Below are 113,350 nucleotides of genomic sequence, written 5' to 3'. Positions count from 1 at the left end.
ATGATGGCAAGCCCCTCGGAGCGAAGCTGGCGGATCAGCGCGAACAGCCGCTCGCTTTCGGCGGCCGACAACGAGGTGGTCGGCTCGTCCATGATCAGGATCTTTGATCTGGCGTGCAGCGCTCGGGCGATCTCGACCAATTGCCGCTGGCCCATGGACAGATGCGCCACCAGCGTCGACGGCAGGAAATCCGCGCCCAGCCGCTTCAGGATCGGCCCGACGCCCTCGCGCATGGCGCCGCGCGCCAGCAAACCCGAGCGCGATATCTCCCGGCCCAAATAGATATTCTCGGCAACGCTGAGATTGGGAGCCAGCGACAGCTCCTGATAGATGATGGAGATGCCCGCGGCGCGGCCGCCGAGCGGACCTTCGATCCGCACCGGGCTGCCCTCGATGCGGATCTCGCCGCCGGGATCGGGTCTGTACGCGCCGGACAGGATCTTCATTAGCGTCGATTTGCCGGCGCCGTTCTCACCCATCAGAGCATGAATTTCGCCGGCATAGACGGTGAGATCGACGGCACGCAGCGCCTTGATGCCAAAGAAGGTCTTTGAGACCCCGCGCATCTCCAGGATCGGATCGTTCATCGTGCCTCCCGGCGCACAATGCGTTTCCTACCCGCGTCTCAGTCATTCTTGTCAGCGCGGTTCGCGCATTAAACAAAAGGCCGCGGCACAGGGCAATACCGAACACACCGGAATGCAGCATCAAAGGCGATGCTAGTGGCGCGGCCGATACAGTTCGCGCCAGGCGGGAAGCCGCTCGGCATAGGCATCGGCCAATCCAGCGTCGGGTTCAAACGTCTCGACGCGCTGCGGCCGCGTGCACACGGCGGTGATTGCCTCACCCGTGACAGCAAGCCGCCCCAATCTTGCCGCACCGAACGCCGCGCCGGTCTCGCCTCCGGCGAAGCGATGGATCGGAACGTTCAGCACGTTGGCCAGCACCGCGAGCCAGTACGGGGATCGTGAACCGCCGCCAATGACATCGGCTTCCGCAAGCGCAATGCCGGCATCGGCGAGCGCGTCGCGGCAATCGGCAAGCGCGAAGGCAACGCCTTCGAGCACCGCCTGCACGATCATCCCGCGATCGGTGCCGTGGCTCAGGCCATTGAGCATGCCGCGCACGGCGGGATCGTCGTGGGGCGTCCGCTCACCCGCGAGATAAGGCAGGAAGCTCACCGGCGACGGCGCCTGCGGGCGCGCGCCAAGCGGCGCCAGCAACTCGGCCTCGGTGACGCCGAACAGGCGCGCGGCCCAGGCGAGGCAGGAGGCGGCCGAGAGGATCGCGCCGGCTTGAATCCACATGGCGGGAATGGCGTGGCAGAACGTGTGCACGACGCGATCGGGATTGGCGGCTATTCTGTTGGTCGGCGCCAGCAAGGCCCCTGAGGTTCCCAGCGATATGAACGCGGTTCCCGGCGCGATCGCACCGATGCCAACAGCGCCGGCCGGATTGTCGCCGGCGCCGCCCGCGATGATCGGCTGCCTTGTCATGCCCCAGCGCCGCGCGAGTTCGTTGCGCAGCGTCGTTGCAGGCGCGCATCCCTCGACCAGACGCGGCATGTGCTCGCGCGTCAGGCCGGTTGCTGCCAGTGCGGCGTCCGACCAGTCACGGCGCGCAGCGTCGAGCCACAGCGATCCCGATGCGTCCGAGACATCTTCGATGGCCTCGCCTGATAGCACCAAGCGCAAATAGGCCTTTGGCAGCAGGACGAGTTTCGTCGCCGCAAAGATCTCCGGCTCGTGCGTCGCGATCCAGAGCAGCTTTGGCGCGGTGAATCCGGCCATTGCCTTGTTGCCCGTCACCGCGTGCAAGTCGGGCCAGCGTTGCTCCAGGATACGACACTCGGCGGCAGAGCGTCCGTCGTTCCAGAGGATGCAGGGCCGCAAGGGTCTCGAGCTCGCATCGAGCAGCGTGGCGCCATGCATCTGGCCGGACAGTCCGATGCCTAGGACCGCCGCCAACGCGTCGGCGTGCGACGCCTTGAGGGCATCAAGCGTCGCAAAGGTCGCATCGATCCACTGCGCGGGGTCCTGCTCGTAATAGCCCGATTGCGGCGAGGTGGTCGCGAGCGGCCGGCTCTCGCTTGCAATCACGCGCTGGGCATCGTCGACGAGAACGGTCTTGACCGCCGAGGTGCCGAGATCGATGCCGAGATACATGGATGCTTCCGTTTACTTCGTCGCGTCGATCCATATCCCCGGCTCTGAACGCTCGCGGATATGAGCGACCAGGAAGTCGGAAAAGACCCTGATCTTGGCGGGCAGCCGAACGCGGTTTTGATAGGCGATGTTCATGGTGAGTAGCGGCAGCTCCCAGCCGCTCAGGACGGGCACCAGCCGGCCGGCCGCGATATCGCTCTGCACGATGTAGAGCGGCTGGATCAGGATGCCGAGCCCCGCACGCGCCGCGCCGCAGATGATCTGGCCGTCATTACTGTCGAGCGTCGGCGCGATCCGGACGGTCTGCGTCGCGCTGCCCTTGCTTAGCCGCAGCGAATAAGGATCGTTGGCAAGGTTGTAGATCAGCATGTTGTGGCGGGCGAGATCGGCGGGGTGCTCCGGCAGGCCGTGCTTCTCCAGATATGACGGGGCAGCCGCGAGCACGCGGTGCATCTGGCCGATGCGGCGGACGACGATGTTGGAATCCGGCTCGTGCTCCCGCGTGCGGATCGCGACGTCGATGCCAGCCTCGATGAAGTCCAGATAGCGGTTCGCGCTGATGATCTGCACGCTGAGATCAGGATAGAGCGCGCGGAACGCCGGCAGCATCGGCGCGAGATAGATCATCGCGAAGGACAGCGAGCTCGTCACGCGCAACATGCCTTTTGGCGACAGCGCGCGATCGGAAACAGCGTCCTCGGCTTCGGCGAGTTCGTTCAGTAGCGTGCTGCAGCGCTGCAGCAGCTCCTGCCCTGCCTCAGTCAGCCATTGCCGGCGCGTGTTGCGCTCGATCAGCCGGACCGCCAGCCGATCTTCCAGCGCGCTGAGGTGACGGCTGGCGGCCGCATTCGACATCCGCAGGATTTCGGCGGCCTTGGACAGGCTGCCGAGCTCGGCGGTTTTGGAGAAGACTTCGAGTTGGAGCAGTCTGTCCATTTTTGCACAAATCGGAAAAGAGACTTACAAATTTTGACCTTTATTTCCGATTTCTGCAAGGCAAAATAGCCCCAACAAAGTAGAGCGGCAGGCGAGGAAATCAGGAAATGTCGGGCCCGATCAGGCACATCGTGATGTGGCGGCTGCGCGGGGAGACCCCCGAGGAGCGCTCCGCCGCCCGGCTCAAGGTCAAGACCCTGTTCGAGGGCCTCAAGGGCCGGATCGACGGCCTCACTCATATCGAGATCGGCATGGACGTCAGTGCCGTCGACTACGCCTGCGATGTGGTGCTGTTCTCCGAGTTCACCGATCAGGCCGCACTCGCGGCCTATGCAAATCATCCGGAACATCTGCGCGTGCGCGAGGCGTTAGGCGACTTGCGGATCGGACGCTTCCAGGTCGATTATCCCATCAAAGAGACCGGCGCATGATCGGTTCGTTCATCTTTGAAAATCTGCCCTGCCGCGTCGTGTTCGGTAGCGGAACGCTGGCCGCGGCCAAGACCGAGGTCGAACGGCTCGGCGGCAAGCGCGCGCTGGTGCTGACGACGCCGCAGCAGGAGGCCCAAGGCAAGAGCCTGGGAACCGCGCTCGGCCCGCTCTATGCCGGCATTTTTCCCGGCGCCACCATGCATACCCCGGTCGAGGTCACGGAGCGCGCGCTCGCCGCGATGAAGGCGTGCGAGGCCGACTGCGTCGTCTCGCTCGGCGGCGGCTCGACCACCGGCCTCGGCAAGGCGCTGGCCTTGCGTACCGGAATCAACCAGCTCTGCATTCCCACCACCTATGCCGGCTCGGAGATGACGCCGATCGTCGGCCAGACCGAGAACGGCCTGAAGACCACGGTGCGCGATGCAGCGATACTGCCGGAGACGGTGATTTACGATGTGGATCTCACCTTGACGCTGCCGGCGAGCCTGGCTGCGACATCAGGCATCAATGCGATCGCGCATGCAGTCGAAGCGCTCTACGCGCGCGACACCAATCCCGTGACCTCGCTGATGGCGGAAGAAGGCATCCGCGCGCTGGCCCGCGCGCTCCCCGCCATTGCTGCGAAAAGCGACGATCGCGAGGACCGCACCGAGGCACTCTATGGCGCCTGGCTGTGCGGCGTCTGCCTCGGTACCGTCGGCATGGCGTTGCATCACAAGCTCTGCCACACGCTCGGCGGCACTTTTGACCTGCCGCATGCGGAGACGCATACGATCGTGCTGCCGCATGCGCTGGCCTACAACGCGCCGGCGGTGCCTGATGCGATGTCGCGCATCTCCCGCGCGATTGGTGCGGCCGATGCATCGCAAGGACTCTACGATCTCGCCAAGCGGCTCGGTGCGAAGCTGGCACTCCGCGATGTCGGAATGCCAGAAAGCGGCATCGACAAGGCGGCCGATCTTGCCGTTACCAACGCCTATTGGAATCCGCGCCCGCTCGAGCGCAATGCCATCCGCGACCTGATCGCACGCGCCTGGGCCGGCGAGCCGCCGGGCGCGGCCAAAGCGGCGGCGTGACGCGATGCGGCGCACGCTGATCAGATCGGCCACCGTCATCAGCATGGATGACGCGATCGGCGACCTCGGCACCGGCGACGTGCTGGTCGAGGGTAGCCGCATCGCCAGTGTGCGGCCATCGATCGACGTCGCGGCCGACACGGAGATCATCGACGGCGAGGGGCGCATCGTCATCCCCGGCCTGATCAACGCGCATATGCACACCTGGCAGACGGGCTTGCGTGGCTTTGCAGCGAACTGGACGCTGCTGGAATATTTCCGCCGCATGCATGCCGGTCTCGCGACCGTGTTCCGGCCCGAGGACATCCATATCGCGACGTTGGTGGGCGCGTTGAACCAGATCAACCACGGCGTCACCACGCTGGTCGACTGGTGTCACAACAATCCGACGCCTGATCATACGGACGCTGCCGTGCGCGGCCTGATCGAGAGCGGTATTCGCGCCGCGTTCTTCCACGGCTCGCCCAAACCCGAGCCGAAGCCGGGCGAGCCGCATTTCTCGGAAGTGCCGCATCCGCGCCGCGAGATCGAGCGGCTGCTGGCCGGCCCCCTCGCCGACCGCGACGGCCTCGTCACGCTGGGGCTCGCGATCCTCGGCCCGCATTATTCGACGCTCGACGTCGCCATGCATGATTTCCGCCTGGCGCGTGAGCTCAAGCTGATCGCATCCATGCATCAGGGCGGCGGCCCGGCCAAGACGCCCGGCGGCTGGGAAAAGCTGATCGAGGCCGGCCTCGTCGGCGCGGGCATCAACATCGTCCACGGCAATGACCTGCCTGACGATCTGCTGGGCCGGATAATCGATCTCGGCGTGTCCTTCTCGGTCACGCCGGAGAACGAGATGATCCAGGGCCACGGCTTTCCGATCACCGGGCGCCTTTTGAAGCGCGGCGTGCGGCCGACGATCGGCATCGATCTGGAATCCGTGCTGGCCGGCGACCTCTTCTCCGCCGCGCGCGTCGCGCTGTCGATGCAGCGGGCGCTCGACAACGCGGAGTCGCGTAAAGCGAGCGGCGCCATTCCGGCGACGACCACGATCCCCGTGCGCGAGGCGCTGCGCTGGATCACGACGGAAGGCGCCCGCATGCTCGGCCGCGAGCACCAGATCGGCTCGCTGACGCCGGGCAAACTCGCCGACCTCGTCATCATCAACGCGTCCGATCTCAATCTTTATCCGGTGCACGATCCGGTCGCGACCGTGGTGATGCAGACGAGCCTTGCCAATATCGAGGCCGTCATGATCGGCGGCGCTTGGAAGAAGCGGGACGGCCGGCTGCTGGTCGAGGAGCTCGAGGCGAAGAAGGAGCTGCTGGCGCAATCCGGCCGGCGGCTGGTTCAGGACATCGAACGACAAGGACGCGCCGCCTGAAGGCGCCAATGGACAACACAATGACAGACGCTTCGAAGAATGTTGCTTTCATCGGGATCGGCAAGATGGGCCTGCCGATGTCGGCGCTCGTCGCCAAGGCCGGCTACGCCGTCACTGCGTTCGACCGGAGCGCGGTGCGACTCGACGAGGCTCGCGCGCAGGGCATTGCGATTGCCGCCTCGCCCACCGACGCCGTAAGCGGCAAGGCTGCCGTCGTCACCTCCTTGCCCGACGATGCCGCCCTGCGCGGCGCGCTGCTCGGGCCCACCGGCCTGATCGCGGCGATGGCGCCCAAAACCGTTCTGATCGAGACCAGCACCGTGAGCGTCGAGGCCTCGACTGAGGTTGCGGCTGCAGCGCAGGCGCGCGGCATCGCCTATCTGCGCTCCCCGGTTTCCGGCAACGCCAGCATCGTTCATACCGGCGCACTGACCTGCTTCGTCTCGGGACCGAAGGACGTCTTCGAGAGTGTAAAGCCGCTGTTCGCCGCCTTCACCCGCGCCCAGACCTACCTCGGGCCGGCCGAGGAAGCGCGTTACGCAAAGCTTTCGGTCAATCTGATGATCGCGGTGTCGGCGGCGATGATGGCGGAGAGCCTGGCGCTGGCCCGCAAGGGCGGCATCGCCTGGCCGGACATCTTGAAGGTGCTCGACGACAGCGCGGTCGCCTCTCCCATGGTGAAGTACAAGACGGCGCCGCTACGCACACGGGACTTCGAGTCCACCTTCTCCTGCAAGCAGATGGCCAAGGACCTCGATTTGATCCTGGGCGCCGGCCACGCCGTCGGCGTGCCGTTGCAGCTCGCAGCGCAGGTGCGCGAGACCTACGGCTCGCTGGTCGCCCAGGGCGACGGGGATACCGACTTCATCGCGACCGTCAAGCATCTGGAGCGCCTATCCGGGCTCGGCGAGCCGAAACTCTGATCGCGGAGATACCCATGCGTAACTTCAACAAGAACACGATCACGGACGCGGTGCTGGAACGGATCGCGGGCGCAACCGATCCGCGCATCAAAGAGGTCAGCGAGGCGCTGGTGCGGCACCTTCACGCCTTCGTCCGCGAGATCCGGCCCACCCAGAAGGAATGGGAGTACGGCATCGACTTCCTGACCCGTACCGGGCATATGTGCGACGACAAGCGCCAGGAGTTCATCCTGCTGTCGGACACGCTCGGCGTCTCCATGCTCGTCGACGCCATCAACCATCCGGTGCCGGAAGGTGCGACCGAGACCACCGTGCTCGGCCCGTTCTTCGTCCAGGCTGCGCCGGAGAAGGACAGCGGCGCGGATATCTCCGGCCCGATGGAGGGCGATCCGATGCTGGTCACCGGCTCGGTCTCGACCGTCGATGGCAAGCCGCTCGCGGGCGCCGTCGTCGACGTCTGGCATTCCGACGATGACGGCTATTACGACGTGCAGCAACTCGACGAGATCGGCAATCTCGCGATGCGCGCGCGTTTCCACACCGACGCCAATGGTCGCTTCCATTTCTGGTCGATCAAGCCGGCCGCCTATCCGATCCCGCATGACGGCCCGGTCGGCGACATGCTGGAGGCGCAAGGACGCCATCCCTGGCGTCCCGCGCATGTGCATTTCATGATCTCTGCGCCGGGATTCGAGCAGCTCGTGACGCACGTGTTTGTCGCCGGCGACAAATATCTCGACAGCGACGTGGTGTTCGGCGTCAAGGACAGCCTGATCCGCGAATTTACGCGGCATCCCGCCGGCCGTGCGCCGGATGGTCGCATGGTGGAGCGCGACTATTTTCATCTCAACTATGATTTCGGCCTGAAGCAGATTGCGAGCAACGCAAGGGCCGCCTAAAGCCGAACGACAACGCAGCGGACCGGCAAGAGTCCGTGAACCGGAGCGTACAGGGAGCAAGGATGGGACCGCGGGTCAGTACGAGCATATTGGCCGATCGCCTCACCGGCATGATCGGCCCACGCGCGAGCGTTGCGCGCGGCGTGCTCGATCAGCATGGGCAGAGCGAATCGCATTATCGCAACTTGCCGCCCGACATCGTCGTCTTCCCCGAGACGACGCAGGAGGTGGTCGAGATCGTGAAGCTGTGCGCGGGCGCAGGCATGCCGATCGTCCCGTTCGGTGCCGGGACCTCGCTCGAAGGCAATGCGGCTTCGGTCGCAGGCGGCGTCTGCTTCGACTTCGCGCGCATGAACAAGGTGCTGGCGGTACACGACAGCGACATGGACGTCGTGGTGCAGCCCGGCATCACGCGCAAGCAGCTCAATGCCGAACTGCGCAATACCGGCCTGTTTTTCCCGATCGATCCCGGCGCCGACGCCTCGATCGGTGGCATGACATCGACGCGCGCCTCCGGCACCATGGCCGTGCGTTACGGCACCATGAAGGACAACGTCATGGCGCTGGAGGTGGTGCTCGCGGACGGGCGCGTGATCCGGACCGCGAAGCGCGCGCGGAAGTCAGCCGCCGGCTATGATCTGACGCGCATGTTCGTCGGCGCCGAAGGCACGCTCGGCGTCATCACCGAGATCACGTTGAAGGTTCACCCCGTGCCGCAGGCGATCTCGGCCGCGGTGTGCAGCTTCGATACCCTGCACGACGCCGTCGACACCGCGATCTCCGTGATCCAGTCCGCGATCCCCGTGGCGCGCGTCGAGCTGCTCGACGACGTCATGATGCGCGGCATCAACGCCTACGCCAAGCTCGGCTATCGCGAGGCCCCGACCCTGTTCTTCGAATTCCATGGCTCTGAAGCCTCCGTCGCCGAGCAGGCCGAGGCGGCGCAGGCGATCGCCGCCGACCATGGCGGCCATGGCTTTGCCTGGGCTAAGGCACAGGAAGACCGCAGCCGGCTCTGGCATGCGCGCGACAACACGCTCTATGCCGGCCTCGGCCTGCGGCCCGGCGCACGCGCGGTGATCACAGACGTCTGCGTGCCGATCTCGCGGCTGGCGGAATGCCTGACCGAGACGCGGCGCGACGCGGATGAGCACGGCTTTATCGCGCCGATCGTCGGCCATGTCGGCGACGGCAATTTCCACATGCTGATCCTGATCGATCCGGCGAAGCCCGAGGAGGCCGAAGGCGCCAAGGCGCTGCGGGCCCGCATGGTCGCCCGCGCCATCGCCATGGACGGCACCTGCACCGGCGAGCACGGCATTGGGCTCGGCAAGATCGAGTATCTCGCCGACGAGCTCGGCGAGGCCGTCGATGTGATGCGGCAGATCAAGAGCGCGCTCGATCCCGATGGACTGATGAACCCGGGTAAGATTTTTGCTGCCGGAGCCAAGGCATGAGCGACGCGCTCCCGATCGAGGTCACCTCGCCTGTCCCGCTGCTGGAGCTGCGTGGCATCAGCAAGGAGTTTCCCGGCGTCAAGGCGCTGGACGACGTGTCCTTTGCCGTCTACCCCGGCGAAGTTCACATGCTGCTGGGCGAGAACGGCGCCGGCAAGTCGAGCCTGATGAAGGTGCTGTGCGGCGCCTACCGCGCCGACGCCGGCGAGTTCTACCACAAGGGCGAGAAGGTCGCGATCGCATCGACCGCCGATGCGCGGAAGCTCGGCATTGCCGTGATCTTCCAGGAGTTCTCGCTCGTCCCCTATCTCGATATCGCCCAGAACATCTTCCTCGGGCGCGAGCCGAAGGGCCGTATCCCCGGTACCATCGACCGCCGCGGGATCCTGGCGGACGCAAAGCGCGTGCTCGACACGATCGGCTTCGATATCGATCCCTCCACCACCGTCGACAAGCTCGGCGTGGCGCAGCAGCAGATGGTCGAGATCGCAAAAGCGATCAGCCAGAATGCCCGCATCCTCGTGATGGACGAGCCCACCGCGGCGCTGTCCGACCGCGAAACGGAACTGCTGTTCGCGCTGATCGCGCGGCTAAAGGCCGACGGCGTGTCGATCGTCTACATATCGCACCGCATGGCCGAGGTGTTCGCGCTCGGCGATCGCATCACCGTGCTGCGCGACGGCCGTCGCATCGACGGGGTTCGCCCTGCCGATGTCACGCCGGATCAGCTCGTCCGCATGATGGTCGGCCGCAACGTCGACATGACCTATCCGCGCAATTTTGCCGACAAGCCCGGCGACGTCCTGCTGCAGGTCAAGGGCCTGACCGCGTCCACCGGCATCTCCGACATCAACATCGAGGTGCGCCGGGGCGAGATCGTCGGCCTGTGCGGCCTGGTCGGCTCCGGCCGCAGCGAGGTCGCGCGTGCCATCTTTGGCGCTGATCCCATGACATCAGGCGAGATCATCTTCGACGGCAAGACCATCTCGGGCGAGCCGGATCTCGCCGCCCGCCGCGGCATTGCGCTGATCCCGGAGAGCCGCAAGAGCGAGGGTCTCGCGCTGCTCCGGTCGGTCGGCGATAATCTGGTGGTGTCCGCGCTCAAGAAGCTCTTTCCGAGCGGCCTGTTCGACCAGCGCAGCGCGCAGCGCACGTCCGACGGCCTGATCCGGCAGCTGCGGATCGCTACCCCGAGCGCGCGGCAGACTGTCGGCCTGCTCTCCGGTGGCAACCAGCAGAAGGTCGTGATCGGCAAGTGGCTGGCGGCCGGCTCAAAACTCTTCATCTTCGATGAGCCGACGCGGGGCATCGACATCGGCGCCAAGTCGGAAATCTTCGCCCTGATCGATCGGCTCGTCGCGGAAGGCGCTGCGGCGTTGATGATCTCGTCCGAGCAGGTCGAGATCTGCCATGTCTGCGACCGCGCCTATGTGATGCGCGAGGGGCGCATTGCCGGACATTTGACGCGCAGCGAATTGACGGAGGAGAACATCGTGCGACTGGGGATGCATCATGCGTGAAGCCGCGGTCGTCTCGGAGCCCAATCCGCTGCAGCGGATTCCCGGCGTTGCCATCGTGCTGGTGCTGCTGATTGCGCTGTTCAGCGTCATCGCGCCCGGCTTCCTGTCGGTCGCCAATCTCTCCAATGTGCTGGTGCAGTCGACCATCCTGACCATGCTCGCGCTGCCGATGACCTTGATCATCATGACCGAGGGGCTCGATCTGTCGATGGGCGCGGTGCTGACGCTGACCTCGCTCTGCGTCGCCATCGTCTCGCTCGCAACCAAGTCGATGCTGCTCGGCCTTGGCGCCGGCCTCCTCGTCGGCGCCGCATTCGGCGTCGCCAACGGCTGGCTGGTCGCCATTCTCGGCATTCCGCCCTTCGTCGCGACGCTCGGCACGCTCGGCATGGCGCAAGGCCTGTCGCTGATCGTCAGCGACGGCCAGAGCGTGGTCGGCATCCCCCACAGCGTGCGCGACATCTATTCGGCGACGTTGCTCGGCATCCCCGTGCCGATCGTGATGGCGCTGGTGACCTATGCGGCCTTTCACGGCCTGCTCTATCACACCCGCTTCGGCACCTACATTTTCGCGCTCGGGGGAAATCGCGAGGCGCTGCGCTATGCCGGCCTCTCGCCGAACCGGCTGCTGATCGCGGTCTATGCGATCGGCGGCGCCATGGCCGGGATCGCCGGCCTGTTGATGACCGCGCGGATGAATTCAGGGCACCCGACCGCAGGCCTTGGCCTCGAGTTCGATGCCATCGCGGCGGTCGCGGTCGGCGGCACCTCGTTTGAGCGCGGCAATGGCTGGCTGCTCGGCACGCTCCTCGGCGTTCTCTCGGTTGGCGTGCTGCGCAACGGGTTGAACCTGATCTCGCTGCCATCCTCGGTGCAGGTCGCAAGCGTCGGCGTGCTCGTGATCGTTGCCCTGTTCCTCGATGGCCTCAGGAGCCGCGCATGACCGACATCACCAAAGAGACGATGATGCCGCCCCGCTCGTTCCTGTCGCAGGATGCGATCCAGGTGTTCTATCGCCTGCTGGCCGCGCTCTTGATCTGTGCGGTGCTCGCCGTGCTCAGCGATTCCTTCCTGAGCCTCGGCAACATCCTCAATGTGCTGAGACAAGCGAGCCTGACCTTCTTCATCGCCTCCGGCCTGACGCTGGTGGTGCTGACCGCAGGCCTCGATCTCTCGGTCGGTGCCAATGTCGCGCTGTCGGCCTGTATCGCCGGCACCGTGATCCACAAGACCGGCTCGCCGGCGCTCGGCATCCTCACCGGGCTTGCCTGCGGCGGCATCGTCGGCCTCCTCAACGGCATCATGGTCACCGCGCTGCGCATCCCCTCGTTCATCGCCACCTACGGCATGCTCTGGGTGCTGAACGGCCTCACCTACTGGTACATGGCGGGCGAGACCCTTCACGGCTTCCCCGCAGGCTTCCGCCAGATCGGCAGCGGCTATCTGTTCGGCCTGCCGATCCCGGTCTATCTGCTGCTGGTGTTTCTCGGGATCGGAACGCTGTTCGCGCAGCGGACGATCTGGGGCCAGGAGATCTACGCGATCGGCGCCAATCCGGTCGCAGCACGGCTATCCGGCATCCCCGTCGCACGGCGCCTGCTGCTGGTCTACGCCGTCTCCGGCACCATGGCGGGGCTCGCCTCGATCATCTTCCTGTCGCGCCTCAATTCGGCGGAAGCCGACATCGGCGAAAGCCTGACGCTGCCGGCGATCGCGGCTGTGCTGATCGGCGGCACCTCGCTGTTCGGCGGCGTCGGCACCGTGTTCGGCACCTTCATCGGCGCACTGATCCTGACGCTGGTGCTGAACGGCATGAACCTCCTGTCGGTCAGCGCCAACTGGCAGCCGCTGGTGACAGGCATCATCGTCATTCTCGCGGTCTGGCTCGACATGAAGACCCGCCGCCGCGCGCAATGAGTTCTCGGAAATCCAACAAGCAAAATCAGGGATGGAGGCAATATGAAATTGAGACTGGACTATCTGGCGCTACCGCTGCTGATGGCGGCTGCGTTCACCACTGAGGTACGCGCCGACGGCGAGACCATCGCGGTCTTCACCAAGAACCAGACCAATCCGTTCTTCCAGACGGTGCGGGTCGGCGCCGACAACATGGCGAAGGCGCTGAACGCGAAGACGCTTCAGTACATCCCGACCAAGCCGGATTCGATCCCAGAGCAGCTCAGCCAGATCGAGGACGTCGTGGTGAAGAAGCCAAGCGCGATCGTCTTCACGCCGGTCGACTACAAGGCGATGGTGCCGGGCGTCGAGAAGATCAACGAGGCAAAAATCCCCGTCGTCAACATCACCGACCGCTCCGCCGGCGGCAAATTCCTCTCCTTCGTCGGCGCCGACGATTACAGCCTCGGGCTCGAGACCGCGCGCTTCCTGCTCAAGACGCTGGGCGGCAAGGGCAACATCGTCATCATCGAGGGCGTCAAGGGCTCGCTGACAAATGTCGATCGCGTCCGCGGGTTCAACGACGCGCTGAAGGAAGCGCCCGGCGCCAAGCTCCTGGCTTCGCAGCCCGGTAACTATCAACGGCTCCAGGCGCTTCAGGTGATGGAGAACCTGATGCAGTCGAATTCGCAGATCGACGGCGTGCTCGCCGCCAACGACGCCATGGCGGTCGGCGCGATCGAGGCGCTCGACGGCGCCAACCGCAAGGCGCAGGTGATCGGCATCAACGGGACCAAGGAGGCGATCGACGCGATCAAGTCTGGCAAGCTGCTCGCCAGCGGCGACTACAACGGATTCGCGCAAGGCTGCCTCGGCACCATGATGGCTGTCCGCGCCCTGCGCAATCAGCCTGTCATCAGCGAGATCGTGCTGAAGCCGACCGTCATCACCAAGGACAATTTTGGGCCGTTCGACGTCCCGCTGGAGCAGCGGACCTGCCCGACCTTCGAGGACGCCGGCAAGCTCGGCGGCAAGTAGATCGCCCGATCACGATGAACCCGGACGGCCGCCCCTCGCGGCCGTCCCAAGAACGAAGCCAAGAAACGGAGACCACCATGCTGTTCGCCATTCACGCCCTCGACCGCACCGGCGCGCTGCCGACCCGGCTCGCCAATTACGACGCCCACAAGGCCTTCCTGAGCGATACCTCGCGTTTCGGCATCAAGATTGTGATGTCGGGGCCGCTCGTCTCCGACGACGGCGCGACCATGATCGGCAGCCTGTTCCTGGTCGAAGCCCCCACGCGTGCGGAAGTCGAGGCCTTTAATCGCGCCGATCCCTTCGCAGCGGCCGGCATCTGGGAGAAGGTGACGATCACCGGGTTCATCCGGCGACAAGGATAGAGGCGATCCCCAGCCCGGTCGTGTGTGTGTGCCGCATCGACCTTCCCAAGCGCAGCCTTTGTCCGCAGCCAGAGGTCCTGTATAATACTCGCAAGGAGGGATCGCGATGAAGGCTTTCATCCTTGCCTGTGTTGCGACGGTCGTCATCACGATGGCTGGAGTTGCCGTGCTCGACAGCGTACAGCTCCCCGTTGCAGAGGCCTTTTCGACGACGGGCGTGCGGCTTTAGGCCCTACTCCGTATGCACTATTCGGCCGCCGACGCAGCATGGCGAGGCTGTGGCTGAGAATCGTTCGGGCCGGTCCGTGCCGACTCCTGGTCGAGCCACAGGCTATGGTGCTCGCGCGCCCAGTTGACATCCACCTCGCCTGATCCCATCGCCTCGAAGGCACCTTCCATCCCGATCGTGCCTATGTAGATGTGGGCGAGCATCGCGGCGATAAACAGCACGGCCACGACGGCGTGAACGATCTGGGCCATCTGCATGCCCTCGATCCCCGTCACGTAGAACGGGAACATCAGCACGTAGCCCGTCGCGGCCACGAGTCCACCGCCGATCACAACGATCCAGTAGATCCCCTTTTGACCCGCGTTGAAACGGCGAGCCGGCGGATGATCATGACCGAACAGGCCGCCTCCGCGCTTGATCCACTCCAGATCGACCTTGTTCGGGATATTACCGCCGATCCACATCAGAAAGATCAGCACGACGCCGATCGTGAAGGGAAAGCTCAGGTAGTTGTGCGCGTATTTTGCCCATTGCGACCATTCCGAGAAGGCCTCAAATCCAATCAGCGGAAGCAGCAGTGGCCGCCCGAACGTGACGTTCAATCCCGAGATCGCCAGGATAATGAAGCAGGTCGCGGTCATCCAGTGCACGAAACGCTCGAAGGTGTTGAACCGCACGATGGTGCGGCCGGATCGTCCGCTTTCGAGGCGGACCATGCCGCGTGTCAAATAGAAGATGACCAGCACCGCCAGCATGCCGAGCACTGCAACGCCGCCGATCCACCGCAGTGCGACGTTGCGGAATTCGCGCCATTCGCGGCCGGCAGGTTGCATCAGCACGCCGGAGCGCTGGTCGGGGATGCTGACGCGTCCCTGGATCCGGTCCATCTCTTGCAGCAACTGGCGCTCGTTCACCGAGCTCGCCGTCGGATTGACCTGCTGGGCCGGCGACGGTACCGGAGCTGCCATGACCAACAGAAGCAACGCCCACGCGCCGATGGCTGGTCGAATGAACCTTGCAAATGAGGACATCTGCTCCTCCCGGCATTTGTACCGCGCCGTGCGGCGCCTTCAGGACTCGATTGTTTCGCGATAGGCGGTCTTCCAGCCCCATGCGCCTGAGCCATAGCCGCGCTTCAACACGCGCTCCTTGTAGATCTGGGCGATGATCTCGCCGTCGCCGGCAAGCAGAGACTTGGTCGAGCACATCTCGGCGCACAGCGGCAGCTTGCCCTCGGCCAGGCGGTTAGCACCGTATTTTTCGTATTCCTCCTTGCTGCCATCGGCCTCGGGACCGCCGGCGCAGTAGGTACATTTGTCCATTTTTCCGCGCGAGCCGAAATTGCCGACCTTCGGATATTGCGGCGCGCCAAACGGACAAGCGTAGAAGCAATAGCCGCAGCCGATGCAGAGATCCTTGGAGTGCAGGACCACGCCATCGGCGGTGGTATAGAAACAGTTCACCGGGCACACTGCCGCGCACGGCGCATCGGTGCAGTGCATGCAGGCCATCGAGACCGATCGTTCACCCGGCTTGCCATCGGCGATGGTGACGACCCTGCGGCGGTTGATGCCCCAGGGGACCTCGTGCTCGTTCTTGCAGGCCGTGACGCAGGCGTTGCACTCGATGCAACGGTCGGCGTCGCAGAGAAACTTCATACGTGCCATCGTCGTTGCTCCTTATGCCGCCGCGATCTGGCAGAGAGTGACCTTGGTCTCCTGCATGTTCGTCGCGGGATCGTATCCGTAGGTGGTGATCGTGTTCGCGCTTTCGCCGAGCACGATCGGGTCGGTGCCCTTCGGGTAGTTGCCGCGGAGATCCTTGCCCGCAAGCCAGCCACCGAAGTGGAAGGGCATCCAGGCAACTCCCTTGCCGACGCGTTCGGTGACGAGCGCCTTCATCCTTGCCCGGGAATTGTTCTCGGCTCCCGTGACCCAGACCCAGCCACCATCCTTGACGCCGCGCTCGGCGGCGTCGGCAGGGTTGATCTCGATGAACATGTCCTGCTGCAATTCGGCGAGCCACGGGTTGGTCCGGGTCTCCTCGCCGCCGCCCTCATATTCGACCAGGCGGCCGGACGACAGGATCAGCGGGAACTGTTTTGCAATTCCCTTCTCCACCGCGGCCTTCTGCACGGAGAAGCCGATATTGGGCATCCGGAACTGCTTGGCGTCGGGCAGCGTCGGGTATTTGGCGACGAGATCGACGCGCGGCGTGTAGATCGGCTCGCGATGAACCGGGATGGGATCGGGCAAGCCGAAGGCATGCATGCGCGCCTTGCCGTTGCCGTAGGGAACGCAGCCATGCGCCAGCGCGACGCGCTGGATGCCGCCCGACAGGTCGAGCGCCCACGACACCGCGTCCGGAGTGGCTGGGTTGACCTTGTTGATCACGGCCATTTCCGCTTCGGTGAGCTCGGTGTCCCAGCCGAGCTTCTTCAAGCTCGCGAGCGTAAATTCCGGATAGCCGTCCTGGATGCCCGACCCCAGCGAGTACGAGCCATCCGCGAGCAGGCTCACCTTGCGCGTCGTGCCGTCCGGCAGCTTCTCCTCGCGCTCGACGCCGAACCGCGGCCGGAACGTGCCGCCGCCATCCATCACGTGCAGATTGGTATTGTAGAGCAGCGGCGTGCCGGGATGCTTGACCTCCGGCGATCCCCAACATGGCCAAGGCAGGCCGTAATAGTCGCCGCCGACCTCTGGATCGTCCTTCGGCGCGCGCATCGTCAGCATGTCGAACTTGGCCTGGTTCTTCATGTGCGCCTTGAGGCGCTCGGGCGATTGCCCGCAATAGCCGGTCGACCAGCTGCCGCGGTTCATCTCGCGCAGCACATCTTCGGCTTCAGGCAGATTGTTCTCGATCTTGATCTTCTTGAACATCTGGTCGGCGAAGCCGAGCTTCTTCGCCATCAGATAGATGATTTCGAGATCATCCTTCGACTCGAAGATCGGCTTCACGATCTGCTCGCCCCATTGCAGCGAGCGGTTGGAGGCGACGCGCGAGCCCTTGCACTCGAACTGCGTGGCGACCGGCAGGATGTAGATGCCATCCTTGCGTCCCGCTTCGACCGCCAGCGAGGCCCAGGTCGTCGGGTGCGGGTCGGCGATGACGAGCAGATCGAGTGCCTTCAGGCCGTTGAGGGATTCAGGAATGCGGGTGATGCTGTTGGAGGCGTGTCCCTGCACGAACACCGCCCTGACATTGTCCTTCTGCGCAACCTGATCCTTCGGCAGCGTCGCCGCTTCGAACCAGCGGGTCAGCGGGATGCCCGGCGTTTCCATGATCTGCTTGGAGTCGAAGCGCGACTTCAGGAAGTCATAGTCGACCTCCCAAACCCGCGACCAATGCTTCCAGGCCCCCTCGGCGAGGCCGTAGTAGAACGGCAACGTGACGATATCGAGCCCGACGTCGGTCGCGCCCTGCACGTTGTCGTGGCCACGGAAGATGTTGGCTCCCTTGCCCTCTCCGCCGACATTGCCGGTCATCAGCAGCAGGATGCAGCTGGCGCGCACGTTGGCGGTGCCGACGGTCTTCTGGGTCTGTCCCATGGCCCAGATCAGCGTGGCCGGCTTCTCGGTGGCGAACATCTTGGCGACGCGCTTGAGCTGCTCGCCGGGAATGCCGGTGACGCGCTCGACTTCGTCCGGAGTCCACTTCTCGACCTCCTTCTTGAGGTCGTCAAAACCGTAGACCCGCTGCCGGATGAACTCCTTGTCCTCCCAGCCGTTCTGGAGGATGTGCCACATCATGCCGTAGAGTATGGGGATGTCCGTCCCCGGCCGCATCCGCACATATTCGGTCGCATGCGCGGCGGTGCGCGTCAGGCGCGGATCGATGACGACGAAATTGGCCTTTTGCAGCTCCTTCCCCTCGAGCAGGTGCTGCAGCGACACCGGATGCGCCTCCGCCGGATTGCCGCCCAAGATCATCTGCGTCTTCGCATTGCGGATGTCATTGTAGCTGTTGGTCATCGCGCCGTAGCCCCAGGTGTTGGCGACGCCGGTGACTGTGGTCGAATGGCAGATGCGGGCCTGGTGATCGGTGTTGTTGGTTCCCCAGAATGCGCCGAGCTTGCGGAATAGGTAGGCGCCTTCATTGGTCATCTTGGCCGAGCCGAGCCAATAAACGGAGTCAGGGCCCGACTTCTCGCGCACCGCCTGAAGCTTGTCTCCAATCTCGTTGATCGCGGTATCCCAGGAGACGCGGGTCCACTGGCCACCCACCAATTTCATCGGATAGCGCAGCCGCCGCTCGCTGTGCACGAGCTCACGCACGGAGGCGCCCTTGGCGCAATGCGAACCGCGATTGATCGGCGAATCCCAACTCGGCTCCTGGCCGATCCATACCCCGTTCAGGACCTCGGCCGTGACCGTGCACCCGACCGAGCAATGCGTGCAGATACTCTTGCGGACGGTCGCGCCCGCGGTGAGCGGGCCGGCCACGGCCGCTTCTGCCTTGCGCACGCCACCGACCGGCAGCGTGCCGAGCGCGGCGAGCGCGCCACCGGCAAGACCGGATTTTCGCAGGAAGCTGCGGCGGTCGAGACTGCCGGCCTGCCCCGCAAGGGACTCGGCAACGGAACCATGGCGCAGGGAATGCTGGTTTGTTCGCTTGATCAGCACGGTCAACCTCCCTTGGCCGGATAACGATTGACGCGATAGAACGCCTTGACGTGATCGGTTTCCTTGTAGCGCGCCTTGCGCTTCTCATCGTTGGCTTCGCTGTCAGCCTGCGCGGCCCCGACCAGCGGTGTCGCAAGCGTCGCGCCGGCGCCCACCGTGCCGACGCCGACCTTGCGCAGGAACGCGCGGCGCCCGACTGTGGTTTTGCTGTCTTCACTCATCGCATCTCTCCTGGACCTGCCGGTGCAGGTCAGTTGGCGAACGTGAATGCTTCCGTCTCGATCTCGATAAAGGCGCGACCGAGCGCGCCGACCGTACGATAGAAGATGGCGCTCTCCGCGCGCTCGATGTCGGCGAACAGCCGACCGATCCAGGGCCCGACGTGCTTGTCGAAGAATGCGTGCTGCGCCTCGAACGACGCCGGGAAGCGGCCTCCCGCAAAGCCCGCCATGATCTCGCACAGGATGCCGGCGTGATCTTCCGGCTCCGGATTGTTCGCGGCACGCTCGATCCCAAGCGCAGCGAGGTCGGCCCGCAAGCGTGACAGCGGCCGCTCGTTGAGAAATCCGGTCAGGTAATAGGAGGCATAGGGCAAGAGCTCGCCCCGACCGAGACCGACGAACAGGTCGAAATATTCACGTTCGACCTTCGCTGGGACTGCATTGGCGGCGGCTTCAGCCAGCGCGGCATGCGCGCGTCCGAGCGGCGTCGCATCACCCGTCAATGCGGCCAGTTGATCAAGTAGGCTTCCTGATGGTGCCGCGAGCAAGAGAGTCGCGAGCAGCAAATATTCCTGCGCACGCGCCGCATCGACGGGTTCAATCGGAACTTCGGGCAGAAGCGGCGGCTCGCTGTACAAATCAGGCCGCAAGTCATTGCGCGATACGCCGGTGGCCGCTTCGACCGCAACCACCCGTTGTGCGGGCACCTTTGTCCAGTTCGAAACGGAGGGTTGGCTAATGCCGATTTTGCGCGCAAGTCCTGCCACGCCGCCCGCGGCGTCAATGGCTCGCTCAAGGCCGTCATCACGCACGTGGACCTCCCATCCAAGTCCCAGGTGCTGATTTTTCTTTTTCTACAAAGCGCTAGACCAAGCGTAGTCCTGGCCCAACAGAGGGTCAATCGCCTCCCATAGTTTGAGGCTATGGTCTTTCGTTGGGGAGTCCTAGCGGGGCAGCGCGCCGCCATGCGTGCGGCGAGGAACCGACAGCTGTTCACTTCCAGTGCTTTCGGCGACTGTTAGTTGCGCTGCAGCAGGAGCAGGTGCGGGGCGCGCTTCCTCTTCGGCCACGATCTCGACATTTGATCTCTCAACCTCGGGCAATTCCCGCGAAGAATCCGCGACTTCAACCGGAGTCTCGGACAGCGCCTCGGCCGACTTGCTGATGCCGCCGATGATCCTGTCCACGAACGCGGCCAGTTCTGCTTCCGAACAATCCAGCGGCCCAAAGCCCGGCATTGCGGAGGGATCGTTGAAGTCCCATGCGTTTTCGGCAAGTCCCACGAAGTCGCGTATGACGGGATCAGCGCTCCAGGCGCGACGAAGCGCCGCACGTGTCAGCTCCTGCGGTATCCCTTTGCGCAGGAACGCCTTGATATCGGTCGCTGATGTGATCGAATCGATCGAAGGCAGGCTCGAGAGGTCGAACTCCACGTCGTCGTCTTTCGTGGCGGGCGGCGGCGCCGACTGCGTGTTGTCGTGCATTGCCGGATCCGGTTGCGCAGCGGTCTCCTTTGCCTCCTGCTTGAGCCGGGACCAGCGCGCCAGGAACTTATCCTCGCTCATTCGTGTCCGCCTTCATGCTGCCGGCGTGCCAGCGCCTCCGGATCGGCCTGCCGCCGCTTGCGTTTGAAGAACTCCCGTTCGACGTGGTGCTCGGCAACGAAGCTTTCAATCTGCTCGCGCAGCACGTCCGACATGGGAACGGCCTCGACCAGATTGGCACCGGCCTCTGTGAATGCTTCGCCTTCCGCAGGATCGGCGGTGGCGGCAGCCACCGAATAGGGCCAGACGCCTTCCGCAGGCGACAACACCGTCCAGATGCTCGGACGACCCGAAGCGAGATTATCGCGATAGCGCGCGGTCTCGGAACTGTAGAGATCGACCATAGCGCTGCCGGCATAAAAGAGTGTCCCGCCTCCCTCTTGGCGGAGCACCGTCCAGGACTTGGTGTCCGGCTCGTCCGGCAGCACGGCGACGGCGCGCCAGACGAAGTCGGTCCACGGCGAGTCCGCCTTGTGCCGCTCGACCACGACGCCGACGGGAATGCGCACGAGCGGCAGCGCAGCCGGGCTCATGTCACCATCTCCAGATGTTTGATCGGCAACCCCGTCAGCAAATTCTGCGGCTTCATCCGGAGCTTCTGATCGGAGTTCACCGACAGAATGAGATAGACCGGCTCGCCCTGCATCTCGTCTGCGGCCGCACTCTTGTCCGCAAACGTCAGGCGGAACAATGAAAGCACACGGCCGGCGCTGCGGTCATCGAGTTGCTCCCCATGCCAGAGACGGTCGCCCAGCCTGGTCGCATCGGCGTCGAGCCCGACATACCAGGTGAGCCGCGCATCATGCAATTCCCGCAGCGGCTCAATGCCGACGTCGATCCCGAGCAGATGGGAGATCCAGCGCGTCATCGCCTGGGCCAGCGCCCTCGACCCGCGGCCGCTTGCGGTGAGGTCGAACGCCATGTCGAAATCGTCGCTTCGTTGCCAATAGTCGTCGGCGTTGACCTCGCTCAGGACGTCGAGCTGGGCATCGGTCGCGGCCCCCAGCATGGACATCAGCGACAGCACCGGGGTCGGGCTCTGCCCACCGACGACTTCTTCATCTCCGAGCAGCAAGGCCTGCTCATGCGGCAGGATGCGCTGCGGGCGGAAGAACAGCTCGGCTGCGCGCAGCACGAAGGGATCATCGCAGCCATCGAGCGCATTGCGCAGGATCACATGCACGAGCTGATTGACGAACAGCGGCGGCAAATCGTTGGCCCGCGACCGGACAGTTGCAAGATAGGCGGCCTCGAGCGTCGGATGCCGTACGAGGAGGTCGCGAAAGGCGAGCACGAACCGCCAATTCTCCCGGGCATCCGCATCGACAATCGCTGCGACCTCGTCAGCACCGACCGGCCGGCGGGGGGCGGCAAGCAGCGCGCGGTGCAGCCGCCGCTCGACCGGGCATGCTTCGTCCGGCGGAATCAGCTCGGGACGGGCAAAATAGGCCTTCAGGAACTCGTCGGTGACGCAAAGCCCGCCGCTCTCATTGCGATCGAGCAGATGGTGGCCGCACGCGATCCAGAAATCGTTCATCGGGGCTGCGGCTCCTGGCTCATATCGGCAAGCCTGACATTGCTGTCGGGTTCGACATCATCTTCGGCTTCCATGAACGAGAACGCCTTGCCGTGCCCCTGCCCTTGCCGCAGCTGCAGCCTGCGGAACGACTCGCGGACCTCGCCGCCGCTGACCGAGCGGTGGACGGCAATGAGCGAACTGATCGGATGCGTGCAGAGCGACTGCACAAAGGCAACCTCCTCTTCGGCGGCCGTCCGCGCGGTTGCCGGATCCGGCGCGCCGAAACGATCGATGAGTTGGGCGGCGAGGAGCTCGATCAGTGCCCGGCAATCGCTCTCCGTTGCCGGCACAATCTGCGCCAGCGTCGACCAGCCCCAGGATTGCACCCCGAGGAAGCCACTGCGAAACGCCGCGCGCGCCTTGCCGCTCAACGTCGCGGGATCCTGGTCGCAGAAGCGGAACGCGCCCGAGACGGCCCATTCGCCGGGCTCGGCCGCCGCATCGAACACGAACGTATCGGAGGGATCGAGCGCGATGGTGCGCAGCAGTTTCATAGCCGCGGCCCCCCGAGTTTCGGATCGAGCCAGGATGGCTTGGCGAGCGCCTTGACGAGCTCGCTCCGCTCGACCCTGTCGGTGCCGACGCGGCGCGTGAGGAGATCGCCGCTCTCGTCGATCCGCAGGACGGTTCCCCGCTCACGGGGAATCCGGCTGAGATAGTCGCGCGCGACGCTGTCAAAGCCATCGACCTGCCAGCTATCGAACACCCGCATCAGGTGCCGTGCAAAACTCTCGGTCACCTCTGCGGCTCCGGCTTCGCCAAACCCCTCCTCATCGAGTGCGGACGCGAGCGGATGAATGCCGGGCCCCTGCTCGGCCATTGCGACCGTCCGGATCATGGCGCCGAACACCAGCCAGGCGGGCGGCTCATCCTCGCGCGCGGACGACGGCCATCCCATCCGCGCACCGCCGACCAGCCCGCCATCGATCTGGACAGCGTCCGGCCAGCCGATCGCGACGGTCTTGTTCGGCGGCGCGTAGGCGCGAAGAGCGTCGGTGAGCGCGACCATGCCGGAGTAGAAGGCGCGCCGCGCGGTGCGCAGGGGTTCGCCCGGCTCAAGCACCACGGCAAATTCGGCAAGATCGAACCGTCCGACATAGACCAGCGTGCCGGCGCCGCTTTTTGGTGCAATGCGGCAAGCGTCGGCAAAGGCGTCTCTGCTCTCACGCAACCGGACAAGCGTGAAAGGCGGCGGCAGCCGGATCGGCTCCGCCAGGGAAACGTGGCTGGTTGGGGTCGACCGCAAGGCCGTCCTCCACTTTCCTTTTCTTCCCGATAGTGAAAATCTATACGAGGTGCAGGAATGGCGCGAGTCCGTAAGTCGGCGCCGCACTGGCGGAGGGATTGACCTGAAGCAGCCAGCGAACACCGTCCTGATCTGCTCGTGTGAAGACACGATGCGCCTCGACGTGGCCACGATCCGGCGCGGATGCCCCAACTGTGAAATCAGCAGCTTTCGCCATCTCTGCGGCGCGGAGCTCGATCGTTTCCGCAACGCCGCAAAAGCCGAGGGCCCGCTGACGGTCGCCTGCACGCAGCAGGCTGCGCAGTTCACGGATGAGGCAGGCGAACGCCCTGACGGGATCACCTTCGTCAACATCCGCGAAACGGCGGGCTGGTCGCGCGACGGCGCGAATGCCGGCGCCAAGATGGCGGCGCTGCTTGCGGCGGCCGCGATTCCCGCACCGGACTATCCGCTCGTCTCGCTGTCGAGTGACGGCATCATCCTGATCTATGGGCGCGACGAGGCCGCGATCGAAGCCGGCCGGCTGCTCGCAGATCATCTCGATGTCACGGTCATGCTCAAGCAGACGGCAGACGTGACGCCGCCTGCCGCGGCAGCGTTCCCGATCGTGACGGGCACGATCCGTAACGCGAAGGGACATTTTGGCGCCTTCGAGCTCACGATCGACGACTACGCGCAACCGCGCCCGTCTTCGCGCGACCGCTTCGTGTTCGAGACCCCGCGCAATGGGGCGACCTCACGCTGCGATCTCGTGCTCGACCTCTCCGGCGGTGCGCCGCTGTTCCCCGCGCACGAGCTGCGGGACGGCTATCTCCGCGCCGATCCGCGAGATCCCGCGGCGGTGCTGCGTGCGGTCCTTGCCGCTCGCGATCTCGTCGGACGTTTCGACAAGCCGAGATATGTCGACTTCACACCCAGCCTGTGCGCGCATTCGCGCTCGAAGCTGACCGGATGCCATCGCTGCCTCGACCTATGCCCGACCGGCGCGATCACCCCCGCCGGCGACCATGTCGCGGTCAACGCAGCGGTCTGCGCAGGTTGCGGGCAATGCGCGGCCGCCTGCCCGACAGGAGCTGCGTCCTACGCGCTGCCGCCCGCCGACACCCAGCTGCAGATCCTTCGCGCCATGTTGCTCGCCTACCGCGAGGCGGGCGGTGCAGATCCGATCCTGCTGCTGCATGACAGCGGGCACGGCACACCGCTGATCGATGCGCTCGCCCGTCATGGCGACGGATTGCCGGCCAACGTGCTTCCGCTCGCCGTCAACGAGTTGACGCAGGTCGGCCTGGAGGCCGTCATCGGCGCATTCGCGTACGGCGCGGCGGCCGTGCGGTTCCTGCTGCGCGCCAAGCCGCGACACGCCATGACCGGGCTGTTGCAGACGATCGTCATGGCCGAAACCATTCTTGCCGGGCTCGGGTTTGACGGCGGCCGCGTGGCCACGATCGAAACCGACGATCCCGACATTCTGGCTGACCAGCTGACGGGGATCGGTCCGCTTGCCGGCCTCGCAACGCCTGCAACCTTCCGGACGGTCGGCAAGCGCGGCGACCTGCTTCGCTTTGGCCTGAGTGAATTGCATCGCCTCGCGCCCAAGCCTGTCGACGTGATCGCCTTACCCGAGGGCGCACCGATCGGTGCGGTCACCGTTGACGTCAGCGGTTGCACGCTGTGCCTGTCCTGTGTCTCCGTCTGCCCGACCGGCGCGCTTCGCGCCGATCCCGAGCGTCCCGTCCTGAAATTCGTCGAGGACGCCTGCGTGCAGTGCGGCCTGTGCCAGAGCACGTGTCCCGAGAAAGTCATCACCCTCACCCCGCAGATCGACTTCCGGGCGAGGCGCGCGCCGGCACAGGTGATCAAGGAGGAAGAACCGGCCCTGTGCGTTCGCTGCGGCACGCCGTTCGGCGTCAAGAGCACGATCGATCGGATCGCGACAAAGCTCGAGGGGCGCCATTGGATGTATCCCGCCGGAGATCGCCGGACCGAGGCCTTGCGGATGTGCGCCGATTGCCGCGTCATCGTCATGAGCGAGCAGCAGTTCGATCCGATCCAGGACGTTCCGGAGCGCGCGCCACCACGGACGACGGATGACTATCTGCGTCAACGCGAGAACAAGGACTAGCCGCATGCCTCGTTTCACGATGGGTTTTTCGACGTGCCTTGCCATACGGTTCTCGCCGGCACGGCCGCCGAGGCCGCCGCCCTCACCAAGGCGGAAAAGGTCGCGCTCAAGCAGGCGGTCGTCGCCTGCAAGGCCGAGGCAAAGGGCAAGAAGATCAAGTGGCTGTCGCGCCGGAAATACGTCAATGAGTGCGTCGTGACGGCGCTCAAGGAGCATCCCAGCATCGACGTCGCCCGCATGCTCAACGAGAAGCCGGATCTGACAGATATTCCCGTGGAGCAATGGCCGGCCTATTAGAGCGTTGTTGCCGGGCTATTTCGACGTCGCACGCGCCAGAAAGTCGGTGAGCGCGCGGCGATCCTCGGCCGAGCCGATGTGCTGCTCCGGCATCTTGGTGCCGGGCGTGTAGGCGTTCGGCCCGATCTCGAACAGTCTTGAGACGGTCTCCGGCGTCCAGACGATGTCCATGGCCTTGAGCGCGTCGGAGAAGCGATACCCCGGCAGCGAGGCGATCTTCCGGCCGAACAGTCCCGCAAGCGTCGGCCCGGCGCGTTGGACCTCGGTTTCCGACAAGGTATGGCAGGCCACGCAAGCCCTGAAGATTTCGGCGCCGTGATCGCCGGCATAGGCCGCGAGCGGATCCGCCGGCGTGCCCAGCACGTTCGACCCGATCGCCGCGCCGGTCAGCGCATTCCAGCGCCTGATCTTGCCGTCAGTGCCGCCAGTCAGCAGCGTCGCGCCATCGGGCAAGAACGCGACCGACCAGATCGGCGCGCCAAGCCCGGCGAGCGTGCGCATCACACTCCTCGCCTTGCGATCGACGATCGCGACTGTGCCGTCGATTGCCCCCGCGGCAAGAAAGGCGCCGTCTTGCGAGGTCGCCAGGGCTACGATCGGCCTGGCGGCGACTATGACCTCGCCGGTCTGCCTGCCATCGGAGGTCATCATGCGCAGCTTGCCGTCTGCCGCGCCGGTGACGATTTCGCCGTCAGGCGCGATGGCTACGACGTTCAGCGGTGCCGGCATCACGATGGTCTCGGGGCTGCCGCCCGGCAGGGGCCAGATCCGCACTGTCAGGTCGTAGCCAACGCTCACCAGCGATTGTCCATCGGGAGCAAAGGCCACGCCGTTCACACCTTGCGAGTGGCCATGCAGCGCGCGCGTCCCGCCGTCGGGCAGCGATGAGATCCGCACGGTGTGGTCCCACGAAGCCGATGCCAGCTTCGATGCATCAGGAGACACGGCGAGCCCGACAATGGGTCCCGTATGCCCCTCGACAACCTGGTCCGGTTGCGGCTGGCCCGGCCTCCAGATCGCGATCTGGCCGTCTGCGCCAGCCGTTGCCATTCGTCCGTCTCCGAGGAAGGCAGCCGCGTTCACCGCACCCGAATGGAAGCGAAGGACCTGCTCGGCGGACTCGGTCGCCAGCGACCATCGGATGGCTGCAGTGTCGAAGCTGCCCGACAAGACGGTCTTGCCATCGACCGAAACGGCGAGCGCGCGGACAGGCCCGCCGTGTCCCGCCAATTGCGCCTGCGTGGGCCGCAGCGGGAGCAGCAGCGATGCCGTCAGAAGGACGGTGGCAAGACGCAAGGTCAAATCCATTGGCCGTCGGAGACACTCGAGGCGCCCACCGTGCCAGTCTGCCCGGCTTTGCACCACGGCGAAACCCCGTCCCGTGACTGGGCAAAAACGCCCCCCTTTGATTCAGCTCAACGAGGGCAGCTCGCATCCGGTTCCAGGTGCGACAAGCGGCGCCTTGAATGGCGATCAGCGTGGTCGCAGTCTCGCCAGCGGCGCCTCATGGATCGAGGCCGAATATGCAACTGCACCCGAGAGCCTATCTGCAATTCATCTCGCGGTTGTGGCACTCTCTCGCGCACCCGCCGCGGCATCGCGATCCCGACGCGCAGGGCGCATCGCCACTGCTCATCTACATCGTCGTCGTGTTAGCGCTGCTCCTGGTTATCCTTCAAGCCGACGTCTACCGGCTTACATCTCTGGGGCCGCCCGGCGATCCCAACGGGATCAACCCGATTTTCCTGAGCCCTTGAGACGGCGCGTGCGGCAATTGCGGAACCCGCGACCCGACCAGCCGCATGGCGGACTGTTCGAGGACATGCGAGCCGCCCAGGACGTCCAGCTCGATCGCTATCAGTTGAGACGCGACGGCAGGATTGTCTCTACTGCTGCGTTTCCCTTGGAAACACGAGAGATCGATCTGCGAAATCTTGAGCCGGCAGTCTGCCTTGTTGCGCCTCCCTTTGCATCTCCTGCACCGGAAGCGTTCCCGCCCCCGATGTGCGACCTACCGGTAACGGATGCGATCGCAGCATATTCGTCGCGGCCACGAAAACTGTCAGCGCGGCCAGGCCAGAGATCATCAGGGGCTTCACGCGAACCTCCGTTGGTTCGAAGAGAGTCGAAGCTCTGATTAGTGCAAGACCCGAGATCCCCGTGTGAGATCCCTCACATCTCTCGTTCTCTTGATCGTCGCTGCGCCGGTTGCGCCAGCTCTCCGAGATCATCCAGATCCTCGGCGAGATTCTTCGAACTGCGCTTGATTTAAGAGTGGCTCGCTGTTCCGCTCGGTGAAGCATGTGTGATTGAGGTTACAGCAGAGTCATCCCCCCTCACTTAAAATGACCCTGCATGGCCGCAAACAAGGTAACGGCGGTACGCACGAAGCTGCGGAGGCGATCAACAGCTCGGAACTTTTCGACGCCGCCAGGGTGACGAACCCGGCGGCTTCTTTCTGACTTGGAAAGCCGCGCCCCGAAGGGCACGGCTCAGTCGTCGATCTTACGCATGCCAAGACGCCGTGACCGCGTTTTGGAGTGCGGTATCGTTCGGCAGAGCCTGGACAGTCGGATTTGACGGGTCGAACCCCGCATGGCTTGCCGAATACGTCGCCATCGCTTGCACGAGCTGCGAGATCTGGCTGTCGATCTTGAGACCGCCGGCCGTGATCCCCTGCACCGCACCTGCACTCCCTGCGAACCAGTTGCTGATCGTCGTGCTGGTATTCGTCCCAAGCAGATCGATCTTGAGATCATTCCCGGCCTGCTCGAACCACAGGTTCTGATCGGTTATGCCGCTGAGGAAGTCGATCTCGTTCTTCGAACCGGTCGCGGACGACAGATTGATCTGCGCCTGGCCCGTGCTCGTGGTGACCCTGTAGAGGCGCATGTCCCGCCACTGATAACCTTGGCGGTGTTAGCTGGAACTACAACCCGAAGACCAAAATGGGGGACTGCGCGTCATCGCGTACTGAAACGTACGGGCGCGGTAATGGTTCGCTGGGCGCCGGGTGGCGGCGACGGCACCGGCGAGGCCCGATGCACGAGCGCCAGCACCTCCTGATCAAGCTCGGCGAAACCTGCCGAGCGGGCGAGACTCGCGGACAGCACGTTGCCTCTCTCATCGATGGTGAAGCGCACATAGGCAACGCCGCTCTCGCTCCGCGATCGGGCGCCCGATGGGTAGCGCTTGTGTCGCTCCAGATGTCCCATCAGGAGCGACTGCCAATTGGCCGGCGATAGAGAGGAAGCGCCGGACGCCGTCTGCGCGGCGGCGGTGCGGCTCGATTGCTGCGCTTGCGCCTGCGCGCGGATCGCAGCCTGGGCTTCCGTTGCGGCGCGCTCCTTGCGCGGCTTTGGCTTCTGCGTCGGCTTTTCCATCTTGGGCGCAGCCGGCGGAAGCGAAACCTCGACCTTCTCCAGCTGTGGCGGCTTCTCCCTGACCACAGGCTCGACCGGTTCGGGCTCGGGCTCGACCGTCGGTTCGGGCGGCTGGTCCCTGGGCGGCTCCTCCTGCTTCTGGTCAAACTGGGCGACGTTCTCCTCGACGGATCTCAACGCCGGCGTGAGCTCGTTCATTTCCGTCATCGCCGCCTGCGGCGTCGCGGCCAATTCGATCAGGACGGCGGTCGGTGGTGCGTCGGCGGCGGCAACGACCGGCTCGGATCGTAGCAGCCAGGATGCGATCCCTGCATGGAACACAACCGTGAAAACTGCCCCGAAGGCCCAGAGCGCCGTCTCGGCAAGCCTCACCTCGCGCGTGACGAAGCAGCCGGAACGATTCACGGTGCACCTGTCGCCGGCGGCGACATCGGACCTTTTCCGGGAACGGCGGTGTCGAACCTCGCCGGTGCCGGTGCGACCTCGAGGCCAACCAGCGCGACCTTCAGATAGCCGGCTCCCCGCAGCAAATTCATCACCTCCATGAGATGCTGGTAGTCGACCGTCCTGTCGGCTCGCACAAAGATGCGCGTGTCCTTGTTGCCTTGCGTCACCTCGTCCAGTGCGGACTGCAGGCTCTCGCGCGCCACCGGGTCGTTGCCGAGAGCGAGTGTCAGATCTTCCTTCAGGGACAGATAGAGCGGCCTGTCGGGACGCGGTACAGGCTGGGCGGTCGACGCCGGCAAGTCGACATGGATATCGACTGTCGCGAGCGGAGCCGCCACCATGAAGATGATGAGCAGCACCAGTATCACGTCGATGAACGGCGTGACATTGATGTCGTGGCTCTCTTCGAGTCTGTCATCGAAGCGTTCGCGTATTCCACCAGCCATGACGTCTACTCGGCTGCCAGCGGAAGTGCCGCCCGCTCCGCAGCGTCCGGAACCTTGCGGAAATCGAGATCGCGGCTCACGAGGCGTTCGACGCCGGCCGCCGCGTCGGCGAGCAATTGGCGATAGCCGGTGATGGTGCGGGCGAACACATTATAGAGGACCACCGCCGGAATTGCCGCGACGAGGCCCATCGCGGTGGCAAGCAGCGCCTCGGCGATGCCCGGCGCGACCACGGCGAGATTGGTGGTCTGCGCCTGCGAGATACCGATGAAGGCGTTCATGATGCCCCACACCGTCCCGAACAGGCCGACAAAGGGCGCGGTCGCACCGATCGTCGCCAAGAGCCCGGTGCCCCGCGTCAGGCGCCGGCCGGCCTGGGCCTCGATACGGACAAGGCTGGAAACGACACGCTCCTTGAGACCGCCATTCCCGGCAAAGTCCAGCGCCGCCGCCGAGCGCGCCATCTCCTCGCTGGCCGACCGCACCATGAAGGCGGCCGGCCCGCCGCGCTCGATCAGTGCGTATTCGGCTGCGGCGAGGCTGTCCGAGGCCGTGATGACGTCGAACGCGCGTTGAGCCCGAGCGCGGGCGCAGGCAATCTCGACCGCCTTTACGAACAGCACCATCCAGGTCAGGAGCGACGCAAAGGCAAGGCCGACCATCACGGTCTTGACCACCCAGTCGGCCGCGGCAAACATTCCCAGCGGCGACAGATCACGCGGCATGCCGGCGCGCGGGTCCGGGCTCCGCGACGAGACCTCGGAACGAACAGCCGGGACGGTCCCGGCCGGGGTCGGCTTCACCGCCTCTGTAACCTCTCCCGAGGCCGGCTGGCCGGCCGGCGTAGCGAGGCTCGCCGCAGGCGGCGTGTCGGGCTGCTCTGCCATCGCGCAGGATATTCCCGACGCCAAGGTGACGATGAACACGATCACCGTCATCATCCAACGCCGCTTCTCCGAGCGAGCCATGTCACGTCCTTTCCATCGTCTGTTCCCAGTTCACATTCGCGGAGATGTTCGACGTTCCCGCATCCTCCACGCCGCCGACCGTTCGGCAGATGATGCGCACCGCTGGCTGGCTAGCTTCTGAAACGATCAGTTTTCGCTGGCTTGCGGTTTGCCCATCCTCGTGCGGAGGAAAGCTGTTCGCGGTAAGACGTAGTCATTTCCCCGCTGCCGGCCCCAGCAGATCGAACACCAGATGCTGCACGCGCGAGAAAGCAGCTCGCGCGCCGGCGATGGCACGTTCCTCCTCGGCATCGGAGAGGTTCACGGCATCGAGTGCCGCCGTGAACTTCTTCCAATGCGCGGCGCGCCCCTCTGGAGCCGCCGCCAGATGGCGGGCGCCGAAGGACTCCGACAACCCGAGTTTTCCGGCCGCCTTGAGCAGAAATGCCGCGCCGAGATTCGAGCCTTCCGCGACGTAGAGCCAGCCGAGCGCCGTCGGCAAGTCGATCTCGGCGCCCGCATGACTGAATTCGACTGCGTCGCGGACGACGATCGGCGTGATGCCCAGATCGCTCAGATCCTGTCCGATCAATCCAAACCGCCGCCGGCCTGCGAGATCGGGCAGCAATTGACCGAGCCTCGGACTGGAATAGAGCGGATCGATCGTCCGATGGAATTCATGCTGCACGTTGACGAAGCGGCCATACCTCTCACGGCTGGCGAAAGGGTTTTGCGCCATGATCGATTCATCGAGACCGTTATGCTGCCCTTCCGTCCCGGCCTTCAGGCGTCTGGACCGGGTGGTTTCGAGAGGCGTTTCGACGTCGGCGGTGCTCATGCTCGCTAGTTCTCCCTGAAGGCGCGATTGATCTGATCCGAAAGCGGCTTGACGAGATATGACAGCGCCGTGCGCTCGCCGGTCTGGATGAACGCTTCGGCCGGCATTCCCGGAACGAGCTTGAGCTCGGCGATCCGGGCCAGCTGGTCCGGAGGAATGGAAATGCGGATGACATAGAACGACGTGCCGGTCCGCTGGTCCTGCGTGAGGTCGGCACCGACGCGGCTCACCGTTCCCTCGATCTGCGGGGTCGTGCGCAGGTTGAAGGCGGTCAGGCGCAGACTGGCCTGCTGCCCGAGACGAACATCGTGGATGTTCCTCGGCGGAATGTGCGCCTCGAGCGTCAAGCGGTCGTCGTCGGGAACGATCTCCATCATCGTTTCACGAGGAGGCACGACACCGCCGACCGTGTGGACGGAGAGGTTGTGCACCCATCCGTCCTGAGGCGCGATCATGTCGATGCGGCGCAGCTGATCCTCGGCCGCGATCTTGCGCTCCGAGAACTCGCCGATCTGCGCCTGCGTCTCGCGTAAATCGTTCGTGACCTCGGCCTTGAGGTCCTGATCGACCTGCAGGATCTGCAATCTCGCCTCGGCGATGCTGCCCGCTGCCTGTGCCTGCCCCGCAACCACCTGGCCGCGATAGGCATCCAGCGTCGCCTCGTCCCGTTCCAGCTCGTTCAGACGCTGGACGGTCGTGATCCCCCGCTGCAACAGATCACGCAGGCTGGCCATCTCCCGCCGGCGAACCTCGAGGCCGCGTTCGAACGCCGATTGCTGCGTCTTCAGGCCGTCGATCTGATGCTCATACTCCGCAACGCGTTCCCTCAGCTGCGCCTTCTTGCTGTCCCGGGTCGCGCGGCGGGACAGGAACAGGTTCTTCTCGCCCTGCATGACACGCCCCACCTCCGCGCGGTCGGCGCGCGCCGCAAGCGCCGGCGGAAACACGATCGCCTCCTGGTCGTCGCGCTCCGCCTCGAGCCGGGCCTCGCGCGCCGTCAGCTCATCGAGGCGCTTGCTGACGATGGCGAGATTGGCCTTCACCTGTGTCGCATCGAGGCGGATCAGGACGTCGCCGCGATTGACGCGCTGCCCCTCGCGCACCAGCAATTCACCGACCACGCCGCCGGTCGGATGCTGCACGCTCTTGACGTAGGACTCGACGACGAATGTGCCATCGGCCACGACGGCACCGGCCAGATTTGTCGCCGTCGCCCACCCGCCGAGCCCTGCGAAGAGGACGAGGCAACCAACGCCGCCCAGCAGGAACTGGCGCCGGATCGAACGAGACACTTCGCTGACATCGTCATTCGACATCGTTGCCCCCGGCAGTTCGCTCCAGCGCTTCGGTTGAGCCCGCGACCACGCGGAGCGGCGTCGGTACGCCCGAACGCGACTCGTCATCCGTCGCCGTCGCTGCGCGCGCATGGCCGTTCCGCAGGACGCGCGCCAGCACCGCATCGCGCGGACCGAAGGCCTTGCAGCGTGCGGCCTCCATCATCAGGACATGGTCGACGGCGCCGAGCGCGCTCGGACGGTGCGCAACGACGATCGCGATGCCCCCTCGCGCGCGGATCGCGGTGATGGCGTGGACCACGGCTCTTTCGCCATCGGCATCGAGATTGGCGTTGGGTTCGTCGAGCACCACGAGGAACGGATCGCCGTAAAGCGCCCGGGCCAGTCCGATGCGCTGGCGTTGTCCGGCCGACAGCACGGAGCCGCCCTCCCCGACATTGGTCTGATAGCCCTTTTCAAATTGTGTGATCAGATCGTGCGCGCCAGCGGCCTTGGCAGCGGCGACGACGGCGGCGGGATCAGGATTGTCATTGAAGCGGGCGATGTTCTCAGCGATGGTGCCTTCGAACAGGTCGACGCCCTGAGGCAGATAGCCGGTGTGGGTCCCGAGCGCGCGGCGGTCCCATTGATCGAGTGACGCGCCGTCCAGCCTGATCTTGCCGCCGGCCGGCGTCCATACGCCGACGAGCGCGCGGATCAGCGTGGATTTGCCGCTGCCGCTCGGTCCGATGACGCCCAGGGCGCTTCCTGCCGAGAGGCTCAGGCTGACGCCGGTCACGGTCGGGCTCTTGCGACCCGGTGGAATGATCGTCAGCGTCTCGGCGGTCAGATTCCTTGTTGGCGCCGGGAGCGCCAGCACCGCGGCGGGCGGCGACACGAGCGCGAGCAGATCCGTCAGGCGCAGCCAGCTTTGTCTCGCCGCAAGGAACGGTTTCCAGCCCGAGATCGCGAGGTCAACCGGCGCAAGCGCGCGCCCCATCATGATCGAGCTCGCGACCATCACGCCGGCCGTCACCTCCTGCCCGATGACGAGATAGGCGCCGACGCCCAGGATCGCGGACTGGAGAATCTGTCTGATCGCGCGGGAGCTCGCGCTGAATGCGCTGACGACGTCGCCGGTGCAGCGGTTCGAGGTCAGATAGGCGCCGTTGACGATCGACCACCGCGTGGTGAGCGCGTCGTTCATTCCCATGGCGCGCACGACTTCCGCGTTCCGTCGGCTCGCATCCATCTTCGCATTGCGGTCCATGCCCTGCATGGTGGTGTCGCGCAGCGATGCGCGGGTGAGCGCCTCGGTCGCGACGGTCAGCGACATCAATATGAGGGCACCGCCCAGGGCGGTGACGCCGATCCAGGCATGGAAGAGAAAGCAGATGGCGAGGTAGAGCGGCATCCAGGGCAGGTCGAACAGAGCGGTCGGCGCCTGGGTGCCGAGAAAATTCCGGACGCTGTCGAGATCGCGAAGCGGCTGCAGGCCGTCTCCGACGGTTCGCGTCTCGAGCGGGAGGCGGATGATGGCCTCATGAACCCGCGCCGAGATCTGCCGGTCGATCCGCTCGCCGACGCGCAGGAGAATGCGCGCGCGGATGACGTCCAGGAACGCCTGGACGACGTAGAGCCCCAGCGCCAGGCAAGCGAGGCCGACGAGGGTCGGGACGCTGCGGCTCGCCAAGACGCGGTCATAGACCTGCAGCATGAACAGCGGCGCCGTCAACATCAGGACGTTGATGGCACCGCTGACCAGCGCCAGCCCGGCCGCGGCACGCCTGAGGGGCGCGACGACCGCCGCAGGCATGGCCTGCGGCGGTGTCTGTTTGGAGGAGAGCAACATCAAGGTCCGGACCTAGACGAGGAACAGGTTGGTGCCACCCACCAGATCCGTCTTGTTGACGTTGTCGAGCGTGACCGTGCCGAGCGCGCCGAAATCGAACACGGTGTTGGCGCCCTGCTGGGTCGCAGCGCCGAGCACCTCGGCATAGGTGTCGTAGGCGCTGCTCTGCAGACCGAAGATCAGCGAGTCGTTAGCGGCCGTGAAGTCGGTGACGACATCGCTGCCGATCTTGGTGAAATCGGTCGTCAACTGACCGAGTCCGTTCAGATCGAACGTATAGGTGTCGTTACCTCCGTTGCCGGTGAGCGTGTCGTTGCCCGCGAAGCTGTAGAGCACATCATCGCCGCTGGTGCCGACCTGATGGGTGCCGACCTCCGCGAAATAGTCGTAGAGACCATGGAACGGAACGCTGACGCCCGGAGCGACCGCAAGCGTGGTCTGCTGCAGGTTGCCGCCATGCGACATCGCGTAGATCGCCTCATTGAACATGGCATCCGGAGCCGCACCGCCGAGATCGATGTGGAGATCGGAGGTGACGCTGAACGGCCCGGTCGAACCGCCGGCATAGCTGTGGCCGAAGTCGAGGCTGTCCAGCGTGCTGGTCGATGAAAGGCCACCGCCGGTCCCGATGGGATAGTACAGATCGCCCTCGAGGACGACGCCGCTGTGGCCATTGGTCCCCGCACCCCATTGCGAAAACGGCTGTGCCGCCGACGAATCGTAGAAGCTGCCATTGCCGTTGTAGGCAAAGTCCGCCTGCCAGGTGTTCTTGAAGTAACTCAAGAGATCGCTGCTATTGCTGGTCAGATCGATTTCGACAGACATCGGATGTCTCCTTGCTTGCTGTATCGGCCGCCACCCGGCGAGCCTTCACTTCTGCGGTGAGCCACCGCAGAATTCTCGAAACTCGGTCAGCTTCCGGTTCGTCAGGCCCGGATTGAACTGGATCAGAGCCCTCGCCATCGGAATGATCAGAAGCGGTAGTTCAGGCCGATCGTGATCGCCTGCAGATCGAGTGAGTTCTGCGCCATGCGTCCATTCGTGGTCTGGGATGAGCCGGGATAGTTCGTCGTGATGGTGGCCGGGCCGGTACGCAGGCACGCGGGAAAGGGCGTGCAGCGCGTCGTCACCGAGTACGGGAGCGTCACGCCGGCGGTCGCGTTGGGAAACCGGAAGGTCTCGTCGCCGAAGTGGTCGTAGGCGTATTCGCCCCGCAGCGACCAATTGTTCGTCAGCGCATATTCGAAGCCAGCGCCCACCGTCCATCCCCGGCGGGTCGCGGACGCCTCTTCCTTGAAAGTCGTCTGGGTCAAGGTGCCCGCCGGCAGGGCCGCGCTCGCGGAGTTCGAGCGGTACTGGGTGCGAATTTCGGTCTCTTTCAGGAAGGCCGCACCGCCCATCGCGTAGACGAACATGCGATCGAACGCGTAGCCGAACCGGCCGCGCAACGATGCCGTCCAATCCAGCCTGTAGTCGGTCTGCGCCTGCAGGAAGCTGGCTGCCTTGAGCGCGGCTCCCTCCGTCGCGACCGCGTTCTGCGTCTTGGTGAACTTGGTCCAGGAGAAATCACCCTCGACGCCGATCACGACGCGATTGGAGAACTGATAGTTGAAGCCGCCCTGAAAACCCTTGGTGAGGTTTCGAAAGTCGACATAGGCCGATTCCGTCGCGGGGATGCCGCCCGACAGCCCCTTGGCATCGGTGGTCACGCCCCTGATGTCGGCAAAGCCGTAACCCAGATGGCCGCCCGCGTAGAGGCCGGTCCAATCGGAGCCGGGCGCGCCGAGGGAGGCATTTCCCAATCGGATGTCGGGAAGCTTGACGACGAAAGGCGAGGTATCGTTGAGGGTCGTGGTGTAGCTGACGCGGGCGGTGCGGCCGGGGGACGGAACGCCGATCGAGGTCAGCGCGCCGAAATAATACTGATCGGTGATGTTCTCGACGCTGAAATTGAGGGTCGAATCCTCGCTGAACCTGTAGCTGCCGAAGAAATCGTACACGGTGTACGACGGCCAGGTGAACGTGCCCTGCGCCGTCGGCGGCCAGGCGCTGCCCGAGCGCGACGACGAAAACTGCGTGCGCACGCCCAGCGTCAGCTTCTGATCGAGAAGCCGAACGCCCGCCGTCGCGCTGCCGGCCCATTCCGGCGGAATGTAATTGGCAGCGTAGTCGTTCTTCAGCGCCCCGTCCGCATTCGTCACCGCCGTCGAAACGGGCGGCGCGCACTGACCTGCCGTCACGCAATATTCGATCTTGGTGTATTTCGTGAAGGCGCCTTCAACGAACAGCGGCCCAGCGTCATATCCGCCGGAGATCTCGAAGCCGCGATAGTTGGCGCTGTCGATATTGTACCATTCGTATTTGTGGTCGCCGGTGGTGCCGGTCTGGAAGCGGACGATGTAATCGTCGTAGTGGTTGTCGAAATAGGACAGCTTGAGCCGCAGCTTGTCACCGGCGCGGATGACGTCGTTGCGCAGGACGTTCAGGCCGCCTTCATAGTTCTTGGAGGTCTCGGGCTGCAAATCCGGGTTGTTCCAGAGCAGCCCCTGATAGTGCCAGTGCGATTCACGCAGGCTCGGAGGGCGATAGCCTTCCTTGTACTGGCCGTAGAACTGAAGGCCATCGACCGGCGAAATGGTGATGCCGGCATTGGGGCTCGCGCGCCCGCCGGAGCGGGCCGGAAACTTGGTGAGATAGCCCTCGCCCTCGGAGTTGTAGTAGTCGAAGCGCAGTCCGCCCGAGAGCGTCAGCCAGCTGATCGGCTTCAGGCTTGCGTTGGTGAACGTTCCCGTCAGCAGCCGCACGCCCGACGGGCCGTTGGTTTCCCACCCTTCCGACCCCGTGATCGCGCTCGCGAACTGCTCCGCAGTCGCGTGCTCCCGGGTGAACTCCATTCCGTTGTCCCAGGTCAGTTCGCCGAGCGACGTGGCGAACACGGATTTGTTGCCGACATCGCCGCCCAGCGTCGTCATGCTCGACGGCCCGGCAATCAGGCCGTTGCGCTGCGACGCCACGTCGCTCAGCCAGAGATTGGCGCGGAAGTTCACATAGGGATTGCCGGATGGCTCGTATTTGTACTTTGCCGTGTAGGTATCGGCGCGTGTTTCCGAGAGTGCAAATTGTCCGTACGGCAGCAGTCCGGAGCTCAGGGCGAACGTATAGCTGAGCTCGTCGAGCTCACCGTAATGGGAGACATAGGAGAGGTAGCTGAGTTCGAGCGACTGGCCGTCGCCCCATTTCACCTTGCCCTTGGCCAGGAACGATTCCGTATTCTCCGAGGTGTTGAACACCTCCTGTCCGGGGCCGATGAGCGCATTGGCGTTCGCCGCAGGCTTGAAGGTGATGCCGGGAGGCACGTTCGTGCCTGAGAAATAGTTGCCCTGGACGTGCTTCGAATAGGCGACGAGGAACTCGTAATTGTCCTTGATCGCCCCAACCGCCACGCTGCCCGACTGGGAGCCGCCGTTGAAGAAGGATGGACGGCCCTCGCTGGCTGAATTGACGGTGTTGCTGGACAGGGGGCTGGGCGCCCGTTCCGTCACCGCATTGGTGCCGACCGTGCCCTTGAGACGAACACTGTAGGACTGGCCGTCCTTGACGATGTCGCCCGCATCGAGGGTGCGCAGATTGATCGTGCCGGCGATGCCGCCGACCCCGACGCCGGTGCTCGGCCCTTTGGAGATGTCGATGCCGCCGATCAGGTCGGGATCGACATAGGTCTCGTCGCGATTTCCGAGATAGCCGCGGTAGGAGCTCGTGGTCTGCCGCGCGCCGTCGATCATCGTCGCGACGCGTCCCATGCCCTGAAGACCGCGGATGTTCGGATTGATCGAGGTGCCGACATGGCTGCCCGCCGAGATCACACCGGGCGTGTTGACGAACACGTCGCCGGCGGAGGTCGGCGGCACGCGGTCGATCTGCTCGCGCGAGACATGCGAGACGGAACCGGGCGTCGCATAGGGCGTGTCGGGCGTGAAGCCGTCGGAGCGCTTGGCCGTGACGTCGATCGTATCCAGGACAAGCGAACCGTCGGAGGGAGGTGGCGCGCTGGCGTCCTTGTTTGCCGGATCGAAGATCGTGACGGCGTTGCCGCCGGTGAAGCGATAGGACAGGCCTGATCCGGTCAGAAGCTGCGCTATCGCCTGCTGCGGCGTGAACGCGCCATTGAGGCCGCCGGTTTGACGGCCGCGCGCGATGACGCCGCTATAGACCAATTGAAGCTGCGAGGCGTCGGCGAAGCGATTGAGCGCTGTGGCGAGAGGTCCGGCCGGAATCGCATAGGTTCGGACGGCGGCGCTGGCCGGATTTTGCGCGACCTGCGCATTGGCTGCCGACATTGCCATGCTCGCCGCAAGCATCGCCGTCGTCGCCAGCAATGCAACCTCGATCCGCTTCCTCGTACTCGTCCCCAACACCACGCCCCCGTCACGTCACCGTCGCAACTGCACCGGCCGCGGGCCGGTGCAGTTGCCTTCCGACAGTGAGACGCAGGAGCCTTGGAAAAGAGGAGGTCGACGGAGCGAAGTTTTTCTCGATCAGTGATGCAGCAGGATCAGAAGGCTGCTCAGCCGCGTCGAGTGCAGACCGAGAGTCTGCTCGATAACGTCCAGTGCTTGCAGAGGATTCCTGGTGTCGAAGACACCGCTGACCGGATGGCTGCCGATGGAGCCGTCGATGATTTGAATCCGTCCAGAATGGTAGCGATTGAGCTCCGCGATCACTTCGCCGAGAGGGCGATCGACGAAGATCAGCTTGCCACGCCGCCAGGCCGTCGCCGCATCGGCATCGACCGCTCGCAGCTGGCCGAGACCGCGGCGCGAATAACCGACGGCCTCTCCCGGAGAGAGCTCGACCGCCGTCCGGCCGGCCGCCGGGTAGGACACCCCCACGCGGCTTTCCAGCACGGTGACTGTCGCGGCTTCATCCTCCTTGCGGACAGCGAAGACCGTGCCGCGCGCGACCGCCTCGCCGGACGCGGCAGCGACGACGAACGGGCGCGTGGTGTCCTTGGCGACGGTGAACACGGCCTCGCCGCGCAAGAGACGAATGCGCCGGCGCTCGCGCGAATAGTCGACGGCGATGGCGCTCGCGGTGTTCAAGGCGACGCTGCTGCCATCATCGAGCGTCACGGTCCGCGCCTCGCCGGTCGCCGTCATGGCATCTGCCTCGAGCCGCATGGGAAGGTCGAGCGCATAGCCGGCGACGACCGCCGCCACGACCGCCGCGGCCGCAAGCGCCCAGCGGCGCGGCCGGGATGTGCGAGACGGATGCCGCCGAAGCGGGACCGTGCTGGCATCACGCCGTCGCGGCGACCCCATGCTGAGTGCCGGACGAGGGATGCGGCCAAGATGGTCCCAGGTGCCGGCGATTTCCTCGTAAGCCGCCCGATTGGCCGGCTGCAGCAGCCATGCCCGGAAGCGCGCCTCTTCGCCGGCATCGAGCCCCCCGGCGTCCTGCCGCACATACCATTCCGCCGCCTCGTCCAGGGCAGTCGGCTTCTCCCCGTCATTCATGGATGATCGTCGTTCCAGCATGAAAACAGCGCCGCAAGAGTGGCGATCGCCCGCCATCTCACTCTTTAAGACGGAGCAATTCTAAAACAGAGGAGGTCAGCCGGGAGAAAAAATCAATCGCCTTCGCGCAGACGCCTGGCACAGTGAACGAGCGCGTGCCGGAGGTGCTTTTCAACCATATTCCGGCTGATTCCCATCCGCCTGGCGATCTCGTCCGGCTCGAGGTCGTCGAAGCGGCGCAGGATGAAGCAATCGCGACACCGGGGCGGCAGCTCGAAAACCGCCTTGGTCAGAAGCGCCAGCCGCTGTCTCGCCATGAGCTGCCTCTCGGTGTCGACCGTCTCGTCGACGACATCGAGATGATCGGACGGCGGAGCGGCCGCGCCAAGGCGGGTCTGCTCGCGGCGCTGCTGGTCGATGACGAGGTTGCCGACGAGCCGGTAGAGATACGCACGCGGATTGGCGATCCTGTCATTGCCCGAGCTGGCAAATCGCAACCAGGCCTCCTGCACGACATCTTCGGCAGCAACGGGGTTGCGGAGCTTGCGGGAGGCGTACGACCGCAACTCGCCGTAATACGCATCGATGAGCGCTGAGATCGAGGCAACCACTACGTCGGACATCACGAACCCGAAGCACACGACGTCCGCAAGTTCGCCGCGGACGTGCACGTCTTACAGGGCTGGTGATTAATTGCGCAACATCAATATGTTAGAGAGCTTCCAAGTTACGGACGCGATATCATTCGGGCTTTCGAGGCGCTAACCCAGCAGAATCAATGAGCTTGAGACCGTCGAGCGTGCCGCTCAGCGTCGGCATCGATTTCAGCAAATGCGTTACGCCGATTTTGCATGAGTTGATGTATCTGCCCGGCATTGCGACGCAGCCGAAGCTTGGCTGCACATGAGATCGGCGGTCTTGATTCCAATTATGCGACGACCGGCGAACTCGTCCAATGCTCTTGAGGCGTGTCGGTCCAGGACGAGCCGAGTGGCTGCATCGATAACCAGGTCTCCACCAACTTGCCGCCCTCGGTGCGGTAGGACTGCATCCCGGCACGGCTTCGAGCCTCTCCGGTCTTTGGATCGAGCCACTTGAACGCAAAGCGGAACCATGCCCGATGTCCGCAGAAGGAATGATCGTAGACGACAACACGGATGCCGGGTCGCTCCCGCTGCACCTCGGCAATCTCGGCGGCGTAGGCATCCCGCGTGACAATCCGGTCGCCGGCTTCATCGTGACGAATGTAATGTTCGCCGACGCAGGCCGGGACGATGTCGAATCGTCCCTCGTGCCAAACCCGCTCCCAACGGTCGAAGAGATCGATCATCTGCTGTTCTGACATGGTGCTCTCGTCCTTCGATCGTGTTGCATGGATGACAAGCCGCGCGCTGTCCCCTCTCGCAAGATTCGGACCAACCGATCGATCCTCGAAGATCGGCCCTCATGTCGGGCGTGTCTCAAAACGCCGTTCTTCCGGTAGAATGGCCGTTCGAGGTCTCGCCGGCGCGGATGAACGTGCCACCCGGCACGAGCCCTCTTCTCATAGAATGGTGCAGCCTGATCATTGCCGACGGCGGCCAGCCACGCGATCGATCGCGTGAGCCTGCATCGAGCGGCTGCGACAGAGCGGACTGGCCGATTGAACGCAACTTCCCCGCACGCATGCAATTTGCCGTTCAGCTTCGATGTCAGACGCCAGACGCAGCCCTGCATTCTCGCGGCTGATTTCACCCGAGGCTTGCTTGATCTCTCCACCCTCAAAGCCAAGAGGGCGCAGGGAAGGCCGGGTGCTGACCTCGCACCCGCGGTCCGCTGCGCGAAGATGTAGCGCAAAGGAACCGCACAGCAGCATACAGGTGGTGCCAATCACTCGGCCTTCCCTGCGCGATGGTCGGACGGCTTATGCCGCGCTCTCCCGGGAGCCGAACTTTCCTTTTGGCCTCCCTCGCCCCGCGAATTGACGATGCCGTCTGCCCGGTTGGGTTCGCGCGCATCTTCGCAAGAGGCTTGACCGTAGCAACGACGGCCAGGACCACACGGTTTTGCCGTACGCACGGCCCGCCATTTCGCCGCAGTATTTCCAGCCCTGTCGACGGAGCCGAAAACTTACAGACGAGACGAAGCCTAGCAGCGCCGCTCGTCCGCACGCGGTAACGAGCTCACAGGGACTACCCGCCCTGCCCGCACCCTCTCGTGCCGACGCTGCCGCGTCCACCGCAAGCCCGGCTCGCGAAAATGACGACCGCACGATCGCCCCTCAAGGATGAGCCGGGATGGGCGAGATGTACGACAAATCCGAATTTCGGTAAAGTGGAATATTTTTGCGGGGAGGGGTTGACGGGGTGGCGGGTGTTTTGCCCGACGGGACGAAATCATGACGTCTGTCGTGGAGCTCGTCGTGGGCGCAAGCGCTCCACCCATCTTACGCACTCAATCAGTCTAGGTACTTTCGAATCTCATCGATCAGAGTTTGAAATGCATCTCGGCACGACGGATGAATGATTCCTTCGCGCCGAAATACTCCTTCCTTGATCACCTTGTTGGTCTCTCCTCCCGATAAATTTCGTTCGTACTTATCCCGGATGTCGTCCTTGATGAGGAAAAACGGGCGGGCATGATCGGCCCTATCGGCAAACTCGCTTGCCGCCGCCTCGTATTCCGACTTCTTATCGCCGTCGAAGATTGCGGCGCATTTAATTCCGAGATCGACACACAGACGCATCCAGGGGCGGATTACACTGGCTCCGCCGCAACCGTAACCCATAATAGGTAGCGGCTTCTGCTCCGTCGCTTCCAAGAAATTTTCGATGTAGTGCACGTCCTCTGCGCCTTCTAGTAACACAGCCCGGTTGGAAAAGAACAATTCCTTGCAGACTGAATCATAGTACTTCCTGCTCATAACATTTGAGTGCGCGTTTACGGCGTTAAAGGAAGCACTAGCAGGTGATACGACTTGAGAGTTGCCGATTATATCAATAAATACCCGGAAGAGCTTAGACGCACCGGATATCTCGGCCCATCCTACAAAGTGCGGCGAATGTGTAACCACTACGACCTGTCGAGTGTCACTATAGCTAAGCAAATGCCGGTATAGATTTCGCTGCAACTGAGGATGCAAAGATAGTTCGGGCTCATCGATAACAATACAATCACCTGGCTGACTCGTGGCCAACACATAAATGATTCTTATTAGGTTCGTTACTCCATCTCCGGTATCAGAGAGAGTATGTGGCCGCTTTGACGGCCCCTCGTAAAGCATAACATTTCGTCCACCAACATTGTCTGTCGTAAAGTCGACAGAAGACGGATCGACCTCCATCAATTCCGCTACGAATAGATCCTTCTCCGAAGCGTCAAGAAAGACTTTTGCAATTGCCGTCGCTAACTGCCCATCAAAAAAGGCTTGGTTGCCAAGGCGACCAAGCAACTCCCCATACTCATAGTCACTGGGCTTCATTCCTCCGACATGATAATCGGACGCAAATGGCCGGCGCGAAGGGACAAACCTAAAGGAACCGTGAAGGCCATTATGGTTGCCAGTCTTACGAAAGATACCTCCTTGAACGCCGGTGTCGATTCCGATTTCGGCGATATCGCCATTAGGATGAATCCAAGCAGCTTCGATGACCGGCTTTTCCGGTTCACGGCGCATTTCTCTTCCAATCGTCAGAGTATCGTCGGGAGCAAGCAGTTGCCGAACCAGTGAGACGATTGTTGACTTGCCGCTATTGTTCGCTCCGACAAGTACATTATAGCCACTCCCCAACATGCCGTTCGCTTCCGACAACGTGAGCGTCTGAGGGTCCGAAAACGACTTGATGTGACCAATGCGTATCGAGCGAAGCAGTTTAACCTCCCGGTCGCACGAAGCCCTCAACTAATAAGATGGATAGAGCGAAGCGAAACCCATCCTACGGGCTGACGGGAAAGTCTTCGACAATACCGATTGAGCGAAGCATCGTCTTCAGCGTTCGTTGTTTTTCCGGGGAGGCACACGCTTCCCCAACCCCTTTGCTTCATCTGCATGCCCAAAGATCGGCGCCATCACTCCCTCGACAATATCGAGGGCGATCCTCAAGTCCTCATCTGTGGGGGCGAAGCCGCGGTGCATCGCAGCGTCACCCACATCCAATGTCGTACGCATAGCTTCGCGTTGGATTTTTGAGATGAACCCAGCTCGCTCAAACGCTTCCAGCTTTTGATTGAATGAGCCCTTGTCACCGATCTTCATGATCATGATCTGCTCCAGGGCCGCCCTAATGCCCATTGCAGCGAGTCGATACTGACGCCCGAAGATGGCTTGATACACCTCAGTCAGTAGATCACCGAGTATCTCCTCATCCGCATCGAGCCCGAGCCGCATGTATTGCAACCACATTGGCATCTGACGCGAGACTGGCGATGGGTAGAATTCTTCCTGATCTGTGAAATGCAGATCCTTCACGCGCATGGAGATGGCCTCGCATCCTCCACATGCAATCATCGCGTAGTCGCTGCCATCTTTCTCGCAATTGAAAAGGATCTGATGCGTAGTCTCCCGCATGCACTTGGAGCAAGGCGCCTTAATTTTCTCAAGTGGCTCAGTCATCGGACGCGCTATCCACATCCCCTCACGCAGGCCCCAGCAACCTGTGGTATACTTATCTGTGATGGCATCAATTATTTCAATAGGATGCGCACGATTGTGCCCGTCTCCGACGGACATATTCGCGCCTATCATGGCGATTGAATCCCTCACACTAGACCCCCGTCATTTGTAAGAGTGTAGGGGCGAAGTGTGTCTAGGGGGGCATAACCGGACGGACGTAAAATGCACCGGTTCTCGCGTAAGCTACGCCATGCTGACAAACGGTACGTAGCAACCAATAAAGGGCGGGCTGTTCCCTATGGCTGCGGCAAGCAGCCCATCCGCTTAGCTTCCCCAACGCTGTTCGCGAAGGTACACGGCCCCAAAATCATCGCCTCGAAAAATACTTCCGGGCTCCCCCACCCCAGAGCTGGCCCAAAATTGTTTTCCAGGGTCTATCCGCGGACGAGGTATGACGGGTTTCGCAAGTGCTACCCGTCCTACGGCCTACGTCCGTCCGATCAGCTGAGCGATCTCCCAGACATGACCTGAAGGATCGGCGAAGGATGCGGTTCGCCGTCCCCATGGACGGTCGATCGGGCCATTGAGCAGATCGACACCGATCCCCCGAAGGGCGAAGCACACGTCATCGACGTCAGCGACCCTGATCGTCAACAGCGCGCGGGCCCCCGCGGAAGACGGCCCAACCGGCAACGGCGCGACAAGCGGAGGCGCCTGGGAGACGTCGAGAAGATTGATCAGGAGGCCGCCGAATCTCAAGACAGACGAGACGGCATCCTCCCAGACTATCTCGGATGCGAAAACCTTGGCGTAGAACGCCTTCGAAGCCGCGATGTCATCAACGAACAGCGTGATGACTTCAACTTCGCGTGGCAGACCTTTGACCATGTCGCCGCACTCCCCTACCGTTACGGCCCGTGCTTGCAGACAGCACAAGCGGCGCACCGTTCAAACAGACCCGGCGCCATGCATCAGGATCGGCTGAGGTCTACCGAGCTATCAAATGGGTGCTTGGGGAGATGTTTGGTAGCGGGAGAGGGACTCGAACCCCCGACCCCAGGATTATGATTCCCGTGCTCTAACCAGCTGAGCTACCCCGCCACAGGGTCGCGAACGGCGAAACAGCCGATCTCGCGAACGCGCGGCATATAAGGAAGGGGGCGGCGGGAAGTCAAGCAAAGTGGCGGCGATTGATGGGGTGATTTCACTAGTGAAATCGACCGGTTTGGGGCCGGACTCGCCCGCTCTCAGGCACCAGACTCGCGGACAGCCCCCCTCACCCGGAATTTGCTTTCGCAAATTCCGGCCTCTCCCCGCGCGCGGGGAGAGGCGAAGGAGAAACAAGCTATTTCGGCCTCACATTCGGGTCGCCGCCGGGGCTGCCGGGGGGCGGGATGACGGGGGTCTTGCCGCCGGTTTCGGGGGCCGGGGCGTGCATGTCGGGGTCGACGCCGGCGGGCGGGCAGAGCACGCCGTCGGATTTGGCGAGCTTGTCACCGAGCGGTTCCCGGGCCTGCCCGGTGGTGGTGCCATCGGGTGAGCGGTTCGGGCGGTCCTGCGGGGTGCAATTGGCCGCATGTTGCGGGGATGGCGGCGCGGTCTGTTGCGGCGGCGTCGCCGGGGCGGGCGGGGCCTGCGCGATCGCAGCTCCGGAGGCGGCGATCAGGAGGCTTGCCAGGATGATGTTTGATGTCGTGCGCATGGGAGGAAAACGCGCCGGACTCGGCGCGTGTTCCCCTTAAAGCGCGAGGAACTCGCGCTTTAACCTTTGTCTTTTGAGCATGATCTTGTCGGAAAACCGCTTCACACTTTTCCGGATCATGCTTCCGATCACGATTTGCGGTAGCGGATCAGCGAGAAATGGCCCATCGGCGGCATCGGCCGGCGCTCGGTGAGCGTGACGCCGCCGTGCCTCGTGGCCCAGTTGACGAGGCGGGCCCACGGGAATTCCGGGCGCCAGCCGAGACGGCGGGCGACGGGGGCGAAGGCGAGTTCGGAGATCCTTCGAAGACCCTTTTCCGCGCCGATGTGGTTGACGAGGATCAGCTCGCCGCCCGGCTTGAGCACGCGGACGAACTCGTCGAGCGTTCCTTCCGGATCGGGCACGGCGGTGATGACATATTGCGCGACCACCGCATCGAAGGCGTTGTCGGGGAAGGCGAGGTTTTTCGCGTCCATCACCGAGAGCACCTCGACATTGGAGAGCCGCAACGCGCGCACGCGCGCCTGCGCCTTGCGCAGCATCGGCTCGGAAATGTCGACGCCGCAGATCTTCGTGGTGCGCGCGTAATCCGAGAGCGACAGGCCGGTGCCGACGCCGACGTCGAGGATGCGGCCGCCAATGCGGTCGGCTTCCGCAATGGTCGACTGCCGCCCGGCGTCAAAGACCTTGCCGAACACGAGATCGTAGACCGGCGCCCAGCGGCCATAGGCCTTCTCGACCCCCGCCCGCGAGATGTCTGCTGCCATGCCCCCTGCCCTTAACTTCACCTCTCCCCAACAGGAGAGGTGAACCCAGCCCAATGAATTGCGCTTGATGTCGTCATCCGTCAGCCGCGCACGGCCTCCGCGAGCGGGCGCGATGTGGCCGCGTCAAGCTTCGCCGCGGCGCTCTGGATGAAGCCACCGCCGAGCACGCGGGCCTGGCCCGACGGTGCGTCGTAGAACACGCAGGCCTGGCCGGGCGAAACGCCCTCTTCGCCGGCGACGAGCTCGACCTCGTAATGGCCGCCGGCGCCGCGCAGCCAGGCCGGCTGCGGCGAGCGGGTCGAGCGCACGCGCACGAACATCTCCAGGCCGTTGCCGATCGCGCTATCGATATCGCCGCCGCCGATCCAGTTGACGTCGCGCAAGGAGATGCGGTGCATCTTCAGCGCGTCGCGCGGGCCGACGACGACGCGGCGGTGCGCCGCATCCAGCCGCACCACGAACAGCGGCGAGCCCGAGGCGATGCCGAGGCCGCGGCGCTGGCCGACGGTGAAATTGGCGATGCCGTGATGCTGGCCGAGCACGCGGCCGTCGAGATCGACGATGTCGCCGGGGTCCATCGCGTTCGGCCGCAGGCGGGTGATGATGTCGGTGTAGCGGCCCGTCGGCACGAAGCAGATGTCCTGGCTGTCGTGCTTGTCGGCGACGGACAGGCCGAAGCGCCGCGCGAGCTCGCGCGTCTCGGGCTTGGTCATGTCGCCGAGCGGAAAGCGCAGGAAGTCGAGCTGTTCTTGCGTGGTCGCGAAGAGGAAATAGCTCTGGTCGCGGTCGGCGTCGGCCGCACACACCAGCGCGCGCGAGCCGTCGGCGCGACGGCGCGAGGCGACATAATGGCCGGTGGCGAGCGCCTGCGCCCCGAGCTCGCGGGCGGTCTTCAAGAGGTCGCGGAATTTGACGCTGCGGTTGCACTCGATGCAGGGCACCGGCGTCTCGCCGAGCGCGTAGCTGTCGGCGAAATTGTCGATGACGGACTCGCGAAAGCGGTCCTCGTAGTCGAGCACGTAATGGGGAATGCCGAGCTTGGCGGCGACGTCGCGGGCGTCGTGGATGTCCTGGCCGGCGCAGCAGGCGCCCTTGCGGTGGGTGGCCGCGCCATGGTCGTAGAGCTGCAGCGTGATGCCGACGACGTCGTAGCCCTCAGCCTTCAGCAGCGCAGCCGTCGTCGAGGAATCGACGCCGCCCGACATGGCGACAACGACCCTGGTGTCCTCAGGACGGCCTTCGAGATCCAGACTGTTGAGCATGGGTTCTTGAGCTGTGACGGCGGTTCGGCGATCCGCGATTTGCTTCTGGCCGGGACATGAACGGTCCCGGGGGAACTTCGGTTCCCACGGTGGCGCGACTTGCCCGGTCGAAAGCGGCTGAGAGCTGCCTCTTTAATATAGGCCGCATTCCGGTGAAGCAATCACGCCGGCCGCCTGCTTAGGGCAATTCTTGCCGGGGAGGCAGAAATGGCGGGGCTTTTGCGCCCCTCGCGGCGGGGTGATCGATCAACCAATGTATTGATTTCACTAGATAAAATCTCCGTTCAGGAGGCTGGCCCGCTCCTTGCTACCCCTATCCCGAAGATGTTTCCAAGGGGGCGCCTGTGGTCGGTGTTTCGTCAGATCTAGCTGCCAGCGTCCAGGTTTCGAGCGCCCAGCAGAAGCCTGCGCGCTCGCAAAGCACGAAGGACACGCCGGCGAGCGACTCCTTCGGCTCGCTGGTCGACAGCAACACCCAGGCGATCAGCAACAACGCGCCGGCCCAGGATACCGCGCCGCGCCGGACCGATTCCGCCTCATCCGCCTCCGACCGCAGCTCGCGCGACACCTCTTCGACTGACACCGCCTCGCAGAGCAAGGCCAGCGACGACACCGACACGCCCGGCGCCACCAAGAGCGAGGCCAGCGACAATCCGGCCAAGGACCCGACCAAGGATTCGGTCAAGGCGGGCAAGACCAAGGACAAGTCCGAGACGTCAGACGCCAAATCGGCGGACAAGTCGGACGAGAAGGGTGACAAGGCCACCGACGGCCTCGCCGCCGCCGTCGATGCCGCAACCGCCGCGCAAGTCGATGCGACGCAAACCGCCGTTCCCGATCCCAACGCGATCGTCGTCGCCGCGCCCGTCGTGCCGGTCGATCCGAATGCGGCCACGGGCCAGACCGGCGATGCCGCCACTTCGCCGCTGACGATCGCCGCCGCCGGCATCGCCGCCAGCGCCTCCACCGCGGCGCAGATCGCGGGCACCAAGACCGATACCGCAACGCCCGGCGACAAGAGCGCCAAGACGGCCGGCGCGAAAGTCGAAGCCGACACCTCGGCGACGCTGGCCGATGCCGCGACCGGCGCGACCGACGGCACCGCGACCGAGGCCAAGACCAATGGCGGGCTGATCGCCGCCGTCGACCAGGGCACGCCAAAGACCTCGTTCAAGGCCGCCGCCACCGCGCAAGCGCAGACCGACATCTCCAATATCGGCCAGGACGCGGGCAAGGCGAACGCCGCCACTCCGCAGACGCCGGCGACTGCGACCAACGCCGCCGCGCATGCGCAAGCCGCCAAGCCCCAGGCAGATGGCAGCGCGTCCGACGCCAAGCCGGGCGCCGCGGACCGTGCGCCCGACGCGATCCCTGCGGCACCGGCCGCCCACGCCCATGCCAATGCGCAGGCCGCTTTCAACGCGACCGACAGCAGCGCGCAGGCCGCCGCCGTGCAGGCGCCGCTGACCACGACCACCTCGACGGCGACCGCCTCGACCGCAACGCTGACCGCGACCGCGGCCACTTCCGCGGCGGTGCCGATCAACGCCGTGCCGATCGAGATCGCGGCGGCCGCACGCGCGGGCAAGACGCGCTTCGACATCAGCCTCGATCCGGTCGATCTCGGCCGCATCGACGTCCGCATCAATGTCGACCGCAACGGCCAGGTCACCTCGCATCTCACCGTCGAGAAGCCGGAGACGCTGCAGATGCTGCGGCAGGACGCGCCGCAATTGCAGCGCGCACTCGACGATGCCGGCCTCAAGACCGGCAGCAACGGACTGTCCTTCAGCCTGCGCGACCAGAACTCGTCGGGCCAGAACTCCGGCCAGAACAACGACAATGGCGGCAATGCCCGCCGGCTGATCATCAGCGAGGACGACAGCGTTCCCGCAGCGCCCGCGGGGCGCGGCTACGGCCGCATGCTCGGATCGAGCAGCGGCGTCGACATCAGAGTGTGAGGAGTATTCGCTTATGACCACCACGAATGCCGCCACCGCCCCCGCCGTCGTCTCAGGTACGACGCAGCCGACATCGTCGTCGTCCTCCTCGTCGAACTCGCTGAGCTCGACCACGGGATCGACGCTCGCCGGCAACTTCCAGACCTTCCTGACGCTGCTGACGACGCAGTTGCAGAACCAGAACCCGCTCGATCCGCTCGACACCAACCAGTTCACCCAGCAGCTGGTGCAGTTCGCCGGCGTCGAGCAGCAGCTCAAGACCAACGACTCGCTGGCGCAGCTCGTCACCCTGCAGCAGACCACGCAGGCGACCCAGGCACTGGGCTTCGTCGGCAAGACCGCGCTGGTCGACGGCTCGACCGCGACGATGAAGAACTCGTCGGCGACCTGGCATCTCAACGTGCCGTCCGATTCCACCGTCGACATCACCATCGCCAATGCCAGCGGCCAGACCGTGTTCACCGGCAAATACACCGCCGCCTCCGGCACCGACATTCCCTTCACCTGGAACGGCATGGGCAATGACGGCACGCAATGGCCCGACGGCAAGTACACGATCTCGGCGACCGGCAAGGACGTCGCGAACAACAATATCGGCATCGCCGCGCAGGTGCAGGGCGTGGTGTCGTCGGTCGATCTGACCCAGTCGCCGCCGCTGCTCACCATCGACGGCGCCAGCTACACGCTGAGCCAGGTGAAGAGCATTATTGCGGCGAGCGATTGAGGCTGTAGCGGTTCAACATACTCGGTGTCGTCCTGGCGAAAGCCAGGACCCATAACCACCGAACGTCGTTTTAGTGCGAGGACGTGACCCCGAGTCTTCGCAGCAACTACTCCCTGGGGTAATGGGTCCTGGCTTTCGCCAGGACGACGGTTGAGGGGCCTTGCGACACCACGGCAGGCCCCGTTCGTTAGTAAAGTATTTACCTTCTGCCCGCCCGGCCGGCCTTTTCGCCCGCCAGGCCGGCCGCGTTCCCGCAAGTTTCAACGAGAATTGTATTGAAGCCTTAGGCTTAGCGGATTTTTAAGCCGCCGGGGTTACGGTTACGGCGTGAGTTCAGTGGTTGAGAGTTTGTGAGTACGCCATGACAGAACCCCATCGCCCGAGGGTAAAATACGTCATCGGGCCGGACGGCAGTCCGCTGACGATCGCAGATCTGCCCGCACCCGGCACCAAACGCTGGGTCATCCGCCGCAAGGCCGAGGTCGTCGCCGCTGTGCGCGGCGGACTTCTCTCCCTCGAGGAGGCCTGCAGCCGATATACCCTGACGGTCGACGAATTCCTCTCCTGGCAGTTTTCCATCGACCAGCACGGTCTGGCGGGTCTTCGCACCACCCGCATCCAGCAATATCGCCAGTAAGCGATCCGGAAATCTGCGGCTTTTGACGAAAATCGGCCTCGCCCAGCGAGGCCGATTTTTTTCATGCCGCTACTTTTGTCCGACCTCTTAACCTTCGTTAACCATATCGAAACCATCCCCTAGGCAATAATTGCCCAGTCGGCCGCTCGGTTGCGGGTCGCATTGGTCGGGGCGGTTGCTTGCAAGGTCTTGCGGACTTCTTAAAAAGTATCGGTGCCGCCCGGTTCGGGGCGATGATCGCGGTCACCGCCGCGCTCATCGGCTTCTTCGCGTTCGTCATCATGCGCGTCACCACGCCGCAGATGACGACGTTGTTCACCGACCTCAGCGTCGAAGATTCCTCCAGCATTGTCAAAGACCTGGAACGCCAGGGCATCCAGTTCGAGATCCGCAATGAGGGCTCCATCATCATGGTGCCCAAGGACAAGGTCACGCGCCTCAGAATGAAGCTCGCCGAGGGCGGCCTGCCCAAGGGCGGCGGCGTCGGCTACGAGGTGTTCGACAAGTCGGACGCGCTCGGCACCACCTCCTTCGTCCAGAACATCAATCATCTGCGCGCGCTGGAAGGCGAGCTCGCCCGCACTATCCGCGCCATCGACCGCATCCAGGCCGCCCGCGTCCACCTGGTGCTGCCCGAACGGCCGCTGTTCGCGCGCGAGGCGCCGGAGCCGTCGGCCTCGATCGTGGTCCGCGTCCGCGGCTCGCTCGAAGCGCAGCAGATCCGGGCCATTCGCCATCTCGTCGCCTCCGCCGTCAACGGCCTGAAGCCGCAGCGCGTCTCGATCGTGGACGAGGCCGGCCAGCTGCTCGCCGACGGCGCCCAGACCGATCCGGAGCAGGCGCTCGGGGACGAGCGCCGCACCGCCTTCGAGAAGCGGATGCGCAAGCAGGTCGAGGACATCGTCTCCTCCGTGGTCGGATCGGGCCGCGCCCGCGTCCAGCTCTCCGCCGATTTCGACTTCAACAAGGTCACCCAGACCTCGGACAAGTTCGACCCCGAGGGCCGCGTGCTGCGCTCGAGCCAGACCCGCGAAGAAAGCAGCATGACCGCCGACAACAACGGCCAGGTCACCGTCAACAACGAGCTGCCCGGCAACCAGCAGAACAACGGCGTCGCAGCCAAGGACCAGAGCAAGAAGACCGAGGAGACCAACAATTACGAGATCTCCCGCACCACCAAGACCGAGGTGACCGAGGCCGGCCGGGTCAACCGCATCTCGGTCGCGGTGCTGGTCGACGGCATCTACACCAAGAACGACAAGGGCGAGCTGGCCTACACGGACCGCACCAAGGAGCAGCTCGACCGCATCGCCACCCTGGTCCGCTCGGCGATCGGCTTCGACCAGAAGCGCGGCGACCAGGTCGAGGTCGTCAATCTGCGCTTCGCCGACGCCCCTTCCACTGCGCCGATCGGCGAACCCAGCGGCTTCCTCGGCATGCTGCAGTTCACCAAGGACGACGTCATGTACTTCGTCGAGCTCGGCGTGATGATGCTGCTCGGCCTGGTCGTGCTGTTCATGGTGATCCGCCCGCTGGTCAAGCGCATCCTGGCGTCCGACGAAGTCGCCGCCGCCATCTCCGGCGTGCTCGCCGGCCCGGCCGCGAGCGACGAGGCCGCGCCGGCCGGCCAGCCGCTCCTGCCGAGCGGCGCAGCGAGCGCGATCGACGTTGCCACCATCCAGGGCCAGGTCCACGCCCAGTCCGTCCACCGCGTCGGCGAGCTCGCCGAGCGCAACCCGAACGAAACCGTCGCCATCATTCGCCAGTGGCTGACCGAACCCGCAAAATAATCGAGAAGTGAGCTGACATGGCCGGCAATCTGCAGAACGCCAACTCGAACGACATCACCAGCGTGATCTCCACGCTCGGCCAGCGTGCCGGCAGCCGCGCGGGCGGCGGCAAGGTCGAAACGGTCGCGGGGCCGAAGCGCGCCGCGATCCTGATGCTGGCGCTGGGCGAGCAGTATGGCGGCAAGATCTGGTCGCTGCTCGACGACGACGAGGTGCGCCAGCTCTCGCTGGAAATGTCCACGCTCGGCACCGTCGAGGTCGACACGGTGGAGGACATGCTGCTCGAATTCGTCTCGCGCATGTCGGCTTCCGGCGCGCTGATGGGCAATTTCGACGCGACCGAGCGGCTGCTCCAGCAATACCTGGCGCCGGAGCGCGTCAACGGCATCATGGACGAGATCCGCGGCCCTGCGGGGCGCAACATGTGGGAGAAGCTCTCCAACGTGCAGGAAGAGGTGCTCGCGAACTATCTCAAGAACGAATATCCGCAGACCATCGCGGTCGTCCTCTCGAAGCTGAAGCCGGAACACGCCGCCCGCGTGCTCGGTATCTTCCCCGAGGAGCTGGCGCTGGACGTCGTCAACCGCATGCTGAAGATGGAGGCGGTTCAGAAAGAGGTGATCGAGAGCGTGGAGAAGACGCTGCGCACCGAGTTCATGTCCAACCTGTCGCAGACCCGGCGCCGCGACGCCCATGAGGTGATGGCTGAAATCTTCAACAATTTCGACCGCCAAACCGAAACCCGCTTCATCACCTCGCTGGAAGAGGAGAACCGGGAATCGGCCGAGCGCATCAAGGCGCTGATGTTCACCTTCGACGACCTCGTCAAGCTGGATTCCGGCTCGGCCCAAACGTTGATGCGCAACGTCGACAAGGACAAGCTCGGCGTCGCGCTCAAGAGCGCCAACGAGGACGTCCGCAACTTCTTCTTCGGCAACATGTCCTCGCGCGCGGCCAAGATGCTCCAGGACGACATGGCGGCAATGGGCCCCGTGCGCCTGCGCGACGTCGACGAGGCCCAGGCGCTGCTGGTCAACCTCGCAAAGGACCTCGCCGCCAAGGGCGAGATCATGCTGACCAAGAACCGCGCCGACGACGAGCTGGTGTATTGATGGGCGCTCCTGCCAAATTCCTGTTCGATACCGACTTCGCGGCGCCCGAGCGGACGCGCGAAAAGGCTGCGACCGCGGCCGAGATCGCCCAGAAGGTCGCCGAAGCCGAGGCGCGCGCCTATCAGGACGGCTTTGCCGCCGGCCAACGCGAAGCCAAGGCCGAGAGCGACCGCCGCGTCGCGCTCGCCATGGAAGAGATCAACATCGGCATCCGGGGCCTGGCCTCTGGCATCGGCAACATCGAGACCAAGATGGAGACCGAAGCGGTCGAGGTCGCGATCGCGGTGGCGCGCAAGCTGTGCGCCGATCTCGTCGCCGCCGAACCGCTCGGCGAGATCGTCGCGCTGGTCAAGGACTGCTTCTCGCACCTGGTCGCGACGCCGCATCTCGTCGTCCGTATCAACGATTCGCTCTACGACAGCGCGCGCGAGAAGATCGAGCGGCTCGCCAAGCAGAGCGGCTTCGAGGGCCGGCTGGTGATCCTGGCCGAGCCTGAAATTGCCACCGGCGACTGCCGGATCGAGTGGGCCGATGGCGGCGTCGTGCTGGAGCGTGGCGCCATCGCGGCCAAGATCGACGACATGGTCGGACGCTATATCGCGTCCCGGAGGGGGAGCTAAGCCATGAGCGACACCGACGGACAGGTCCCGCTGCCCGATCTCAACGGCCCGATGCCGCCTGCCGGCACCGATGTCGGCTACAACGAGGACGAATATGCGGCCCGCGCCGCCGCCGACCTCGAGGCCGTGTTCGACGTGCCGGTGCAGGTCTCGGCCGTGCTCGGCCGCTCCAAGATGGACGTCAGCGAGCTCTTGAAGCTCGGGCCCGGCACCGTGCTCGAGCTCGACCGGCGCGTCGGCGAGGCCATCGACATCTACGTCAACAACAAGCTGGTCGCCCGCGGCGAGGTCGTCCTGGTCGAGGACAAGCTCGGCGTGACCATGACCGAAATCATCAAGACCGAGCGCACGTGATAACGCGCAATAGCGCGATCAGACGGACAGGAGACTGACATGCGGCTTCTCATCGTTGGCACATTGAAGGGCCAGCTCACCACCGCTACCAAGATCGCGATGGAGAACGGCGCCACCGTGACCCATGCCGAGGATCACGAGCAGGCGATGCGGGTGCTGCGCGGCGGCAAGGGCGCCGACCTGCTGCTGGTCGATGTCGCCCTCGACATTCGCGACCTTGTGATGCGACTGGAGGCCGAGCACATCCACGCTCCGATCGTCGCCTGCGGCATCACCAACGACGCCCGCGCCGCGGTCGCCGCGATCCATGCCGGCGCCAAGGAATACATCCCGCTGCCGCCGGATCCGGAGCTGATCGCCGCAGTGCTCGCGGCCGTCGCCAATGATTCCCGCGAGCTGGTCTATCGCGACGAAGCCATGGCCAGGGTCATCAAGCTCGCGCAGCAGATCGCCGGCTCCGACGCCTCGGTGATGATCACCGGCGAGTCCGGCACCGGCAAGGAGGTGCTGGCCCGCTACGTCCACACCCGCTCGGCCCGCGCCAAGCGGCCGTTCATCTCGATCAACTGCGCCGCGATCCCCGAGCACCTGCTGGAGTCTGAACTATTCGGCCACGAGAAGGGCGCCTTCACCGGTGCAGTCGCCCGCCGCATCGGCAAGTTCGAGGAAGCGACCGGCGGCACGCTGCTGCTCGACGAAATCTCCGAGATGGACGTCCGCCTGCAATCGAAGCTTCTGCGCGCCATCCAGGAGCGCGTGATCGACCGCGTCGGCGGCACCAAGCCGGTTCCGGTCGACATCCGCATCATTGCGACCTCGAACCGCAATCTCGCCGAAGCCGTGCGCGAGGGCACGTTCCGCGAGGATCTCTTGTTCCGCCTCAACGTCGTGAACTTGAAGATCCCGCCGCTGCGCGAGCGTCCGGCCGACATCCTCGAGCTCGCCCAGCACTTCGTGAAGAAATATGCCGAGGCCAACGGCGTGCCGGTGCGCCCGCTCTCGGCAGAGGCGCGCCGCGTGCTCTCCACCAATCGCTGGCAGGGCAACGTCCGCGAGCTCGAAAACACCATGCACCGCGCCGTGCTGATGGCGCAGGGCGACGAGATCGGCGCTGACGCGATCATCACCCCGGACGGCGATCGCCTCGACCTCGCCAAGACCGCTCCGGCCGTGGCGCATGCGACCATGGCCGCCGAGCAGGTGACGCGCGCACTTGTGGGTCGCACCGTCGCCGACGTCGAGCGCGACCTGATCCTGGAGACGCTGAAGCACTGCCTCGGCAACCGCACCCACGCCGCCAACATCCTCGGCATCTCGATCCGCACGCTGCGCAACAAGCTCAACGAATACGCCGACGGCGGCATCCCGATCCCGCCCGCGGGCACGCCCGGCGAGTATCCGCGCATGCCGGCCATGGGGTGAGCGCTGATCTTAAAGCTCGACGTCTGCAAAACGGCCCGGAGCGCCGCAAGCGTTCCGGGCCCGATAGTGTCGCGATCTGTCCGAACTATTTGCCCGGCGGGACGTAGGAGCTTGCGAGCTTCGCGGCCTTTTCCGCGATGCTCTTGAATTCGCCCATCTTCCAGGCGCGCACGGTTTCGATCTTGGAGACGGCGCCACTGGCGGCGGCAACCATTCCAATCGCAATAGCATCGGAGCCGTCGGGAAACTCCGTGACGAGCACTGCGTCGTGCTGACCAGTCGTCATGAAAGCTCCCTGGAGCTTTCCGCCGGCTTTTTCGACCAGCGCACCGATGACTGAGGTACGATCGATCGGCTTGTCGACCATTCCCTTGATGCCCGCGTTTGAGTATGAGACGTATGAGATGAACAGCGGCATGTTTTCTCTCCGTCGAAGTTAGAGCGACAACACCTGTAGTCTTGGAAAGAGCTCTCCGAGCGAGAGCAAGGCACGGCCTGCCGACGGCACGCGAGCTGCCTTGAAAATAGAGCTGCGGACCTCGGCACATCCAACTGGCAGCTTGTGCCGATTATAACGGACTCAGCAATACTGCGCGAACGGTAAGCCAAACCTACCCATTTGGAGCGAGACGATCGTGCCCGCCGCGAGTGAAGCAGTTCACGATCGATACGCATCAGGATCGGTAGAATTTGGAGTGAGGTGATGTCGGCCACAGACCGCGTCCGCCATCTCAAACGTCCTTCAACTCGAAAGGGAAAACAGGGGATACCCTTCGTGGACGATCGCGCTGGCTTTTTGCAGCGCCGTAGCCCGCATGAGCGCAGCGTCATGCGGGACGGTGCGGCGGCTTTTCGAGCGCCGAACACATGGCCGCACCGCATCCGGCGACTAGGTCACGCCGGAGCAAGGTCCTATAACCCCGCGTGAGAACCACGAGGGTACATATGTCTGAAGCTCAAATCACGGACTGGCTGGCGTCGCAGAAGCAGGCGATGATCGATCTCTTGCGCGATGTCGTGAACATCGACTCCGGGTCCTATGACAAGGAAGGCGTCGACGCGGTCGGTGCGCGGTTCGAGCGGCATTTTGCCGAGCACGGCATTCCGTTCCGGCGAGAGGCCAATGCCACCTTCGGCGATGCGATCCATGCCGAGGTGGCAAAGCCCGGCAGCAACGAGAAGCCGGTGCTGTTGATGGGGCATCGCGACACCGTCTTCGGCAAGGGCGAGGCCGGGCGGCGGCCGTTCACGATTCGGGACGGTCGCGCCTACGGACCGGGTGTCTCCGACATGAAGTCCGGCCTCGTCATGAACGTGTTCGTGGCCACCGCCTTCCACAAATTCGGCGGCTCGCCGCATCCGATCAAGGTGCTGATCACCTCGGACGAGGAGATTGGCTCGCCCGCCTGCCGTCCCATCATCGAGCGCGAGGGACGCGCCGCACGCGCGGTGTTCAACTCCGAGCCGGGCCGGCCCACGGGCAATGTCGTCACGGGGCGCAAGGGCGGCATCTTCATGCACATGAACATCACCGGCAAGGCCGCGCATTCCGGCGCCAATTTCGCCGCCGGCGTCAGCGCGATCGGCGAGCTCGCGCACAAGATCGTCCAGATCCACGCGCTGACCGATCTCGACAAGGGCATCACGCTCAATGTCGGTCTCGTCTCCGGCGGGCAGTCCGTCAACACCACGGCGCCGTTCGCCGAAGGCCAGATCGATCTGCGCTATGTCGATCCCGCCGATCGCGCGCGGATCATGGGCGCGATCGAAAAGATCGTCGCAACCTCTTACGTCCCGGGCACCAGCGCGACGCTGACGATCAAGGGGGAGTTCGTGCCGGTGGTGCAGAGCGCGGAGTCGAAGGCGCTGTTCGAAGGCTATCAGGCCGGAGCAAGGCAGGTCGGCCTCACCACGCTGCAGGGCGAGTTCTCCGGCGGCTGCGCCGATTCCGGCTTCACCGCAGCGGTCGGCACGCCGACCATCTGCGGTCTCGGCCCGGTCGGCGGTCTTGCGCACACGCCGGAGGAATATCTCGAGGTCGACAGCATCGTGCCGCGCGCACAGGCGCTGGCGCTGGCGATTTTAAGGGGGTGAGCGAGGTGCCGTAGCTGCGTAGGGTGGGTTAGCCGAAGGCGTAACCCACCACTTCTGCTTCCGTGGAAACAAAAGAGGTGGGTTACGCCAAGCAGATGCGCTTCGCGCATCTGCAGGGCTAACCCACCCTACGAGACCGTCACGAATAACTCGGCGCATCCGGCTTGCGGAAGATATGGATCGGATCACCCGGCACGATCGGCTGGCCCGAGAACATCGCATAGGCGTAGAGCGCGAGATAGGCGATCGCCAGCGCGCCGATGGCGTAGAAGGCTAGGGTCGCGACGCGCTTCATCGATCCGCTCCATTGCCATCCCGCATGGGAGGCCCAGGGCGCTTCTAGAGCGATGAGGCGGAAAAGGCCAGCCGGCGCCCGCGGGCGGCGATCAAATGCCGCGCCGGGCGCGCGCGGGAAGGCTGACGTCGGCGAGCTTCGCAGCGTCCTCGTCCTGGTCGACCGCCACATACTGGCCGTGCCAATAGGCGAGCGCCGCATTGCGCGTCGAGTTCCTGACATCCCTGACGCGGCCGATGACGATGCCGTGCGAGTGCCGCTCGACGATCTCCTCGACCTCGCAGTCGAACACCGACAATGCGCCGACCAGCAGCGGAACTCCCGAGACCGCCGTCACCCATTTGGCGCCCGCGAAGCGGTCGGCGCCTTTCAGCCCGCCCTTGCCGGCAAAGCGCTCGGCAACGTCGAGCTGATCGGCATTGAGGATGTTCACGCCGAACGCGCCGTGGCGCTTGATCAGCGGGAAGGACGAGGCATCGCGGTTGATGCTGACCAGCAGCGTCGGCGGCTCCACCGACAGCGAGGTCACTGAGGTCACCGTCATGCCGGTGATGTCCTTGCCTCGCCCGGCGGTGATGACACTGACCCCGCCGGTGAGGTGGCGCATGGCGCCGCGGAAATCGGCGGGCGAAACGGGGATTTCGGTCATGAGATCGCGAGGCACTACATTCATGGCATGGTCCCCGAAATGGGGTTCCCCTGTATTTAGGTACGATCGTCCGCCGACAAAAGGTGGCTCAGGATCGAGCCTTCGAGGGCGGCAAGCTCGGCTGAGCCGCGCTCCCGCGGCCGGGCCACGTTAACCGTGACGTCATGGGCGATCCGGCCCTCCTCGATCACCAGCACCCGGTCAGCCAGCGCGACGGCCTCGGAGACGTCATGGGTCACCAGGATCGCGGTAAAGCCCTGATCCCGCCAGACGCGCTCCAGGAGCCGCTGCATCGAGATCCGGGTCAGCGCGTCCAGCGCGCCGAGCGGCTCGTCGAAAGCGAGCACGCGCGGACGGGACACCAGCGCGCGGCCAAGCGCGACGCGCTGCTTCTGGCCGCCCGAGAGCACCGAGGGCCATTGATCGCGCTTCTCGGCGAGGCCGACCTCGGTCAACGCCTTCTCGGCGCGGGCATGCGCATCCTTGGATGCGCGATCACGGCCGAGGCCGACCTCGACGTTCGCGAGCACGCGGGCCCAGGGCAACAGCCGCGGCTCCTGGAACATCACGCGGATGTCTTCGGGCTGGACGTCGCCGCCGAAGCTGATGCTGCCCGCGTCGATCTTGTCGAGGCCTGCGATCAGCCGCAACAGCGTGCTCTTGCCGCAGCCGCTCTTGCCGACGATGGCGACGAACTGGCCGGCGGGGATGTGCAGGTCGATGCCGCGCAGCACCTCGTTGCTGCCGAAGGATTTGCGCAAGCCCCGGATGCTGAGCGGCAGGCCGCTGGTCTGCACCGGGCGCTCCTCGCGCACCACACGGGCGTGAGGCGCGAAACTGGCGCGGCTGGCAAGCTCGGTCTCGGGAAGGGACGTACGAAGCGCTGTCTGCATGTGATTCCCAGTATTTCTGCTCAACGTTTCTGGAAGGCGGGGTGCCACGAGAGCGTCAGACGCTCCAGCACGCGGGAGGCGCTGTCGGCGAGCTTGCCGAGCAGGGCGTAGATCAGGATCGAGAGCACGACGACGTCGATCAGCATGAACTCGCGCGCCTGCATCGCCATGTAGCCGAGGCCCGATGACGCCGCGATGGTCTCGGCGACGATCAGGGTCAGCCACATGATGCCGAGCGCGAAGCGGATGCCGACGAAGATCGAGGGCAGCGCGCCGGGGAAGATGACGCGGCGGAACAACTCGCCGTCGGTCATGCCGTAGATGCGGCCCATCTCGATCAGCTGGGGATCGACGGTGCGGATGCCGTGCAGCGTGTTGAGATAGATCGGGAAGAACACGCCCAGCGCCACGAGGAAGAGCTTTGCGCTCTCGTCGATGCCGAACCAGAGGATGACCAGCGGGATCAGCGCCAGATGCGGCACATTGCGCACCATCTGCAGCGTGGTATCCGTGAGCCTGGCCGAGAGCTGCGACAGGCCGTTGGCGAGGCCGAAGGCGAAGCCGATGCTGCCGCCGATCAGAAAACCGATCGAGGCGCGCCAGAACGAGACCCAGATGTTGCGGACGAGCTCGCCGGAGAGCAGCAGCTTCCAGCCCGCCAGCGCGACGTCGCTCGGTGCCGGGAGCACACGCGTCGGCACGAAGCCGGTGACGCAGGCGACCTGCCAGATCGCGATGATGGCGAGCGGCACGATCCACTGGGCCAGGCCGTCAACCCGCGGCAGGCGGAAGCTGCGCGGAAGCGAAACACTGTCGATGAGGCTCATGATTGCGACACCCGATGCTGCGGACGGAAATCGCTGCCGACCGTCTCGCCGAAAGGACCGCCGTTGAAGTGCAGCTTGGTCACATTGCTCGGCTGCTCCAGCGAGAGCAGCGGGAACACAAGCTCGGCGAAACGATAGGCCTCCTCCAGATGCGGATAGCCCGACATGATGAAGGTATCGATGCCTATGTCCTGGTACTCCTTGATGCGCGCCGCCACCGTCTGGGCATCGCCAACGAGTGCCGTGCCGGCGCCGCCGCGCACGAGGCCGACACCGGCCCACAGGTTCGGCGCGATCTCGAGCTTGTCGCGCTTGCCGCCGTGCAGCTGCGCCATGCGCTGCTGGCCGACCGAGTCCATGCGGGCGAAGTTCTTCTGCGCAGTCGCGATGGTCTCGTCGCTGACGTGCTTGATCAGCTCGTTGGCGGCGCGCCAGGCCTCTTCATTGGTCTCGCGGACGATGACGTGAAGACGGATGCCGAAGGACAGTTTTCGGCCGCGCGCCTCTGCGGCCGCCCTCACCTTCGCGACCTTCTCGGCGACCTGCGCCGGCGGCTCGCCCCAGGTGAGATATTTGTCGACTGCGTCCACGGCCACGTCGATGCCGGCATCGGACGAGCCGCCGAAATACAGCGGCGGGCGCGGCGACTGCACCGGCGGGAACAGCAGCTTGCCGCCCTCCACATGGATGTGCTTGCCCTCGACATTCACCGTCTTGCCGGCGAGCAGGTCGCTATAGACGTTGAGGAACTCGCGGGTGACCTCGTAGCGCTCGTCATGGCCAAGGAAGATGCCGTCGCCCTTGTTCTCGACGGGATCGCCGCCGGTGACGACATTGACCAGAAGCCGGCCATTGGTGACGCGATCGAGCGTTGCGGTCATGCGCGCCGCCACGGTCGGCGATTGCAGGCCGGGGCGGACCGCCACGAGGTAGCGCAGCCGCTCGGTGAACGGCGCGACGCTGGAGGCAACGATCCAGGAATCCTCGCAGGATCGCCCGGTCGGCAGCAGCACGCCGAAATAGCCGAGTTGGTCGGCGGCCTGCGCGACCTGGCGCAAATAATTGAAGTTGACCTCGCGGCCGCCGATGCCGGTGCCGAGATAGCGGCCGTCACCGTGCGTCGGCAGGAACCAGAGGATGTTGGCGTTGGATTGGCTCATGGATGTGCCCCTAGCCGTAGGTCGTGCCGACGGCGGCCGCGACGATGCCGATCGACATGACGATGGCTGCGATCACGCGTTGAACGATGCGCTTCATGTTCAGACCTTTTTGAATGGGAAGATCGGTCGGCACGATCAGGCTGCCGGGTTGCGCCAGACGATGTCGCGGATGACGATCGGTTTGGGGATCAGGCCGAGCTTGTGGAAGCGGTCGGCGACGCCCTGCTGGGTCGCGACGATGTCGTCGGTGACGGGACCGACCACGAAATTCGCGCGGTTGGCAGCAACTGTCTGGATGTCCAGCGGGACGCCGGTGATTGCGGCGAGCGATTTGGCGACCTCGTCGCGGTGCTGCTCGGCCCATTTGCCGGCCGCGGTGGTCACATCGACGATCTGTTGCAGGATGGCGCCATGGTTCCTCGCGAACTCGCGATTGGCGATGTAGAAGGAATTGGTCTTGGTGACCTCGCGCGCATTGATCAGGATGCGGCCGTTCTGCTTGGTCTCGCCGATCGCGAAATACGGATCCCAGATCGCCCAGGCCTCGATGCTGCCATTGGCGAAGGCAGGGCCGGCGTCCGGCGGCGTCAGATACACCGGCGTGATGTCGGCATAGGTGAGGCCGGCCTTCTCCAGCGTCTGCACGACGACGTTGTGGGCGCTGGATCCCTTGGTGAAGCCGATGCGCTTACCCTTCAAGTCGGCGATGGTGCGGATCGGCGAATCCTTCGGCACCAGGATGCCCTGGCCGTTGGTGATGGGCTGGCCGGCGGCGTAGACGATCGCCGCGCCCGCGGCCTGGGCAAACACCGGCGGGGAATCGCCGACCGCGCCGAAATCAACGCTGCCGACGTTCATCGCCTCCATCATCGGAGGTCCAGAGGAGAACTCGATCCATTTCACTTCAATGCCCTGCGGCGTGAAATGTTTTTCCAGGGCAGCCTGCTGGCGCGTGATAACCAGCACGCCGGTCTTCTGGTAGCCGATACGAATTTCCTTCACCGCGCCTTGCGCGATGGCGGGCGAGGCCAAGGCAGCGGCGGCCGCCGTTCCGATCGACAGTTTCAGGAAGTCCCGACGTTGCATTCCACACTCCCGGCCGCATGCGGCCGTCATTCATCTGCGTTCGGGAATGATGGTGCGCCTGGGCGGAGGTGTCGAGACGTGCGGAAAAATAGCGATGCGAGCACTGCGCGTGTGGCGAGGTGCATGAATAATCTTTCAAACGGCCGCGACGATGCAGACGGAATTTTTCCGCACGCGAATGTGAGGGCCGCTCGGATTCCTCACGCTGCACTGACGACCTGAACAAAAAAGTCGCAAAACAACCCCATGCACAGTAGCCGGGGCGTGCGAAAACAACGACTTACGCATTATCCGAAATTAATTTGACCCGTCGGGCAAAACAGGAGCATGATGGCATGATCGGCGAATGGGAGCCGTCGGGGCGCGCGCAGGCACCGGCCGGCCTAATGCCATCTCACCGGCAGATTCTGCAGCCCGCGAAACGCCCAGCCGCCGATCCGCACCGGCTCGTCGTCGGCAATCTCGATCCGCCCCGCGCGGGCGAACAATGTCGGCAGCGCGACGTCGGCGATCATCGCGCGCGAGGCGAAGGCGCCGGCGCAGAAATGCGGGCCGGCGCCGAAGGCGACGCTCCTGGTGGTATCGCGCCGCACGTCGAACTGATCGGCGCGCTCAAAGTGCGTCTCGTCGCGATTGGCGGAGCCGAACATCAGGAACACGCGCTCATCCAGCTCGAACGACACGTCGCGGATGGTCCAGGGCTTTGCGATGCGCCGCGGCGACATTCCGATCGGCGAGATCCAGCGGGCATATTCCTCGAAGGCCTGGAGCCAGGACACTTCACCGCGCAGGACCAGATCGAGCTGGCCGGGATGGGTGAGCAGCGCCCACACCGTGCCGGCGATCGCCTTGCGCGGTTCGTTCTGGCCACCCGAGATCGCGAGCTTTACATTCGCACGCACGCTTTCCATCGGCATGCCCGAGGCAAGGAGCACGCCCAAAATGCTCTGGTCGGGATGCTTGTGCATGACCGGCAGGATGTCGTCGATCGCGGCATCGATGCCCGATGTCGCCGCATGGCAGCGCGCCTCGACCGCGGGATCACCGGCATAGTTGGCGATGCCCTCGATCATGCCCTGCGACCACGCGTCCATATCCTGGAAGCCGATATTGGTGAGGCCGGTGATCGACTTCAGGCACTCGCCGGAGAACGGCAGCGCGAAGTCGCGCATGAAATCGATGCGCCCCGGCTCGATGGAAGCGATGATGCGGTCGGCATGGGACTGGAACAGCGCGGTCCAGTGCGCCTTCACCGTCTTCGGTGAGATCGTCGGGAACATCGCGCGACGCTCGACCTGATGCGCCTCGCCGTCCTTGCGCATCATGTTGTGGCCCATCAGCCGGTTCATCAGGCCGGCGGGCTGATGCGAGGAGAACACGTCGATCTGCTTCTCGGAGATCGAGATGTCGTCGCGGCTCGTCAGCAGCGTCGAGCCGAGCTGCGGCACGAACGCGATCGGCGCCTCCTTGCGCATCTTCGCGAGCATCGGATAGGGGTCGGCCCAGAACGCGGCCGGGTCGATGTCGATGCGCGGCGCGGTGCTCAAGGCGGCGGCCTCCTTGGGATTTTGGCTATCGTTCGGGCCAGACTAGCGCACTGGAGCGCCGCCGTCTGTCCCTAGCGATGGGGACAGACCGCACTGGGGCATGTCTTCATAAAGCCGGCTGCACGCAGGGCGCGATTGCGAGGTCCGCATTGACCACGACAGCGGGCATCGACAAACGCATGAGCGAAAGTCCGCTAAGGGCCAACATGTGACATTCGCAGTGAAAGAGGCGCCAACTGAAAGAGGCCGCCTTACTTCTCTCGGGATCGCTCCAATATCTCAAGGACCTTGCCGGATCGCTCCAAGACGAAAGTGCTCTTTGGCAGCGTCATGTAACTGTCCGCCAGCATCTGAAGCTGGTAGCGAAAATGCGAGTCAGAAGCCTCTTCGGCCGCTACCAGTTTAGCGAACCGGTGGAACTTTCCCGATCGACTGCGTCCCCGCTGACTTCCGCTCGCGCTGGATGCCGATCGCGTTCAGTAACCGCGCGACGCCGATCATCATCAGCACTCCGGCAACACTAACCACGATCTGCATCGCAAGCCCCTCCGAGAGATCGAGCAGCGTAAGCTGGCTGGCGAGCGCGAGAAGGACGCCGAGACAATAGATCGGCAGCGAATTCTCGCCACAGCACTTTGCGCAGCTCAGCACCGGCGTCGATAGCCCCTCCCAATTCCGCGGAATGAATCGTAGCGCCACCATTGCAAGAGCCACAAAATGCAGCAGCCGTATCGGACTGAGATTCGATTTATCCAGTGGAAATGGCAGGTCCCTCGAGATTTGCGAGAGCAGCGGCTCGATGCTCCAACTCTGTGCAAGGATCAGGCCGAAAACTAGATAGAGAATGGCCAGAACAAGCGTCAAGCGCGACATCGCCCACGGCCGGAATTTCTCTCCCTCGATGACGCACCATGCGCCCAACACGATCAGAAACTGCCAAGCCAGCGGATTGAAGAACCAGACGCCGTTGGGCCAGGCGGGAACTCTCCAACCAAAGACCTGCACGACCGCGTAGAGCAACAAGGACACCCCAAGCGTGACGTTCGGCGCTCGCAGCAGCAGCCACAGCAGCGGCGCAAACAGCACGTGAAAAATCACAAAAACCGGCAGGATGTCAGTGTTGACAGGCCGGTATTGCAGGATTGCGGCGTGCGCAAGCGTCGCGCCCGGACGTTCGAGCAGAACTCGCGTATTGCTCCCGTCGGCGAGATCATCGCTACCCGCAAGGTAGACCAGGATGGCGCAAGCGAGTGTAAGCAGCAGAAACGCCGCGTAGATGTCCCATCCCCGGCACAGCGAACGGCCGATCATGCCGCTCCAGCCCTCGCGCTCACGCGCCCTGCCGTAGGCCAGTGCGCAGGTCACGCCCGAGAGGAACATGAAGATCTCGGCGGCATCGCAGAGGCCGTAGTTGCGCGGTGTCAGCCAGCTCCCGATGTTATTGGGAACATGATCGAGAAAGATCCACCATAACGCGATCCCGCGGCAGACATCGATACGCAGATCGCGGCCGTCAGCTCTGAACAGCGGCGGAGTTTCGCCGAACAATCGCGTCGAGGTTTGAGTTCGATCATCCATCTGTTGGCCCGCGCTCGCGCCTCATAGGGTCGACAACGCGCTCCAGCTACCCGATGGATGATGGAGACTCCTTCGTCGCCCAGCTACTCCTTCGAGCGCCAGGGTCGGGAGGATCATCGTCCTCCCAAGGCGCTTCCAGGATTTTGTCGCCAACGCCCCGTATCAAAAGCTGCTTTCGCATTTCGGTGAGGCGGGCCCGGCAGTACTCGCGATAAAGCATGTCGAGTATGGTGGACATGTTCGAACCTCTTCCTGATCACCACGGTCGACGTCCCATGCGACAGATTTCGACCATTTCATCCGGCAGCTAAAAAGGAGCGGTGCCGGGAAGTAATTTGGGTCCGACGAACCTTAAAGGTGATGCGGCGATCAAGGCACGACAGGAAACCGGATCAGAGGACAGTGTTGTTCTGCGGAACTTCTGCCCGCGGGCCGATGAGCCCGATCAGTCAAAGTTGGATCTGGTCTTGCAGACTGCAGGGATGTTCAAACTGGATCCGACGGCAGCAATTTGAAATAGAGCCCTTACAATCATCTCCTTTTTAAGGAGATATTTGCACGCGGCATTTGCAATCAAAAATTGCCGTAATTTTCTGGTCGCCACGTGAGCCAGTTCACATCAGCATCAATCACAGGTGAATGAGACTAGCAGACAAATGAAGTAGCTTCTTGGAATCCTGCGTACCTGAGGAGACGGTCGGTGCGCGAATTGCAAAATACGGATACCGGCAGCTGACCTGCCACAGCATTTGCCCCAGTGGCTTATCAAGGCTGGAGGTCCCCATGTCTACGGACGCAGCCAATTTCGTATCGCATCGATTCTCGACGCGCGAGCATCCGGAGCGGATGCGACTTCCACTATGGCGCGAGAGGTTTGTGCGGGGAATAGTTCACGTCGATATCGAACCTCTAACGAACGTTCCGTTTCAAGCCGACGCAACATTGCAAGCGCTCCGGGGTCTACGCACTCTCGCACTGAAAGGCTCTCCCATGCGCTTCAAGCGCTTGCGGGCGAGCGTTGCTGACGGCGACGACTCGATCGGCCTCATCGTCTGCTTACCCGGCAAAAGTCGTTTGTCGCAGCGCGGCCGGGACATCGAGCTTTGCGCCGGCGATGCAACCTCGATTCTGCATTCGGAGCCCGCTACCGTCACCTATATCGACGGAATACTATTTGGTCTGGCGGTACCCCGCGAGGCGCTTGCGCAGCGCGTGACAGACATCGAGAGCCTCGCCATGCGGCCGATTCCTCAGCGAAATGAACCACTCCGCCTCCTCATGGCCTATCTGAAGTCAGCATTTAAGGAGGGGGCTCTGGCCGCCCCCAAGCTGCGTGATGCGGTCGTAGCCCACACCTGTGATCTTGTTGCGCTCGCGGTTAGCGAGTGCGCTCCCTTGGGCGAGAGCGATGCGAGTGCGGTCGTGGTCGCGCGCCACAGCGCCGTACTCGACTATATCGGGGCACACTTTCAGAAGCCTGGGCTTAGCGTCGAGGAGGTCGCTCATCGCCAAGGCATTTCACCTCGCTATCTGCAGCGCCTGATGGCGTTATCAGGATCATCGTTCACCGGGCACGTGAATGAGCTACGTCTCCAACTTGCGTTCAAACTGTTAACCGAGGCGCGCGTCAGCGCGCAGCTAATTTCCGATATCGCGCTGGAGGTAGGCTTCTCGGATGTTTCGCATTTCAATCGCCTGTTCCGAGCTCGCTTCGGCGATTCGCCGCGTGGGGTTCGTTACGCCGGCAGAGATCCCGGCCGAGCCACGTGCCCCTGATCGGCGCGTGCGCGAGATCCTGCTAGCGAATGTCCGCATTGGGTCCAAAAGGCGACGATCCTGGCGGGCGAACTGCGTGTCCGCTTTGCTCTCGGAAGCAGGTATCGCGGACCTGGAGCAGCCCTTAGTTCAGGCGGCTAGGCCCCGTAAGCAGCGGCAGCACAATCGCAAACAGCTCGTTCTGCGAGGAGATGCCGGAGCCGCTCATGGGCGCGCTTTCGCACATTGGCAGCCAGATCACGGGCAACGCCCGAGGCACTCGTTTCAACTCAGATGGCAGCTCCGGCCAGCAAGAAAGCGCCGCCAAGCGCGACCATCACAAGTCCAGGCCAGTTCGATTTGACGCCGAAGCCGCTCCCGGGCTTTTCAGGCTCCAGCGTGTCACGCCCGGAGCGAAGCCACTTCCCACCGCTGAATCGGCCTCGCCAAATGGGCTGAAACGCCATTTGGAATACGCCGCCGAAAACAAGGAGCACTCCAAGCCATATGAGAGTCATGCGCACCTCCTCTACCCGCGAACGCCGATAGGTTGCTGCGTGGTCCATTCAGCGTCTGCCGGCTGCTCTCGGATTCAGACCGACCTTGAAAGCCGCCGGGCGGACCAGCGCGCTGCACGCAGGCTGGGGATCGCACTGAAGCTCAGTTACCGAAGCTCAGTCTATGTCTAAGCGTCCTGCTTAGTCCTCGTCCGGCTCGCGCACGACCGCCGGTTCGTCGGTTTGGTTCTCTTCTTCGTCTTGCTCGTCCTCCTCATCCTCTTCGTCGTCATCAGGATCTCGGGGCGGCATCGTGTTGGTCATGATCGCGAAGACATGCCGGTCAATCCTAGCGCGAACCAGCTCAGGAAGTAGGGTCATGATGTTGCTCCTCGGATGTGACCCCTGCGACACTCTACCCCTGTTCGGCGGAGCAGACACGAAATTGGCTGCCGCCGCGGGCGAGGTCCGGCTGGAACCCCGGCGATCACCGGTGCCCCCGGGTCCTGAGATCGCGCGCCGCCCAGATAACCCAAGACCCCTCAAATAGTTGAAATGTGAACATGATTTCTGCTAGGCGTCCATGGGGGCCCGCCCGGGAAATAGTAGCAATTGAGTTCCGCTGAAGTGGGTTGGTATCAAGGGCCTTGGACGAGCGAAGCACGAAGGCTGATACGAAAATTCACGCCGCGCGTCTGAAAGATCGGTCGAATCTGATGGGTCCATCGTGGCAATGACGGGCATCGATTTCGAGCAGATTGTGGATCGCATCCATGAGGCTGCGACTGTCCCGGAACTCTGGCCGGACGTCCTGGAAGACATCGCTCATGCCGCAGGTGCGCATGGCATGGTCATGATTACCACGGACTCCGATCAGTGGGCGGGCGTCTGGAATGGTGTCGTGACGTCGCCGTCGATCCGCGAGGCATTCTCGGAGTTCCTGCGTAGCGACCTCTCCAGCCGGACGGAGACGACCCCGAGACTCCTGGCGCTTGATCATCCCGGCTTCGTCGGCGAGCATGAGGCGTTTTCGCCGGAAGAATGGGAGCGCGATCCCTATCGGGTGGAATGGAACAAGAAGTGGGGCTTCGAGCACGCTTGCGCGACGGCCGTCCGCAGCCCTTCCGGTGAGATCATAGTGTTCCATATGGAAAGATTGGCCGGCCGCCCCGCCTTTTCGCGCCAGGATCTCGATTTTCTCGACCGGTTTCGGCCCCATCTCGCGCGCGCGGCCCTGCTGTCGACGCGCTGGCGTCTCACCCGGATGCGGGCGGCGACCGAGGCCCTGTCGCTGGTGGGTTTGCCGGCCCTCGCGATTGCGCGCTCCGGACGGGTTCTGGCAGCGAATGCCCTGATCGAAGCCATGACGGACGTTCTGAACTGGTTGCCGAAGGACCGGATCGCCATCAGGGACCGCGCGGCCGACACAATGCTGCGCGCCGGCCTGGCTCAACTGGATTCGCCGGACAAAGCCGTCTGCTCCTTCGCCGCGCGTCGCACAAGCGATCTTGACCGGGTGGTCCTTCATCTCGTTCCGATGCCGGGTGAAGCACGCGATCTATTCGACGGGGCGGTTGGCCTCCTTATTGCAACACCAGTCACGGCCTCCCAGGCACCGAGCCTGGCGCTCATTCGCGGCCTGTTCGATCTCACGCCCAGCGAGGCGCGCGTTGCGCGCGGAATCGCGCAAGGACAGACGATCGGCGACATCGCGGCGCATCACGGGCTGAGTCGCGAGACAATCCGCACCCAGATCAAGGCCGTCCTTGCCAAGACGGGAACCCGCAACCAGAAGAGCGCAGCTGCGCTCTTCGGTGCCATCCCCAAATTGCCGCTTAAGGATTAAAGCCAGATTTATCCGGCCAGATCAGATTTGCCCGATATGGGCAAGCTACCTTCACCCAAATGGGTGAAGACACGAGTCGGCCCTCCGGGTTCAACTCCGCCTCAGTTGGATGTCTGACGAGCGGCGGGGATGGCGACACCGGAGTTTCCGATTTTCGAAGTGACCCTGGCACCGCGCAGGCGGAGGAAATGGAACTGGAGCGTCTGCACCGTCCAGGGCGCGGTCGTGATGCAGGGCCGGGAATCCAGTCGACCTGCCGCAAAGTACCAGGCCGAAAGAGCGCTTTTCATGCTGCTGCTGACCGCGCCCTATCGGTCGCGACTTTCCGCATAGCGCGGCGCCCAGGCGTTAATTCAGACCACGCGTCAGCAGGCGCAGCACGATCGCGAACAGCTCGCCCTGCGATGAGATGCCGAGCCGCTCATAGGCGCGCTTGCGGTAGGTCAGCGTCGAATGCAGGCTGATGCCGAGCTCTCGCGAGATCGCCTCGGAGCTGAAGCCTGCGAGGATGCGGCGGCAGACCTCCTGCTCGCGCGGCGTGAGAGCGGCGAGCGGCGGACGGGTCGCGAACAAGGCAGCGAGAGACTGATCGGGCGCTGCCTTCTCCTGAAAATGGCGGGCGACGCTTGCCGCGATCGCCGGCGCGATGGCCTCTAGCCGCGCGCGCTGCGCGGCGTCGAAACGGCCCTGCGCGGCGATGCGATAGAAGTTGACGTAAAAGCAGGTGTCGCCGGTCCAGATCGCGGCCGCGCATTTGTCGACGATGCCGGAATCCTGGAAGAAGATTTTGCGGTAGCGTGCGCCGTACATGCGCGGCGCGAACGCCGGCAGCATGATCGGCGCATCGCCCTCGCCTTCGAACAGCGCGTCGCGGTTGGGATCGGATTCGTGGAACTGGCCGGCATAGGCCGCACCGAGATCGCCGCCGATCGGGATGTTGCCGGCATCGAGCAGGCAGCGCGCGGCGCCGGCGCGGCTCAGCGCGAAGACCATGCAATGGCCGACCTCCGCCTGCCGGCGCAGCGTGTCGATCAGAACGTTTGGGAAGTCGGAGCGGCCGATGGCGAGCACCGCGGCCGTGACATCACCCGCCGCCGACGGATGTGTGGGCACCGCCTGAGACCGCATTTTCCCTCCGCAACCGTTGTTTTGCGACAGGATAGCAGCAACGGGATTTTGACGGAAGTCGGAGCGGCCTCAACTACGCCTGCGAGCGGCCTACTTGCCATCGTTCCATATGTCGGTGGTGAGCTTCCAGTCATTTCCGACCTTTTCCCAAACAACGACGTACTTCCCGGTCACTTCCTGCGGTGTCGGCGCTTTGGTCTTCAGGGCAAACGTGCCGATCTCGCGTGCCGCCAAAGGGCCAAGCGCCTTCACGTCAACAACCGTGAGCTTGGGATCGCCGACCTGCTCCGCCATGCTTTTCCACATTGCCTCGATGGCTGCTCGGCCCCGCACCATCGGAGAGCCAGGCGGCAGCGCGGTCGCATCGTCGCTATAGAGCGAGGCAATGCCAGAGAAATCGCCTTTGTTGAACAATTCAACAAATTTGGCATTGATCGCTTCAATCTCGGACTTCTGAGCCAATGCCGGAGCCGCCAGCGAGCTCACGAACACAATCACCAGTGCGATGTTGCGCATGATCATCTCCAACTCAATCTACGACTCGAATGCAGCGCGACCGTTGCTCCAGAGGGGATGCGTTGAATGCCGCATCCCAGACCGCGTTTGGCGCAACGGCAACTCCGGGGGATTACCGTAAGCAATATTGACGAGATGCAGGATGCGGCGAACGAGATGACCGGCGAGCAATGCTGCGGGACTCGCAAGCGTGAGTGAACCCCGGGGCTTCCATTCGCTCAATGGCGCAACAGCACGGCATCGCGCAGCGCGCGGCTCGAGCTTAGGACTGAGCCAACTCCCAAGGCCATCAGCAGCAAGCCCACCCAGGTTGCCGTCCAGCCTCTCTCATCGGCCGCTTCCGCAACGCGGATGCTCACCGGGGCAAAGGCCGCGTCGCTTGCGGGCGCTGAAAGCTTCTGCACATCTGCTTGGGCCGGCACGGCGTTCTCGGGCGTGGGCTGGCCGGTTTGAAGAGGGGTCGCGGGCGCGGCCGGCATCGAGGGCGGCGTGCTCGTACCGACAACGAAAGCGGCATCAGCGACCTTGACCTCGCGTGGAGGCGGCGTCGGCTGGACGCCCTCTGCCGGTGCGGAGCGCTCCAGCTCCGCGCGCGCATCAACTACCGAGATCCGCCGCCTGGGCCGCGCAGTTTCGTTCTCGTCAGGATTGGCGCGGCGATGGGCCAGGCGACGATGAGCCGGCTTTTTCACCGTGGTCATACGATCGGCCAGGAACCAGCATTTGCGGCCCTGGTCTCGCCGATAGACCCAGCGCTGGTCCTCACCGGCCGAGTTACCGGGCCGCGGCAAGCATTCCGCCTGCGCCGGAGCGGTCGCCGCCGGCTCGCGCGCAGGGCTACTGAAAAGGTCGGCAAGAGGGTTGGACAACGCAGGTGTCGCTGCCAGAACCCCAACAAGAACTAAACTCGCCTGGCAAAGCCGCAAATGACCGGACATCGAAAACTCCCGGTGTTGCGCCCCCCACCGGCATGACCCTTCTCGGCGAGATAGGCCGCCATGCGGCCCAAATCTGGCGGAGCCATGGATTCATTGTGTGCGAGTCGCGAGGAACCATGGGCCGAATGCAAAGTCCGCCCAGTAGCGCCCCGGTGGCAGCGCGATGCATCTTTCTTGCTCGCTTCTCGTCGAAGATCGCGTGTGACCCAAAGCTAACGCCTGGTCGACCATCTGCGGCAGTTGGCAGGTGGGCGAGACCAGTACGGCAGAAGCTAGAGGCGACCGCGTCAGTCCGTGATGCGATCGTCAGAGCCATCCAAGCTCAGGACTCGAGACCGCCCGCGTCCAGCTTTTCATGTCTGCCACATCCGTTGCGGATCGGAAGTCACCCGCGGTGCGGGAGCCATCTAAGTGGCCCCGCTGATCGACGTACACGACCTCTTCCGCGCAGGATGCTCAGCCCACCGGCCCCAGCGTCCAATTGTCCCCTGCAAGCGGGATGACTTTCACGTCCTTGATGACTCCGCGCTCAAGGCTCGGATCGAAATGGCGCATCGTCCGCTCGTTGAGATCAATGATGCGGCCGGGCCTGAGTGGTCCCACGTCGTTGATCTTGACGATGACCTTCTTGCCCACGGCCTCGACGAGTGCAAATTTCGGCCTCGCACCAAATAGCACCCCACCGAATTTCCGACGCAAGGTCGTCTTGATCGCAGCCGCCCAATCGGAGGGATCATAGCGCTCGCCGGAGGCTGTCTTCGGACCGCCCTCCTCCTTGCCGGGCTTGAACGGATTGTACGTGGATGCAGCGCCAATGACCGCCTCCCCGGAGGCGGCATCGGCGACGGCGTTTGCGTGACCCCCACGCGTTTCACTTCGAGCAACAGTGACAGAAACGACAAGCGCAACCAGGGCGCCGCAGATTGCGGCGCTCGAGGGAAACAACATCATAACTCCTGTGATTTTTTAGATCGCCGGTTCCCGACACCGCAAACAGCACAAGCGAACGCAGAAGCGTTCATGAAGCTTGCACCGTGTTTTTGCGGGTTCGCGCCAACCCCTTGGCAATGGAACCGTTGTGCGAACCAAAGTGGTTCCCACGCAGTGTTTTACGTTGTCTCGACTAAGACAGAGAATGCGTCAGCAAAATGACTTGAGGAGCAGCCTACTCCGCCACCGCTTTCACTGGGGCGACATTGATCGCGAGCTTGCCGTAGCGATCCGTAAAAGCCACGGTGTCGATCTCTTCCAGCTTGATTTCGCCGCTCATCACGCCCTGTTTCCACGCGGCCTGCGCCGGATCGTTCTGGAACTCCGGCATCACTTCGCGGCCGAACAATTCCAGCGATTCGCAGATGTGCTCGTGGCTGTTCTTGCCCGCTTGATTCAGCAAGATGACCTGATCGATATGCGAAGACTGGAAGCGCTTCAGCTTCTTTCGGATCGTCTCGGGCGAGCCGATCAGGCCGCCGCGTAGCGCGGCCTCCTGTGCTTCCGGATTGTCGCGCTTCCACTTGTTGTACTCGTCCCACATGTTGACGGTGTAGGGCGCGGGACGCTGGCGATTCTGCGAGGCGCCGTAGAAGCGCAGCGCGAACTGGAAGAAGGTGGCGCCGTCGGCGCGCGCTCGCGCTTCTTCATCCGTCTTGGCGCACATGAAGAACGAGACCAGCGCCATGTTCGGATTGATCTCGTAGTCGGCCAATTTGTGCAGGCGCTTGGTCATGGCGTTGTAGTAAGCGTGCACCCAGGCGTGCGCAGCGTCGGCGCTGACGAACTGAAAGCCGAGCGCACCGAAGCCATGACGGCCGGCGCGCTCGATGGTCGGCAGCTGCGAGCAGGCCATCCACAGTGGCGGATGCGGCTTCTGTACCGGCTTCGGCACGACGTTGCGCAAGGGAATGTCGAAATACTTGCCGTGATGCTCGCTGCCTGCGTCCTTGAACATCGGGAAGATCGCGGCGACGGCCTCCTCGAACACCTCCTTCTTGGTCTCCATGTCGCGGCCGAACGGCGTAAGCTCCGTGATCGACGCGCTCTCGCCCATGCCGAACTCGCAGCGGCCGTTGCTGAGCAGATCGAGCACCGCGACACGCTCGGCCACGCGCGCCGGATGATTGGTGGTGAGCTGGAGGATGCCGTGGCCGAGGCGGATGTTCTTCGTGCGCTGGCTGGCGGCGGCGAGGAAGGATTCCGGCGAGGGCGAGTGGGAATATTCCTCGAGGAAGTGATGCTCGACGACCCAGGCGTGGTCGTAGCCGAGCCTGTCGGCGAGTTCCATCTGGGAGAGGGCATTCTGGTAGAGCCTGAGCTCGTCGCCGGCCACCCAGGGCCGTGGCAGCTGCAGCTCGTAGAAGATGCCGAACTTCATGACGCCTCTCCCGCTTCTTGTTGTTGAGGTCATCTTAAAGTGTGAGGCGGAGCTGTCTACGGAGCGGCAATTCCGCCGCGCGGGAGAATGATTCCGAGCCTGGCATCGCCACGCATACCCGCCTCGGGGGCCCGCCGCTGCGACATCCGCGCAAGTCGACAGGTTGATCCAGATCAAGGCCGCACCGGCCCAAATGCATCAAAAGTGCAGCAAGGCAACGGCCCGGATGCCGTCCCGATGATTCCCATACCATCCCTAAGAGACCGAATATGTCGGCCCCTGACGACACGACTTCGCGCGTGCGCCGTAAGCGCATGGAGATTTTCGCTTTCCTGTTCCTGACCGCGGTCGTGATGCCCGTCCTCGCGGTCGGAACGGTCGGCTCCTACGGGCTCGGCGTCTGGATCTACCAGATGTTTGCCGGCCCTCCCGGCCCGCCAACCTCCGCGCATTGATCCTTCGACAAGCGAAAGACAGGCATCATGGCCCAGACCACACTCAACCGAACCAAACTCAACCGCCGCGCCCTGATCACCGGTCGCGTGCTCAGCGCCGACCGCATCGTGTCGCCGCCGGGCTGCGAGATCGCCAGCATCATCGTGCAGGCACGGCCCGAGCGCCTCGCCGAGGTCGAAGCCGAGATCACGGCACTACCCGGCTGCGAGATCCATGCCCGCGACGCGCGCGGCAAGCTCGTCGTGGTCACCGAAGCGCCCGATGCCGGCAGCCTCGGCACCATGCTCAACACCATCCAGTCGCTGCAGCACGTCTATTCCGCAGCGCTGGTCTTCCACGCCATCGAAACGACTTAAGGGCCGGAGAGCCATCATGACATCGCCGAAGCTCGACCGCCGCCAGATGCTGAAGCTCGAGGCCGCCGCGATCGCCGCGGCCGCCGCCGGCCTCCCGGCGCCGGCGCTCGCCGCCAACCTCGCCGCCGAGCGCGAAGTCAGCGAAATGAAATGGGACAAGGCCGCCTGCCGCTTCTGCGGCACCGGCTGCTCGGTGATGGTCGCGACCAAGGACAACCGCGTCGTCGCCACGCATGGCGACATCAAGGCCGAGGTCAATCGCGGCCTCAACTGCGTCAAGGGCTACTTCCTCTCCAAGATCATGTACGGCCACGACCGCCTGACGCAGCCGATGCTGCGCAAGACGAACGGCAAATACGACAAGAACGGCGACTTCACGCCCGTGTCCTGGAACGAAGCCTTCGACATCATGGAGGTGAAGTGGAAGGAAACGCTGAAGAAGCGTGGGCCGAATGGTCTTGCCATGTTCGGCTCCGGCCAGTGGACGATCTGGGAAGGTTACGCCGCCTCGAAACTCTACAAGGCCGGCTTCCGCACCAACAACATCGACCCCAACGCGCGGCACTGCATGGCCTCGGCCGTCGCCGGCATGATGCGCACCTTCGGCATCGACGAGCCGGCCGGCTGCTATGACGACATCGAGGCCACCGACGCCTTCGTGCTGTGGGGCTCCAACATGGCGGAGATGCACCCGATCCTGTGGACGCGCATCGCCGACCGCCGGCTGTCCGCGCCGCATGTCCGCGTCGCCGTGCTTTCGACGTTCGAGCATCGCTCGTTCGACCTTGCCGACATCGGCATGGTGTTCGTGCCGCAGACCGACCTCTACATCCTCAACGCCATCGCCAACCACATCATCAAGACCGGCCGCGTCAACAAGGACTTTGTTGCCGCCCATACCGTGTTCAAGCGCGGCCAGACCGACATCGGCTATGGCCTGCGGCCGGAGCACCCGCTGCAGAAGAAGGCGACGGGCGCCGCGAAAGCCAACGACTCCACCGACATGAGCTACGACGAATTCGTCAAGTTCGTCTCGGAGTACACGCTGGAGAAGGCGGCCGAGATGTCCGGCGTGCCGCTCAATCGCCTGGAGGCGCTCGCCGAGCTCTATGCCGATCCCAAGACCAAGGTGATCTCGTTCTGGACCATGGGCTTCAACCAGCACACCCGCGGCGTCTGGTGCAACAACCTCGTCTACAACATCCATCTTCTGACCGGAAAAATCTCCTCGCCCGGCAACAGCCCGTTCTCGCTGACCGGCCAACCGTCGGCCTGCGGCACCGCGCGCGAGGTCGGCACCTTCTCGCATCGCCTGCCCGCCGACATGGTCGTGACCAACAAGGCGCATCGCGATCACGCCGAGCACATCTGGCAGCTGCCCGAGGGCACCATTCCCGACAAGAACGGCGCCCACGCCGTGCTGCAAAGCCGAATGCTGAAGGACGGCCTGATCAACGCCTATTGGGTGCAGGTCAACAACAACCTCCAGGCCGGCCCGAACGTCAACGAGGAGACCTATCCGGGCTTCCGCAACCCCGACAATTTCATCGTGGTCTCGGATGCCTATCCGACCGTGACGGCGCTCGCTGCCGATCTGATCCTGCCGACCGCGATGTGGGTCGAGAAGGAAGGCGCCTACGGCAATGCCGAGCGGCGCACGCAGTTCTGGCACCAGCTCGTCACCGCGCCGGGCGAAGCCAAATCCGATCTCTGGCAGCTCATGGAATTTTCAAAGCGCTTCAAGATCGAGGAGGTCTGGCCCGAGGAGCTGATCGCCAAGAAGCCGGACTATCGCGGCAAGACGCTGTTCGACGTGCTCTACAAGAACGGCCAGGTCGACAAATTCCCCGTGACGGAGATCGAACAAGGCTACGCCAACGAGGAAGCCAAGGCGTTCGGCTTCTACGTGCAGAAGGGCCTGTTCGAGGAATATGCCCAGTTCGGTCGCGGCCACGGCCACGACCTCGCGCCGTTCGACACCTATCACCGGGAGCGCGGCCTGCGCTGGCCGGTCGTCAACGGCCAGGAGACGAAGTGGCGCTTCCGCGAGGGCAGCGACCCCTACGTCAAGCAGGGCACCGACGTGCAGTTCTACGGCTATCCCGACGGCAAGGCGCGCATCTTCGCGCTGCCCTTCGAGCCGGCGGCGGAATCGCCCGACAACGACTATCCCTACTGGCTCTCGACCGGCCGCGTGCTGGAGCACTGGCATTCCGGCACCATGACGCGCCGCGTGCCCGAGCTCTACAAGGCGTTCCCCGAGGCCGTGTGCTTCATGCATCCGGACGACGCACAGGACATGAAGCTGCGGCGCGGCGACGAGGTGAAGGTGGTCTCGCGCCGCGGCTTCATCCGCGCCCGCGTCGAGACGCGCGGCCGCGACCGGCCGCCGCGCGGCCTGGTGTTCGTGCCGTGGTTCGACGAATCCAAGCTGATCAACAAGGTGACGCTGGACGCCACCGATCCGATCTCGCTGCAGACCGACTTCAAGAAATGCGCCGTGCGCATCGAGCGGGTGAACCTGTCATGATGAAACGATTTGGTATCGCCCTGCTCGCGGTCGCGATTGCCGCCGGCACGAGTTCGCTGACCGCGCAGACGGTGACCTCGGGCCTGCGCGGCGCGGCACCGCTCAATGACGAGGGCCCGGCGCCGCCGATGCTGCCCAACCGCAATACGTCCGAGAAGGAGGCGCGCAACTATCCGGAGCAGCCGCCGGTCATCCCGCACACGATCGACGGCTACCAGATCGATCTCAACGGCAACAAATGCCTGTCCTGCCACGCGCGGGCCCGCACCGCGGAATCGCAGGCGCCGATGGTGTCGATCACGCATTTCATGGACCGCGACGGCCAGTTCCTGGCCTCGATCTCGCCGCGCCGCTTCTTCTGCACCGAATGCCACGTGCCGCAGAACACGGCCAACCCGCCCGTCAGCAACGATTTTACCGACATCGACACGCTGCTGTCGCGCGCAAGCCCCGGTGGCCGGCGATGACGACGACTGCTGACGAACCAAAAGAGAAGCTGGAGTCCAAGCGCAGCTTTATCCTGCGCTGCTGGGATTTCCTGCTCGAGCTCTGGGGCGTGCTGATCCGGCCGAGCTCGGTGTTCGCGCTCGGCACGCTGGTGCTGGCGGGCTTCGTGGCCGGCGTGATCTTCTGGGGCGGCTTCAACACCGCGCTGGAGCTGACCAACACCGAGAAGTTCTGCACCGGCTGCCACGAGATGAAGGACAACGTCTTCGCCGAGCTGAAGTCGACCATCCACTTCACCAACCGCTCCGGCGTGCGCGCCACCTGCCCGGACTGCCACGTGCCGCATAACTGGACCGACAAGATCGCGCGCAAGATGCAGGCCTCAAAGGAGGTCTGGGGCAAGATCTTTGGCACGATCGACACACGGGAGAAATTCCTGGATCACCGGCTCGAGCTCGCCGCGCATGAATGGGCGCGCTTCAAGGCCAATGACTCCCTGGAATGCCGCAACTGCCACAGCGCCGATTCCATGGACATCACAAAACAGTCGCCGCGGGCCTCGGTCGCGCACCAGCGCTTCCTGTTCACCAAGGAAAAGACCTGCATCGACTGCCACAAGGGCATCGCCCACCAGCTGCCCGACATGCGCGGCGTTCCGGGCTGGCAGTAGGGTTTGGCGAGGCCTGAGCAAGCGCCTCGTCCTTCGAGACGGCTGCTTCGCAGCCTCCTCAGGATGAGGCTTGGCGGCATCTGTGCCTGCTGAAACTGCCGCCGCGCACTCCGCCCTCATCCTGAGGGCCCGCCAGAGGCGGGCGTCTCGAAGGAGGGCTGCAGAGGACGCCTCCCCCGCGCTTGAACCCTTGCTGCGAATGGTTAGTTTTGGGGGACGGCGAATCGCCTCGTTTCGCCCTTCCTCAAGACAGATATGGCCACTTTCACCCCGCATCAGGATGCCGCGCTAAAAGCCGTCGGCGACTGGCTCAAGGCAAAACCGGGACGGGGCGGCACGCCGCCCGTCTTCCGCCTGTTCGGCTTTGCCGGCACCGGCAAGACCACGCTGGCGCGGCATATCGCCGAGGGCGTGGACGGCGAGGTGAAATTCGCCGCCTTCACCGGCAAGGCGGCCCTCGTGATGCGCAACAAGGGCTGCGACGAGGCCTCCACCATCCACTCGCTGATCTACCGCGCCCGCGAATCCGGCGAGGAGCAGCCGAGCTTCGAATTGTGGGACGACGCGCCGGCGTCGAAGGCCAAGCTGATCGTGATCGACGAATGCTCCATGGTCGACGCTGAACTCGGCCGCGACCTGATGTCGTTCGACTGCCCGCTCCTGGTGCTGGGTGATCCCGCGCAGCTGCCGCCGATCCAGGGCGGCGGCTTCTTCACCAATTCAGAGCCCGACGCGATGCTGACCGAAGTGCACCGCCAGGCCCAGGACGACCCGATCGTGCGGATGTCGATGGACGTCCGTGAGGGCCGCGAGCTCGACATCGGCCGCTACGGCGAGAGCGAAGTTGTGTCGCGCAAGGAGCTCGATCCCGATCGCGTCATGGGCGCCGACCAGGTCCTGGTCGGACGCAACAACACCCGCCGCGCCTACAACATGCGGGTGCGCCAGCGCCAGAACATCGAGGATGTCTTTCCGGTCGCCGGTGACAAGCTGGTCTGCCTGCGCAACAACCGCAAGAAGGGACTGTTCAACGGCGGCCTGTGGCGCGTGAAGTCGCGCAACACCTCGCGCTCGAAATCGCGCATCCTCTCCATGCGGCTGTCGCCGGACGAGGATTTCGGGCACAAGGTGACGAAAGTCTCGGTGCGCGCCGACTGTTTCGAAGGCGGCATCGAGCAGATCGCCTGGGAGCAGCGCAAGCCCTACGACGAGTTCGATTACGGCTACGTGCTGACCGTGCACAAGTCGCAGGGCTCGCAATGGGACGACGTCGTGCTGTTCGACGAGAGCTTTGCGTTTGGGGATAGCCGGGCAAGGTGGCTGTACACGGGCATTACGCGCGCGGCGAAGCGGCTGAGTATCGTCGTGTGACGCTGCCGTAGGGTGGGCAAAGGCGCGCAGCGCCGTGCCCACGATCTCTCTCCATAAGCAGAATAAAACGCGTGGGCACGCTTCGCTTTGCCCACCCTACGGTACCGAGAATGAGGTACCGCCGTCGCGTCACACCGGCAGCCTATTTACCCGCCACGAAATAAAAATCCTCCCGCCCCGGCGGCGAGCCGTAGGTGAACGGCTGCTGCTCGTGCTTGGTCGCGGCCCAGACGTCGTCGCGGATGATGTCGAACAGCTTTCGGATCTCGACCTTCGGCTCCTTGATCTCGCGGGCGAGCGCGGTGGCGAACGGGCTGTTGGCGGCCCCGTCGCCGTCCATCGCGGTCTCGCCGTGCTTGGCAGCATAGACCACCATGAAGCCGGCGCCGGGTTCGATGTTGGAAAAGCCCTTGTCGACCAGCTTCAATGACAGCGTGCGCTGCATGGTCGGCGCGAACGGATTGTCGCGGCAGGCATCCAGCACCACCAGACGCATTTTTCGCGCAGCACCGACCGCGGCGATGACCTGCTCCAGCGCGACCGCCTGCGTCTCGGCGTCCTTGTCGGCGGCGAGCTTGGCATCGACTGGAACGAGATAGTTCACCCCGCCGATCTCAAAACCATGGCCGGCGTAATAGACCACGGCCCAGTCGGCCTTCTCCGCTTCTTCCGCGAAAGTCTTCAGCGCGTCGAAGAACTTGTCGCGGGTGAGATCGCTGACCGAGATCACGGTCTGGAAGCCGACATCCTTCAGCACGCTCGCAATCAATTTCGAGTCGCGCGGCGGATTGGGCAGAGCGTGGACGTTCTTGTAGGCGCCGTTGCCGATCACGAGCGCGACGCGGCGCCCGCCGGGCGCGCCCGCCGGCGCTTGCGGCGTCAGCGCGGCGAGCCGCTCCTGCGCGATGGCGCGGGCGCGCGCGACGTCGATCTCGTCGAACCTCGTCAGCGAGTAGGCCGCCGCACGATAGTCGGCGCGAGCCTGGGCGAGATCCTTCTTCCGCTCGTAGATCTGGCCGCGGCCGGAATGTGCCCGGACATTGTTCGGATTGATCTCGATCGCCGTGTTGTAGTCCTTCAGCGCGGCGTCGAGGTCGCCCTTCATCATGCTGACATCGGCGCGATTGTTGATCACGTACACGTTTCTCGGCTGCCGCTCGATCAGACCGTTGCAGTCGGCAAAGGCCTGCTCATACTTGCCCATCATGCCCCAGGTGATGCAGCGGTTGCTGGCGATCTGCGGTGCGGTGGGATCGATCTTGTCGGCCTCGGCAAAATCGGCGATCGCGCCGTTGAAATCCTTCATCAGCGTGCGCACGCGGGCACGATTGGTCCAGCCGAGCAGGAATTTCGGCGTATATTTGATCGACAGGTTGAAATCGTCGAGCGCGCTTTGCAGTGCGCCCCTGCGCAATTGGATGACGCCGCGATTGTTGTAGGGGACACCGTAGGTCGGCCGCTTCTGGAGCGCGAGGTTGTAGTCGGCCATCGCGAGGTCGTCCTGGCCCTTGCGCTCATAGGCGAGGCCGCGCAGGTTGAGCGCAATGGCGTAGTCAGGATCGAGATCGATGGCCATGGACAGGGCCTCGATGGCGTGGACGTAGTCGCGCTTGTTGATCAGGGTATTGCCGCGCACCGACAGTGCGATGGCCTTGTCCTTGCCGGTCACGCGATCGGCGTTGAGCAGATTGTCGCAGGCCGGTGCGCGGGCCTGCATGTCCGCCTGGCGGTCGCGGCAGAGGGCGAGATCGTCGCTGACTTGATCTGCCGTGGCGATCGCGACACTGGCGATCAGAGTGACGAAGGTCAGGGAAACGACGCGCAGCATGTTGTCAGGCCAGCTCCAGCCACCACTTTTCTAGGTCTATCTTCGATGGCGCGGGTTCATCTACCGCGGAGTTCCCAACCCTGCCAAGCCGGCTGTCTCAGCCCGCTTCTTTCACAGACTCGTGTCCGTATCGGCGTAACAATCGATCCCTGTCCCCGTATCTCCAGTGACTGAAATGCGGCCGGGCAGGCTGTTCGCCCGGTGCCAACCGACCTAGACTGTCTCACCTTCCGCCAAAGAGGCTCCGCCATGCGCCGTCCTGCCCTCCTGACCCTGCTCGCCGCCACCGCCGCCGCGACACTGGCCTTTGCCGTGCCGTCGCGTGCCGCCGAGGAGGCGGTGGTGATCCCCGCCCCCGCCGTGGACGCAGCGCCCGCGAGCGGCATCCAGACCGCGGTGATCGCCGGCGGCTGCTTCTGGGGTGTGCAGGGCGTCTTCCAGCACACCGCCGGCGTGGTCAACGCGGTCTCCGGCTATGCCGGCGGCACCAAGGCGACCGCCGACTATCAGACCGTCTCGAGCGGCCGCACCGGCCACGCGGAATCGGTCGAGATCAAGTACGATCCGAAGAAGATCTCCTACGGAAAGATCCTCCAGATCTACTTCTCGGTGGTGCACGACCCGACCCAGCTCAACCGCCAGGGCCCGGACATCGGCACGCAATATCGCTCGGCGATCTTCACCACCTCCGACGAGCAGAAGAAGGTCGCGGAGGCCTATATCGCCCAGCTCAACGGCGCCAAGGTGTTCGGCAAGCCGATCGTGACCAAGGTCGGCGCGCTGGAGGCGTTCTATCCGGCGGAGGCCTACCACCAGGACTATCTGACGCTGCACCCGAACCAGCCCTACATCGCCTATAACGACCTGCCCAAGGTCGAGAACCTGAAAAAGCTGTTCGCGGATAACTACATCGAGAAGCCGACGCTGGTGAGTGCCAGCAAGGCCACCAACTGATCGCAAGATCACCGAACGCAAGATCATCGAAGAAACGGGAGACCCATGCCCGACACCAAGGCGAAAACCACCGACGACAAGGTCATCAAGAGCGAAGAGCAGTGGCGGCGCGAGCTGACGCCGATGCAGTACGCGGTGCTGCGCGAGAAGGCGACCGAGCGTCCCTTCACGGGCGAATATGAGCACGATCACCGTGCCGGCACTTACGTCTGCGCCGGCTGCGGCAATGTGCTGTTCGAGTCCGATGCCAAGTTCGATTCCGGCTGCGGCTGGCCGAGCTTCACCGCGCCCGCAGTCGAGACCCATATCGACGAGGAGCGCGATGTCAGCCACGGCATGATCCGCACCGAGGTGCTCTGCTCCAAATGCAGCGGCCATCTCGGCCACGTCTTCCCCGACGGCCCCGGCCCGACCGGCCTGCGCTACTGCATCAACTCAGCGGCGCTGAAGCTCGAGCCCAAATAACCCAGCGCGCCGTCGGGTTCCCCCATGGAACCCGGTGGCGCGATGTGCTTTTCTTCCCTGGCGGTGCGCCGACTAGCGCATTTCGGCGGCCCGCCAGGGAGGAAGCCATGACCCTTGGGACCGTCCTGATCATCCTCGTGATCATCTATCTCGTCGGCGGCCTGTCCGGCCGGTTCGGCGGCTACGGCTATGGCCTCGGCCATTCCGGCATGGGCATCGGCGGGGTCGTTCTGGTGGTGCTGATCGTGCTGCTGCTCGCTGGCAAAGTTTAAACCATATAAGCCATTGAAATAACTTGCATTTGTGCGGCCGCGGGGCTGCCATGCACGGATTCATCATCTCGCATCGCAGGGGTCGCATTTCTGTCAAAACGGCCTATATTAGGGGACGAAAATGACATGTGCGGCGGGCTGGCTCGAGTGTGGCCCCTGCCCTCCCAAACCCCACGCGCTTAAAGCCCCAGAGAGATCACGAGGTCTTTGACCATGCGTCCACTGCGTCCGTTCAACTTCAACACTTCCGCCGAACTCTTCCCCGCTGCGATCCGCAAGAAGAAGCGCGCCGGCTTCACCTATCGCCGGTTCGGCACTGCGGCCGAAGCCGTGCAGTTCGCGATGGAGCAGTTGCCGACGGATTCGCTGAACGGCGCCTATCTCCAGGTCGAGGAAGCGCGCTTTGACCAGAACGGCATCCGCTCGCTCTATGAGAGCGAAGCCTTCCCGCTGCCCCGCCGCCCCCGGCCGGCCCCGGCCGCCGAGACCGACGCCGACGCGGCGTAAGTTTTCGCCAAGCTCCGATGTGCGCGGAAGGCGCGATGGCCGAAAGGCCGTCGCGCTTTTTGCGTTTTCGGGGAGCGCTATCTCGCTTGCGGGAGAGGGGCGAAGACTCTCGTGCCCCGGACGCAGCGCAGCGCTCCCTTAGCGGTGCGCTGCAGAGCCGGGGCCCACACATCCACGGCCTCCCCGACCTCTCTTGGGTTCTGGGTCCCGGCTCTGCGCAGCGGCACTACGCGCCGCAGCGCGTCCGGGACACGAGACAGGAGCGGGGGAGAGGCGAAGAAGCCTCAAATCCGCGGCTGCTTGTCGAGCCAGCGGCGGAGCAGGCGGACGTTGCGCATGTTGGCGCGGAACATGACGTCGAAGGCATCGCCCGCGAACGGGACCATGCCGACCACGCCGTCGACCGCGACATTGCCGAGCATGCGCGCGGTGATGTACCAGGGCGCGCCCAGCGCCCTCGCCTCGCGCACCAGCCACAGCGAGATCGCGGTCGTGATGATGTCGCCGACCACGGGGATCAGCCCGATCAGCCCGTCGATGCCGTAGCGGATGTTGGTGCCGGGCAGGATGAAGGCGACGTCGAGCAGTTTTGCGATGGCCTCGAGCCGGGCGATGCGCTGCTCGCGCGTCAGATTGCCGAACGGATTGTCCTTGCCGAACTCGAAGCGAAACTCGCGAAAGCCCTGGTCGAGCGTCTCCGGGCGGATCTCATGCCCTTCCTGGTCGATGATCGGTCCGCGCGCTTCACTGCCCGTGCGCGAACGGCTCCCGGAACGGGACTTGCGGGGCACAAGAATGTCGTCGTCGGACATGGTCATAACCTGAGCGAAACGCGCCAACGCGGCGGAGGTTGCTGCACCGCGCCCGAACGCCGCGCGTTCAGGTCGGCGCCGCCGCGGATTGCGGCTCCTCGACATACCTATGCACGAGCCAGGAGGAAATCACCGACGGCACGAAGCCGACCATGCCGTACAGGATGAATTGCACGACGCCCGAATCCGGCCCGCGCGAGCTGTAGGTCAGCGAGGCCAGCACGAAGGCGAACAGGCCGACGAGGAGCATCCGCAAGGCCGGGCCGATCCGGCGGATATGGATCAGGATGTCGTCGACCGCGCCGATCATCAGCGAGGGCAGGAAGCCGAACAGATAGCTGTATTGCAGGGTCTTGAAGAAAACCACGAACAGCTTGCCGACCTCGCCGAGACTGGTCTGGGCCCAATAACCGGACTGATAAGTCGTCGTCAGCAGCAGCAGGAACCCGCCGACGAACGGGCCGACCAGCGCAAACACCAGATAGCGTTTCATCAAATACCCTCACACGCCGCCCCGTTATAGCAGCGCCGCGGGAACCTTGAACAGCGGGGCGGCGGCCGCCTTCTAGCGGAACAAGTGGCAAGGCGACGAGTTCAGACAGGACCTGGAAATCATCCCAGCCGGACTGGAGCCGCCGATGTCCCGTAAATTTTGTCTGGCGACGATCACGCTGGTCGCCCTGAGCGGCCTGCCTGGCGCACCCGCTATCGCCCAGGGCCACATGGGCACGCCGCAGGAGCAGAACGCCTGCTCGCGCGATGCGTCGCGGCTGTGCCGCAAGGAACTCGGCAATGACGGTGCAGTGCAGAGCTGCCTGCAGGCCAACCGGGCCAAGCTGTCGAAAGCATGCAGCAAGGTGTTCGCCAGCCACGGCATGTGAGGATCGAAAAGACGTTCCTGCGAACGGAGAGTGAAGCCATGCTGCGCGACGAACAACTCTCGATCCTCAGGGACATCAGCCAGTCCATTGCCTTCGCCGACGACCGGCAGGGCAAGATCGGCGAGCTGATCGCCGGCGGCTACGTGATGAAGGACGGCGATCTGTTCGAGCTCACCGCGAAGGGCGTCACGGCGGTCGAGGAACATGCCGCTTCGCTGGGTGCCGATGAAGCGGAACAGGCGAGCGCATCATCCGACCGGCTGATTTGAATCGCGTAGCGCCGTTTGCTGCGTGACGTGCGCGCAACAATTGCGAATTCCTTTGCGATGACCATTGCAGGCCCGTGACAATGGCGCATACTTCGCTCGGGCGGCGCAGCACTTTCGATTCGACACCAAGTAATCGAGCGACCACATGCGGGACTAGGATCCCGGCGTGAAGGCTGTGACATGCGGCAGATCAAGCCGCGTGCGGCGCCCCAAAATCAAGCGGCTCAAGCCCACGGGAACTCGGGGACCTATCCTTCATGACACGCTCTCAGACCATCGCTTCCCTATTCGCCTTCTCCGTTGCCATCGCACTCCAGACATCGCCCGGCCTCGCCTTCTCGTCCGAAGCGCAGCAGATGTGCTCGGCCGATGCGATGCGGCTGTGCTCGAGTGAAATCCCCGACATCCCGCGGATCACCGCCTGCATGGTCCGGAACAAGGCGCATGTCAGCCCCGGCTGCCGCGCCGTGATGGACCGTGAGCACGCCGCCGCTGCGGCAGCGCGCAAGCGGGAAGCGGCGGCGCAGTAGGCTGGAGGTCATTCCGGGGCGCGCGAAGCGCGAGCCCGGAATCCATTCCTCTACGTCATGTGCTGCGCAATGGATTCCGGGTTCGTGCTTCGCACGCCCCGGAATGACAGCAGCGCCTCAATCGCCCCACTGCGCGAAGGCGTCGTTGAAGGCGCGCTCGCCGGGGGCGCCCTTCTCGATGGCGATGATGGCGCGGCGCTGGTTGGCGTAGACCAGGGGCACGTCGAACCAGGAACGCTCCTTCAGGAGCTGGACGTTGCGGGCGCGGTCGGCGTCGACATTGGAGAGGCCGACCAGGAAGAAGCCGTCGGTGACCTTGACCGCGAGGCCGGCGAGCGGCGTGCCGCGGGCCTGCTCGTTCGACTTCATCAGGATACCCGGCACGTTGGAGACGCTGCCGCCCGGAAAGTCCGGCGGCAGGATGAAGGTCAGCTCCGCAGTATGGCTCGCCGGTAGCGAGGAGTCGGTATTGCGGCGGAACGACATCGTCATCTTGAACTTGCGGTCGGGGATCTCGATCTCGGCGCGCACGGCGACATCGGCCTTCTGGTTGCCCGACGCCTTGATCGGTTCGAGCCGCCACACCACCGAGCCGACATATTGCTTGCCCTTCGGGTCGGACGGGTCCTCGTCATAGAGCACGACCTTCTGCGCCACCGGCGCGACCGGCTGGTCGCTCGCCGAGGGCTGGCCGACGCGGTCGGGGATCTTCGGCTTGCTCTGCGGCTGCGACGGATCCTTCGGCGCCTCCACCACCTGGGTCGGCGAGGACTTGAACAGGTTGGTGGCGGTCTGCAGCAGCGGCTTGCCCCAGAGGATGCCGGCGCCGACCAGGATCAGCACGATGCCGACGGCGATCGCGCTCTTGAACGGGAATGCGGAGCCGGCGCGCTTGGCCTTCTTGGCGTCACGGTCGGCCGCGATACGCGGACGCGGCGAAGGCGGCTGCGGCGTGTAGCGCTCGGCCTCCTCGATCGACTCGTCGTAGGAATAGGGCGCGTCCTGCTCGCCGGCGCGATTCTCCAGGCTCGGCTCGAGCCGGTCGAATTCCGGCGAGGGCGAGGGCACGTTGGCGTAGGTGCGGCGTGCGGCGCGGTTGGCCTGCGCGGCGGCGCCGCCGAGATCGTTGGCATCGGCCGTGATGTCGCGGAAGCCGCGCACGCCCGGGGCGGGCGGCAGCGCCGGCGGAGGTCCGATATCAGGCGGACGGCGCCCACCGGCACGATCGCGGCCGGCCGGCGGCGGCGCCGGCGGTTCCGGCATCGATGGCGGCGCGGGCGGACCCGGCTGGCGCGGCGCGTCGAAACGCGGCGCGCGCGGCGGACGCTGGGCATCGCCCTGGTCATCGACGTTGAAGGACGGACGGTCGGCCCGCGGCGGGGTCGGGGCCGGACGGGTGCGCGGCTGGGGCGCGGGCGGGCCGGCCTCGGTGGCCCGGGTGCTGGCGCGACGGAAGGCATCGCCGCTGCCGCCGGTGCTGCGGCCGCCGCCACCACCGCCGGGGCGCGAGGCGTCGCGGGCACGCTGGGCCGCCTCTGATTCGACCTTGCGGACGGCCTCTTCCAGCGACAGCCGTTCGCGGGTGATCTCGGATTCGGAGAGCGGCGGCTGCACGCTGCGCAGCTGCGCGATCAGTGCCGTGCGCGCCCGCTCATAGAGCGCGCGACGGCTTTCGCCGGGAGCGTTGGGGTCCAGGGCGGCAATAGCGCGGGCGATCAGCGGATAGTAATCAGCCATTTCTACTCAACTATACGCGCGTCCCGGTAAGATATCGTTAAGCCTCAAACGGATTTTGCACCAGGATAGTATCTTCGCGTTCGGGGCTGGTGGAAAGCAGCGCGACCGGGCACCCCACCAATTCCTCGATCCGGCGGACATATTTGATGGCCTGGGCCGGCAGTTGGGCCCAAGACCGTGCATTGGCGGTCGGCTCCTTCCAGCCCTCGATGGTCTCGTAGATCGGCTCGACCCGGGCCTGGGCGCCCTCGCCGGCCGGGAAATGGTCGATCTCCACGCCGTCGAGCTTGTAGCCGGTGCAGACCTCGATCGAATCGAAGCCGTCGAGGATGTCGAGCTTGGTCAGCGCGAGGCCGTTGATGCCGCAGGTGCGGACCGCCTGGCGGACCAGCACGGCGTCGAACCAGCCGCAGCGGCGGGGCCGCCCGGTGTTGGTGCCGAACTCGCGGCCGCGCTCGCCGATCTTGCGGCCGATCTCGTTGTCCTGCTCGGTCGGGAACGGACCCTGGCCGACGCGGGTGGTGTAGGCCTTGCACAGGCCGAGCACGTAGCCGACGGCGCCCGGTCCGAGGCCGGCGCCGGTCGCGGCCTGCGCCGCCACCGTGTTGGACGAGGTGACATAGGGATAGGTGCCGTGGTCGACGTCGAGCAGCGCGCCCTGCGCGCCCTCGAACAGCATGCGTTTGCCGGCGCGCCGCTCGATGTCGAGCAGGCGCCACACCGTCTCGACATAGGGCAGCAGCTGCGGCGCCAGCGCGCTCAATTCCTTCAGGATCTCCTTGCCGTCGAACTCCGGCAGGTTGAGACCGCGGCGCAGCGCGTTGTGGTGCGCCAGCAGCCGGTCGATCTTGTGCGGCAGGGTGTTGAGGTCGGCGAGGTCCATCAGGCGGATGGCGCGACGGCCGACCTTGTCCTCGTAGGCCGGGCCGATGCCGCGGCGCGTGGTGCCGATCGCAGTTGCCGCATTCGCGGATTCGCGCAGGGCGTCGAGCTCACGGTGCAGCGGCAGGATCAGGGTGACGTTCTCGGCGACGCGCAAGTTTTCCGGGGAGACCGCGACGCCCTGCGAGCGCAGCTTGGTGACCTCGTCGAGGAAGGCGGCGGGATCGAACACCACGCCGTTGCCGATCACCGACAGCTTGCCCTCGCGCAGCACGCCGGAGGGCAGCAGCGCAAGCTTGTAGGTCTTGCCGTTGATGACCAGCGTGTGGCCGGCGTTATGGCCGCCCTGGAAGCGGACGACGATGTCCGCCTGCTCCGACAACCAGTCGACGATCTTGCCCTTTCCTTCGTCGCCCCACTGGGCGCCGACGACGACAACGTTGGCCATTCGCGGGTAATCCCTGTTCAATCTGTCTTCAGGAGGCATGATCCTCGCGGAAAACCGGTGCCCACTTTTCCGGGATCATGCCTGACGCCCAGCCGATCCGCGGCCCAGGACCGCTCGCACGCAAGGCAGCCAACCGGATAAAGGAAGCGGCCCCTCTAGGCAAGCAAGAACGGGGCTTTTTCGAGGTCCCGAGGCCGGTCCAAGCCCTTGATATCCCCTTAAAATCTCGCAACCTTTGGGGCCGGCGCCGGGGCTTCGACCAAAGCCTGAGAAGCCGCCTGCGCCGCTGCATGGTCGCGATGCATCCGCCCCCCGTTGATGCAACCGCGATTTCCGTGTCTTTGAGCCAGGCCGGGCGATTGAAGCCGGCCCGGACATCGCCGGGCCGGGGCCTCGGCGCATGATGCGGGGCCATAACAACCACAATGTCCGCCACCGGCCAGACCACGAGCGCCGACACATCCGGTCACAACTGGGTCGCCAACCAGCCTTACCTGCTGCTCAGCATCACCGCGCTGTGCTGGGCCGGCAACGCCATCGTCGGGCGGCTCGCCGCCGGCCACATCCCGCCGGTGACGCTGTCGTTCCTGCGTTGGCTGTTCGCCTTCCTGCTGGTGCTGCCGTTCGCCTGGAAGCATCTGGTGCAGGACTGGCCCGCGATCCGTGGGCGGCTCGGCCTGATGGTCACGCTCTCGATCACCGGCATCGGCGCCTTCAACACGCTGCAATACTGGGCGCTGGAGCATACGCAGGCGCTCAACACGCTGCTGCTGCAGTCGGCCGCGCCGCTGCTGGTGGCGCTGTGGTCGCTGGTCATCCTCGGCATCCGCCTCACCGCGGCGCAGGCCTTCGGCGTGCTGCTGTCGATGTGCGGCGTGCTGATCATCCTCCTGCACGGCGACTTCACCACGCTGTCGAACATCGAGTTCAACAAGGGCGATCTGATCTTCCTGCTCGCGCTTCTGATCTTCGCGCTCTATTCGGTGCTGAGCCTGAAGCGGCCGGCGATGCACGGCCTGTCGTTCCTCGCCTTCACCTTCGGCGCCGGCGCCGCATGCCTCATCCCGCTGGAAGTCTGGGAGCTCTCCGCGCGTCCGGTGATGAAGCTCGATGCGCCGAACCTGCTCACGCTGTTCTATGTCGCGGTGTTCCCCTCGACCCTCGCCTATCTCTGCTTCAATCGCGGCGTGCGCCTGATCGGCGCCAACCGCGCCGCGCCGTTCTTCCACGTGGTGCCGGTGTTCGGCTCGATCATGGCGATGGTGTTTTTGGGCGAGCACCCGCAGGCGTTCCACTTCATCGGCTTCGCGCTGGTGCTGTCCGGCGTGTTCGCGGCGTCGAGGAAGCAGGCGAGCTAGTTTATTCCCTCTGCCCGCGGGAGCAGCGAAGCACGCACTGCATCAAGGACGCGTCCAACATATTAGCCGCGGGCGCCGTTCCTCGGCCTGCTCGCGCATTGTAGCATTGCGGCGGCGTGACTTGTGTCATCACGACAATCCGGCGCAAGCTCGCATCCGACGCCAATGACGATTGCTTCGCCCGCGCCACCGGCCGCCAATCCGGCCAGCTGGCTCAACAACCAGCCTTATCTGCTGCTCAGCCTGAGCTCGCTGTTCTGGGCCGGCAACATCGTGCTCGCGCGCCATGTCGGCGCGCATGTGCCGCCGCTGACGATGACCACGATCCGCTGGTTCGGCGTGTTCCTGATCCTGTTGCCGTTCGCCTGGCCGCATCTGAAGCGCGACTGGCCCGCTTTGCGCAGGAGCCTGCCGCTGATGGTGTTCCTGTCGCTGGTAGGCTTCGCCTTCAACAACGCGATCTCGTACTGGGCGATGCAATACACCGAGGCGCTGAATGCGCTGCTGATCCAGTCGGCAGGCCCCCTGTTCGTGGCGCTGTGGTCGCTGGTGCTGTTCGGCGTGCGGCTGACCGGCGGCCAGCTCGCCGGCATCGCGATCTCGCTGCTCGGCGTGCTGATCATCATCCTGCGCGGCGATCTCGCGGCGCTGGCCAGCATCAGCTTCAACCGGGGCGATCTCATGTTCGCCTACTCGCTGATCGCGTTCGGCCTCTACTCCGCCTTCATCCCGCGCCGGCCCAAGATCCACCAGCTGTCCTTTCTGTCCTTCACCACCTGCTGCGGCGCGATGATGCTGCTGCCCACCGCGATCTGGGAAGCAATGAGCGGCCGCGTCCTGCATTTCGATGCGCTGACGCTGGCAACGCTGGGCTACATCCTGATCTTCCCATCGACGCTGGCTTATCTCTTCTTCAACCGCGGCGTCGCGCTGATCGGCCCGAACCGGGCCGCACCGTTCTTCCATCTGGTGCCGGTGTTCGGCTCGGCGATGGCGATCCTGCTGCTCGGCGAAAAGCTGCAGCCGTTTCACCTGATCGGCTACGCCCTGGTGCTCGCCGGCGTCGTGATCGCCTCACGCCAGGGTTCTGCGGCGACGTAAATTCCGCAAGGCGGACACGCGATAAGTCTCGTGTCCCGGACGCGATGCAACGCGAAGCGGTGCAGCGCAGAGCCGGGACCCAGTCTGCCGCAAATGTGGGCCCGGTTCAGCAGCGCATCACTAACGTGCTGCGCTGCGCCCGGGGCACGAGACCTCGCGACAAACTCCCGCCTTCCGATTCCAGCGAAGAGAAGCTAGGTTCCCCGCCAACGAAAAAGAGGGAACGTCCAGACATGCTTTCAGCGTTGATTCGAAACCTGCGCATCATCGGCACGGCCGCGCTCTGCCTCGCCGCGTCCGCCGCTCAGGCCGACAATTACCCCAGCCGCAACATCACGCTGGTGCTGCCGTTCGCGGCCGGCAGCGGCACCGACACCACGACGCGGCTGATCTCGCAGCATCTGTCGCAGGCGCTCGGCGTCGGCATCGTGATCGAGAACAAGGCCGGCGCCAACGGCATGATCGCCGCGACCTTTGTCGCGCGCGCCGCACCCGACGGCTACACGCTGCTGGTGACGACCAACACCACGCATTCGGCCAACCCCTATCTGCTCAAGAGCCTCACTTACGATCCGGTCAAGGATTTCACCCCGATCGCGCGCACCGGCGATCTGCCCTTCATGCTGGTCATTCATCCCGACGTCCCCGCCAAGACCGTCGGCGAGCTCGTCGCCTACGGCAAGGCCAATCCGGGCAAGCTGAGCTACGCCTCTGGCTCGTCCTCGGCGATCGTGTCGGGCGCGACCTTCGCGCACAATGCCGGACTCGACCTGTTGCACGTGCCCTACAAGAGCTCGCCGCCGGCGCTCAACGACGTCATGGGTGGCCGCGTCTCGATGATGTTCGTGGACATCCTGACCGGCCTGCCGCACGTCAACGGCAACGCGCTCCGCGCTCTCGCCGTCACCACCAAGGACCGCTCGCCGCTGGTGCCGAACCTGCCCTCGATGCAGGAGGCCGGCGTGCCCGATTTCGACATCTCGTCATGGCAGGGCTATTTCGGTCCCGCCGGCATGCCGAAGGAGATCGTGACGCGGCTCAACGCCGAGATCCGCAAGATCGTCGAGAAGCCGGAGATCAAGGCGCAGCTGGCGACGCTCGGCATGGACGCCTTCTCGGGCACGCCGGAGCAGCTCGGCACGTTCGTGAACGAGCAGCTGGTGCTGTGGGAACGGCTGATCCGGGACGCGGGGATCGAGAAGCAGTGAAAGCAGGATGGAAAGCTTTTGAGGCGACGCGCAAGCGCCTCATATGGCGTCACTCCGCTCGCTTGGCCATATGCCCTTGCGCACCCGCGACGCAGGGGTCGGGCCAGGCGTCGAGAAGATCTGCTCGACTTCGCGGCGCATCGTATCGTGGCATTCGCAGGCCGCGGCCGCGAGCCGCAGCCGGTCGACCTCGATTTGCCCCCGTCGCTCCGATCTAATCGCTCCGGACGCACGCAGATTGCGCATCAGCAGCGTCACCGTCGTACGTCGGACACCGAGTATCTGCGACAATGCCTCCTGCGTGAGGGGGAGAACGTCATGATCGAGGCGGTCGCGAAGGTGGAGCAGCCAACGCACCATGCGGGCCTGGACCGGATGCAGCGCATTGCAGGCCAGCCCGAACTGAAACTGGACCAGCATCGCCTTAACGTGAGTCTGGACCGCGTGGCGGATCGCGGGGCTCTGATTGAAGGCGGCGTGAAAGCGGGTCGCGGGCATCCGCGAGGCGATGCCCGCCGCACGAACGACGGCGGTAATCGCCGAAGGCGACGATCCCAGCACGGAGAGACTCCCCACAGCCCCCTCGCGCCCGACCGCTGCGGTGGCAACCGTCTGCCCGTTCGCCATATCGATCATCAACGAGATGGCCCCGCTATGGGGGAAGATGACGTGGTCGACCCGATCACCCGGTCGCGACAGCACCGCATCCTGATCGAGCGTGACCACCTCAAGCTCGGGCGCGAGTAGATCAAAGTCCGCCGGCGGCAGTGAGACCAAAAGGCGATTGCGAACTTCGCCGGAATGAATCACTGCGGCCGACTCGCTGGGAGGCATCCAGCGCCTTCGCCATTCGAGGCGGCGCGGAACGGCAGCCCTATCATTTGCTTGAAACTACCTTCTGTACGCACAACAACATGCAATTCACCCAGAGTCGCTTTTGCCCTCATCGTCGGCCTCGCGATACGCGCGCGAGCAATGCCGAACTCGATTTGGATGCAGGCACGCGCGGCAAGAAGCAATTGCAAAATGCGTATGGGTAACACCGTAGTGCGGCGCACAAGTTCCAATTTCCAGCATGCGGCAAAAGCTGCTGTCATCCCGAAAGGGAGTCGAATTGGCCCGCAGCACATCGTAATCGTTCGACAATGCACGCAAGCGGGCATCGAGAAGCAGTGAGAGTCACAGGACGCCGTCATCGTCCGCCTTGTGCGCAATAGCGCGCCGGGGCGGGCGATCCAGTATTCCAGAGACAGCGAGGCTAGAGCCGAGAGGCCGCGGCGTACTGGATGCCCCGCCCCCGTGCGCAATTGCGCACCAGGCGGGGCATGACAGACGACAAATTCAGACAAACTCAAAAGAAAAAGGTGGGCACGACGCCTTCGCGTCTTTGCCCACCCTACGAATTCAGCGCGAGAATTTACGCCGCACGGACCTTGGCGAGGAAGCCGTCCACCGCGTTGCGCAGCGCGCCGGACTGACTGTCCAGCTCGCGGGCGTTGGTGAGCACGGTTCCGGCCGCGGAGCCGGTCGCTTGCGCGGCCGAGGTGACGCTGCCGATATTGGCGTTGATCTCGCTCGAGCCGGCCGCGACCGACTGGATGTTGCGGGCGATCTCGCGGGTCGCTTCGCCCTGCTGCTCGATCGAGGCGGAAATGCCCGCGGTGATCTCGCTCATCTCGGCAATGGTCTGGGTGATACCGCCGATCGCGGCGACCGCATCGCTGGTCGAGGTCTGCATCGCCGCGACCTGGGCCGAGATTTCCTCGGTGGCCTTGGCGGTCTGGTTGGCCAGCGCCTTGACCTCGGAGGCGACGACGGCGAAGCCGCGGCCGGACTCGCCGGCGCGTGCCGCCTCGATGGTGGCGTTGAGCGCCAGGAGATTGGTCTGCGCCGCGATCGAATGAATGAGCTTGACCACCTCGCCGATCTTCTCGGCACCGGTGGAGAGCTCCTGCACCGTGGCGTTGGTGCGCTCGGCATCGCTGACGGCACGGCTCGCAACCTCGGTCGAGCGCGTCACCTGGCGGGAGATTTCCGCAACCGAGCTCGATAGCTCCTCGGCGGCGGCCGCGACGGTGCCGACATTGCCGGAGGCCTTTTGCGAGGCAGCGCCGACCGTCGCGGCTCGCGAGGAGGCATCGCTCGCGGTCGCGGTCATCGATTGCGCCGTGGTCTGCATGCCGGCTGCGGCCGAGGAGACCGAGCGGACGATGCCGTTGACGCTGCGCTCGAAGTCGTTGGCGATCTCTTCCATCGCGCTGCGACGCTCCGCCGCGGCGCGTTCCTTGGCGTCCGCCTCGGTCTTCTCGAGGTCGCGGATGCGGACCGCATTGTCCTTGAAGATCTGGACGGTCGCGGCCATCGTGCCGACCTCGTCGCCGCGGCCGACGCCGGGAATCTCACCCTCGAGCTTGCCGTCGGCGAGATCCTTCATGCGGGCACCGAGCAGCGCCAGCGGACGGCTGATGCTGCGACCGATCATCCAGGCGACGCTGCCGGCGACGATGACGATGCCGAGCATGGCAAGGCCGAGCAGCCAGTAGACCGGGCCCATCTTCTGGTCGATGTCCTCGAGATAGGCGCCCGTGCCGAGATACATCTCGAAGCCGGGGACGGCGACCGCGTAGCCGAGCTTGCGGATCGGCTTGTCCTGGCCGGGCTTCATGTATTCGTAGAACAGCAGGATGTCGCCGTTGGCCTTGACGCCGTCCATGATCTCACGGGACAGCTTGCGGCCGTTCGTCTCCACGTCCATGCGGTTGGCGCCGATCTGCTTCGGATCGGGCGCGAGCTGCGTGATGCCGTCATAGGTGGTGCCGAACAGATAGCCCGAGCCCTTGTCGTAAGTCATCGCGTTGCCGTAGCGGCGCAGCTCCGCGAGCGCGGCGTCCTTGGTCATCTCGCCGGCATTGACCCGCTTCATCAGCGTCGCGGCATAGTTGCGAGCCAGCTCGACGATCGCCTTGGTCTGGTCGATGCGCGCATTCACCATCTCGCGCTTCATCAGATAGCCGGCGAGAACACCGGAGATGCAAAGGCCGAACAAGGTGACGCCGACAAGGATGCCAAGCTTGGGGGCGATCTTCAGATTGCTCAACTTCACGGGATAGCTCCGGCAAAAAAAAGGGATACGGGCACGCGAGTGAATCGATCGAAATTGAAACAACTTTTAGGGAGGGACCCTTAGCAAGTTACTTACGCGCCTCCGTAGAAGCCCTGACGCTGCCGACAAAACCGGCAATATTCGCAGGTCCGGACAACCGGCAATTGTACGCACCCGCCCCGATTTCGCGTAAAAGACGCAAAGGCCCGGGAGAAGGCCGGGTCACAACAAGAAACCAAATCGGGAGCAGAGAATGCCGAAATACAGGGTGGTGACGCCGAAAGGCGCGAGCTTCACGGTCGCGGGCAGCGATTATTCCTACGAGCGCGAAGCGCTCGATCCGATCGATGCCGAGATCGTCGAAGCCCCCGCCAACGAGGCCGAGTTCATCGCCGCCGCAAAGGATGCCGACGCTATCTACGCCAAGGGCATCCCGATCACCAAGACCATCATCGACAGCCTGCAGAGCTGCAAAGTCATCACGCTCGGCTCCGTCGGAGTGGACAGCGTCGACGTGAAGGCCGCCACCGCCCGCGGCATTCCCGTCACCAACATTCCCGACACCTTCATCGAAGAGGTCGCCGACCACGCCATGATGCTGCTGCTCGCCGGCTTCCGCCGTCTGGTCGAGCAGGACCGCATGGTGCGCGACGGCCGCTGGGCCGAGGGCCGGCCGGCGCTGCTCAAGATCCCGAGGCTGATGGGCCAGACCCTCGGCTTCATCTCGTTCGGCCGCGTCGCGCGCGCGGTTGCGAAACGCGCGGCGCCCTTCGGCCTGCGCATGATGGCCTACGATCCCTTCATCCAGGAGACGCTGATGTACGACCACGGCGTCATTCCCGCGACGCTCAACGAGGTGCTGTCGCAGTCCGACTTCGTCTCGATGCACGCACCCGCGCGGCCCGAGGTGCACCACATGCTGACCGAGAAGCACTTCCGGCAGATGAAGAAGGGCTCGGTCTTCATCAACACCGGCCGCGGCGCCACGGTGGACGAGGAGAGCCTGATCAAGGCGCTGCAGGAGGGGTGGATCGCGCACGCCGCCCTCGACGTGCTGGAGAAGGAACCTCCGTCGCACAACAATCCGCTGCTCGGCATGGAGAACGTGACCCTGACCGCCCATGTCGCCTCGGCCTCGGCACGGTTCGACGAGGCGCGCAAGCGCCGCGTGGGCTACGAATTGTCACTGGTGCTTCAGGGCATGTGGCCGGTAAGCTGCGTCAATCCGTCGGTGCTGCAGAACACCGCGCTCCGCCGCTGGCAACCCGTCAGCATGGATCGCGGGCCGAACAGCTAGGCGGCCGGCGCGACAAGCGCCGGAACCGGAAGACCCTTCACCGGCGATCAACGCCGGGAAGGGAACATATAGGGAGGTACTGATGAGGAACGACATCACACGTCGTGATGCCTTGGCGCTGGGCCTGTCCGCTGCATCGCTCGTGGCCACCGGTGCTGCAGCGCAAACATCCAATATCAAAGCTGCCGACGTTTCGGCACCCAAGCTCGCCATCGAGAAGGGTGCATCGCTACGCATGCTGCGCCCGGTGCGCTTCGTCCAGGCCGACGAGGACGTGTTCCGCGCCAACGCAGCGAAGTTCACCAAGGACACCGGGGTCGAGGTCAAGGTCGACTTCGTCGGCTGGGAAGACATCAACCAGCAGACCGCGGTGACCTCGAATTCCGGCGCCGGCCCCGACATCATCATCGGCTTCTCCGACGCACCTCACATCTACATCGACAAGCTGATCGAACTCACCGACGTCGCCGACTATCTCGGCAAGCGCTATGGCGGCTGGCTGCCGCTCGCTCAGCGCTACGGCAAGAAGAACAAAAGCGATGCCTGGATCGGGCTGCCGTTCGGCGCCACCGCGGGTCCCCTGATCTACCGCAAATCGGCCCTGCAATCGGTCGGCTTCGACAAGGTGCCGGAAGACCATGCCGGAATTCTCGACCTGTGCCGCAAGCTGCACAAGGCCGGCAAGCCGGCCGGTTTCGCGCTCGGCAACGCCAAGGGCGACGGCAACGGCTTCGCCAACTGGGCGCTGTGGTCGCACAACGCCTCGCTGCTCGACGAGGAAGGCAACGTCACCATCAACAGCAAGGAGACGATCGCCGCCCTGAACTGGGTCAAGGAGGTATACCCGACCTTCATCGCCGGAACGCCGTCATGGAACGACGTCAGCAACAACCGCGCCTTTTCCTCGCAGGAGATCTTCCTGACCGCCAACGGCGTCTCGCTGTATTTCTCGCTGAAGAACGATCCGGCGACGAAGGCGATTGCCGAGGACAGCGAGCATCAGCTGCTGCCCAAGGGCCTCGCCAAGGTCTCTCCGATGGCTGGCCTGACGCTGAACGCCATGGTGTTCAAGCATAGCCCGTACCCCAACGCCGCCAAGGCCTTCCTGCAATACATGCTGGAAAAGGATCAGTACGAGCCGTGGCTCAATGCCAACTCCGGCTACTGGTCCCAGCCGCTGGCTGCCTATGCCGAAGCCGCCGTGTGGTCGCAAGACCCCAAGGTGAAGCTGTTCAAGGACACGATGAACAGCACCTATTATGACGGCTACAAGGGCCCGATCTCGACGGCGACCGGCGCGGTCAGTGCCGATTACGTGCTGATCCAGATGTGCGCCTCCGTCGCCACCGGCGCTGCCACGCCGGAAGCCGCGGCCGCGGAAGCCGAGCAGCGCTGCAAGCGCTACTTCCGGCGGCAGCGGTAGAGCCCGTCATTGCAAGCGAAGCGAAGCAATCCAGTCCGTCCCCGCAGCGACAGCCTGGATTGCTTCGTCGCTAAAGCGCAAAATTGCTACGCAATTTTGTCGCGAGCTTCCTCGCAATGACGACGTGGTGAAAGCCTAGAACAGGACAACACATCGATGTCCGTGACCACCCTCTCCTCCTCCGCCGCACTAGCGCGGCGGCAGCCGAACTGGATCGTGCGGCTGTTCGACTACAAGCCGTTCCTGATCGCGATGTGCCTTGCGCCGGCGCTCGGGCTGCTTGCCGTCTTCCTCACCTATCCGCTCGGCCTCGGCGTCTGGCTCGCCTTCACCGACACCACGATCGGCCGGCGCGGCATCTTCGTCGGCTTCGAGAATTTCCAGTATCTGCTGACCGACCCCTTGTGGTGGAACGCGGTGTTCTACAGCGTGTTCTACACGGGGGTCGCGACCTTCGGGAAGTTCGCGCTCGGCTTCTGGCTGGCGTTGCTGCTCAACAACCATTTCCCGTTCAAGAGCCTGCTGCGCGCCATCGTGCTGCTGCCCTGGATCGTGCCGACGGTGCTCTCGGCGCTGGCGTTCTGGTGGATCTACGATCCGCAGTTCTCGATCATCTCGTATCTGCTGGTCGACGTGCTGCACTGGAAGTCGAGCAATATCGACTTCCTCGGCTCGCCCTGGCCGGCGCGGTTCTCGCTGATCGCCGCCAACATCTGGCGCGGCATTCCCTTCGTCGCGATCTCGTTGCTGGCCGGCCTGCAGACCATCTCGCCCTCGCTCTACGAGGCCGCGATGCTCGACGGCGCCAGCGCCTGGCAGCGCTTCCGCTACATCACCTTCCCGATGATGATGCCGATCCTCGCCATCGTCATGACGTTCTCGATCATCTTCACCTTCACCGATTTCCAGCTCGTCTACGCCATCACCCGCGGCGGTCCGGTGAACTCGACGCACCTCTTGGCGACGCTGGCGTTCCAGCGCGGCATCGCCGGTGGCGAGCTCGGCGAGGGCGCCGCGATCGCGGTATCGATGATCCCGTTCCTGGTGTTCGCGACGCTGTTCTCCTATTTCGGCCTGGCGCGCCGCAAATGGCAGCAGGGAGAGGCCAATGACTGACACCGTCGCGCAACCGACCACCGTCGCCGACGCGAAAGCGCCGCCCGACACCATGGCCTGGGATTCCGGGCTGCGGCGGCTGATGATGATCTACCTGCCGCTCGGCTGCTTCGTGCTGATCCTGCTGTTTCCGTTCTACTGGATGGCGATCACCTCGTTCAAGCCGAACGCGGAACTGATGAACTACAAGGACAACAACCCGTTCTGGATCTCCTCGCCGACGCTCGCCCACATCAAGCATCTGCTGTTCAACACCGCCTATCCGCACTGGTTGAAGACGACGATGCTGGTTGCGATCGGCTCGACCACGCTGTCGCTGATCGCGAGCACGCTGGCGGCCTATGCGATCGAACGCCTGCGCTTCCGCGGCAGTCCCTATGTCGGCCTCGGCATCTATCTCGCCTATCTCGTGCCGCCCTCGATCCTGTTCATTCCGCTCGCGACCGTCGTGGTGCAGTTCGGCCTGTTCGACTCGCCGATTGCCCTGATCCTGGTCTATCCGACCTTCCTGGTGCCGTTCTGCACCTGGCTGCTGATCGGCTATTTCAAGTCGATCCCCTACGAGCTCGAGGAATGCGCCCTGGTCGACGGTGCCACGCGCCTGCAGATCCTGCGCCGGATCACGCTGCCGCTGGCGGTGCCCGGCCTGATCTCGGCCGGCATCTTCTCCTTCACGCTGTCCTGGAACGAGTTCATCTACGCGCTCGCCTTCATCCAGAGCGGCGCCAACAAGACCGTGCCGGTCGCGATCCTGACCGAGCTCGTCACCGGCGACGTCTACCAATGGGGTGCACTGATGGCGGGCTCGCTGCTCGGCTCGCTGCCGGTCGCGATCTTCTACTCGCTGTTCGTGGACTATTACGTGTCGTCCCTGACCGGCGCGGTCAAGGAGTAACAGAATTTAGGCCAGCCGGGCCTTGAGGCGCGGCGTGACCCAATCCAGAAAGGCGCGGAGCTTGAGCGGCGCAGGCTTTCGCTCCGCATAGACGATATGCACGGGCCAGGGCTCCTGCTCGAATTCCTCCAGCATGAGGACGAGCTGGCCGGCACGGCGCGCAGCCTCCATCTTGTAGGACATCACGCGCGTGATGCCGGCACCTGCGACCGCAGCTTCGACCGCCGCCTCCGAGTCGCTCACCGTCAATCTCGACCGTATCGGCACCGTGACTTCGCTGCCGTCCTTGACGAACTTCCAGCTCTTCTGCGCCGCATGGCTGTCGACGCCGATACAATCGTGCGAGGCGAGATCGGTGGGCTCGTTCGGATGCCCCCGTTTCGCGAGGTATCCGGGACTGGCGCAGAGCGCGAACCGGACCGAGCCGACCCGGGTCGCGATCAGGTTGCTGTCCGGCAGACTGCCGATTCGAATCGACACATCGATATTCTCGTCGACGGTGTTGACGATGCGGTCGGTGAGGACGAGCCGCAGCGCGATCTCGGGATAAGCCTCCATGAACTCGAGCGCGATCGGCAGAAGGTGCATGTGGCCCAGTCCCCACGGCGACGTGACCGCGAGATCGCCCCTCGGACTTCTGTACTCGCCGGAGACCTCCCTCTCGGCATCGTCCACCTGCTCGATGATCCGCTTGCAGGCCTCGATATAGGATCGTCCCGCATCGGTCAGCGTCATCTGGCGCGACGACCTCTGAAACAGCTGGGCGTTCAGCCGCGCCTCCAGCTCGGCAACCGTTCGGCTGACCGTTGCGACCGGCATCCTGAGGCGCCGGGAGGCTGCCGAGAAGCTTCCTGTTTCATTGACGGCGATGATCACCGACATCGCCTCCAGCCGGTCCATCAGTCGCGTCTTTCCGTAACCTGAGAAGTAGCTTCTCAATCATATGGACTGCTGCCGCCAGCCGCAATCGGTTACGCGAAGCTCGCTGCGGACTTTGGAATGGGACGGCTGGAAGCTTGCCTGGAAAACGATCAATCGACGAATGCCGGACAGCATTCGGCTGCTCGCAATTCCGGCACCTCGGCCTGACGCGCGAAGGCAGCGTGGAGTTGGATCTGCCTTCGGCATTCCCTGGCGCATCAACCACAAGCCCGCCGATCACACGGCCACCGGCTGCATTGACAGCCGTCATCGCAAAATCCAGCGCCGGGCTCGCGGCGACCGACGAATACAATCATCACCGATTTTGACTGGGAGATCGACATGAGCACCGAGAACATCACACGCCCATCAGCCGGCCTCGATCGCCGACATCTCGTCCTTGGCCTGTCCGGAGTTGCGGTTGCCGCGGCTGCGCCGGCTGCCGCGAAGCCGCAACGCGATCGCTCCGAAACCGGCGGCGGCTATCCGGTCACGTACCATCGGACCAGGACCGTCGACGGGATCAAGATCTTCTATCGCGAATCCGGGCCGAAGGATGCGCCCGTGGTGCTGCTGCTGCACGGCTTTCCGACCTCCTCCCACATGTTCCGCAACCTGATCCCGGCGCTCGCGGACCGGTATCATGTGATCGCCCCCGATTATCCCGGCTACGGCCAGAGCGACATGCCGCCGCGGGCGTCATTCAAGTACACGTTCGATCGCTTCGGCGAGCTCGTCGACGGCCTGCTCGACCAGCTCGGCGTCAAGCGCTACGCGATGTACGTCATGGACTACGGTGCTCCGGTCGGCTGGCGGCTGGCGCTGAAGCATCCCGAGCGCGTCAGCGGCCTCATCGTCCAGAACGGCAACGCCTATGATGAAGGACTGAAGGAGTTCTGGAATCCGATCAAGCAATACTGGGCTGACGGCTCCGACGCGAGCCGTCAGGCGCTGATGAAGCTATTGACGCTGGAGACGACCAAATTCCAGTACACCGACGGCATGTCGGACGCGAGCCGGATCTCGCCCGACAATTGGATCCATGACCAGGCGCTGCTGGACCGGCCGGGCAACAACGACGTCCAGCTCGATATGTTCTACGACTATCGAACCAATCTGCCGCTGTATCCGGCGGTGCAGGCCTACTTCCGCAAGCACAAGCCGCCGACGCTGATCGTCTGGGGCAAGAACGATTTCATCTTTCCTGCCGACGGCGCCCATCCCTACAAGCGCGACCTGCCCCAGGTGGAGTTTCATCTGATCAACTCCGGCCATTTCCTGCTCGAGGACAGGTTCGACGAGGTCACTCCCCTGATCCGCGATTTCCTCGCCCGCAAGATTACCTGAAGCGCGATGAGATTTGAATGAATCGTCATCGCGCTTCAGGTTGTTGTTTGCGCATGATCTTTCCGGAAAACCGCTTCGCACTATTCCGGATCATGCTTTAGCCCTCAATCGGATTCCGCGAGGTCGCCGCGCACGCGGCCACCTCGTCGGATTCGATCAGGGAGCGGGAGGGTGCTGCGGCGTTTGGCCCGATTTCACAAAACTGCAACATGCGATCCGCATAAGGCGTGCGTCCGTTAACAGGAGACGCACATGCGCGCGACTTTTCTCAGCACCGTCGCAACGATCATTCTCACCGCGAGCACGGCGCTCGCGCAGAGCGAAGGCGAATTCCCGGCCAAGCTCGCCGGCCACGTGGTGATGCCGGCCGCCACCTTCATCGACGCGCCCGCCGACGCGCCGGCCGATCTCAAGACCTCGGGCAAGTACACCACCGGCAAGCGCGTCGACGCGCTCGGCACCGTCATGGGCAAGTCCTATGAGCGTCCGACCGGCGTGTCGCTGCCGTTCAAGGGGCAGCCGCTGCAGGGCCATTCCGGCATCAAGCACATGCCCGACGGCAGCTATTGGGTGATCACCGACAACGGCATGGGCGCACGCGCCAACTCGCCGGATTCGATGCTGTACCTCAACCGCTACAAGATGGACTGGGCGAACGGCAAGATCGAGCGTCAGGAGACCATCTTCCTGCACGACCCCGACAAGAAGGTGCCCTTCCGCATCGTGCATGAGGATACCCAGAAGCGCTATCTCACCGGCTCGGACTTCGACACCGAAGGCTTCCAGATCATCGGCGAGAATTTCTGGATCGGTGACGAGTTCGGCCCCTACATCCTGAAGGCGGACAAGACCGGAAAGATCCTCGGCGTGTTCGAGACGGTGGCCGACGGCAAGCCGGTGCGCTCGCCGGATAACTGGGCCGTCGCGACGCCGGGCGCGCCCGGCGCGACCTATACCAACGTCAATCTCCGTCGCTCCAAGGGCTATGAAGGCTTCGCCGCGTCGAAGGACGGAAAATTCCTCTACGGCCTGCTCGAGGGGCCGTTGTGGGATGCCGACAAGAAGGACTGGGAGAAGGTTGACGGCAAGGAAGCCTCCCGCATCCTCGAATTCGACGTCGCCGCCGAGAAGTTCACCGGCCGCTACTGGCAATATGTGTTCGAGCAGAACGGCAACGCCATCGGCGACTTCAACATGATCGATCAGGCCTCCGGCCTCATCATCGAGCGCGACAACGGCGAAGGCACCGCCGACAAGGCCTGCCCGCAAGGCCAGCGCGGCGAGAACTGCTTCCCCGACATCGCCAAGTTCAAGCGCATCTACAAGATCGAGCTTTCGGACGCCAATGTCGGCAAGCCCGTGCGGAAGATCGGCTACATCGACCTGATGAAGATCCAGGATCCCGACAAGAAGGCAAGGAAGCCGCTGAATGACGGCGTCTACACCTTCCCGTTCTTCACCATCGAGAACGTCGATCGCGTCGATGACACCCACATCATCGCGGGCAACGACAACAATCTGCCGTTCTCCTCCAGCCGCGATCCCAACAAGGCCGATGACGACGAGTTCATGCTGCTCGAAGTCGCGGACTTCCTGAAGGCGAAGTAAGCTGGCGCTCTCTCAACACGGTCATCGCCCGGCTCGACCGGGCGATCCAGTACGCCGCAGCGCCAGCGATTGAACCGTGAGGCCTCGGCGTACTGGATGCCCCGGTCCCGTCTCCGCCAAGGCTACGCCGGGGCCACAAGTGTACCCGGCCCGCCGGAGCTTTAGCGAAGGCGGCAAGCCGGGGCATGACAGAGGCCGCTACCGGATCGAGAACGAGATCGGCACGGTGAAGCTCATCGTGGCGTGCGTGATCTCCGCTGGAAACGCAGGAAAGGGCTGCGCCCGGCGGACCATCGCCATGGTCTCGGCGTCGAGTGCCGAATAGCCGGACGAACCGGCAAGGCGGCTGCCGAGAACCTGGCCGCTGCGACTGAGCGTGAAGCTGAGCCGCGCGACACCGTTCTCGCCGGCGGCTTTCGACGCCGGCGGATATTGCTTGAAGCGTTGCAGATGCGCCGCCACCATCTGGTTATAGGACGCGATCGCCGCCGCCGATGCGCCCGCGCTCACGGCCGATGCGGCCGGAGCCTGCCGCTCTGCGCGCCCCGAGGCCGTGGTGCGTGGGGCCGGCGTCGCATGGCTCGGCTTCTTCGCCTCGGGACGAACCACCTTCGGCTTGACCGGCTCAGGCCTGGCCTCGGTGACGACCTTGGCGGACTCCGCCTCCGCCGGCTTCAGCTTCTGCTCGGGCGGCGCAACGACCTCCGGCTTGTCCTGCGGAGGCGTCGGCGCAAGGGTCTCTTCAACAGCCTGCGGGGCCGCCCAATCCGGTGGAGAAGCGTCCGCCTGCTCCATCACCGGCCCCGGCGCGAGGTCGAGCGGGGTCGACTGCGGCGCCGACGTTACCGGCGACATATCCACCATGATCGCCGGCAGGCTGACGCCCTGCTCCGGTTGCGACTTGAGAAAGCTCATGGCAAGCAGCGCGGCGGCGACGTGCAACGCCACGATCACCGCGCCCGATGCGCCCCAGCGCGCGGTCTCACGCTCTCGGAGCGGCTCGTGCAGCGCAAAGGCGTTCGCGGCCATCAGCTGCGTCCGTCGAGGCCGACGAGAGCGACCTTGAGATAGCCGGCGTTGCGCAGGGTGTTCATCACCTCCATCAGGTCGCCATAGGAGACGGCCTTGTCGGCGCGCAGATAGATACGCTCGTCCTTGCGGCCCTTTGTGACGGCATCGAGCGAGGTGCTGAGAGCGTCGCGACCCACGACGTCTTCGCCGACCGCGATCGAAAGGTCCGGCTTCACCGTGACGAAGACCGGCTTGTCCGGCCGCGGCGCCGGCTCGGCGGCAGTTGCCGGCAGCTCGACGCCGATGTCGACGGTGGCCAGTGGGGCTGCCACCATGAAGATGATCAGCAGCACCAGCATCACGTCGATGAACGGCGTGACGTTGATCTCATGGGTGACGTCGAGATCGCCGGGGTCGCCGCGCCTGAGCGGCGAAGGCGAACGTGCGCCGAGCTTCGCAGCCATGGCCTACTCCGCCGCCCGGGCCAGGCGGAACTCCCTGTGGTCCCGCTGACGGCTGACCAGCAGCATCAGCTGCGCCGAGGCGTCGCCGAGCAGAGCCCGATAATTGGCGATACCGCGGACGAGATGATTGTAGATCACCACCGCCGGAATCGCCGCGACGAGGCCGAGCGCGGTCGCAAGCAGCGCCTCCGCAATGCCCGGCGCGACCACGGCGAGGCTGGTGGTGTGGCTCTCGGAGATGCCGATGAACGAGTTCATGATGCCCCAGACCGTGCCGAACAGGCCGACGAAGGGTGCGGTGGCGCCGATGGTCGCGAGCACGCCGGTGCCGCGCGCGATCTGACGGGACATCGCTGCCTCGACCCGCTCCAGCCGCAACGCGATGCGCTCCTGGAGGCCATCATCGACGATGCCGCCGGAGAGCTCTGCCTCCTTCGCGCAGGACTGGATGAGCTGGGCGACGGCATCGTGCGCATCTCCGGTCCGCTCCGCCGCCTCCGCCAGCTTCATCCTGCCTTCGAGCGCGCGCGTGCGCTCGACGGCGAGCGCGCTCTTGCGGCGGAGCTCGATGCTCTTGGCGAGCCACACCGTCCACGTCACCAGCGAGGCGATGGCGAGCCCCACCATCACTGCCTTCACGACGATGTCGGCGCCGAGAAACATGCCCCAGGGCGACAGATTGCGCGGCAACAGCGCCTCGTCGATCGCGAAGGCCGGCGCCGGCGCGAGCGTCAGCGCGGTTGTCAGAATCACGTGCCGAAGCCCCGACTTGCTTTGCATCCTGATCTCCCGACAGAAAAAAGCTACGCCGCGATCCGATCTGCGAGCTGACGGAACCGCTCCAGCTGGTCGGCACGCAGCGCCCGGGTCTCGTCGCGGCCGACGAAGACCTTGAACATGATGCCGCCGTCGGCATTGACGAAGGCGATGAAGGCCGAGCTCTTGCCCATGAAGGGCCGCTCGACGAAGGCAACGGCCGCACAACGCTCGTGGCGGAGATGGCCGTGCAATCCCTTCGGCTGCATCAGGTTGAAATAACCGCGGCCGACCTCGCCCGCCGGCACGGCTCCGGTGAACTCGAAGATCGCATCATCGGTGTGGACGATCAGCGTGACCTCGCCCCACGCCGCGATGTCCTGCATGGCCGCGGCGAAATGCTCGCCGCCGCCGATGCGCACCATGGACGGCGGCAGCGCCTCGATCACCGCACGCGGTGTGACCTTGCGCTCGCGCGCGACGTCCTCGATCACCGCGCCGGGATTGTCGGCCATATGCGCTCTGAGATCGGCAAGATCCTTGCTCAGCATGTCCTGCTCTCCGCCTGCCGCGATCTAAGCAGCCGCGTTCGTCTTGCGCTCGGTCATGATGACCTCGAAGCCCTCGAACTTGGGGTGGCCGAGATAGAGGCTCTCCCCGGTCTTGTTGTCGGCGCGCGCATGGGCGCGGCGGAATTCGTCCGACTTCGTCCAGGCCTCGAAGGCCGCCTTGTCGACCCACACCGTGTGCGAGGAATACAGCGTGTGGTCCTCGGCGACCGGTCCCTTGAGCAGATGGAATTCGACGAAGCCCGCCATGCTGCCGAGATAGGATTCACGGGTGCGCCAGACGGTCTCGAACGCGGCTTCCGAGCCGAGCTTCACCTGGAAACGATTCATGGCGATGAACATAAAGGTCTCTCCTTGTTGAAGACGAAAACGCGCCGAAGCCGCGCTGGAGCATCAGCGCGGCCCGGCGGATGTTTATGGTGTTGCGGCGCCTCTCGGCTTACGCACCTCCGAAGTGGATCTTCATGCCGGCCTTGTAGACCCGGCCCGGGCCCGGGCTCGACCACAGCACGTCGTTCTGCGACGTGCCGTCGGTCGAGCTGCCGGGAATGGCATAGGGCCGGTAGTACTGGTTCAGGAGGTTATCGATCGAAGCCGTGAACACGATGTCCCTGGTCGCGTTGTAGGTCAGGTACAGGTTGACCAGCTCGTAGCCCGTCGCCGGCAGGTAGCCGGCGGGCACGTCGTTGTTGGGACCGTACGAAGCCCACTGCGCCGACAGGATCAGCGTGCGGTCGAGCAGGCGGACACCGCCGGTCGTGACGACCTTGCGCGGGGTGATGGTCGCAAGCCCGATATTGGTCGCGACGTTCTTGCCCTGGATGTAGTGGCCGGCGACGCCGACAAACCAGTTGCCGGCATCGTACATCGTCTCCGCCTCGAAGCCCTGGATGCGGGCCCGCGCGATGTTCTGATACTGGTAGTATTGCGCGAACGAGCCAACACCCGGGAACGTCACGAAGCCGAACGAGACAAGGTCGATATAGTCGCTGACGTCGTTGCGGAACAGGTTGATCTTGCCGCGGAACGAGTCGGACGCGGTGAAGATGTTGTCGTATTTCAGGTTGAAGCCGACTTCCTTGTTCTTGCCGACTTCGGGACGAAGGTTCGGGTTGGGCAGGAAGCAGAACAGGCCCACGGTGCCGTCCGGACAGGGGAAGAGAGCCGGTCCGCCACCGGTCGCATGAGCGCCGGAGATCACGGTTTCGGTGATCGACGGAGCGCGGTAGCCTTCGGCATAGCTGACATAGGGCTGGAAGCCGGCGACGGGCGTGACACCCAGGGTGATCTTGGGCGAGAAGCGATCGCCACCACCGCTGGTCTTACCGGAGTCCAGATCATAGCGGTCATAGCGGATCGCGCTCACCGCCTCGAACCAGGTGCCGTAGTTCTGCTTCAACTGGACGAAACCGCCCGACACGGTGCGGATGCCGCTCGGCGTGGTGATGTTCGAGTTGCCGCGGCTGTCGGTCGTGATCACGTCGTCCTGGAAGGCGTCGACGCCCCAGGTGACGGCATTGCGCCAGTCGCCGACGTTGAAACGCGTGGTGTTATTGACGTCGATGCCGTACGTATTGAGGACATAGCCGCGCTTGTCGCCGACGCAGCCGGAGATGTTGTTGCCGAAATTGCCGGTACCACAGAGGGCCGCGCCCGACGTCGAATAGTGATAGGTCTTGGTCTGGTCGTTGTCGACGCGGTTGCCATAGACCGACATGTGCCAGTCGAACAGATTGTCGCTCGGCAGCGAATAGTTCCAGGTGATGGTGCCGGTGTAGTTCTTCGCATCGGAGGCGTAGACCGACGAGCCCTGATAGAGCGCGCGCTGGGCCGGGGTCGCCACCGGGCCCCGATTGAACTGGCCGATATCGTATTGATAGTCCTGGAACACGGCACCGAACTTGACCTCGTGACCGAGGGCGGGGCGCACCGTGAGCTTCATCAACCCGGCCTCGACCTGGTTGCCGGTGTTGCCGATCTCGGTGCCGTTGCCGTCCTTGTAATTGCCCTGCGTGCGGTAGACCGCGCCGCCGAAGATATCGACCTCGGGGGTCGCGCGCACGCCGCCGAACACCGAACCGAGGCCGCGATTGTTGTTGGAGCCGTAGGAGCCGGAGAGATCGACGCCCCAGCGCTCGCCGGGACGCAGCACGTCGTCGATGTCCTTGGTGCGGAACGAGACCACACCACCGATCGCGCCGGAGCCGTAGATGTTGGCGGTGGGGCCGCGCACGACATCGACGCCGCCGATCAATTCAGGATCGAGGAAGAAGGAGCCGTTGGCGTTGTGACCGGTGCGCTGGTAGTTCTGCCGCGCGCCGTCGACGACGACTGCGACGCGGCCGAAATCCTGCAAGCCGCGGATGTTGATGACGGTCGCAGGATCGTCGCCGCGCTCCTGGAACGACACGCCGGGCACAGCATAGAAGATGTCCGAGAGCCGGTTCGGCTGGATTCCCTGGATCTGGTCGAGCGTGATCGAGCTGACCGGCGCGAGCGCATCGATGGCGCGCTCCTTGGTCTTGGTTGCGGCGACGGTGATGGTGTCGAGCACCTGAACCGGCGCCGTGCTGCCGGCCTGGGCGCGGGCGTTCAGGGTTTCAGGCGTTGCCTGCTGCGCGACTTGCGGCTTGGACGGCTTGCGCTTGGCCTGTTTCGGTGACGCGTTTTCAGCCTGCTGCGAAGCGGTCTGCGCAAAGCCGCTTGCCGGCATCACTGCCGCAATTGAAACCACCGACGCGCCCAAAATCAGGGCGCGCGAATACCTAGCCCCGTCAGCCATATCAGCCCCAGCCTGCACTTCACTTCAATTTTGTTTGTCGTCTGGCTGGCGTGCGCCGCACGGCGCGGCGACTGGCTGGCTGATTTATCAAGGCGCGGACATCCGTCCGCTGCCATATTTGGTTACGTGGCAACACTCTGACGGTCAATGACCGCAGGTTGCAGTTTATATCAATTGTAAATTGGCGCCGTTGGAATGCGCCTGATGGCGCCTATACAA

111 protein-coding genes and 1 tRNA gene (1 of these 112 running past the window's edge) are annotated in these 113,350 nt (G+C 64.3%); 49 read left to right on the top strand and 63 right to left on the bottom strand.

Annotation, left to right across the window (positions count from 1 at the left end):
* The 3 genes from JQ603_RS30870 to JQ603_RS30860 all read right to left on the bottom strand — a co-directional run.
* Window positions 1–587 carry the 5' end (the start) of a sugar ABC transporter ATP-binding protein gene (locus JQ603_RS30870; protein ID WP_212345368.1) on the bottom strand. 937 nt of this gene lie to the left of the window's left edge, so the window shows 587 of its 1,524 coding nt (coding positions 1–587); the start codon lies at window positions 585–587; the stop codon falls past the left edge of the window.
* Between the two features lie 132 nt (window positions 588–719).
* A complete protein-coding gene (gene xylB / locus JQ603_RS30865) occupies window positions 720–2,165 on the bottom strand; it encodes a xylulokinase (RefSeq protein ID WP_212345367.1) in 1,446 nt (481 codons plus the stop codon).
* Window positions 2,166–2,177: 12 nt separating this feature from the next.
* Complete coding sequence (locus tag JQ603_RS30860) at window positions 2,178–3,101, bottom strand: LysR family transcriptional regulator (protein ID WP_212345366.1); 924 nt, start codon at window positions 3,099–3,101, stop codon at window positions 2,178–2,180.
* Window positions 3,102–3,208: 107 nt separating this feature from the next.
* On the opposite strand from JQ603_RS30860, the gene JQ603_RS30855 reads away from it, so the two are divergent.
* The 12 genes from JQ603_RS30855 (at window position 3,209) to JQ603_RS38355 (ending at window position 14,304) form a co-directional block, all read left to right on the top strand.
* Entirely contained in the window at window positions 3,209–3,532 is a 324-nt protein-coding gene (locus JQ603_RS30855; protein WP_212345365.1) for a Dabb family protein, read from the top strand.
* Complete coding sequence (locus tag JQ603_RS30850) at window positions 3,529–4,608, top strand: maleylacetate reductase (RefSeq protein WP_212345364.1); 1,080 nt, start codon at window positions 3,529–3,531, stop codon at window positions 4,606–4,608. Before JQ603_RS30855 ends, JQ603_RS30850 begins: the two co-directional genes overlap by 4 nt.
* 4 nt (window positions 4,609–4,612) lie before the next feature.
* A complete protein-coding gene (locus tag JQ603_RS30845; protein WP_212345363.1) occupies window positions 4,613–5,977 on the top strand; it encodes an amidohydrolase family protein in 1,365 nt (454 codons plus the stop codon).
* Between the two features lie 20 nt (window positions 5,978–5,997).
* Complete coding sequence (locus tag JQ603_RS30840) at window positions 5,998–6,900, top strand: NAD(P)-dependent oxidoreductase (protein WP_212345361.1); 903 nt, start codon at window positions 5,998–6,000, stop codon at window positions 6,898–6,900.
* 14 nt (window positions 6,901–6,914) lie between these two features.
* Window positions 6,915–7,799, top strand: coding sequence for an intradiol ring-cleavage dioxygenase (locus tag JQ603_RS30835; RefSeq protein WP_212345358.1), 885 nt, complete (start codon window positions 6,915–6,917; stop codon window positions 7,797–7,799).
* A 62-nt stretch (window positions 7,800–7,861) separates the two neighbouring features.
* Window positions 7,862–9,256: an FAD-linked oxidase C-terminal domain-containing protein gene (locus tag JQ603_RS30830; protein ID WP_212345356.1), complete on the top strand. Its 1,395-nt coding sequence runs from the start codon at window positions 7,862–7,864 to the stop codon at window positions 9,254–9,256.
* Entirely contained in the window at window positions 9,253–10,776 is a 1,524-nt protein-coding gene (locus JQ603_RS30825) for a sugar ABC transporter ATP-binding protein (RefSeq protein ID WP_212345354.1), read from the top strand. Before JQ603_RS30830 ends, JQ603_RS30825 begins: the two co-directional genes overlap by 4 nt.
* On the top strand, window positions 10,769–11,719 hold the full coding sequence (locus tag JQ603_RS30820) for an ABC transporter permease (RefSeq protein WP_211405062.1): 951 nt from the start codon (window positions 10,769–10,771) through the stop codon (window positions 11,717–11,719). Before JQ603_RS30825 ends, JQ603_RS30820 begins: the two co-directional genes overlap by 8 nt.
* Window positions 11,716–12,693 (top strand): ABC transporter permease, encoded by a 978-nt coding sequence (locus JQ603_RS30815; protein WP_212345352.1) that lies wholly within the window; start codon window positions 11,716–11,718, stop codon window positions 12,691–12,693. Before JQ603_RS30820 ends, JQ603_RS30815 begins: the two co-directional genes overlap by 4 nt.
* Before the next feature lie 42 nt (window positions 12,694–12,735).
* Window positions 12,736–13,710 carry a sugar ABC transporter substrate-binding protein gene (locus JQ603_RS30810; protein ID WP_212345350.1) on the top strand — a complete coding sequence of 325 codons (975 nt, stop codon included), beginning with the start codon at window positions 12,736–12,738 and terminating at the stop codon, window positions 13,708–13,710.
* Window positions 13,711–13,787: 77 nt separating this feature from the next.
* Window positions 13,788–14,075 (top strand): YciI family protein, encoded by a 288-nt coding sequence (locus JQ603_RS30805; protein ID WP_212345347.1) that lies wholly within the window; start codon window positions 13,788–13,790, stop codon window positions 14,073–14,075.
* 106 nt (window positions 14,076–14,181) lie between these two features.
* Window positions 14,182–14,304 carry a hypothetical protein gene (locus JQ603_RS38355; protein ID WP_271585603.1) on the top strand — a complete coding sequence of 41 codons (123 nt, stop codon included), beginning with the start codon at window positions 14,182–14,184 and terminating at the stop codon, window positions 14,302–14,304.
* A 17-nt stretch (window positions 14,305–14,321) separates the two neighbouring features.
* Here the strand turns inward: JQ603_RS38355 and JQ603_RS30800 are convergent, their stop codons facing one another.
* The 10 genes from JQ603_RS30800 to JQ603_RS30755 all read right to left on the bottom strand — a co-directional run bounded on the left by JQ603_RS30800 (window position 14,322) and on the right by JQ603_RS30755 (window position 23,516).
* The gene (locus tag JQ603_RS30800; RefSeq protein WP_212345345.1) at window positions 14,322–15,335 is read right to left on the bottom strand and encodes a formate dehydrogenase subunit gamma; all 1,014 of its coding nucleotides are present in this window, start codon (window positions 15,333–15,335) and stop codon (window positions 14,322–14,324) included.
* A 39-nt stretch (window positions 15,336–15,374) separates the two neighbouring features.
* On the bottom strand, window positions 15,375–15,971 hold the full coding sequence (gene fdh3B, locus JQ603_RS30795) for a formate dehydrogenase FDH3 subunit beta (RefSeq protein WP_011088224.1): 597 nt from the start codon (window positions 15,969–15,971) through the stop codon (window positions 15,375–15,377).
* A 12-nt stretch (window positions 15,972–15,983) separates the two neighbouring features.
* The gene (locus JQ603_RS30790) at window positions 15,984–18,926 is read right to left on the bottom strand and encodes a formate dehydrogenase subunit alpha (RefSeq protein ID WP_212345342.1); all 2,943 of its coding nucleotides are present in this window, start codon (window positions 18,924–18,926) and stop codon (window positions 15,984–15,986) included.
* 2 nt (window positions 18,927–18,928) lie between these two features.
* Complete coding sequence (locus JQ603_RS30785) at window positions 18,929–19,147, bottom strand: twin-arginine translocation signal domain-containing protein (protein WP_212345340.1); 219 nt, start codon at window positions 19,145–19,147, stop codon at window positions 18,929–18,931.
* A 29-nt stretch (window positions 19,148–19,176) separates the two neighbouring features.
* A complete protein-coding gene (locus JQ603_RS30780; RefSeq protein WP_212345339.1) occupies window positions 19,177–19,959 on the bottom strand; it encodes a molecular chaperone TorD family protein in 783 nt (260 codons plus the stop codon).
* 132 nt (window positions 19,960–20,091) lie between these two features.
* The gene (locus tag JQ603_RS30775; protein ID WP_212345338.1) at window positions 20,092–20,712 is read right to left on the bottom strand and encodes a DUF3306 domain-containing protein; all 621 of its coding nucleotides are present in this window, start codon (window positions 20,710–20,712) and stop codon (window positions 20,092–20,094) included.
* The gene (locus JQ603_RS30770) at window positions 20,709–21,224 is read right to left on the bottom strand and encodes a DUF3305 domain-containing protein (RefSeq protein WP_212345337.1); all 516 of its coding nucleotides are present in this window, start codon (window positions 21,222–21,224) and stop codon (window positions 20,709–20,711) included. Before JQ603_RS30770 ends, JQ603_RS30775 begins: the two co-directional genes overlap by 4 nt.
* Window positions 21,221–22,228, bottom strand: a complete 1,008-nt coding sequence (locus tag JQ603_RS30765) for a DUF6352 family protein (protein WP_212345336.1) — start codon at window positions 22,226–22,228, stop codon at window positions 21,221–21,223. Before JQ603_RS30765 ends, JQ603_RS30770 begins: the two co-directional genes overlap by 4 nt.
* Window positions 22,225–22,764, bottom strand: a complete 540-nt coding sequence (locus JQ603_RS30760) for a DUF6505 family protein (protein WP_212345335.1) — start codon at window positions 22,762–22,764, stop codon at window positions 22,225–22,227. The genes JQ603_RS30765 and JQ603_RS30760 overlap by 4 nt, the downstream gene beginning before the upstream one ends.
* Window positions 22,761–23,516 (bottom strand): biotin/lipoate--protein ligase family protein, encoded by a 756-nt coding sequence (locus JQ603_RS30755; RefSeq protein WP_245003963.1) that lies wholly within the window; start codon window positions 23,514–23,516, stop codon window positions 22,761–22,763. Before JQ603_RS30755 ends, JQ603_RS30760 begins: the two co-directional genes overlap by 4 nt.
* Before the next feature lie 151 nt (window positions 23,517–23,667).
* On the opposite strand from JQ603_RS30755, the gene JQ603_RS30750 reads away from it, so the two are divergent.
* Window positions 23,668–25,638, top strand: coding sequence for a 4Fe-4S binding protein (locus JQ603_RS30750; protein ID WP_212345333.1), 1,971 nt, complete (start codon window positions 23,668–23,670; stop codon window positions 25,636–25,638).
* A 33-nt stretch (window positions 25,639–25,671) separates the two neighbouring features.
* Window positions 25,672–25,935 (top strand): hypothetical protein, encoded by a 264-nt coding sequence (locus tag JQ603_RS30745; protein WP_245003962.1) that lies wholly within the window; start codon window positions 25,672–25,674, stop codon window positions 25,933–25,935.
* Window positions 25,936–25,950: 15 nt separating this feature from the next.
* Here JQ603_RS30745 and JQ603_RS30740 read toward each other — a convergent pair whose 3' ends face one another.
* The gene (locus tag JQ603_RS30740) at window positions 25,951–27,243 is read right to left on the bottom strand and encodes a c-type cytochrome (RefSeq protein WP_212345331.1); all 1,293 of its coding nucleotides are present in this window, start codon (window positions 27,241–27,243) and stop codon (window positions 25,951–25,953) included.
* Between the two features lie 158 nt (window positions 27,244–27,401).
* Here JQ603_RS30740 and JQ603_RS30735 point away from each other — a divergent pair, with 158 nt between their 5' ends.
* Entirely contained in the window at window positions 27,402–27,692 is a 291-nt protein-coding gene (locus JQ603_RS30735; protein WP_212345328.1) for a hypothetical protein, read from the top strand.
* A 748-nt stretch (window positions 27,693–28,440) separates the two neighbouring features.
* Here the strand turns inward: JQ603_RS30735 and JQ603_RS30730 are convergent.
* From JQ603_RS30730 to mnmA, 19 genes are all read right to left on the bottom strand, one after another.
* Entirely contained in the window at window positions 28,441–28,827 is a 387-nt protein-coding gene (locus JQ603_RS30730) for a hypothetical protein (RefSeq protein WP_212345325.1), read from the bottom strand.
* Window positions 28,828–28,898: 71 nt separating this feature from the next.
* Window positions 28,899–29,723, bottom strand: coding sequence for an energy transducer TonB family protein (locus JQ603_RS38465; protein ID WP_212345322.1), 825 nt, complete (start codon window positions 29,721–29,723; stop codon window positions 28,899–28,901).
* Complete coding sequence (gene exbD, locus JQ603_RS30720; protein ID WP_212345320.1) at window positions 29,720–30,211, bottom strand: TonB system transport protein ExbD; 492 nt, start codon at window positions 30,209–30,211, stop codon at window positions 29,720–29,722. The genes JQ603_RS38465 and exbD (JQ603_RS30720) overlap by 4 nt, the downstream gene beginning before the upstream one ends.
* Window positions 30,212–30,216: 5 nt before the next feature.
* Complete coding sequence (exbB, locus tag JQ603_RS30715) at window positions 30,217–31,179, bottom strand: tonB-system energizer ExbB (protein ID WP_245003961.1); 963 nt, start codon at window positions 31,177–31,179, stop codon at window positions 30,217–30,219.
* 193 nt (window positions 31,180–31,372) lie between these two features.
* Window positions 31,373–31,996 (bottom strand): biliverdin-producing heme oxygenase, encoded by a 624-nt coding sequence (locus JQ603_RS30710; RefSeq protein WP_212345318.1) that lies wholly within the window; start codon window positions 31,994–31,996, stop codon window positions 31,373–31,375.
* A 5-nt stretch (window positions 31,997–32,001) separates the two neighbouring features.
* Window positions 32,002–33,312, bottom strand: coding sequence for an HlyD family type I secretion periplasmic adaptor subunit (locus JQ603_RS30705; protein WP_212345316.1), 1,311 nt, complete (start codon window positions 33,310–33,312; stop codon window positions 32,002–32,004).
* Window positions 33,302–35,122 carry a type I secretion system permease/ATPase gene (locus JQ603_RS30700; protein WP_212345314.1) on the bottom strand — a complete coding sequence of 607 codons (1,821 nt, stop codon included), beginning with the start codon at window positions 35,120–35,122 and terminating at the stop codon, window positions 33,302–33,304. The genes JQ603_RS30705 and JQ603_RS30700 overlap by 11 nt, the downstream gene beginning before the upstream one ends.
* Before the next feature lie 12 nt (window positions 35,123–35,134).
* Entirely contained in the window at window positions 35,135–35,947 is an 813-nt protein-coding gene (locus JQ603_RS30695) for a hemolysin (protein ID WP_212345312.1), read from the bottom strand.
* Between the two features lie 146 nt (window positions 35,948–36,093).
* The gene (locus tag JQ603_RS30690; protein WP_212345310.1) at window positions 36,094–39,459 is read right to left on the bottom strand and encodes a TonB-dependent receptor domain-containing protein; all 3,366 of its coding nucleotides are present in this window, start codon (window positions 39,457–39,459) and stop codon (window positions 36,094–36,096) included.
* Window positions 39,460–39,657: 198 nt separating this feature from the next.
* Entirely contained in the window at window positions 39,658–40,692 is a 1,035-nt protein-coding gene (locus tag JQ603_RS30685) for a FecR family protein (RefSeq protein ID WP_212345309.1), read from the bottom strand.
* A 56-nt stretch (window positions 40,693–40,748) separates the two neighbouring features.
* Window positions 40,749–41,306, bottom strand: a complete 558-nt coding sequence (locus tag JQ603_RS30680; protein ID WP_212345308.1) for a sigma-70 family RNA polymerase sigma factor — start codon at window positions 41,304–41,306, stop codon at window positions 40,749–40,751.
* A 257-nt stretch (window positions 41,307–41,563) separates the two neighbouring features.
* Window positions 41,564–41,980: a nuclear transport factor 2 family protein gene (locus JQ603_RS30675; protein ID WP_212345307.1), complete on the bottom strand. Its 417-nt coding sequence runs from the start codon at window positions 41,978–41,980 to the stop codon at window positions 41,564–41,566.
* 1,092 nt (window positions 41,981–43,072) lie between these two features.
* Window positions 43,073–44,425, bottom strand: a complete 1,353-nt coding sequence (locus JQ603_RS30670) for an ATP-dependent nuclease (protein ID WP_212345306.1) — start codon at window positions 44,423–44,425, stop codon at window positions 43,073–43,075.
* A gap of 177 nt (window positions 44,426–44,602) precedes the next feature.
* Window positions 44,603–45,226 (bottom strand): DUF4145 domain-containing protein, encoded by a 624-nt coding sequence (locus tag JQ603_RS30665; RefSeq protein ID WP_212345305.1) that lies wholly within the window; start codon window positions 45,224–45,226, stop codon window positions 44,603–44,605.
* Window positions 45,227–45,712: 486 nt separating this feature from the next.
* Window positions 45,713–46,114 (bottom strand): VOC family protein, encoded by a 402-nt coding sequence (locus JQ603_RS30660; RefSeq protein WP_212345304.1) that lies wholly within the window; start codon window positions 46,112–46,114, stop codon window positions 45,713–45,715.
* Window positions 46,115–46,250: 136 nt separating this feature from the next.
* Window positions 46,251–46,327: transfer RNA gene (locus JQ603_RS30655), tRNA-Met, on the bottom strand.
* Between the two features lie 244 nt (window positions 46,328–46,571).
* Window positions 46,572–46,928, bottom strand: a complete 357-nt coding sequence (locus JQ603_RS30650; protein WP_212345301.1) for a hypothetical protein — start codon at window positions 46,926–46,928, stop codon at window positions 46,572–46,574.
* A 128-nt stretch (window positions 46,929–47,056) separates the two neighbouring features.
* Window positions 47,057–47,695 carry a class I SAM-dependent methyltransferase gene (locus JQ603_RS30645; protein WP_212345298.1) on the bottom strand — a complete coding sequence of 213 codons (639 nt, stop codon included), beginning with the start codon at window positions 47,693–47,695 and terminating at the stop codon, window positions 47,057–47,059.
* An 80-nt stretch (window positions 47,696–47,775) separates the two neighbouring features.
* Window positions 47,776–48,957 (bottom strand): tRNA 2-thiouridine(34) synthase MnmA, encoded by a 1,182-nt coding sequence (gene mnmA / locus JQ603_RS30640; RefSeq protein WP_212345295.1) that lies wholly within the window; start codon window positions 48,955–48,957, stop codon window positions 47,776–47,778.
* Window positions 48,958–49,301: 344 nt separating this feature from the next.
* On the opposite strand from mnmA, the gene JQ603_RS30635 reads away from it, so the two are divergent.
* The 8 genes from JQ603_RS30635 (at window position 49,302) to flbD (ending at window position 57,577) form a co-directional block, all read left to right on the top strand.
* Window positions 49,302–50,918: a flagellar hook-length control protein FliK gene (locus tag JQ603_RS30635; RefSeq protein WP_212345292.1), complete on the top strand. Its 1,617-nt coding sequence runs from the start codon at window positions 49,302–49,304 to the stop codon at window positions 50,916–50,918.
* A gap of 13 nt (window positions 50,919–50,931) precedes the next feature.
* Complete coding sequence (locus JQ603_RS30630) at window positions 50,932–51,642, top strand: flagellar hook assembly protein FlgD (protein WP_212345289.1); 711 nt, start codon at window positions 50,932–50,934, stop codon at window positions 51,640–51,642.
* 361 nt (window positions 51,643–52,003) lie between these two features.
* The gene (locus tag JQ603_RS30625; RefSeq protein ID WP_002714638.1) at window positions 52,004–52,279 is read left to right on the top strand and encodes a DUF1153 domain-containing protein; all 276 of its coding nucleotides are present in this window, start codon (window positions 52,004–52,006) and stop codon (window positions 52,277–52,279) included.
* A 179-nt stretch (window positions 52,280–52,458) separates the two neighbouring features.
* Window positions 52,459–54,069 (top strand): flagellar basal-body MS-ring/collar protein FliF, encoded by a 1,611-nt coding sequence (gene fliF, locus JQ603_RS30620; RefSeq protein ID WP_212345286.1) that lies wholly within the window; start codon window positions 52,459–52,461, stop codon window positions 54,067–54,069.
* Between the two features lie 17 nt (window positions 54,070–54,086).
* Window positions 54,087–55,181 (top strand): flagellar motor switch protein FliG, encoded by a 1,095-nt coding sequence (gene fliG, locus JQ603_RS30615; protein WP_212345284.1) that lies wholly within the window; start codon window positions 54,087–54,089, stop codon window positions 55,179–55,181.
* The gene (locus JQ603_RS30610) at window positions 55,181–55,801 is read left to right on the top strand and encodes a FliH/SctL family protein (protein WP_212345282.1); all 621 of its coding nucleotides are present in this window, start codon (window positions 55,181–55,183) and stop codon (window positions 55,799–55,801) included. Before fliG ends, JQ603_RS30610 begins: the two co-directional genes overlap by 1 nt.
* 3 nt (window positions 55,802–55,804) lie before the next feature.
* A complete protein-coding gene (gene fliN, locus JQ603_RS30605) occupies window positions 55,805–56,155 on the top strand; it encodes a flagellar motor switch protein FliN (RefSeq protein WP_018641467.1) in 351 nt (116 codons plus the stop codon).
* A 39-nt stretch (window positions 56,156–56,194) separates the two neighbouring features.
* Window positions 56,195–57,577, top strand: a complete 1,383-nt coding sequence (gene flbD, locus JQ603_RS30600) for a sigma-54-dependent transcriptional regulator FlbD (protein WP_212345280.1) — start codon at window positions 56,195–56,197, stop codon at window positions 57,575–57,577.
* An 85-nt stretch (window positions 57,578–57,662) separates the two neighbouring features.
* On the opposite strand, the gene JQ603_RS30595 is transcribed toward flbD, so the two are convergent.
* On the bottom strand, window positions 57,663–57,995 hold the full coding sequence (locus JQ603_RS30595; RefSeq protein WP_018641469.1) for a GYD domain-containing protein: 333 nt from the start codon (window positions 57,993–57,995) through the stop codon (window positions 57,663–57,665).
* A 527-nt stretch (window positions 57,996–58,522) separates the two neighbouring features.
* Here JQ603_RS30595 and JQ603_RS30590 point away from each other — a divergent pair.
* Window positions 58,523–59,671, top strand: a complete 1,149-nt coding sequence (locus JQ603_RS30590; protein WP_212345278.1) for a M20 family metallopeptidase — start codon at window positions 58,523–58,525, stop codon at window positions 59,669–59,671.
* 139 nt (window positions 59,672–59,810) lie between these two features.
* Here the strand turns inward: JQ603_RS30590 and JQ603_RS30585 are convergent, their stop codons facing one another.
* The 9 genes from JQ603_RS30585 to JQ603_RS30550 form a co-directional block, all read right to left on the bottom strand.
* On the bottom strand, window positions 59,811–59,966 hold the full coding sequence (locus tag JQ603_RS30585; RefSeq protein ID WP_167523728.1) for a hypothetical protein: 156 nt from the start codon (window positions 59,964–59,966) through the stop codon (window positions 59,811–59,813).
* Between the two features lie 91 nt (window positions 59,967–60,057).
* Complete coding sequence (locus JQ603_RS30580; protein ID WP_212345276.1) at window positions 60,058–60,639, bottom strand: flavin reductase family protein; 582 nt, start codon at window positions 60,637–60,639, stop codon at window positions 60,058–60,060.
* 32 nt (window positions 60,640–60,671) lie between these two features.
* Window positions 60,672–61,508 (bottom strand): ATP-binding cassette domain-containing protein, encoded by an 837-nt coding sequence (locus tag JQ603_RS30575; RefSeq protein WP_212345274.1) that lies wholly within the window; start codon window positions 61,506–61,508, stop codon window positions 60,672–60,674.
* A 20-nt stretch (window positions 61,509–61,528) separates the two neighbouring features.
* Window positions 61,529–62,335 (bottom strand): aliphatic sulfonate ABC transporter permease SsuC, encoded by an 807-nt coding sequence (gene ssuC, locus JQ603_RS30570; protein ID WP_212345272.1) that lies wholly within the window; start codon window positions 62,333–62,335, stop codon window positions 61,529–61,531.
* Window positions 62,332–63,495 carry an FMNH2-dependent alkanesulfonate monooxygenase gene (ssuD, locus tag JQ603_RS30565; RefSeq protein ID WP_212345269.1) on the bottom strand — a complete coding sequence of 388 codons (1,164 nt, stop codon included), beginning with the start codon at window positions 63,493–63,495 and terminating at the stop codon, window positions 62,332–62,334. The genes ssuC and ssuD overlap by 4 nt, the downstream gene beginning before the upstream one ends.
* A gap of 10 nt (window positions 63,496–63,505) precedes the next feature.
* On the bottom strand, window positions 63,506–63,628 hold the full coding sequence (locus JQ603_RS38350) for a hypothetical protein (protein WP_256375884.1): 123 nt from the start codon (window positions 63,626–63,628) through the stop codon (window positions 63,506–63,508).
* 2 nt (window positions 63,629–63,630) lie between these two features.
* Window positions 63,631–64,581, bottom strand: coding sequence for a sulfonate ABC transporter substrate-binding protein (locus JQ603_RS30560; RefSeq protein WP_212345266.1), 951 nt, complete (start codon window positions 64,579–64,581; stop codon window positions 63,631–63,633).
* Window positions 64,582–64,964: 383 nt separating this feature from the next.
* Window positions 64,965–66,128: a cytochrome P450 gene (locus JQ603_RS30555; protein WP_212345263.1), complete on the bottom strand. Its 1,164-nt coding sequence runs from the start codon at window positions 66,126–66,128 to the stop codon at window positions 64,965–64,967.
* Window positions 66,129–66,530: 402 nt separating this feature from the next.
* Window positions 66,531–67,706, bottom strand: coding sequence for an OpgC family protein (locus tag JQ603_RS30550; RefSeq protein ID WP_212345260.1), 1,176 nt, complete (start codon window positions 67,704–67,706; stop codon window positions 66,531–66,533).
* Between the two features lie 783 nt (window positions 67,707–68,489).
* Between JQ603_RS30550 and JQ603_RS30545 the strand changes: the two genes are divergently transcribed.
* Window positions 68,490–69,482 carry a helix-turn-helix transcriptional regulator gene (locus tag JQ603_RS30545; RefSeq protein WP_212345257.1) on the top strand — a complete coding sequence of 331 codons (993 nt, stop codon included), beginning with the start codon at window positions 68,490–68,492 and terminating at the stop codon, window positions 69,480–69,482.
* Window positions 69,483–70,159: 677 nt separating this feature from the next.
* Here the strand turns inward: JQ603_RS30545 and JQ603_RS30540 are convergent.
* The gene (locus JQ603_RS30540; protein WP_212345254.1) at window positions 70,160–70,339 is read right to left on the bottom strand and encodes a hypothetical protein; all 180 of its coding nucleotides are present in this window, start codon (window positions 70,337–70,339) and stop codon (window positions 70,160–70,162) included.
* Window positions 70,340–70,691: 352 nt separating this feature from the next.
* Between JQ603_RS30540 and JQ603_RS30535 the strand changes: the two genes are divergently transcribed.
* Window positions 70,692–71,804 carry a helix-turn-helix transcriptional regulator gene (locus tag JQ603_RS30535; RefSeq protein WP_212345251.1) on the top strand — a complete coding sequence of 371 codons (1,113 nt, stop codon included), beginning with the start codon at window positions 70,692–70,694 and terminating at the stop codon, window positions 71,802–71,804.
* Between the two features lie 129 nt (window positions 71,805–71,933).
* Window positions 71,934–72,137: a hypothetical protein gene (locus tag JQ603_RS30530; protein WP_245003960.1), complete on the top strand. Its 204-nt coding sequence runs from the start codon at window positions 71,934–71,936 to the stop codon at window positions 72,135–72,137.
* A 15-nt stretch (window positions 72,138–72,152) separates the two neighbouring features.
* Here the strand turns inward: JQ603_RS30530 and JQ603_RS30525 are convergent, their stop codons facing one another.
* The 5 genes from JQ603_RS30525 to JQ603_RS30505 form a co-directional block, all read right to left on the bottom strand.
* A complete protein-coding gene (locus tag JQ603_RS30525) occupies window positions 72,153–72,932 on the bottom strand; it encodes a helix-turn-helix transcriptional regulator (RefSeq protein WP_212345248.1) in 780 nt (259 codons plus the stop codon).
* 90 nt (window positions 72,933–73,022) lie between these two features.
* Window positions 73,023–73,448, bottom strand: a complete 426-nt coding sequence (locus tag JQ603_RS30520; RefSeq protein WP_245003959.1) for a YybH family protein — start codon at window positions 73,446–73,448, stop codon at window positions 73,023–73,025.
* 218 nt (window positions 73,449–73,666) lie between these two features.
* The gene (locus JQ603_RS30515) at window positions 73,667–74,386 is read right to left on the bottom strand and encodes a hypothetical protein (protein ID WP_212345242.1); all 720 of its coding nucleotides are present in this window, start codon (window positions 74,384–74,386) and stop codon (window positions 73,667–73,669) included.
* Between the two features lie 456 nt (window positions 74,387–74,842).
* A complete protein-coding gene (locus tag JQ603_RS30510) occupies window positions 74,843–75,337 on the bottom strand; it encodes a septal ring lytic transglycosylase RlpA family protein (protein WP_212345239.1) in 495 nt (164 codons plus the stop codon).
* Between the two features lie 214 nt (window positions 75,338–75,551).
* Complete coding sequence (locus JQ603_RS30505; RefSeq protein ID WP_212345236.1) at window positions 75,552–76,757, bottom strand: LLM class flavin-dependent oxidoreductase; 1,206 nt, start codon at window positions 76,755–76,757, stop codon at window positions 75,552–75,554.
* A 269-nt stretch (window positions 76,758–77,026) separates the two neighbouring features.
* Here JQ603_RS30505 and napE point away from each other — a divergent pair, with 269 nt between their 5' ends.
* The 6 genes from napE to JQ603_RS30475 all read left to right on the top strand — a co-directional run bounded on the left by napE (window position 77,027) and on the right by JQ603_RS30475 (window position 82,587).
* On the top strand, window positions 77,027–77,212 hold the full coding sequence (gene napE / locus JQ603_RS30500; RefSeq protein WP_018641487.1) for a periplasmic nitrate reductase, NapE protein: 186 nt from the start codon (window positions 77,027–77,029) through the stop codon (window positions 77,210–77,212).
* Between the two features lie 27 nt (window positions 77,213–77,239).
* Complete coding sequence (locus JQ603_RS30495) at window positions 77,240–77,569, top strand: chaperone NapD (protein ID WP_212345233.1); 330 nt, start codon at window positions 77,240–77,242, stop codon at window positions 77,567–77,569.
* Window positions 77,570–77,585: 16 nt separating this feature from the next.
* Entirely contained in the window at window positions 77,586–80,099 is a 2,514-nt protein-coding gene (napA, locus tag JQ603_RS30490; protein ID WP_212345231.1) for a nitrate reductase catalytic subunit NapA, read from the top strand.
* Window positions 80,096–80,566 (top strand): nitrate reductase cytochrome c-type subunit, encoded by a 471-nt coding sequence (locus JQ603_RS30485; protein WP_212345229.1) that lies wholly within the window; start codon window positions 80,096–80,098, stop codon window positions 80,564–80,566. The genes napA and JQ603_RS30485 overlap by 4 nt, the downstream gene beginning before the upstream one ends.
* Entirely contained in the window at window positions 80,563–81,216 is a 654-nt protein-coding gene (locus tag JQ603_RS30480) for a NapC/NirT family cytochrome c (protein WP_212345227.1), read from the top strand. The genes JQ603_RS30485 and JQ603_RS30480 overlap by 4 nt, the downstream gene beginning before the upstream one ends.
* A 255-nt stretch (window positions 81,217–81,471) precedes the next feature.
* A complete protein-coding gene (locus tag JQ603_RS30475; protein WP_212345225.1) occupies window positions 81,472–82,587 on the top strand; it encodes an ATP-dependent DNA helicase in 1,116 nt (371 codons plus the stop codon).
* A 142-nt stretch (window positions 82,588–82,729) separates the two neighbouring features.
* Here JQ603_RS30475 and JQ603_RS30470 read toward each other — a convergent pair whose 3' ends face one another.
* Complete coding sequence (locus tag JQ603_RS30470) at window positions 82,730–84,415, bottom strand: caspase family protein (RefSeq protein WP_212345223.1); 1,686 nt, start codon at window positions 84,413–84,415, stop codon at window positions 82,730–82,732.
* A gap of 249 nt (window positions 84,416–84,664) precedes the next feature.
* Between JQ603_RS30470 and msrA the strand changes: the two genes are divergently transcribed.
* The 4 genes from msrA to JQ603_RS30450 all read left to right on the top strand — a co-directional run bounded on the left by msrA (window position 84,665) and on the right by JQ603_RS30450 (window position 86,613).
* Window positions 84,665–85,369, top strand: coding sequence for a peptide-methionine (S)-S-oxide reductase MsrA (msrA, locus tag JQ603_RS30465; RefSeq protein WP_212345221.1), 705 nt, complete (start codon window positions 84,665–84,667; stop codon window positions 85,367–85,369).
* A gap of 45 nt (window positions 85,370–85,414) precedes the next feature.
* Window positions 85,415–85,834, top strand: coding sequence for a peptide-methionine (R)-S-oxide reductase MsrB (msrB, locus tag JQ603_RS30460; protein WP_212345218.1), 420 nt, complete (start codon window positions 85,415–85,417; stop codon window positions 85,832–85,834).
* 107 nt (window positions 85,835–85,941) lie between these two features.
* On the top strand, window positions 85,942–86,106 hold the full coding sequence (locus JQ603_RS30455; RefSeq protein WP_018641496.1) for a DUF3309 family protein: 165 nt from the start codon (window positions 85,942–85,944) through the stop codon (window positions 86,104–86,106).
* 213 nt (window positions 86,107–86,319) lie between these two features.
* On the top strand, window positions 86,320–86,613 hold the full coding sequence (locus JQ603_RS30450; RefSeq protein WP_014492502.1) for a hypothetical protein: 294 nt from the start codon (window positions 86,320–86,322) through the stop codon (window positions 86,611–86,613).
* 284 nt (window positions 86,614–86,897) lie between these two features.
* On the opposite strand, the gene JQ603_RS30445 is transcribed toward JQ603_RS30450, so the two are convergent.
* Together JQ603_RS30445 and JQ603_RS30440 are read right to left on the bottom strand one after the other, a co-directional pair.
* Window positions 86,898–87,431: a DUF4112 domain-containing protein gene (locus tag JQ603_RS30445; protein ID WP_212345215.1), complete on the bottom strand. Its 534-nt coding sequence runs from the start codon at window positions 87,429–87,431 to the stop codon at window positions 86,898–86,900.
* Window positions 87,432–87,492: 61 nt separating this feature from the next.
* The gene (locus tag JQ603_RS30440; RefSeq protein ID WP_212345212.1) at window positions 87,493–87,918 is read right to left on the bottom strand and encodes a DUF5413 family protein; all 426 of its coding nucleotides are present in this window, start codon (window positions 87,916–87,918) and stop codon (window positions 87,493–87,495) included.
* 145 nt (window positions 87,919–88,063) lie between these two features.
* Here JQ603_RS30440 and JQ603_RS30435 point away from each other — a divergent pair, with 145 nt between their 5' ends.
* From JQ603_RS30435 to JQ603_RS30425, 3 genes are all read left to right on the top strand, one after another.
* The gene (locus JQ603_RS30435; RefSeq protein WP_212345209.1) at window positions 88,064–88,306 is read left to right on the top strand and encodes a hypothetical protein; all 243 of its coding nucleotides are present in this window, start codon (window positions 88,064–88,066) and stop codon (window positions 88,304–88,306) included.
* A gap of 38 nt (window positions 88,307–88,344) precedes the next feature.
* Window positions 88,345–88,575 (top strand): hypothetical protein, encoded by a 231-nt coding sequence (locus JQ603_RS30430; protein ID WP_212345206.1) that lies wholly within the window; start codon window positions 88,345–88,347, stop codon window positions 88,573–88,575.
* Window positions 88,576–88,832: 257 nt separating this feature from the next.
* Window positions 88,833–89,105 carry a hypothetical protein gene (locus tag JQ603_RS30425; RefSeq protein WP_245003957.1) on the top strand — a complete coding sequence of 91 codons (273 nt, stop codon included), beginning with the start codon at window positions 88,833–88,835 and terminating at the stop codon, window positions 89,103–89,105.
* A 117-nt stretch (window positions 89,106–89,222) separates the two neighbouring features.
* Here the strand turns inward: JQ603_RS30425 and JQ603_RS30420 are convergent, their stop codons facing one another.
* Together JQ603_RS30420 and JQ603_RS30415 are read right to left on the bottom strand one after the other, a co-directional pair.
* Window positions 89,223–90,842, bottom strand: a complete 1,620-nt coding sequence (locus JQ603_RS30420) for a hypothetical protein (RefSeq protein WP_212345204.1) — start codon at window positions 90,840–90,842, stop codon at window positions 89,223–89,225.
* Between the two features lie 37 nt (window positions 90,843–90,879).
* Complete coding sequence (locus tag JQ603_RS30415; protein ID WP_212345201.1) at window positions 90,880–92,172, bottom strand: adenylosuccinate synthase; 1,293 nt, start codon at window positions 92,170–92,172, stop codon at window positions 90,880–90,882.
* A 425-nt stretch (window positions 92,173–92,597) separates the two neighbouring features.
* Here JQ603_RS30415 and JQ603_RS30410 point away from each other — a divergent pair, with 425 nt between their 5' ends.
* The 3 genes from JQ603_RS30410 (at window position 92,598) to JQ603_RS30400 (ending at window position 95,839) form a co-directional block, all read left to right on the top strand.
* Window positions 92,598–93,530, top strand: coding sequence for a DMT family transporter (locus tag JQ603_RS30410; protein ID WP_212345198.1), 933 nt, complete (start codon window positions 92,598–92,600; stop codon window positions 93,528–93,530).
* A 165-nt stretch (window positions 93,531–93,695) separates the two neighbouring features.
* Window positions 93,696–94,631, top strand: coding sequence for a DMT family transporter (locus JQ603_RS30405; protein WP_212345195.1), 936 nt, complete (start codon window positions 93,696–93,698; stop codon window positions 94,629–94,631).
* 233 nt (window positions 94,632–94,864) lie between these two features.
* Window positions 94,865–95,839, top strand: a complete 975-nt coding sequence (locus JQ603_RS30400; RefSeq protein ID WP_212345192.1) for a Bug family tripartite tricarboxylate transporter substrate binding protein — start codon at window positions 94,865–94,867, stop codon at window positions 95,837–95,839.
* Window positions 95,840–95,878: 39 nt separating this feature from the next.
* Here the strand turns inward: JQ603_RS30400 and JQ603_RS30395 are convergent, their stop codons facing one another.
* A complete protein-coding gene (locus JQ603_RS30395; RefSeq protein WP_212345189.1) occupies window positions 95,879–96,673 on the bottom strand; it encodes a Crp/Fnr family transcriptional regulator in 795 nt (264 codons plus the stop codon).
* Window positions 96,674–97,256: 583 nt separating this feature from the next.
* Window positions 97,257–98,942 (bottom strand): methyl-accepting chemotaxis protein, encoded by a 1,686-nt coding sequence (locus JQ603_RS30390; RefSeq protein WP_212345187.1) that lies wholly within the window; start codon window positions 98,940–98,942, stop codon window positions 97,257–97,259.
* Between the two features lie 253 nt (window positions 98,943–99,195).
* Here JQ603_RS30390 and JQ603_RS30385 point away from each other — a divergent pair, with 253 nt between their 5' ends.
* The 4 genes from JQ603_RS30385 (at window position 99,196) to JQ603_RS30370 (ending at window position 103,673) form a co-directional block, all read left to right on the top strand.
* Complete coding sequence (locus tag JQ603_RS30385; RefSeq protein WP_212345184.1) at window positions 99,196–100,239, top strand: C-terminal binding protein; 1,044 nt, start codon at window positions 99,196–99,198, stop codon at window positions 100,237–100,239.
* A gap of 82 nt (window positions 100,240–100,321) precedes the next feature.
* Window positions 100,322–101,662, top strand: a complete 1,341-nt coding sequence (locus tag JQ603_RS30380; RefSeq protein ID WP_212345181.1) for an ABC transporter substrate-binding protein — start codon at window positions 100,322–100,324, stop codon at window positions 101,660–101,662.
* Between the two features lie 156 nt (window positions 101,663–101,818).
* On the top strand, window positions 101,819–102,778 hold the full coding sequence (locus JQ603_RS30375) for a carbohydrate ABC transporter permease (protein WP_212345178.1): 960 nt from the start codon (window positions 101,819–101,821) through the stop codon (window positions 102,776–102,778).
* Entirely contained in the window at window positions 102,771–103,673 is a 903-nt protein-coding gene (locus JQ603_RS30370) for a carbohydrate ABC transporter permease (protein WP_212345175.1), read from the top strand. Before JQ603_RS30375 ends, JQ603_RS30370 begins: the two co-directional genes overlap by 8 nt.
* A gap of 6 nt (window positions 103,674–103,679) precedes the next feature.
* Here the strand turns inward: JQ603_RS30370 and JQ603_RS30365 are convergent, their stop codons facing one another.
* A complete protein-coding gene (locus tag JQ603_RS30365) occupies window positions 103,680–104,573 on the bottom strand; it encodes a LysR family transcriptional regulator (RefSeq protein WP_212345173.1) in 894 nt (297 codons plus the stop codon).
* Between the two features lie 363 nt (window positions 104,574–104,936).
* Here JQ603_RS30365 and JQ603_RS30360 point away from each other — a divergent pair, with 363 nt between their 5' ends.
* Window positions 104,937–105,941 carry an alpha/beta fold hydrolase gene (locus JQ603_RS30360; protein ID WP_212345171.1) on the top strand — a complete coding sequence of 335 codons (1,005 nt, stop codon included), beginning with the start codon at window positions 104,937–104,939 and terminating at the stop codon, window positions 105,939–105,941.
* Window positions 105,942–106,193: 252 nt separating this feature from the next.
* The gene (locus JQ603_RS30355; RefSeq protein ID WP_212345169.1) at window positions 106,194–107,549 is read left to right on the top strand and encodes an esterase-like activity of phytase family protein; all 1,356 of its coding nucleotides are present in this window, start codon (window positions 106,194–106,196) and stop codon (window positions 107,547–107,549) included.
* 198 nt (window positions 107,550–107,747) lie between these two features.
* Here the strand turns inward: JQ603_RS30355 and JQ603_RS30350 are convergent, their stop codons facing one another.
* From JQ603_RS30350 to JQ603_RS30325, 6 genes are all read right to left on the bottom strand, one after another.
* On the bottom strand, window positions 107,748–108,578 hold the full coding sequence (locus JQ603_RS30350; RefSeq protein WP_212345168.1) for an energy transducer TonB family protein: 831 nt from the start codon (window positions 108,576–108,578) through the stop codon (window positions 107,748–107,750).
* On the bottom strand, window positions 108,578–109,024 hold the full coding sequence (gene exbD, locus JQ603_RS30345) for a TonB system transport protein ExbD (protein ID WP_212345167.1): 447 nt from the start codon (window positions 109,022–109,024) through the stop codon (window positions 108,578–108,580). Before exbD (JQ603_RS30345) ends, JQ603_RS30350 begins: the two co-directional genes overlap by 1 nt.
* 3 nt (window positions 109,025–109,027) lie before the next feature.
* Entirely contained in the window at window positions 109,028–109,804 is a 777-nt protein-coding gene (gene exbB / locus JQ603_RS30340; RefSeq protein ID WP_212345165.1) for a tonB-system energizer ExbB, read from the bottom strand.
* A gap of 23 nt (window positions 109,805–109,827) precedes the next feature.
* The gene (gene hutX / locus JQ603_RS30335; RefSeq protein ID WP_212345163.1) at window positions 109,828–110,331 is read right to left on the bottom strand and encodes a heme utilization cystosolic carrier protein HutX; all 504 of its coding nucleotides are present in this window, start codon (window positions 110,329–110,331) and stop codon (window positions 109,828–109,830) included.
* Window positions 110,332–110,355: 24 nt separating this feature from the next.
* On the bottom strand, window positions 110,356–110,691 hold the full coding sequence (locus JQ603_RS30330; RefSeq protein ID WP_212345161.1) for an antibiotic biosynthesis monooxygenase family protein: 336 nt from the start codon (window positions 110,689–110,691) through the stop codon (window positions 110,356–110,358).
* Between the two features lie 97 nt (window positions 110,692–110,788).
* The gene (locus JQ603_RS30325) at window positions 110,789–113,131 is read right to left on the bottom strand and encodes a TonB-dependent hemoglobin/transferrin/lactoferrin family receptor (protein WP_212345158.1); all 2,343 of its coding nucleotides are present in this window, start codon (window positions 113,129–113,131) and stop codon (window positions 110,789–110,791) included.
* Window positions 113,132–113,350: the final 219 nt, after the last annotated feature.

Origin of the sequence: Bradyrhizobium liaoningense (genome assembly GCF_018130825.1) — a bacterium.
GTDB lineage: Bacteria > Pseudomonadota > Alphaproteobacteria > Rhizobiales > Xanthobacteraceae > Bradyrhizobium > Bradyrhizobium liaoningense_B.
This window is presented reverse-complemented; position numbering and strand designations above follow the sequence as displayed.

Coding starts and splice junctions, on each gene's coding strand:
- xylB (WP_212345367.1), bottom strand. CDS start 2,165: ATGTATCTCGGCATCGATCTCGGCACCTCGGCGGTCAAGACCGTTCTC.
- JQ603_RS30860 (WP_212345366.1), bottom strand. CDS start 3,101: ATGGACAGACTGCTCCAACTCGAAGTCTTCTCCAAAACCGCCGAGCTC.
- JQ603_RS30855 (WP_212345365.1), top strand. CDS start 3,209: ATGTCGGGCCCGATCAGGCACATCGTGATGTGGCGGCTGCGCGGGGAG.
- JQ603_RS30850 (WP_212345364.1), top strand. CDS start 3,529: ATGATCGGTTCGTTCATCTTTGAAAATCTGCCCTGCCGCGTCGTGTTC.
- JQ603_RS30845 (WP_212345363.1), top strand. CDS start 4,613: ATGCGGCGCACGCTGATCAGATCGGCCACCGTCATCAGCATGGATGAC.
- JQ603_RS30840 (WP_212345361.1), top strand. CDS start 5,998: ATGACAGACGCTTCGAAGAATGTTGCTTTCATCGGGATCGGCAAGATG.
- JQ603_RS30835 (WP_212345358.1), top strand. CDS start 6,915: ATGCGTAACTTCAACAAGAACACGATCACGGACGCGGTGCTGGAACGG.
- JQ603_RS30830 (WP_212345356.1), top strand. CDS start 7,862: ATGGGACCGCGGGTCAGTACGAGCATATTGGCCGATCGCCTCACCGGC.
- JQ603_RS30825 (WP_212345354.1), top strand. CDS start 9,253: ATGAGCGACGCGCTCCCGATCGAGGTCACCTCGCCTGTCCCGCTGCTG.
- JQ603_RS30820 (WP_211405062.1), top strand. CDS start 10,769: ATGCGTGAAGCCGCGGTCGTCTCGGAGCCCAATCCGCTGCAGCGGATT.
- JQ603_RS30815 (WP_212345352.1), top strand. CDS start 11,716: ATGACCGACATCACCAAAGAGACGATGATGCCGCCCCGCTCGTTCCTG.
- JQ603_RS30810 (WP_212345350.1), top strand. CDS start 12,736: ATGAAATTGAGACTGGACTATCTGGCGCTACCGCTGCTGATGGCGGCT.
- JQ603_RS30805 (WP_212345347.1), top strand. CDS start 13,788: ATGCTGTTCGCCATTCACGCCCTCGACCGCACCGGCGCGCTGCCGACC.
- JQ603_RS38355 (WP_271585603.1), top strand. CDS start 14,182: ATGAAGGCTTTCATCCTTGCCTGTGTTGCGACGGTCGTCATCACGATG.
- JQ603_RS30800 (WP_212345345.1), bottom strand. CDS start 15,335: ATGTCCTCATTTGCAAGGTTCATTCGACCAGCCATCGGCGCGTGGGCG.
- fdh3B (WP_011088224.1), bottom strand. CDS start 15,971: ATGGCACGTATGAAGTTTCTCTGCGACGCCGACCGTTGCATCGAGTGC.
- JQ603_RS30785 (WP_212345340.1), bottom strand. CDS start 19,147: ATGAGTGAAGACAGCAAAACCACAGTCGGGCGCCGCGCGTTCCTGCGC.
- JQ603_RS30775 (WP_212345338.1), bottom strand. CDS start 20,712: ATGAGCGAGGATAAGTTCCTGGCGCGCTGGTCCCGGCTCAAGCAGGAG.
- JQ603_RS30770 (WP_212345337.1), bottom strand. CDS start 21,224: ATGAGCCCGGCTGCGCTGCCGCTCGTGCGCATTCCCGTCGGCGTCGTG.
- JQ603_RS30765 (WP_212345336.1), bottom strand. CDS start 22,228: ATGAACGATTTCTGGATCGCGTGCGGCCACCATCTGCTCGATCGCAAT.
- JQ603_RS30760 (WP_212345335.1), bottom strand. CDS start 22,764: ATGAAACTGCTGCGCACCATCGCGCTCGATCCCTCCGATACGTTCGTG.
- JQ603_RS30750 (WP_212345333.1), top strand. CDS start 23,668: ATGCGCCTCGACGTGGCCACGATCCGGCGCGGATGCCCCAACTGTGAA.
- JQ603_RS30740 (WP_212345331.1), bottom strand. CDS start 27,243: ATGGATTTGACCTTGCGTCTTGCCACCGTCCTTCTGACGGCATCGCTG.
- JQ603_RS30735 (WP_212345328.1), top strand. CDS start 27,402: ATGGCGATCAGCGTGGTCGCAGTCTCGCCAGCGGCGCCTCATGGATCG.
- JQ603_RS30730 (WP_212345325.1), bottom strand. CDS start 28,827: ATGCGCCTCTACAGGGTCACCACGAGCACGGGCCAGGCGCAGATCAAT.
- exbD (WP_212345320.1), bottom strand. CDS start 30,211: ATGGCTGGTGGAATACGCGAACGCTTCGATGACAGACTCGAAGAGAGC.
- exbB (WP_245003961.1), bottom strand. CDS start 31,179: ATGGCTCGCTCGGAGAAGCGGCGTTGGATGATGACGGTGATCGTGTTC.
- JQ603_RS30710 (WP_212345318.1), bottom strand. CDS start 31,996: ATGAGCACCGCCGACGTCGAAACGCCTCTCGAAACCACCCGGTCCAGA.
- JQ603_RS30705 (WP_212345316.1), bottom strand. CDS start 33,312: ATGTCGAATGACGATGTCAGCGAAGTGTCTCGTTCGATCCGGCGCCAG.
- JQ603_RS30700 (WP_212345314.1), bottom strand. CDS start 35,122: ATGTTGCTCTCCTCCAAACAGACACCGCCGCAGGCCATGCCTGCGGCG.
- JQ603_RS30695 (WP_212345312.1), bottom strand. CDS start 35,947: ATGTCTGTCGAAATCGATCTGACCAGCAATAGCAGCGATCTCTTGAGT.
- JQ603_RS30690 (WP_212345310.1), bottom strand. CDS start 39,459: ATGTCGGCAGCCAATGCGCAGGTCGCGCAAAATCCGGCCAGCGCCGCC.
- JQ603_RS30685 (WP_212345309.1), bottom strand. CDS start 40,692: ATGGCGGGCGATCGCCACTCTTGCGGCGCTGTTTTCATGCTGGAACGA.
- JQ603_RS30675 (WP_212345307.1), bottom strand. CDS start 41,980: ATGTCAGAACAGCAGATGATCGATCTCTTCGACCGTTGGGAGCGGGTT.
- JQ603_RS30665 (WP_212345305.1), bottom strand. CDS start 45,226: ATGACTGAGCCACTTGAGAAAATTAAGGCGCCTTGCTCCAAGTGCATG.
- JQ603_RS30660 (WP_212345304.1), bottom strand. CDS start 46,114: ATGGTCAAAGGTCTGCCACGCGAAGTTGAAGTCATCACGCTGTTCGTT.
- JQ603_RS30650 (WP_212345301.1), bottom strand. CDS start 46,928: ATGCGCACGACATCAAACATCATCCTGGCAAGCCTCCTGATCGCCGCC.
- JQ603_RS30645 (WP_212345298.1), bottom strand. CDS start 47,695: ATGGCAGCAGACATCTCGCGGGCGGGGGTCGAGAAGGCCTATGGCCGC.
- mnmA (WP_212345295.1), bottom strand. CDS start 48,957: ATGCTCAACAGTCTGGATCTCGAAGGCCGTCCTGAGGACACCAGGGTC.
- JQ603_RS30630 (WP_212345289.1), top strand. CDS start 50,932: ATGACCACCACGAATGCCGCCACCGCCCCCGCCGTCGTCTCAGGTACG.
- JQ603_RS30625 (WP_002714638.1), top strand. CDS start 52,004: ATGACAGAACCCCATCGCCCGAGGGTAAAATACGTCATCGGGCCGGAC.
- fliG (WP_212345284.1), top strand. CDS start 54,087: ATGGCCGGCAATCTGCAGAACGCCAACTCGAACGACATCACCAGCGTG.
- JQ603_RS30610 (WP_212345282.1), top strand. CDS start 55,181: ATGGGCGCTCCTGCCAAATTCCTGTTCGATACCGACTTCGCGGCGCCC.
- fliN (WP_018641467.1), top strand. CDS start 55,805: ATGAGCGACACCGACGGACAGGTCCCGCTGCCCGATCTCAACGGCCCG.
- flbD (WP_212345280.1), top strand. CDS start 56,195: ATGCGGCTTCTCATCGTTGGCACATTGAAGGGCCAGCTCACCACCGCT.
- JQ603_RS30595 (WP_018641469.1), bottom strand. CDS start 57,995: ATGCCGCTGTTCATCTCATACGTCTCATACTCAAACGCGGGCATCAAG.
- JQ603_RS30590 (WP_212345278.1), top strand. CDS start 58,523: ATGTCTGAAGCTCAAATCACGGACTGGCTGGCGTCGCAGAAGCAGGCG.
- JQ603_RS30585 (WP_167523728.1), bottom strand. CDS start 59,966: ATGAAGCGCGTCGCGACCCTAGCCTTCTACGCCATCGGCGCGCTGGCG.
- JQ603_RS30580 (WP_212345276.1), bottom strand. CDS start 60,639: ATGAATGTAGTGCCTCGCGATCTCATGACCGAAATCCCCGTTTCGCCC.
- JQ603_RS30575 (WP_212345274.1), bottom strand. CDS start 61,508: ATGCAGACAGCGCTTCGTACGTCCCTTCCCGAGACCGAGCTTGCCAGC.
- ssuC (WP_212345272.1), bottom strand. CDS start 62,335: ATGAGCCTCATCGACAGTGTTTCGCTTCCGCGCAGCTTCCGCCTGCCG.
- ssuD (WP_212345269.1), bottom strand. CDS start 63,495: ATGAGCCAATCCAACGCCAACATCCTCTGGTTCCTGCCGACGCACGGT.
- JQ603_RS30560 (WP_212345266.1), bottom strand. CDS start 64,581: ATGCAACGTCGGGACTTCCTGAAACTGTCGATCGGAACGGCGGCCGCC.
- JQ603_RS30550 (WP_212345260.1), bottom strand. CDS start 67,706: ATGGATGATCGAACTCAAACCTCGACGCGATTGTTCGGCGAAACTCCG.
- JQ603_RS30545 (WP_212345257.1), top strand. CDS start 68,490: ATGTCTACGGACGCAGCCAATTTCGTATCGCATCGATTCTCGACGCGC.
- JQ603_RS30540 (WP_212345254.1), bottom strand. CDS start 70,339: ATGACCCTACTTCCTGAGCTGGTTCGCGCTAGGATTGACCGGCATGTC.
- JQ603_RS30535 (WP_212345251.1), top strand. CDS start 70,692: ATGACGGGCATCGATTTCGAGCAGATTGTGGATCGCATCCATGAGGCT.
- JQ603_RS30530 (WP_245003960.1), top strand. CDS start 71,934: ATGGCGACACCGGAGTTTCCGATTTTCGAAGTGACCCTGGCACCGCGC.
- JQ603_RS30525 (WP_212345248.1), bottom strand. CDS start 72,932: ATGCGGTCTCAGGCGGTGCCCACACATCCGTCGGCGGCGGGTGATGTC.
- JQ603_RS30520 (WP_245003959.1), bottom strand. CDS start 73,448: ATGCGCAACATCGCACTGGTGATTGTGTTCGTGAGCTCGCTGGCGGCT.
- JQ603_RS30515 (WP_212345242.1), bottom strand. CDS start 74,386: ATGTCCGGTCATTTGCGGCTTTGCCAGGCGAGTTTAGTTCTTGTTGGG.
- JQ603_RS30510 (WP_212345239.1), bottom strand. CDS start 75,337: ATGATGTTGTTTCCCTCGAGCGCCGCAATCTGCGGCGCCCTGGTTGCG.
- JQ603_RS30505 (WP_212345236.1), bottom strand. CDS start 76,757: ATGAAGTTCGGCATCTTCTACGAGCTGCAGCTGCCACGGCCCTGGGTG.
- napE (WP_018641487.1), top strand. CDS start 77,027: ATGTCGGCCCCTGACGACACGACTTCGCGCGTGCGCCGTAAGCGCATG.
- JQ603_RS30495 (WP_212345233.1), top strand. CDS start 77,240: ATGGCCCAGACCACACTCAACCGAACCAAACTCAACCGCCGCGCCCTG.
- napA (WP_212345231.1), top strand. CDS start 77,586: ATGACATCGCCGAAGCTCGACCGCCGCCAGATGCTGAAGCTCGAGGCC.
- JQ603_RS30485 (WP_212345229.1), top strand. CDS start 80,096: ATGATGAAACGATTTGGTATCGCCCTGCTCGCGGTCGCGATTGCCGCC.
- JQ603_RS30480 (WP_212345227.1), top strand. CDS start 80,563: ATGACGACGACTGCTGACGAACCAAAAGAGAAGCTGGAGTCCAAGCGC.
- JQ603_RS30475 (WP_212345225.1), top strand. CDS start 81,472: ATGGCCACTTTCACCCCGCATCAGGATGCCGCGCTAAAAGCCGTCGGC.
- JQ603_RS30470 (WP_212345223.1), bottom strand. CDS start 84,415: ATGCTGCGCGTCGTTTCCCTGACCTTCGTCACTCTGATCGCCAGTGTC.
- msrA (WP_212345221.1), top strand. CDS start 84,665: ATGCGCCGTCCTGCCCTCCTGACCCTGCTCGCCGCCACCGCCGCCGCG.
- msrB (WP_212345218.1), top strand. CDS start 85,415: ATGCCCGACACCAAGGCGAAAACCACCGACGACAAGGTCATCAAGAGC.
- JQ603_RS30455 (WP_018641496.1), top strand. CDS start 85,942: ATGACCCTTGGGACCGTCCTGATCATCCTCGTGATCATCTATCTCGTC.
- JQ603_RS30450 (WP_014492502.1), top strand. CDS start 86,320: ATGCGTCCACTGCGTCCGTTCAACTTCAACACTTCCGCCGAACTCTTC.
- JQ603_RS30445 (WP_212345215.1), bottom strand. CDS start 87,431: ATGACCATGTCCGACGACGACATTCTTGTGCCCCGCAAGTCCCGTTCC.
- JQ603_RS30440 (WP_212345212.1), bottom strand. CDS start 87,918: ATGAAACGCTATCTGGTGTTTGCGCTGGTCGGCCCGTTCGTCGGCGGG.
- JQ603_RS30435 (WP_212345209.1), top strand. CDS start 88,064: ATGTCCCGTAAATTTTGTCTGGCGACGATCACGCTGGTCGCCCTGAGC.
- JQ603_RS30430 (WP_212345206.1), top strand. CDS start 88,345: ATGCTGCGCGACGAACAACTCTCGATCCTCAGGGACATCAGCCAGTCC.
- JQ603_RS30425 (WP_245003957.1), top strand. CDS start 88,833: ATGACACGCTCTCAGACCATCGCTTCCCTATTCGCCTTCTCCGTTGCC.
- JQ603_RS30420 (WP_212345204.1), bottom strand. CDS start 90,842: ATGGCTGATTACTATCCGCTGATCGCCCGCGCTATTGCCGCCCTGGAC.
- JQ603_RS30415 (WP_212345201.1), bottom strand. CDS start 92,172: ATGGCCAACGTTGTCGTCGTCGGCGCCCAGTGGGGCGACGAAGGAAAG.
- JQ603_RS30410 (WP_212345198.1), top strand. CDS start 92,598: ATGTCCGCCACCGGCCAGACCACGAGCGCCGACACATCCGGTCACAAC.
- JQ603_RS30405 (WP_212345195.1), top strand. CDS start 93,696: ATGACGATTGCTTCGCCCGCGCCACCGGCCGCCAATCCGGCCAGCTGG.
- JQ603_RS30400 (WP_212345192.1), top strand. CDS start 94,865: ATGCTTTCAGCGTTGATTCGAAACCTGCGCATCATCGGCACGGCCGCG.
- JQ603_RS30395 (WP_212345189.1), bottom strand. CDS start 96,673: ATGCCTCCCAGCGAGTCGGCCGCAGTGATTCATTCCGGCGAAGTTCGC.
- JQ603_RS30385 (WP_212345184.1), top strand. CDS start 99,196: ATGCCGAAATACAGGGTGGTGACGCCGAAAGGCGCGAGCTTCACGGTC.
- JQ603_RS30380 (WP_212345181.1), top strand. CDS start 100,322: ATGAGGAACGACATCACACGTCGTGATGCCTTGGCGCTGGGCCTGTCC.
- JQ603_RS30375 (WP_212345178.1), top strand. CDS start 101,819: ATGTCCGTGACCACCCTCTCCTCCTCCGCCGCACTAGCGCGGCGGCAG.
- JQ603_RS30370 (WP_212345175.1), top strand. CDS start 102,771: ATGACTGACACCGTCGCGCAACCGACCACCGTCGCCGACGCGAAAGCG.
- JQ603_RS30365 (WP_212345173.1), bottom strand. CDS start 104,573: ATGGACCGGCTGGAGGCGATGTCGGTGATCATCGCCGTCAATGAAACA.
- JQ603_RS30360 (WP_212345171.1), top strand. CDS start 104,937: ATGAGCACCGAGAACATCACACGCCCATCAGCCGGCCTCGATCGCCGA.
- JQ603_RS30355 (WP_212345169.1), top strand. CDS start 106,194: ATGCGCGCGACTTTTCTCAGCACCGTCGCAACGATCATTCTCACCGCG.
- JQ603_RS30350 (WP_212345168.1), bottom strand. CDS start 108,578: ATGGCCGCGAACGCCTTTGCGCTGCACGAGCCGCTCCGAGAGCGTGAG.
- exbD (WP_212345167.1), bottom strand. CDS start 109,024: ATGGCTGCGAAGCTCGGCGCACGTTCGCCTTCGCCGCTCAGGCGCGGC.
- exbB (WP_212345165.1), bottom strand. CDS start 109,804: ATGCAAAGCAAGTCGGGGCTTCGGCACGTGATTCTGACAACCGCGCTG.
- hutX (WP_212345163.1), bottom strand. CDS start 110,331: ATGCTGAGCAAGGATCTTGCCGATCTCAGAGCGCATATGGCCGACAAT.
- JQ603_RS30330 (WP_212345161.1), bottom strand. CDS start 110,691: ATGTTCATCGCCATGAATCGTTTCCAGGTGAAGCTCGGCTCGGAAGCC.
- JQ603_RS30325 (WP_212345158.1), bottom strand. CDS start 113,131: ATGGCTGACGGGGCTAGGTATTCGCGCGCCCTGATTTTGGGCGCGTCG.